Consider the following 88,926-nt stretch of genomic DNA (forward strand, 5'->3'; position numbering starts at 1 on the left):
GTGGCGCACGAGAAGGGCTTCGCGACGATGGCGATCTACTCCGGCACCAAGGGCGCGCTGCGCACGATGACGCGGGTGCTGGCGCGCGAGCTGGCGCCGCGGCGCATCCGCGTCAATGCGGTCAGCCCGGGGCCGATCGAAACGGCGTTCTTCGACCGCAGCGGCCTGCCGGCGCAGGCCGTGGCCGAGTTCGGCGCCGGCGTGCTTGCCGCGGTGCCGCTGGCGCGCTTCGGCCAGCCGTCCGAGGTGGCGGCGGTGGCGGCCTTCCTGCTGTCCGACGAGGCCTCGTTCGTCACCGGCGCGGAGTACGCGGTGGACGGCGGCATCGCGCAGGTCTAGCCCACCCCCGAGGCGCCTCCGGCGCCTCCCCCTCAAGGGGGCAGGCGGAGCCGGATCCGCGGTGTCTGCTGGGGTTGCGACCGCTGGACGCGGCGCAACGCGCACAGGTCAGCCGACAATGAATTGGTAGTCGACCGCAATCAGGCCGTCGGCATTGAGCCGCAGCACCTCGAGCCCGGTGGCCAGCACCTCGCTGCTGGCCGGCGCGAACATCTGCCAGTGGAAGGTGACGATGTCGCGCAGCGCCCGCGCGTCCTGCACGGCACGGAAGCGGTGGCCGGCATCGCGCACGTTCTTGTGGTGCGAGCCGGCAACGCGCTCCTCCAGCTGCGCATGGCCGCGTACTGCGCGTGCATTGACGTAGTGCTCGCCATCGAGGGCCCACAGTTCGGCGATCGCGCGGCGGCGCGCCGGGTCGTCGGTCTCGTTCCAGGCCGCGACATAGCGGTCGGCCAGGGCTTGTGCGTCGGTGAACATCGTGGAGTCCTGTTGGATGGGATGCGATAGATCCTAGGTCGCAGGATCTGGACGTTCAATGCCTGCCACGCTAGAGTTCTTGTCCTTTCGTCCAATGTTCAGAACGCTCGTGGACCCACTCGATGACGTGTTCCAGGCCATGCGCGTGGAAGATGCGCTCTATGCCCGGCTCGAGGCCACCGCCCCCTGGGGCCTGAAGACCCGGCGCGTCGACGGCACCGCCCGCTTCGGGCTGATGCTGCGCGGCGGTTGCTGGCTGACGCTGGACGACGAGCCCGATGCGCCGCCGCCGGTGGCCCTGGCGGCCGGCGATTGCTTCGTGATTCCGCATGGCCGGCCCTACACGCTGCGCGACGCGCCGCGCTCGCCCACCGTGAACTGCGTGGACGTGATCGCCGGCAACGTCGGCGGCGTGGTGCGCGTGGGGGCCGACGAAGGCGGCGCGCAGACCAGCATCGTCAGCGGCTGGTTCCACTTCGACCCCGAGGGCGCCGGCCCGCTGCTGGCGCTGCTGCCGCCGCTGATCCACATCCGCATGGACCATGAGCGCGCCCAGCTGCTGCAGTCCACGCTGCAGGTGCTGGCGATGGAGACCACGCAGCGCGGCCTGGGCTCGGGCCTGGTGGTGAGCCGGCTGGCCGACATCCTGTTCATGCAGGCGGTGCGGGCGCATGTCGAATCGGTCGATGCCGAGACCGGCACCGGCTGGTTCGCCGCGCTGGCCGATCGGCGCTTGGGCGCGGCGCTGCGTCGGCTGCACCAGGACCTGGCCGCGGGCTGGACCGTCGAATCGCTGGCCGTGGCGGCCGGCATGTCGCGCTCGGCCTTCGCGCTGCGCTTCAAGGACAAGATCGGCCAATCGCCGCTGGACTACCTGACGCGCTGGCGCATGTTCCGCGCCAGCCACCTGCTGCGCCGCACCGAGCAGCCGATGGCCACGGTGGCCGGCCAGGTCGGCTACGAATCGGAAGCGGCATTCAACAAGGCCTTCAAGCGCCTGACCGGCCTGGCGCCCGGGGCCTACCGCCGGCAGCACGGGGCGGCCAGGGACGCGCTCATGTCGCGTTAGCGGCGCGCCCTTGCCGACAGGCCCGGCGCTCACGTCCGATGGCGGCGCAAGGGAAAACACCCCCCGCAAGCACGGGGTGCCACAGCCCGGCGAGCCCTTGGCGCGCGCGCTGCCATGGTGATAGCTTGCGCACTCGCGATCGCCGGGCGCCAACCCGCCCGGTGACCGGACATCCCCGGGAGTGGACCATGCTGAAACTTCGTCTGGTCGCGGCTGCCGTGTGCGGCGCCCTCTTCAGCCTGCCGGCCGCCGCGGTGCCGGTGATCACGGTGACACCGTGGCTGGCCCCCAATGCCTTCGGGTCACCTTCCTTCGCCGGCGCGCAGACCCATGCGGTCAACGGCATGATCGCCGGCAACAACGGCGGTGGCGTGGCCACCGGCAGCGGGCCGCAGGCCTTCACGCCGCAGACCACCTCGGTCACTGCGTCGGAGGTCATCGTCACCGGCTTCAATTCCTGGCACGGCGTCACCAATCCCGGCGCGACCTTCGGCGCCGCGTATGCCGCGGAATTGGGCAACCGCATGACCTTCGCGCTGTTCATCGACGGCCAAGGCACGCAGTTCTCGATCAGCCAGCTGAGCTTCAATGCCGTGAGCTCCGACCCCGGCAACCTGCTGGGCTTCGGCTTCCCGAATGGCTACACCTACAGTGACGGCTACGTCGGCATCCTGTTCGGTGCCGATGGCAAGCTGGGCGGCGGCGACGACCAGTACGTCACCAGCGGCGCGGATACCCAGCTGGTCGACGCACTGGCCGGTCGCGGCAGCGGCAACAGCTTCGCGGCCTATTGCCCGCCGGCGCCGGCGGTGTGCGACGACGCGGCCCAGGCCGCCGCGATCGCCGATGCGGCCGCGGCCTTCGGCCCCGGCCACGTCAGCTTCACCGGCACCTACACGCTGAACAGCGTGACCGGCGGCCCGCTGGCCAGCGGCAGCGGCAGCTTCGACATCGTGACGCCCGCCAATGGCGTGCCCGAGCCCACGAGCGTCGGGCTGGCGTTGCTCGGCCTGGGGCTGCTGGCCGCATCGCGCGGGCGCAGGCCCACGCCGGACGACGCGTCGACGGCGCCCTGAGCGCCGCGCTCAGCTGCCGCTGCGGTTCGGGTCGCGCCACGCGCGCTCGAACGGCAGCCGCCAGGCGTGCGGCGCGATCAGCTGGTGGATGGACTTCGGCCCCCACGAGCCTTCGGGGTAGAGCCGCACCGGCGGCGGCGATTCGAGCAGCAACTGCGACACCTGCCACAGCCGCTCGATGCCTTCGGCGGTGGTGAACAGCGTGCGGTCGCCGCGCATCGCGTCGAGGATCAGCCGCTCGTAGGCTTCGAGCACCTCGCCGGCCAGGCCGGTGTCGCGCATCGCGAACTGCAGGCTCAGCTTGTCCAGCCGCATGCCGGGGCCGGGACGCTTGCCGTAGAAGCTGAGCGACATGCGCGAGGCATCGGCCAGGTCGAAGGTGAGGTGGTCCGGCCCCTGCGCGCCGACGCCCGAGCCGGGCGGGAACATGCTCTTGGGCGGCTCGCGGAAGGCGATCGAGATGATGCGCTGGCCCTCGGCCATCTTCTTGCCGGTGCGCAGGAAGAAGGGAACGCCGGCCCAGCGCCAGTTGTCGATGTAGCACTTCAGCGCGATGAAGGTCTCGGTCTCCGACGCGGGGTCGACGCCCTCCTCGCCGCGATAGCCGGCGTACTGGCCGCGCACCACGTCGGTGGGCTGGATCGGCAGCATGCTGCGGAAGACCTTGTTCTTCTCCTCGCTGATCGGCGCCGGCTCCAGCGAGGTGGGCGGCTCCATCGCCATGAAGCCGAGGATCTGGAACAGGTGCGTCACCACCATGTCGCGGTAGGCGCCGGTCTGCTCGTAGAAGGCCGAGCGCTTGCCCAGGCCCAGCGTCTCGGGCACGTCGATCTGCACATGGTCGATGAAGTTGCGGTTCCAGATCGGCTCGAACAGCCCGTTGGCAAAGCGGAAGGCCAGGATGTTCTGCGCCGGCTCCTTGCCGAGGAAATGGTCGATGCGGAAGATCTGCTCCTCGGCAAACACCTCGTGCAGCCGCGCGTTCAGGCTCACCGCGCTGGCCAGGTCGGTGCCGAAGGGCTTTTCCATCACGATGCGCGCGCGCTCCACCAGCTGCGCCTCGCCGAGCAGGCGGACCGCCGGCAGCGCCGCGCTGGGCGGCACGCTCAGGTAGTGCAGGCGCCGGCATTCGGTGCCGAAGCTGTGCTCGGCCGCGTCCACCGCCGCGCGCAAGGCCGCTGCGCCGGCCGACAGCGGCACGTAGTCCAGGCTCTGCGCGAAGGCATCCCACAGCGGCTCGGTGAGCTTGCGGCTGGAGAACTCGTCCAGCGCACTGCGGGCCGCGCGGCGGAAGCCCTCGGCATCGAATTCGTCGAGCGAGACGCCGATGATGCGGCAGCCGGGGATGAAGCCGGTGCTCGTCAGGTGGTAAAGCCCCGGCAGCAGCTTGCGCCGCGCCAGGTCGCCGGTGGCGCCGAACAGCACCACCACCTGCGGAAAACGCGGGCCGACGCCCGGGGGAATCTTGGCCACCTTGTTGCTCCTCGGCCACCACGGCCGCGCCGCCAGCACGCAGCAAGTATCGAACCAGCGCGGCTCCGGTAAGCTCGACCGCTTCGCACCACCACCTGCCCGACACCGATGACACGCTTCCACCTTCCCCGCCGCGCGCTGCTGGGCGCCGGCGCTGCCGCCGGCCTGCTGGCCGCCTTCGGTCCGGCCCGCGCGCAGGCCGACCGCACGATCCGCATCCTGGTCGGCTTCCCGCCCGGCGGCGGCACCGACGCCATCGCCCGCATCCTGGCCGACGCGCTGAAGGCCGAGCTCAACGGCGCCACCGTGCTCGTCGAGAACAAGCCCGGCGCCGGCGGACAGCTGGCGGCGCAGGCCTTGAAAGCCGCGGCGCCGGACGGCAACACGCTGTTCCTGAGCCACGACCACAGCATCTCGATCCTGCCGCAGGTGGTGAAGGCGCCGGGCTTCGACCCCGCGCACGACTTCGTGCCGGTGGTGGGCATCGCCACCTTCGTCAATGCCTTCGCGGTGTCCGGCGGCACGCCGGCCAAGAGCTTCACCGACTACGTGACCTGGGTGCGCAGCCAGGGCGGCAAGAGCGCCGTCGGCGTGCCGGCGCCGGCCTCGGTGCCCGAGTTCCTGGTCAAGCTGATCGGCGAGAAGTTCAAGCTCGACCTGGTGGCCGCGCCCTATCGCGGCAGCGCGCCGCTGATGGCCGACATGCTGGGCAACCAGATCCCGGCCGGCGTGGCCAGCATCCCCGACTTCATCGAGAACCACCGTGCCGGCAAGCTGCGCGTGGTGGGCGTGCTGGGCGGCGCGCGCCAGGCGGTGATGCCGGACGTGCCCACCTTCACCGAGCTCGGGCTGCCCGGCTTCGAGGACGTGCCCTACTACGGCCTGTTCGCCCCGGCCGGCACCCCGCGCGCCACCATTGACGCCTTCTCGGCCGCCACCGCCCGCGTGCTGGCCAAGCCGGCGGTGAGCGAGCGCCTCACCGCACTGGGCCTGGCCGTCGGCCACATGAGCCCGGACGTGCTGGGCCAGCGCGAGCGGGCCTACACCGCCACCTGGTCGCGCATCATCAAGGCCACCGGCTTCGTGCCGCAATAACACCGGATCGCAGCGGCCCTGTCGCCGGACCGTCCGGCCCGCTCAGCGCGGCAGCAGGCCCAGCGCCTGCTCCAGCGCCGCCGGGTCGTAGACCACGCCGCCCTTGACGGTGCGGTACACGCGCTTGATCGCGTCGATGTCGGCCAGCGGGTCGCCGTCGATCAGCACCATGTCGGCCAGACGGCCCGGGGCGATCACGCCACGCTCGTGGGCCACGCCCAGCACCTGCGCCGGCAGCAGCGTGGCCAGGCGCAGCACCTCGGCCGGGGCAATGCCGGCCTGCACGTACAGCGCCAGTTCGCGCTGCAGGCTGTAGCCGGCCAGTGCGTCGGTGCCGGGCATCAGCGGCACGCCGGCGTCGTGCAAGGCCTTCAGCAGGCGCTGCAGTGCCGGCAGGGCCTGGCGATAGCTGTCCTCCTGCCCGACCGGTGGCAGCACCGCGCTGCCGGCCAGCTGGCGCCGCGCGTTGGGCGGCAGGCGCGCCGCGATCTCGCGCAGGCCCGGCGCGGGCAGGCCAGGCTCGCCGGCGTACAGGCCCTCCAGCAGCGACAGGGTGGGATCCAGCACCGTGTGCCGCCGCCGCAGCAGCGCGACGAAGTCGGTGAACACCGGGTCATCGAGCCGCAGCGCCTGCAGCTTCTCGGCCACCCGGGTGTAGCGGTCGCGGCTGCGCGTGTCGGCGACCTCGGGCGCGAAATTCAGCACGATGAAGTTCAGGTGCTGGATCTCGTCGGCGCCATCCTCGATGAACTGCTGCGCCCGCATGAAGGCCGGCACGTGGCCGCTCACCCTGAGGCCCAGCGCGTGCGCGCGGTCGGCCACCACGCGCACCAGCGGCGGCGGCAGCGACGAATAGATCTTCACCTGCCGGTAGCCGTGCGCGGCATACCAGTCCACCGCCTTCAGCGCCGCGGCCGGCGTGGCCACCTTGACGTCGGTCGGCCCGGCCAGCGGCCCGGTGCCTTCGATGATGCCGGCCATCAGCACCCGCGGGCCGATCTCGGTGCCCGCGTCGAAACGCCGCACCCGCGCCATCAGCGCCTGGTTGTCGTTGGCCAGGTCGCGCGCGCTGGTGACGCCGGCAATCAGGTCCAGGATGCCGTCGACACCGGAGAAGTGCTGGTGCACGTCCCACAGGCCCGGCATCAGGAAGCGGTCGGCAGCGTCGATCACCTCGGCGCCGGGCGGCGCTTCGAGCCTGGCGTCGTCGTCGACGCGCACGATGCGCTCGCCCTGCACCAGCACGCTCTGGCCTTCGCGCACCCCCAGGTCGCGCGGGTCGAACAGCCGCGCATGGCGGATCAGCAGCGGCCCGCGCGGCCGGTGCGCCAGGCGCTGCGCCAGCGCGGCATGCCAGCGCTCGTCGGCGCGGCGCTGCGCGGCCTGCAGTCGCGCCAGCTGCGGGCGCAGCGCGGCAGGCAGGACCTCGAACCAGTCGTCCACCACCGCGGCGGTGCGGCCCTGCGCATCCAGCCACACCGGCACCGGCATGAACTCGATGCCGCCGATGCGGTGCAGCTGCAGGCGCGGCAGCCCGGCGGGCGCGCCGGCGCCCCCCGCCTGTTCGAGCCAGGCCTCGCCGGCGGGCAGCAGCCGCAGCCGCTGGCCCGGCGCCTTCAGCAGCGCGCGCACCAGCACCGCCTTGAACTCGGGCGGCGCATGAGCCGGCAGGTAGAAGGCGCCGGCCGCCGGCCATTCGGTCTCGCCGGCGGCGGCGCCGTCCTGCCAGCGGGCCTGGCCACCGCTGCGCTCGAAGCGCTCGGCCACCGGCGCCAACCAGTAGTCATGGCCGCTCACGTCATACGTCACTGGCAAGCCCCGCGCGTCAAGCCGCCAGCGCGCGCTGAGCTGTTCGCCACGGCCGCGGTCCTGGTAGCGGAACTCGGCCTGCTGCTCGCCATCGGGCCCTGCGCGCAGCTGCTGCTGGCCGGCCGGCTGGCCATGGATCTGCACGACGGCATCGGCCGGCGCCGCGGCCGCGGCGCTCATCGCCAGCAGACCGGCCAGCAGACCGGCCAGCAGCCAGCCCAGCATCACGAGGGCGAAGTGGCCGCTGCGCCGCATCACCCGCCCCACACGTCGCGCAACAGGCGCCTGAAGTTGCCGCCCAGGATCTTCTCGATGCGCTGTTCGCCATGGCCGCGCGCGGCCAGCCGCTCGGCCAGGCGCTGGAACTGCTGCGGCCCGCACAGGTCGGGCAGGAACAGGCTGACGTCGGCCGTCTCGCCCGGGGCGCCGATGCCCAGGCGGCGGCGCTGCGCGATCTCGTCAGCCAGCCGGGTGCGGTAGCCGGGCAGATCGTCGATCGTGCTGGCGCCGCCGTCGGTGCCCAGGCCCACATGGTCCTCGCCGCAGACCTGCAGCGCATGTTCGAGGTGGGCGATCAGGTCGGCCGCCATCGGCTGGCCCTGCAGGCGCAGGTAGGGCATCCAGTACAGGCCGACCACGCCGCCGCGTTCGGCCAGCAGGCGCAGCTCGTCGTCGCGCTTGTTGCGCGGATGATCGGCCAGCGCGCGGCAGCCGGTGTGGGTGATGGCCAGCGGGCGCCGCGCCAGGCGCAGCGCGTCAAGGCAGGTGCGCACGCTGCTGTGGCTCAGGTCGACCAGCAGGCGCTGCTGCTGCAGGCGTTCGAGCACCGCCGCGCCGAAGTCGGTGAGGCCGCGGTCGTCGGCCACCGTCGCGCCGTCGCCCACCGCATTGCGGCCGTTGTAGGTGAGCTGCACCACGCGCACGCCGCGCCGCGCGAAGTCGTCGATGCGCGCGAGCTCATCGCCCAGCATCTCGGTGTTCTGGAAGCCGTAGATCACGCCGACCTGGCCGGCGGCCTGCGCGGCGTCGATGTCGACCGCGCTGCGCACGCCGCGCAGCGCATCGGCGCGTCGGGCGATCAGCGCGTCCCAGTCGGCGATGCCGCGCACGGCCGCCTCGTACAGCGCCTGGCCGGGGGCCACTTCGCCCAGCGTGATGTTGATCGCGCAGAGGCCGGCGGCCTGCGCGTCGGCGATGGCGCGGTCATCGACCGCCGCGGTGGCCCTGTCCCCACGCGGCAGGTTGGGATTGTCCAGCACGCCCAGCGCGTTGAGGACCGGAAAGCTTCGCAAGGTCATGGCCGCTCACTTCATCTGCAAGGCAGCGCCGGGCAGGTCGATGCCCTGCAGCGCCGTGTGCCAGCGCTGCCCCGGTTGCACCGGGAAGGCCCGCGTCAGCGTGCCGGTGGTGAGGACCTCGCCGGCCGCCAGCGCCGGCTGCTGCGGATGCGCCGCCAGCCACTGCTGCAGGTGCTGCAGCGCCAGCAGCGGGCTGCCCAGCACGTTGCCGGCCAGGCCATGGTCCATCAGCCGGCCGTCGCAGAACATGTCGATCTCGAAGCCGGCCAGGCGCTCGCGCCAGCGGCCGCGCAGGTCCGCCGTCAGGGCCTGGCGCGGGCCGACCCACAGCCCGCCATGCAGGCCGAAGGCGGCCACCGTGTCGGCCGCGGCGAAGCGCCAGCCCGGGAACAGCGACTGCACGATCTCGAAGCCATGCGCCACCCAGCCGATGGCGCCCAGCAATGCCGCTTCGTCCATGCCCGGGCTGACCGGGGCGGCCAGGCCGAACACGATCTCGGGCTCGATGCGCGGCTCGGCCAGCGCGCCCAGGTCGACCGCCGCGCCTTCGGGCGGCAGCGCATGCAGCGTGCTGTCGTAGACATCGCCCCAGATCGGCGCCCACACGCCGTACTCGGCCCAGATGGTGCGGTTGGTGAAGCCGATCTTGCGGCCCACCGGCCGCTCGCCGCGCGCGATGCGCAGCGCGCGCACCTCGGCGGCAACAGCGTAGGCGACGTCCAGGTCGAAGCCCGCGTAGCGCTCGCTCAGCGGTGCGATCGCGCGGCGCTCGGCCGCGGCGGCCAGCAGCTCGGCAGCCAGCTCGGCCGGCGTGGGCATGGGTATCAGGTCAGGCATGGGCCGGATGATCGCTCAAGACCGCGACGCCGCCGGCGGCACGGCGCGCGGATCCGGCAGCAGGTCCGCATCGGTCAGCGTCTGCAGGAACGCGATCACGTCGTCGATCTCGTCGTCGCTGAGCGCGGGCGCGTCGCCGGGCCGGCGATCGAAGGGCGGCTCGGTGCTGACGTTGCCGTGCCAGCGCGGCGGCAGGTCGTCGAACTTGCGCACCCGGCCCTCGACGCCGCGCGGGTAGAACAGCGCCGGCTCGGTGTCGCGCCGGGCGTAGAAGCGCAGCACCTCCTTCAGGCTGCCGAAGACGCCGTTGTGGAAGAAGCGCTGCTTGACGGCGCTATTGCGCAAAGTGGGCGTCCGGAAGCGGCCGCAGAACGCGTCGCGCTCGCGCAGGTCCTGGCGCAGCGGGCCGCACAGGCCGAGGTCGAAAAAGCTCGGGTCGGCATTGGCCGGCAGCGTGCGCAGGCGTGGCACGCCCAGCGCGACATGGCCGAAATCGGTGAACACCGGCAGGCCGCCGTCGGCGCGCGGCGCGCTGGGGTGGCAGCTGGCGCAGTTGCCCTTGGCGGGGTCGTTGAACAGGGCCAGGCCGCGGGCTTCGCGCTCGGTCAGCGCGGCCTGGCCGCGCAGCACCGCGTCGTAGCGGCTGCTGAACGGGTGGAACTCGGCCGGCGATTGCTGGAAGACTTCCAGCGCCAGCGCCACGGCCTGCAGCACCGCTGCGGGATCATCGAACAGCCGCGGGCCGAAGCCGCGGCGCAAGGCCTCGGCCTGCGGGCTGCCGGCCAGCCGCTGGGCCAGCGCGGCCGGCGAGGAGTTGGCCATCTCCTGCGGCGACAGCAAGGGCAGGCGCGCCTGCTCGTGCGCCGAACTGGCGCGGCCGTCCCAGGCGTGGCCGCCGGTCGGGCCGGCATCCTGGCTGTCGTCGCCATCGTCGTCGAAGAAGTGCTCGCTGAACGGCGGCAGGGTCTGCAGGTAGCGCAGGGAAGGTGCAGCGCGCAGCCCCGGCGTACGGCCGTCCAGCCCGGCCAGTTGCACCGGCCGTGCATTCGGCGGGCCGAAGGCAAAGCGCGGGTCATGGCAGCTCGCGCAGGCCACCTGGCCCGAGGCCGAGAGCTGCGGGTCGAAGAACAGCGCGCGGCCCAGTGCGGCCAGCGTGGCGGCATCGGGCGTCGCGCCGCCGGCGCGCGGCGCGTAGGCCGCGCCCTGCCAGGCGGGCGGCGGATTCACGCAGGCGGCCAGCGCCAGTACCAGCACCAGCACGCCAGCCACCGACCATCGACATTGCCACGCCATCCGCACCTCGTCCGCTGACCCATCGGCCGGCGATGATGACAGCCAACGCGCGATGATCCGTCTTGCGCCCCAGGCACGGGACGGGTATGTTGGCCGGCTCACCCGTCCTCCCAGCCCGAACACCCATGACCCTGCCCCGCCCAACCCTGCGCCTGGCCACGCTGGCCACCGCTGCGACGCTGGCCCTGCTGTCCGCCTGCGCCACCCCCGGTGCCGCCGACGCCGACCAGGCAGCCGCCGACAAGGCCGTCAATGCCATCGACACCCTGGTCGTGATCTACGCCGAGAACCGCGCCTTCGACACGATGTACGGCCTGTTCCCCGGCGCCAACGGCATCCCCGGCGTGAACCCGAGCGCCACCGGCACGGTCGCGCCGCAGAAGGACTTCGACGGCGCGGTGCTGCCCACGCTGCCGCCGGCCTGGGGCGGGCTCACCGCGGCAGGCCAGCCGGTGGTGCTGACGCAGGCGCAGACCACCGGCATGCCCAACCGCATGTTCCGCATCGACGACCCGCAGGGCCTGAACGGCAGCGGCGTCGTGGTGGGCCAGCACATCACCACGCGCGACCTGGTGCACCGCTACTACAACAACATGATGCAGATCGGCGACGGCAGCAACGACCGCTTCGCCGCCTACTCCGACGCCGGCGCCCTGAGCATGGGCTACTACGACGGCAGCAGCATGAAGCTGTGGGCGCTGGCGAAGCAGTACACGCTGGCCGACAACTTCTTCATGGGCGCGTTCGGCGGCTCGTACCTGAACCACCAGTACCTGATCTGCGCCTGCGCCCCGGTGTACCCGCATGCCGACCAGTCGCCGGCCAAGGACCTGATCTCGGCCATCGACGTCGATGCGCAAGGCCACTTCCTGCGCCTGACGCCGGCGGCCAATGCGCCGGCTTCGGTGCTGGCCGGCCCGCCGCGCTACAAGCGCGATGGCGACCTGACCCCGAAGGATGCCGACGGCCAGTTCCACACGATCAACACGATGCAGCCCTTCGCGCAGCCCAGCGGCAACGTGCCGGCGGCCGGCGGCGACGGGCGCTACGGCGACCCTGCGCGACCCACCACCTTGCCGGCGCAGACGCTGGCCACCATCGGCGACCGGCTCGATGCCAAGGGCGTCAGCTGGGCCTGGTACAGCGGCGCCTGGCAGTCTGCACTCGACGAAGCGGCGCTGCCCGCCGACAAGCGCCAGCTGATCTACAAGGGCAAGGTGCGGTTCCAGCCGCACCACCAGCCCTTCAACTACTACCAGGCCTTCGACCCCGCCACGCATGCCGCCGCGCGGCAGGAGCACCTGCGCGATTTCGACAGCCGCTTCCTTGCCGACGCGGCCGCGGGCAAGCTGCCGCCGGTCACCTTCTACAAGCCGCAGGGCAACCTGAACCAGCATGCCGGCTATGCCAACCTGGCCGATGGCGACGCGCACATCGCCGAGGTCATCGCGCAGTTGCAGCGAAGCCCGCAGTGGCCGCACATGCTGATCGTCGTCACCTATGACGAGAACGGCGGCTTCTACGACCATGCGCGCGTGCCCAAGGGCGACCGCTGGGGCCCGGGCACGCGCATCCCGGCGCTGATCATCTCGCCGCTGGCGAAGAAGGGCTTCGTCGACAAGACGCAGTACGACACGGCCTCGATCCTGCGCTTCATCACCCGCCGCTGGGGCCTGGAGCCGCTGCCGGGCGTGGTGATGCGCGACACCGCGCTGCGCGCCAACGGCTTCCCGCCGATGGGCGACCTGAGCGCCGCGCTGCAGGCACCGGGCCGCTGAGGCCGCCCGGCGGCCGGCATGGCGGACCCGATGCACGGCGCTACGCGCTGCCGTGGCCTGTGCCGGTGACGGCGGCGATCTGCCGCACCATCCGCCACTGCGACAGCGCCAGCAGCGCATACAGCAGCACCAGCACGTCGAAGCCCGCGCCCATGCCGAAATGCTGGCTCAGCACGCCACCGACCACCGCGCCGGTCAGGCCGCCGGCCGGCCCCGCCATCGACGACAGGCCGCCGCCATGGCCGCGCCCGAGTTCCTTCATCAACTGCCCATAGCGGGTGACGCTGCTCAGCTGCTGCAGCCCGAGCCCCAGCCCCAGCAGCGCGGCGCCGGTCCACAGCCACAGCGGCGAGCGCGCCAGCGCCAGCACGATGGCATGGCCCAGCAGCAGCGCCACCGCCACGCCGTAGCGCCGCTCGGGATGCCAGTGCGCGGTGAGCGCCCCCCCGGCGAACAGCGTGGCGACGAACAGCGCGCCCTGCAGGGTGATCAGCCCGGCCGCCGGCTGCAGCCCCATGCCGAAGTGGCGCACCGCGTACAGCACGATGAACACCGAGAAGTAGGCCACCGCCATCTGGCCGACCATGTCGATCAGCATGGTCCGGCGCAGCATCGGCCGCTCGGCCACCGCGCGGATCTGCCGCTTCACGCGCTGGGCCAGCGGCGTGGCCTCCTGGCCGCGGCCCGGCGGCGCGTCAGCCAACGCGTGGCTGCCCACCAGGTACATGCCGAGGAAGGCCGCCGCCACCAGCGCGAACGCCGGCACGAAGCCGACGCCGGCGATCAGCAGCGCGCCGAGGCTCGGCCCGATGAAGTACATGCCCAGCGTGTTGGCCGCGCGGTTCCAGCCCGCCTTGGCCGGCGGCAGGTGCGGCAGCAGGTGCAGGAACTCGGTGTTGGTGGTGACCAGCCGCAGCGGGATCACCAGCCCCAGGCCGACCACGCACAGGATCAGCTGCCACGGCAGGTGCGCCTGTGTCAGGCCCAGGCCATAGATCGCCGCGGCCACCAGCACGCCGATGCGGAACAGCGGCAAGCTGCCGTAGCGGTCGATCAGCGCGCCGGTGGGCATCGACAGCAGCAGCAGGCCGCCGAACTGCAGGCCGCCCACCAGCCCGATCTGCCACGTCTGCGCATGCAGCTGCGCGCCGAACAGCGGCAGCAGCACGCGCGAGATGCCGTGCGAAGCACCGACCAGCACGTTCAGCGCCATGAAGCTGCCCAGCGGGATGCGGGGGGGTGCGTCGGCCGGCTCGGTCATCGATTCGATTTTCCATGGAGACACGCATGAACGTTCAGCACAAGGTGGTCATCGTCACCGGCGGGGCCTCGGGCATCGGGCTGGCGCTGTGCCGGCGCTTCGCGCAGGCCGGTGCGCGCGCGGTGGTGGTGGCCGACCTGGACCCGGCACGCTGCCAGGCCGTAGCCGACGAAGTGAGCGGCCTGGGCAGCCAGGGCCTGGCCGTGCCCACCGACGTCAGCCGCGAGCCGGCCATCCAGGCGCTGGTGCAGCAGGCCACGGAGCGCTTCGGCCAGGTCGACGTGTTCTGCTCGAACGCCGGCATCATCCAGCGCGGCGGCATGGAGGCCACGCTCGAGCAGTGGCAGCGCATCCACGACATCAACGTGATGGCGCATGTGTTCGCCGCCCGCGCGGTGCTGCCGCAGATGCTGGCGCGCGGCGAGGGCTACCTGGTCAACACCGCCTCGGCCGCCGGCCTGCTGGCGCAGGTGGATTCGGCGATGTACACGGTGACCAAGCATGCCGCGGTGGCGTTCGCCGAATGGCTGGCCATCAACTATGGCGACAAGAGCATCCGCGTCAGCTGCCTGTGCCCGCAGGGCGTGCGCACGCCGATGCTGCTGGGCGCCGACGGCCAGCGCAAGAGCTTCCTGTCCGACGGCTCGGTCTCGGCCGAGCAGGTGGCCGACGAGGTGCTGCGCTGCATGCAGGAGGAGCGCTTCCTGATCCTGCCGCACCCCGAGGTGCTGACCTACCTGCAGCGCAAGGCGGCCGATGTCGAGCGCTGGATCCGCGGCATGCGGCGCGTGCGCGACCAGGCCGAGAGCATCCGCGCGCAGCAGGCTCAGGGCGGCGCCGAGGCGGCCGGCGGCTGAGCCCGCGGCTTCAGCCCGTCGTCGCCGTAGTGGTTGGCGGCGTTCCACAGCATCCAGCCGGCGGTGCCCAGGCCTTCGGCCGCGTCGATCTGCGCGCGGATCTCGGCGGCGCCGAACACGCGGTGGTCGAAGGCATAGTCGCGGAAGGCCTGCAGCCAGGGCCGCAGCCGGCGCGGCGCGACGCCGGTGCGGTCCAGCGCACGCTGCAACGACAGTTGCACGATCTCGCGCGGCGCCGCCACCGGCTGGCGGTGGCCGGGAATGCCGAACGAGAAGCCCGAGGGGTAGAGCATCGGCGAGAGCACGTCCACGTGCGGCACCAGCGCCTCGAGCTGCTGGCCGATGCCGGTGTCGTCCTCGTTCCAGCAGATGTAGCCGAAGACGTCGGCCGCCAGCAGCACGTTGTAGCGCGCCAGCCGCTCGCGCGCCGCGTCCAGGTAGCCGGCGATCGCGGCAACGCGCGTGCCCGGCTCGTCGGCCTGCGAGAACTGCAGGCCCGCGGCGTCCGGGAAGCGCAGGTAGTCGAACTGGATCTCGTCGAAGCCCAGCGCAGCGGCCTCCTCGGCCAGCGCCAGGCTGTACTGCCAGGCCTGGACCTCGAAGGGATCGATCCACGACAGCCCCTCGCGGTCGCGCCAGCGCCGGCCCTGTGCGTCGCGCACCGCCCACTGCGGGTGGGCCGCGGCCAGGCCGTCGTCCTTGAACACCACGATGCGCGCGATCAGGTACAGCCCGCGGCCGCGCAGCTGCGCCATCAGCGCCGGCATGTCGGCCACGGTGATCGGCGCCTGCGGGCCGAGCCCGGCCTGCGCATGGGCGCTGCTGCGGAAGGGCACGACGCCGCTGTCGCCCTTGACGTCGATCACCAGCGCGTCGAGCTCGCTGCGCGCGATCAGCGCCAGGGCCTCGCCGCGCAACCGCACATCGCCGATGCCCCAGGCCGAGAGGTACAGCGCCTTGGGCGCGACCGGCTGCAGCGCGATGGGCAGCGGCCCATCGCCGGCCGGTGGCGCGAGCTGCTGGCGCCAGTAGCCCGGGGCCCGCACCGCGATGGCGGCGGGCGCCGGCGGCGCCGCATCGGGCGGCAGCGGCAGGTCGAAGCGGCCCTTCGCGTCGCTGCGCACGGTGTGGCCGGCTGACGAGAGCCAGGCCCCCGCGACCGGCGTGCCGCTGCGGGCATCGAGCACCTGGCCTTCCACCGCGCCGGCGCCGCCGGCGGCGAGCAGCCAGGCCAGCAGGCACAGCCGGCGCAGCGCCGGCTTCACCAGCCCGATTCGCGCAGGCGGCGCAGCAGTTCGTCGGTCATCGGCAGTTCGCCATCGTCGCTGAAGGCGCCGGGGGCGCCCGGTCGGCACGGGGAGCGCATGGGCGTTCTCCTGGTGGGTCGATGGTGGCAGCATGCGGGGCTTGTGCAAACGCAGCATCAAGCGAAGCGCGCAATGCGTAACGCCGCGTGAACGCTCGGTATCGGTATCGGTATCGGAGGCGGCATCGGCAGCGGCCAGGCTGCGCCAGTGGCCCTGGCCGCGGCTTGCGCCTGCGCAAGAACGCGCGCCCGGCGGCGGCTAGCCTGTCGCCAGGTGCCGGCCGGAAGCCAACATGGAGCCATTCGATCCCTGGCAGCGCAGCCTGATCGCCAGCCAGGTCTGGGGCCTGCCGCAGGCCGACCCCGCGCTGCTGCGTCGCCTGCAGGGCCAGCGGCTGGTGCGGCTGGTGGCCCATGCGCGCGCGCATTCGGCGCTGTACCGCCGGCGTTGGCAGGGGCTGGACCTCGGTGCCGATGCCGACGAGGGCCTCGCCTGCCTGGGCCGCCTGCCGATGCTGGGCAAGGCCGAGTTGATGGCGGCGTTCGACGACTGGGTCACCGACCCCGCGCTGCGCCTGGACGATCTGCGCCGCTTCACCGCCGACCCGGCACGCATCGGCGAGTCCTACCTGGGCCGCTACACGGTGTGGGAAAGCTCGGGCAGCAGCGGCGTGCCGGGGGTGTTCGTGCAGGATGCGTTCACGTTGGCGGTGTACGACGCGCTGGAGCTGCTGCGCCGGCCCTGGTCAATGCGCCGCCTGCTCGACCCGCTGTTCGCCGGCGAGCGCATCGCCTTCGTCGGCGCGACGGATGGCCACTTCGCCGCGGTGGTGGCCATGCGCCGGCTGCAGCGCCTGAACCCGTGGCTGGCCGGGCGCGTGCACCTGCTGTCCTTCCTGCAGCCGATGCCGGCGCTGGTGGCCCGGCTGCAGGCGCTGCAGCCCACGCTGATCGGCACCTACCCGAACACCGCGCTGCTGCTGGCCGAGGAACAGCGCGCCGGGCGCCTGGCGCTGCGACCGCAGGAACTGCGCACCGGCGGCGAGACGCTGACGCCGGCGATGCGGCGCTTCATCGAGCAGGCCTTCGGCTGCCCGGTGGTGGACAGCTACGGCGCCTCGGAGTTCTACGCGCTGGCCAGCGCCTGCCGCTGCGGCCGGCTGCACCTGAACAGCGACTGGGCGCTGCTGGAATCGGTGGACGACCGCGGCCAGCCCGTGCCGCCCGGCGAGATCGGCAGCACCGCGCTGCTGACCCACCTGGCCAACCTGACGCAGCCGCTGCTGCGCTACGACCTGGGCGACCGCATCCGGCTGCCGGCCGAGCGCTGCGACTGCGGCTCGCGCCTGCCGCTGGTGGAGGTGGAAGGCCGGCATGACGACCTGCTGCGCCTGCCCGGCCGGCACGGCGGCCCCGTCGGGCTCACGCCGCTGGCGCTGTGCACCGTGCTTGAGGAAGAGGCCGGGCTGTTCGACTTCCAGCTCGTGCAGCGCGGGCCGGCGGCACTGGCGCTGGCGGTGCCGCAGCGGGGCGAAGCCGCGCAGCAGCAGCTGGCCCGCGCCCGGCAGGCACTGGACGCTTACTTCGAGCGTCAGGCCGCCCGGCAACCGCGCTGGGAGCTGCTCGAGGGCCAGGCCCTGCAGCGCGGGCCCGGCGGCAAGCTGCAGCGCGTGGTGGCGCTCGGCGCGCAGGGCCCCCAGGGACGCGGGCGCCGCCTCAAGCCGACGACGGGGGCAGGTACACCGGCGGCGTCGCGCCCAGGCCGGCGCGCACCTGCCGCGTGATGTCGTCGGCCAGGATCTCCAGCTGCCCGGCGGCGAGCCCGTCGTAGGCCGCGCGCACGATGGCCTCGGGCGTGCTCTTGGGCGCGTCGAGCCCGCGCGTGAGGTCGGTGTCGATGAAGCCGGCATGCAGCGCGACGACCCGCGTGCGCTGCGCCGCCAGCGCGATGCGCAATCCGTTGGTCAGCGACCAGGCCGCGGACTTGCTGGCCGCGTACAGCGGCAGCAGCGGCCCACTGATCCAGCTGGCGACCGACAGCACGTTCAGGATCGCACCGCCGCCGTTGGCGGCCAGCACCGGCGCGAAGGCCTGGCTCACCTGCAGCGGGCCGAGGAAGTTGGTGTCCAGCATCGCGCGCGCCTCGGCCACGGCCTCGGCGCGCAGCAGGCTGCCGGGCATGGCGATGCCGGCGTTGTTCACCAGCAGCGTCACGTCGGGGGCCTCGCGGGCGGCGGCGGCGGCTTCGTCGGGTTGCGTCACGTCCAGGCGCAGCGGCACCACGCCGGGCAGCTTGACGCTGGCAGGGTCGCGCGCGGCGGCATAGACCCTGCGCGCGCCGCGGGCCAGCGCCTCGCGCGCGAAGGCCAGGCCCAGGCCGCGGTTGGCGCCGGTGATCAGGAGGGTCTGGTTGCGGATGTCCATCAATGGCTCCTGTCGAGAAAGTGAATCACGGCCGTTCGAGCACCGTGGCAATGCCCTGCCCGCCGCCGATGCATTGCGTGGCCAGTGCGTAGCGCCCGCCTTCGCGCGCCAGCAAGGCTGCCGCCTTGCCGGTGATCCGCGCGCCGGTGGCACCCAGCGGGTGGCCGATGGCCATGCCGCCGCCGTCGAGGTTGACCGTGGCGGGGTCGAGCGTCAGGTCGCGGATGCAGGCCAGCGCCTGCGACGCGAAGGCCTCGTTGATCTCGACCACATCGAGCGCGCCGACGTCGAGCCCGGCGCGGGCCAGCGCCTTGAACGTGGCCGGCACCGGGCCGATGCCCATCACCGCCGGGTCGACGCCCACCGTCGCGAAGCTGCGGATGCGCGCCAGCGGCTGCAGCCGGTGGCGTTGCACGAAGGCGTCGCTGGCCACCAGCACCGCGGCGGCGCCGTCGGTCAGCGGCGACGAGGTGCCGGCGGTCACCACACCGTCGGGCCGGAAGGCCGGCTTCAGCGCGGCCAGCGCCTCCAGCGTGGTGGCCGGGCGGATGCAGCCGTCCTCGGCCACCACCGTGCCGTCGCCGGCATCGATCGGCACGATCTCGTCCTGAAGCCGGCCGGCCGCGCGAGCCGCAGCGGCTTTGCGGTGCGAATCGAGCGCCAGCGCCTCCTGGTCGGCGCGGCTGACCTGCCAGCGCTGCGCCACGTTCTCGGCCGTCTCGCCCATCGAGAGGTAGGCGTCGGTCTCGGCCAGCAGGCGTGGGTTCGGCGAGAAGTTGAAGCCGCCCTGCGGCACCATCGTCATCGACTCGACGCCCACGCACAGGTAGGCCTCGCCGATGCCGGCCTCGATGTTCGCCGCCGCGATGTGCACCGCCTGCATCGACGAGCCGCAGAAGCGGTTCACCGTCATGCCGCCCACGGTGTGCGGCAGCCCGGCCAGCAGGCCGACGATGCGGGCCAGGTTGTTGCCCTGCGCCGCCTCAGGGTAGGCGCAGCCGAGGATCAGGTCCTCGATAGCCGCGGGGTCGACGTCGGTGCGGTGCAGCAGGCCTCGCACCACCTGCGCGGCCAGGTCGTCGGGCCGCACCGCGGCCAGCGCGCCCTTCTTCGCGAAATGGAACGGCGAGCGGGCATAGGCAGCGATCACGGCTTTCATGGGCACCTCGTTTAAATGACTATCATCATGATTGCGAGTATATGACGATCATCATTTATCATGTCAAGACCCTGCCGCAGATGCTGGAGATCGCCCGATGAAAGTCAGTCGTGAACAGGCCGCGCTGAACCGCGAGCGCGTGCTGGACACCGCCGCGCAGCTGTTCCGCGAGCGCGGCTTCCATGGCGTGGGCGTGGCCGACCTGATGAAGGCCGCGGGCCTGACGCACGGCGCGTTCTACGGCCAGTTCGGCTCGAAGGAAGACCTGATGGCGCAGGCCTGCGCGCGAGCCTACGAGGAGCTGGACGGGCACTGGCGCGCGGCGGCCGAGCGCTCGCCCGAGAAGCCGCTGGCGGCGATGGTGGCGAGCTACCTCTCGCCCGCGCACCGCGACGCGCCGGGCGAAGGCTGCGTCACCGCCGCGCTGGGCGCCGAGGCCGCGCGCGAAGGCCCGGGCGTGCGCCATGCCATCACCGAAGGCACGCGTGCGCAGCTCGAGGTGCTGGCCGCGCTGTCGCCCGGTGCCACCGCGGCCGACCGGCGCCAGCGCGCGGTGGTGACGCTGGCCGCAATGGTCGGCGCGATGGTGCTGGCGCGGGCCAGCGACGACGAAGCCTTGTCGCGCGAGATGCTGCGCGCGGTCAAGGCGGCGCTGACCACGGGCTGAGCCGTCGCCGCAGCCGCCCGATCCCGTTCAGGCCGAGCCGGCTGCCGTGTCGACGATCGGCGCGGCCAGCGCCTCGGCCATCCCGCCGGCGGCCATGCGTTCACAGTAGCGCTGCAGCTTCGCGGTGTCGCAATGCACCGCCAGCCGCGTGACCCGGCCCCAGCGCAGCTCGAATTCGTGCACGCCCTGGTTCGAGCCGGGCGTGCCGTCGGGCAGCGTGAAGTGGTCGGTCCAGCTGGCCAGCGCGCGGGTGCGCCACGGCCAGCCGGCCACCACGATGTCGCGCACCTCGAAGCGCAGGCCGGGCAGCAGGCGCTGCAGCCGCGCGTACCACGCGCCGGTGCTGTGCTGGCTGCGGCGCTCGCCGGCCAGCGCATGCTGGCCGTACATCACGTGGCAGTGCGCCGCGGCGAACTGCGGCACGATGCGCTCGTAGCGGCCGGCGTTGAGATCGCGGAAGGCCTGGGCCAGCTTGCGGCGCACGATCAGGTGGTACATCCGGCAGTCCAATCTTGACAGGGAAAAGATTGACGTCATTGTCGGCGGCCAATCCTTCTCGTGTCAAGATTGGACTCATGTCCCGCCATCCCGCCCCCCGCCCCTACCACCACGGCAACCTGCGCGAGGCGCTGATCGACGCCGCGACCGCGCTGCTGGCCAGCCACGGCGCCGAGGGCTTCGGCCTGCGCGACGTGGCGCGCGCGGCCGGGGTGTCGCATGCCGCGCCGTACCACCACTTCGCCAGCCACGAGGACCTGCTGGCCGCGGTGGCCGAGCGCGGCTTCGACGCACTGGCCGGTGCGATGACGGCGGCCGCGACGCAGCCGGCGGCCACGCCGCGCGAGGCCCTGCTGGCCATCAACGACGCCTATGTCGGCTTCGCCTGCCGCCAGCCCGCGCTGTTCCGCCTGATGTTCGGCCCGCTGCTGGCACGCGGCGAGCAGTTCCCGGCCTTGCGCCAGACCGCCGAGCGCAGCTTCACGGTGCTGATGCAGGCGGCGCAGGGCTTCGACGCCGAGCAGGGCGCGCTGCTGGGCCTGGCCGGCTGGAGCCTGGCGCACGGCCTGGCCAGCCTGGCGATCGATGGCGCGCTGGCCGCGCTGCCGATGGCCACCCCGCCAGCGGAACGCCTGGCACGGCTGCTGGCCGAGCGCCTGCTGCCGGCCACGCCACCCGCGCTCGCCGGGCCGGCCGGCACCCAGCGGTAACAGCCTTGCGGCACCGGGTAACAGGAGGAAATGCGGCGCGACGGCGAACGGCCCACCCCCCTAGCATCGCGCCCCATGCGTGCACACCTCTTGCGTCTCACGGCCCGCCTGCTGCTGGCGGCCAGCCTCGGCCTCGGGCTGAGCCCCACCCTCCATGCGGCCGATGCCGCGGCCGCCACCGATGCGGTGCCCCACCGCATCAAGGGCGCGTTCCCGCTGCTGCAACTGCCGGACCGGCAGGCCGGCGGCCAGCGGGCGATCGACCTGCTCGGCAACCGGCTCGACGAGGTCGCCGCCTGGTACGGCAAGTCAGCGGACGAGTTGCGTGCGCAGCTGCTGAACGACAAGCGCATGCGCATCGACCAGCGCGGCCGCGTGCACTTCGTCGATGACCTGGATGCGCCGCTGCCCGCCGGCGCCGCGCTCAGCAGCAGCAGCGGCCTGCTCGACGGCACGCTGGCCCCGCTGGACCAGACCTTTCTGCTGCACAGCCGGCCCGGCGCCAAGCGCACCATCTACCTCAACTTCAAGGGCGCCACGCTCACCAATACGGTGTGGAACAACGGCGGCGGCAGCATCATCGCCCCGCCCTTCGACACCGACGGCGTGCCCGGCACCTTCTCGCAGGCCGAGCTCGAGCGCATCCAGTACATCTGGCAGCGCGTGTCGGAGGACTACGCGCCCTTCGACGTCGACGTCACCACCGAAGCCGTGACGGCCGACCTCATCACCCGCAGCGGCAGCACCGACGACGTGTACGGCACCGTGGTGCTGATCACCACCCGCGCCGGCGTCTACAGCTGCAGCTGCGGCGGCGTGGCCTACCTGGGCATCTTCGACGACACCAGCGACTTCTACAAACCCGCGCTGGTGTTCTACGACGCGCTGGGCCCGGGCAACGAGAAGTACGTGGCCGAGGCCATCTCGCACGAGGCCGGCCACAACATGGGCCTGAACCACGACGGCACCTCCACCGCCGGCTACTACCAGGGCCAGGGCAGCGGTTCCACCGGCTGGGCGCCGATCATGGGCGTGGGCTACTACCAGCCACTGGTGCAGTGGAGCAAGGGCGAGTACACCGACGCCAACAACGTCGAGGACGACTACGCGGTGATGCAGAGCTACGGCCTGCCGCTGCGCACCGACGACCACGGCAACACCGCCGCCAGCGCCACCGCGATGACGGTGGGCAGCAGCAGCGGTGGCATCACCAGCGCCTCGGCCAGCGGCGTGGTCGAGCGGCCGACCGATGTCGACTTCTTCTCGTTCAGCGCCGGTGCCGGCAGCGCGACCATCACCCTGAGCCCGGCCGCACGCTCGGCCAACCTCGATGCCTTGATCAAGCTGGTGAACGCCAGCGGCACGGTGCTGGCCAGCGCGAACCCGACCGGTGCGCTGAACGCCAGCATCACCTTCACGCTGCCGAGCGCGGGCACCTACTACGTTTCGGTGCAGGGCACCGGCGAGGGCGATCCGAAGGTCACCGGCTACAGCAACTACGGCAGCCTGGGCCAGTACGCCCTGACCGCCAGCTACCCGAGCACGACAGGCGGCAACCTGCCGCCGGTGGCGCGCATCACGACCTCGACCCAGCGCGGCACCGCGCCGCTGGCGGTGAGCTTCTCGGGCAGCACGTCCAGCGATGCCGACGGCAGCATCGTGTCCTATGCCTGGACCTTCGGCGACGGCGCCACGGCCACCGGTGTCAGCGCCTCGCACACCTACAGCAATCCCGGCAGCTACAGCGCCCAGCTGCAGGTCACCGACAACGGTGGACTCACCGCGAGCAGCAGCGTGACCATCACCGTCGACCCGGTGGTGGTGGTGCCGACCATGCGCGTGGCCGACATCGCGATGGGCCTGACCGTCGGCAGCCGCAACGGTAACGGCCAGGCCAGCGCCGCGGTGAAGGTGGTGGACGCCAACGGTCTGGCCGTCTCGGGCGTCACGGTAACGGGCAATTGGAGCGGCATCGTCTCGCGCAGCGGCAACAGCGCGACCACCGACAGCAGCGGCGTCGCGCGCTTCAACTCGCCCGTCACCAAGCGCACCGGCACCTTCGTGTTCACCGTCACCGGCGCCAGCCGCAGCGGCTACACCTACGCGCCGCTGACCAACACCGAGACCAGCGACTCGATCACGCGCTCGCCCTGAGGCGCCCGCTCCGCGCCATCAGCGCAGCCAGGCCCCGACGATGCGGTCGTACTCGCCGGTGGCCTTGGCCAGGTGCAGCCACTGGTCCATCCAGGCCTTGAAGCTGGCATCGCCGCGCGGCAGCAGCCAGGCCATCTCGCCGTACTGCAGCGGCTTGTCGGGGTTCACCGCGCACAGGCCCGGGCGCAGCTTCTGCTGCACGAGGGTCTCCACCGATTCGGAGATCATCAGGTCGGCGTTGCCCTTCAGGATCTCGTCGAAGATCGTCGTGTTGTCGTTGTAGAGGACGATCCTGGCCTGCTTGAAGTTGGCGCGCGCAAAGCGCTCGTTGCTGCCGCCGGGGTTCTCGATCACGGTGACGCCAGGCTTGTCGATGTCGGCCACGGTCTGGTACTTCGAGACGTTCTCGCACTTGGTGATCGGCGCCTTGCCGTTGACCATGTACGGCGCGGTGAAGAAGGCGCTCTTCTGGCGCTCCAGCGTCACCGAGATACCGCCGACCGCGACGTCGCACTTCTCCTGGAAGTCCTTCATCAGCGTCGACCAGCTGGACTTCACCAGCTCGACCTGCACGCCCAGCGCCTTGGCGGCCGATTGCACCAGGTCGATGTCCAGGCCCTCGAAGCCGCCGTCGGGCTTGTGCAGGCTGAAGGGCCGGTAGTCGCCCGGCGTGCAGACGCGCAGCTTCGCCTGCTTCTGCACGACATCCAGCCGCGAGGACACGGCCTCCTGGGCCTGCGCGGCAGGCAGCGCGAACAGCGCGGCGGCGCTCAGCGCCATGGTGGTGAGGGCAACACGATGCAGCATGGGAGGTGCTCCGCTTCCGGCAACGAGGAAGCAGCCATGCTAGCAATGCCGGCGCTCAATCGATGGCCAGCCACAGCAGCCCGCCCAGGCCCAGGCCCAGCCCGGCCGGCAGGCCCCAGCGTTCGAAGCGGGAGACGGCGCGGCCGCTGATCACCTCGACCGGCACCGGCGTGGCTTCGAGCACCTGGTTGGTCACCGAGTCCTCGAGCATGCGGGTCAGCGAATTTTTGCGGGCGGTGCCGATGACGATGTGGTGAGCGCCTAACGCGCCGGCAGCGCGGCAGATCTCCTCGGCCCGGCGGCCGATGCGCCAGTGCGTGTCGTGCGGCACCTCGGCCTCGCGCAGCAGCGCGCGCGATGGCGCCATCGCGTTCTCCGCCTGCTGGCGGTGCCAGTGGTCGCGGTCCCGCGGACTCAGGAAACGCGCGGCATGGCGCGACAGCGGTGGCTGCACGTTCAGCAGGTGCAGCCGCAGCTGGTGGTTGTGGCGGTATTCGGCGATCGCGTGGCGCACGGCCAGCAGCGCGTTCGGCGAGGCATCCACCGGCACGAGCACGTTCAGCATGGTCTTCTCTCCTGGTAGCAGATCGGCAACGGGATCGGCACTGTCCACGCTGGCGCGGGGCCGGCGCGCGGCCATCTCGGCCAGCCGGTGGCGAATGCGCGAGTCGAGCACGCGGTGGTTGTGCACGAAGGCCGCCCACAGCACCGCCGGCAGCAGCAGCCACGCGGCCCAGCGCAACGCGGGCCACTGCGCGAGCCAGGGCGCGAGCAGCGGCTCGCTGGTCATCATCTTCAGGGCGGTCCACAGCAGCACGCCGGCGCCGAGGTAGACCACCACCGGATAGCGCTCCACCACCTTCAGCACCAGCGTGCTGCCCCACACCACCACCGGCACGCTGATCAGCAGGCCCAGCACCACCAGCAGGTAGCTGCCATGGGCGGCGCCGGCCACCGCCAGCACGTTGTCCAGGCCCATCACCGCGTCGGCCACGATCACGGTGCGCATCGCGCCCCAGAACGTGGTGGCCACCGGCCCCTGGTGCTGGCCCTCGTCGTCCTCGGGCTGCAGCAGCTTCCAGGCAATCCACACCAGCAGCGCGCCGCCGGCCAGGAGCAGCCCCGGAATCTTCAACAGCCACACCACCACCAGCGTCATCGCGCTGCGCACGACGATGGCGCCGACAGCGCCCCAGACGATCGCGCGCTTCTGCAGCTGCGGCGGCAGGCTGCGCGCGGCCAGCGCGATGACGATGGCGTTGTCGCCGGCCAGCACGATGTCGATGACGATGATGGCCAGCAGCGCCGAGATGAATTGCGAGGCGTCCATGCAAGTCCTGGCAGCAGGTAGCGGGGGCCATTCTGGGCGCCGGGCTCCGGGTAAACATCGAGATTCACGATGGAACTCCGGTGCGCCCGCCGCACTCGGACCTGGCGCTGAACCGCAAAGCGGGAGTAGCCCAGGCCCCGGCAAGGGGTTGGCCGCAGCGTCGTCAATACGGGCCGCCTTTCATGCACCGGCCCCGGCCTGCGGGGCCGCCCTTCCAGCGGGCGGCTGGCGAGACCTTTGCCCCTCGGGGTGGAGGTCCGACCTGGCTGACCCATCGGCCACCGCCCCGGCTGACACGCTGGAGACGATTGCGATGGACACGGCCCGACGTTGGCGGCGCTTCCTGCGCCACGGCATGCTGCCGCAGCTGGCGGCTTTTGAAACGGTGCTGCGCCTGGGCAGCGTGACGCGCGCGGCCGACGCGCTGTCGGTCGCGCAGCCCACGGTCTCGGGCCACCTGCGCAAGCTGGGCGAGACGATCGGCCTGCCGCTGTTCGAATCCCGCGGCCGGCAGCTCGTGCCCACCGAGGCCGGCCGGGCGCTGCATGCCGCGGCCTGCGAGGTCTTCGCCTCGCTCGAGCGGGTGGATGCGGTGCTCGGCGCGATGCGGGCCGAGGGTCGCCACGACCGGTCCGCCCCGATGGCGGGCCCGCCCGCTTGCGAGGCGCTGGCCGCCGGCGCACCATCGCAGCCGGCGGTCCTGCCGGGTGCGGGCCGCCGCCCCCGCGATGCAGCCACCTTCCGCTCAGAAGCCTGCACCACCGGCGCGCCGCTGGTGGCGGTGGCTGCTGCCGGCGGCGCTGCCGGCCACGCTGCTGCTGACCCTGGCGGGTCGACCCCCTGAGCCAGCGCTGCGCAGCGCCGGGCCGGCGACCGCGCCACCGGGCGCCAGCGCGGTCGGCGCCGAGGCTGCGGCGCCGCGCCCTGCGCTGCCGCACGAGCTGGCCAGGCCCGGCCGCGAAGTGCCGCCGCGCAGCATGGCCGACGCGTCGGCCGAAGCCGGCGGCGTGGAAGTGTGCGGCTACGGCGCGGTGCACCTGGCCGTCGACGACCCGAACCCGCTGCAGCGCGTTCCGCTGGCCCTGCGCCAGGCCGCGCTCGACCAGGTGGAAGCCCATCTCGCCGCGCAGGCCGATCCCGCCTGGCGCGCCGCGGGCCTGCTGATCGGCGCGCGCGGCCGCGTGGCCGGCAGCCGCGCGCGCATCGAGCAACTGGCGCGGCTGGCGGTGTCGACCTCCGATGCGACCGTCTACGCCCTGGCCCTGCGCGGCTGCCAGGCCTATGGCGAGCGCGAAGTGGGCGCCTGCAGCCTGCTCAGCCGCGCGCAGTGGGCCCGGCTGGAGCCTGACAACCTGCACCCCTGGCTGGCACTGGCCGCCGAAGCTGCCGCGCATGACGATGCGCAGGCCGAGGCCGACGCGATGCGCCAGGCTGCGCAGGCGCGCCACAGCGATGCACGGGCCGGCCTGCTGCCCGCCCTGGTGGCGCAGGCGCTGGGCCCGCAGGTGCCCGGCCTGCAGCGCGCGCTGGCGGCCAGCCTGGCGCGCAGCCTGGACGATGGCTGGACCTTTACCAGCAGCCTGCATGCCGAGCGCTACTGCAGCGCCGAGGCGCTGGCCGACGGCAGCCGCGCCGCGCTGTGCGACGCGGTGGCGCACACGCTGGCCGAGCACAGCCACAGCCTGGCCGACGTGGCCAGCGGCGCGGTCATCGGCCGCGAGCTCGGCTGGCCGGTCGAGCGCTGGCAAGGCTGGCTGCATGAGCAGCAGGCGCTGCTGCAGCTGGCCGAGGCCGGCGGCGCCGCGGCCGCGGCCGAGCTGGACTTCAGCTGCGGGCGGCTGGCGCAGCGCCAGGCCTGGTCACGCGCCGTGGGCGCGCAGGGCGAACTCGCGTCGCTGCGCCAGCGCGTCGCGCAGCGCTCGCCGGGCGGCGCGGCAACCGCTCCTCAGAACAACTGATCGAGCTGCGCCTGCCACAGCGCGGCCACCTTGCGGTAGCCCTGGCGCGTCGGGTGGATCTCGTTGATGAAGTCGCCCGATTCGCCCGCGGCCGTGGGGTCGCCCAGCACCAGGCCCGCCGCGCGGGTGTCCACCAGTTGCAGCGCGCAGCCGGGATCCTGCTGCCGGCGCTGGTCGATCAGCCGCTGCAGCAGCGCGGCCAGGCGGTCGATCAGCAGGCCGGCCAGCGCCGCACGGTCGGCCAGCGGCACCGCAAAGGCGTCGCAGGCCGGCTGCAGCCAGGGGCCGAAGCCCGCGCCGGCACCGGCCGGCCGTGGCATCAGCGGCGCGTAGGTGTGCAGCAGCAGCGGCACGTGGCGGTTCTGGCCGCTGTCGCGCTGGTCGACCAGGTGGCGGAAGACAGCGCCCAGGTGGTCTTCGAACACCGCCCAGCCCGGCTCGCTGATGTAGACCGCGGGCACTGCCACCGCCGAAGCCGCACGCTCGGCCGGCGTGGCCAGCAGGCGGCGCTGCGGGGGCTCCTGCGGGCCGGCGCCGACCGCGTCGATCAGGTCGTTGCCGCCGCCGGACAGCAGGATCGCGTCCCACTGCATCGACTGCGGGCCGGTCAGCAGGTTCAGGAAGCGGCGCTCGGTGGTGGTGTCGGTCATGTGGTGCAGCACGGCACCGGGCCGCGCGCAGTTGACGATCACCGTCGAGGTGTTCAGCCGCAGTTCGCGCAGCACGCTGGTGGTCAGGGTCGGCGGCAGCGCACCGAACGAGAACCACGAGTCGCCCTGCGCCAGGCAGCGTGCGCCGAACATGCCGAACGGGAACGGCCCGGCATCGCCCGGCGGGTTCACTTCGGACGGGGCGATCAGCGTGACGGGCTGGGCCATGGCAATCTCCTGGGTCATCAGTTGAACGGAGAGTAACGTCCATTTGGCGCGGCCGCGTCCGGCGCGAAGCTGATGCGCCGGCGCTCGGACAGGCGCTCGAAGCGGCGCAGCCCTTCGAGCCGGCCCTCGACCAGCTCGTAGCCCATCAGCGCGAACACCCGCTCGCCCAGGAAGAGGGGCCGCGCGTTGCCGTACCAGTCGACGCAGGAGGCCTTGCAGCGGTCGTCCGCCTGCCCGAGCCGGGCCTCCAGCGCGCCCAGCGGCCGGAAAGCCAGCGCGCTCTGGCGCAGGAACAGCACCGCCGCCGCGCCCTGCGCGCCGGACTTCACGCCATTGCTGCGGACGGCGCCGGGGCCCAGGATCGGCAGCCCGAGCAGGCCCTCCTCGGCGCCGGTGGGGCGGAAGAAGAAGCCGTGCGTCCGGGTCTCGCCCTGGCGCGCGTCGGGCTGCTCGTGTCGGCCGGCCAGCGTGGCCGTGCGACCCAGGCGCACGCTGGTGAAGGTCAGCACGCTGCCGGCGTTGCCGACCAGCAGCGCATGCGCGCCCATCGCCTCGATGCGTTCGACCGCATGGCCCGGGGCCAGCGCCTGGGCCTCGGTGCCGTCGGCAGGCCGCAGCGCCCAGGCTTCCTGGCCGCCGCCCCACAGCAGCCAGTCGCCGACATAACGGTTCTGCAGGGCGCCACCGGCGGGCGCCGGCAGCAGGCGGTAGTGCTCGCGTTGCGCGGCGCCGCGGCCGTCACCGAAGGCTGCCAGCGGCACCCGCAGCAGGGCCAGGTGCGCCGCCCGGCCCTGCTCGCTGCCCCACATGCCTTCGCCGTAGCCCGCATCGCGCAACAGCACGTTCAGGTGGCCGCGATCGTCCTCCAGGAACGAGAGCTGGTCGATCGGCACGCCCGCCGTCTTCAACCCGCCGGGCGCGCTGCCATCGAGCGGAATGCGGAACACCGCCGACAGCGACTGCTGCTCCGGCGCGCGCGCCACGGGCCCGCCGCCGATCGCCGGCTCCGAGCCAGCCTGCGGCGTCACCGGCGGGGCCACTGGCGGCACCGGCAGCGGCAAGCGCCGCCGCGGCCCGCTGCTGGTCCAGACGTACACCGCGTTCGCTGACACGTAAAAGACGCGGCCAGGCGGCCCCAGCACCGCGGTCGATTCGCAGCGCATCTCGCCCTGCCCCAGCTCGCAGCTGGTGATGGTGTGCAGCGCCAACGGCTGCTGCGGGTCGAACTCGTCGTCGCTGCGGTAGATGCGCGTGGCCGGCAGGATGCGCTGGAACTCCGCCGGCGTGGCCGGCCCCTGCCAGCGCCGCACGCCGGGCATCATCTGCTGCGGCGGCGGGCCCCAGGGCTGCAGCACGGTGGGGCTGTAGAACACCAGCCTGCGGCCGATCAGCCGGCTGGCGTAGTTGCGCGACGAGTAGTAGTCGAAGCTGCGCAGGTGGTAGGTGGCCTGGTAGCGCAGCGCGCCCTGCGCGCCGAGTTCGAACAGGCCGATTTCCGTGCCGCCGCGCGCATAGCTGTAGCCGACCACGACCACGGTGTTGCCGGCGATCAGCAGTTCGTCGTACCACGCGCCGGTGGGATCGGCGTTCGGTGCGAAGGCATCGAGCATCGCCACCGGTTGCAGTGCATCACCCCCCACCTGGACGGTGAACAGCCGGCCGCGACGCAGGATCACCAGATAGTCGCCGGCACGCTTGACGATGCCGCCTTCGTCGACCCCGACGGTCTGCACATTGGTGATCGCATCGGCCGCGGTGCCGGGCGCCGCTGCTCGGCTCTCGGCCTGGGCCGCCGCGGCCGGCGCCGGCGCCGCCTGCATCGCCATCGGCGGAGCCATCGCCATGCGCGGGCGCTGGCGCTGCTGTTTCTCGGCCTCGGTGCGCCAGCGGCCCAGGGCCGCCTGCAGTTCGGCCTCGTCGGCGTAGGGCTTGAGCGTGGCAGGCGCCGCCCCCGCGGCCGGGACATCGGCAGCGGCGCAGGCGGGCAGCGGGGCAGTGGTCAGGGCCGACAGCAGCAGCGTCAGCACCAGGCGGCGGGTGGGCATCGCGGGTCTCCGGCAGGGGGATACCGGCTTCTACGGCCGACGGCCCGAGGCGGGGTTGGCGCGGACGGCCGGCACGGACCGACGCCGGCCGCTGTTTCAGTTGCTCATCTCGCCGGTCGGCGCGCGCTTGGCGCCCGAAGCCGGGCCGGTGGGCAGGCCGATCTTCTTGGCGCCACGGCTGACCGCGCTGCCGGCCGCGTGGGCGCCGCGGGCTACCGCATCGGCCCCCTTCTTCACACCGCGCTTGACCGCCCCCTCGGTCTTGGTGGCCACCGCCGACGCGCCGCTGGCGGCCGAGTGCGCCACTTCGGCCGGGCCGGCGTGGGCCGTGCCCAGGCAGAGGGCGGTGAGCAGCGGGAGCAGGGTGGACCGGGTCTTCATGCAGCATCTCCAGAGTGGCCAGGTGAGGCAACAGGGCCCCATCTCGTGTAACGTGAGGCGACCGCTCGACGCGAAAGAACCCATTTTCATGCAGACCATTTCAGAAGTCAGGCTGGAACTGCCGCACGACGAGATGCAGATCAAGTTCCGGCCCGACGAGTCGATCGTCTTCGCCTCTTCATCGGGCCACTGCAACCTGGACTGCAGCTACTGCGTGGCCTCGCCCGTCGTCAAGCTGCAGCCTTCGCTGAGCTACGAAGACCTGATGTTCATGGCGCAGCGCATCGGCGGCAAGGTGTTCTTCATCTTCTCGGGCCGGGGCGACTTCTTCGCCGGGTACCGGAAGAGCGATCGGCTGTTGCAGCGCCTGCTCGAACACGAGCACATTGCCGTGGCACTGGACGTGAACGGCGTGGTCATCCACTGCTTCCCCGAGCTGTCGGACGAGCAGCTGAAGCGGGTGCGGCACGTCAACCTGACGTTTCACTACCAGCAGCTGAAGTCGCACAAGGCGCTCCAGGTGTGGCGGGACAACGCGCTGCGCATGCTGCACCGGCACGACAACCCCGACTTCTTCGTCAACTTCATCCTGTCGCCCGGCGAAGCGCCGATCTGGCGCGAGGCGCTGCAGTGGTACCAGACCGAAGTCCACGCCCACTACCCGAAGGCGCTGATCCTGATCAACGACGTGCTCGCGGGGTTTTCGGCCGAGCAGGAAGCCCTGCTGCAAGCGCTGACGCAGGACTTCGCGCCCATCCTGCACAGTGTGCGCCGGGGCAACTTCGAGTCGGTCCTGAAGTCCTTCGATCACGTCTCGTGCGCGGCAGGCCGAACCTATTTCCGGGTCTGGAACAACGGCGACATCGATGCCTGCCCGAACGTCAGCGAGCTGCGACTCATCGGCAATGCCAAGTCGCGGCAGTTCGCGTTGCGCGCCGATGACTTCGTCTGCGCGGACGTGCGCCACTGCGATTGCTATCACATCGCCTCGGCCGGCAGGATGACCTTCTACAAGCGCAGCGCGTCCGACGCCGGGCCACCCCACCCCAGCCGGACGATCGCGATTCACCCGGCCCGCTGATCAGCCGTTCCCTGCGGCCGCAGCCACCCCAGCACGATCTCGTTGAAGCGCCCGGGCTGGCGCACCATCATCCAGTGGCCGCTGTCCATCGCGGCGACGGCGCAGCCGGGCCGCGCGGCCAGCGCCTGCAGCCAGGCGGCGGACTGGAACTGCACCGGCTTGCGCAGGCCGTGGATGTAGAGCATGGGACAGGGCGGCTCGATGGCGCGCATGCCGCGGTACGAGCCGTGCGCGCCGGTCCAGGTGATGAAGTACGGGTAGTTCATGCCGGCGTGGATGGCCGCGGGCTCGGTGGGGCAGCGCAGCCAGCGCGCCATGCGCCGCGTCATGCCGTCGGCCAGGCGGCCGCCGAACCAGCCGCGCAGCGCCCAGGCCAGCGCCAGCCAGGCCTGGTAGCCGAAGACCATGCCCTTTTCCCGGGCGCTCAGCGCCCGCACGTAGCTAGGCGCCACCGCATCGCCGACGTCGACGCCGATCAGCCGGCTCACCAGCGCAGGGTGCCGCATCACCAGCGGGTAGCCGAACAGGCAGCCCCAGTCGTGCAGCAGCAGGATCACCGGCCGGCCGGGGCTGACATGCTCGATCACGCGGCGCAGCCGTTCGACCAGGTCGTCCAGCGGCACCGCGCGCCGCGGCTGGCCGGCGGCGAAGCCGGGCAGCGTGAGGCGCACGCAGCGGTAGTGCGGCGCCAGCGCCGGTATCTGGGCATCCCACAGGCGCCAGGTGTCGGGCCAGCCATGCAGCATCACGAGGGTCTCGGCCCCTTCGCCGCTGGCGCCTTCGATGTGGATCTCGATGTCGTCGAGGGTGTCGGCCTGGGGCATCGGCATGACGCGGGAAGTGAGGGGAGGCGCGGATCTTACGCATCGCCCGGCGCGCCGGACCAGACCTCGAACACCACCGAGCGCAGCGCCTCGCCGGCGGCCGAGGCGCGGTCGGCCGGCGCCACCCAGCACAGCCAGGTGTGTGAACGCCAGCCGGGCCACACCACCAGCTCGCCACGGCGCTGGGCCTGCTCGGCCTGGTCCAGCCGCAGCAGCGCGGCGCCCAGGCCACTGGCCACCATGCTGCGCAGCGCGCCTTCGCTGTCGGCGGTCTGCGCCATGCGCTGCTCGCGGCCGGCGGCGGCGAACAGGCGCTCGACATGGCTGCGCATCACGCAGCTGGCCGGCGTGCCGATCCAGGGCAGGCGCGTGAGCTGATCGAGGTCGAGCGCCGGATGGGCTTCGGCCAGCGCCGGCGGCAGCGCCACGGCCAGGTCGACCGCGGTCAGCCGGCGCAGGTCCAGGCCTTCGATGGCGGTCTGGTCGCTCAAGGCATAGGCGGCATCGAGCTCGCCGCGCTGCACCGCCGCGATGGTCTCGTGCGAGAGGCCCTGGCGCAGCTGCAGCGAGACCTGCGGATGACGCTCGGCCAGCCTGACCAGCACCTCGCCCAGGCGCAGCGAGACCGGGTCGACCACGGTGCCGAAGCGCACGACCCCCTGCGCCTGGCCACGCAGCGCCTCGGCCGCCGCACGCATGCGGCCGGCGGACAGCAGCGTGCGCTGCGCCTCGGCGAGCAGCCGCTCGCCGGCCTCGGTGAGCTGCATGCCGCGCGGGCTGCGCTCGAACAGCCGGACGCCGAGTTCATCCTCCAGCGCCTTCAGCTGCGCGCTGACCGCCGGCGCGCTGGTGAACACGCGCTCGGCGGCGCGCGTGAGGTTGCCTTCCTGCGCGATGGCGACGAAGGTCTTCAGCTGGTAGAGCTCCATGGGCCGCGATTCTGATCGGCACCGAGCCGGCCGGCATTCGCAAAACCGGATGCCCGCCTCCAAAGAAGCGAATGGCCAGCGCGCGCGGCGAGGCCGATGCTGACGGCCATCGACCCTTGCGGTTGCTTCGACCTGTGCTCCGGACTCATCATGACCCTCTCGCTTGCTTCATTCACCGCCCCGCGCCGCGCGCTGGGCAGCGGCGCGCTGCTGCTGGCCACCAGCGGCTGGGGCGCGATGTTCATCGTCAGCCCGCCGGTGCTGCGGCATGTGGACCCGCTGTGGTTCACGCTGATCCGCTACACGCTCTCGGCGCTGGTGTTCGCCGTGCTGCTGCTGCTGCGCGGCCGCAGCGCCTGGCAGCCGCTGCGCACGCACGCGCCAGCGCTGGCCCTGCGCGGGCTGGCCGGCTTCGGCGTGTTCAGCCTGTTCATGCTGCTGGGACTGGCGCATTCGGTGCCGGCGCACGGCGCGGTGATCATGGCCACGGTGCCGATGAACACGCAGCTGCTGCGCTGGCTGCTCGACGGCCAGCGGCCCTCGGCGCGCGCCTTCGGCACCGCGCTGCTGGCGCTGGCCGGCGTCGCGATGGTCTCGGGCCTGCTGCTGGCCCCGGCCGGCGGCGACCGTGCGGGCACGGTGCTGGGCGACGGGCTGACGCTGGTGGGCTCGCTGGGCTGGATCGTCTACACCCGCGGCGCGGCGCGGTTTGCGCAGCTCGACGTGCTGAGCTACACCGGGCTGACGGCCATCGCCTCCTGGCCGCTGCTGGTGCTGGCCACGCTGGGGGCCAGCGCGCTGGGCTGGTCGCATCGGCCCACGCCCGAGGGCCTGCTGCAGAGCGCGCCGGCGCTGGCGTATGTCGGGCTGGTGTCCTCGGCGCTGTGCGTGCTGGCCTTCAACCAGGGCGTGCGCCTGCTGGGCACGGTGTCGGCCACGGCGTTCATGAACATGGTGCCGGTCTCGGCGCTGCTGATGGGCATGGCCCTGGGCCACCGGCCCGCCACGCATGAATGGCTGGGGCTGGCGATGGTGGTCGGGGCATTGCTGGTGCACAGCGCACCGGCACGGACGGCGGGTTATCGTCGTTCCATCGCCACCACGCCCTGCCGGGTGCCTTCATGAGCCAGCTGTTCCAGCCCTTCACCATCGGCCCGCTGCGGTTGGACAACCGCATCCTGATCGCCCCGATGTGCCAGTACTCGGCCGTGGACGGCTCGGCGCAGGACTGGCACCTGATGCACCTGGGCACGCTGGCGCTGTCCGGTGCCGGCATGCTGATCGTCGAGGCCACCGCGGTGACGCCCGAGGGCCGCATCACCGCCGGCGACCTGGGCCTGTACAGCGACGACAACGAGGCCGCGCTGGGCCGCGTGTTGAATGCCTTGCGCCGCCATTCGCCGATCAAGCTGGGCCTGCAACTGGCGCATGCCGGCCGCAAGGCCTCGAGCCGCGCGCCCTGGGAAGGCGGTGCGCAGGTGCCGATCGGCGAACCCGGCGGCTGGCCGGCGCAGGCGCCTTCGGCACTGCCGCACCTGCCGGGTGAACAGCCGCCGCAGGCGCTGGACCTGGCCGGCCTGCGACGCCTGCGCCAGGCCTTTGCCGATGCCGCGCGGCGTGCGGCGCGGCTGGGCTTCGACGGGGTGGAGATCCATGCCGCGCACGGCTACCTGCTGCACCAGTTCCTCTCGCCGCTGGCCAACCAGCGCACCGATGCCTACGGCGGCAGCCTGCACAACCGCATGCGCTTCCCGCTCGAGGTGTACGACGCGGTGCGCGAGGCCTTCCCGGCCGACCGGCCCGTGTGGGCACGCGTCTCGGCCACCGACTGGGTCGAGGGCGGCTGGGACATCGAGGGCACGCTGGCCTTGTCGCAGGCCTTGAAGGCACGCGGCTGCGCGGCGATCCACGTCTCCAGCGGCGGCGTGTCGCCGAAGCAGGCCATCGCGCTGAAGCCGGGCTACCAGGTACCGTTCGCGCAGCGCGTGAAGGCCGAGGTCGGGCTGCCGACCATTGCGGTGGGCCTGATCACCGAGGCCGAGCAGGCGGAAGCCATCATTGCCAACGGCGAGGCCGATGCGATCGCGCTGGCGCGCGCGATGCTGTACGACCCGCGCTGGCCCTGGCATGCGGCGGCGAAGCTGGGCGCCCGCGTGCAGGCGCCGCCGCAGTACTGGCGCTCGCAGCCGCGCGAGCTGAAGGACCTGTTCGAGCACGCGCGCTTCGGCGCGCGCTGAGCGTCAGGCCTGCTGGCGCCAGGCCAGCACTTCCCCGCCCCGCAGGGGCTTCAGCGGCGCGTCGCCGAAGGGCACGCTCTCGGGCAGGGTCCAGGGCTGCCTGGCCAGGGTCACGGTACCGGTGTTGCGCGGCAGGCCATAGAAGTCCGGGCCATTGAAGCTGGCAAAGGCTTCGAGTTTGTCCAGCGCGCCGGCGGCCTCGAAGGCCTCGGCATACAGCTCCAGCGCGCTCAACGCGGTGAAGCAGCCGGCGCCGCAGACCGAGGCCTCCTTCAGCGCCGCGGCGTGCGGCGCGCTGTCGGTGCCCAGGAAGAACTTCGGGCCGCCCGAGGTGGCCGCGGCCACCAGCGCCTGGCGATGCACCTCGCGCTTGAGCACCGGCAGGCAGTAGTAGTGCGGGCGCAGCCCGCCGATGAACAGCGCATTGCGGTTGTAGAGCAGGTGGTGCGCGGTGAGGGTGGCCGCGGTGAGCGGGCCGGCCTCGGCCACGTACTGCGCGGCGTCCTTCGTCGTGATGTGCTCGAACACCACCTTCAGCGCCGGGAAGTCGCGCCGCAGCGGCTGCATCACCTGGTCGATGAACACCGCCTCGCGGTCGAACACATCCACCGCCGGGTCGGTGACCTCGCCATGCACCAGCAGCAGCAGGCCTTCGCGCTGCATCGCCTCCAGCACCGTGTAGATGCGCTTGATGTCGGTGACGCCGGCATCGCTGTTGGTCGTCGCGCCCGCGGGGTAGAGCTTGCAGGCGACGATGCCGGCCTCGCGCGCACGACGGACCTCGTCGGCGGCCATCAGGTCGGTGAGGTACAGCGTCATCAGCGGCTCGAAGGCCAGGCCGGGCGGCAGCGCCTCGACGATGCGCCGCTTGTACGCCAGTGCCGCGGCGGTGGTGGTGACCGGCGGCTTCAGGTTCGGCATCACGATCGCGCGGGCGAACTGCCGCGCGGTGTGCGGCAGCACCGCGGCCATCGCCGCGCCGTCGCGCAGGTGCAGGTGCCAGTCGTCGGGTCGGGTCAGGGTCAGGCGGTCGGTCATCCAGGGATTTTCGTGCATCCACGGCCCGCTGCCCGCCGTAGACGCTGGCATGTGCCCTTCCCTTTCCGGAGATCCCTCATGAGCCAGGCCCTGACCACTGTCCAGAACGCCTACGCCGCCTTCGGCCGCGGCGACGTGCCCGCGCTGCTGGCCCTGCTGTCGCCCGACGTGGTGTGGCAGTTCATCGGCGACCGCAAGGCCGCCTACAGCGGCACCGTGCGCGGGCACGGCCAGGTGGCCGAGTGGCTCGGGCAGGTGGCCGCGCAGGACGGCATCCAGGCCTTCGAGCCGCGCGAGTTCCTGGTCGGGCCCGACCACGTGACGGTGATCGGCTTCGAGCGCACCCAGGCCCTGCCCGGCGGCCGCCTGTTCGAAAGCGAATGGGTGCACGTGTGGCAGTTGCGCGAAGGCCGCATCAGCCGCTTCCTCGGCATCCTGGACACCGAGGCGGCGGGCCTGGCGCGGCCCTGAAGCGGCCGTTACGCGGCCGTGCAGCGGCGCGGGGCGTACGGCTCGGCCCCTAGGGGTTGCCGCGAGGTCGTGCACGGTTCTTGCGTTCCTATACTGCGGCGGCGCCGGGGGCCTTCTCCGGCGTTCGTTCAACAGTGGAGCTGCGACAAATGAACCGTGTGACCGCGAAATCGATGCTTTCCGCCGCCTTTGCCGCGGCCACGCTGGGGCTGATGGCCCTGCCCGCCCAGGCCGGCAAGACGGTGGACGCGATCAAGGCCCGCGGCCAGCTCGTGTGTGGCGTCAACACCGGCCTGGCCGGCTTCTCGGCCGCCGACAGCCAGGGCAACTGGACTGGCATCGATGTCGATGTCTGCAAGGCCATTGCCGCGGCGATGCTCGGCGACGCGAACAAGGTGAAGTACGTGCCGCTGAATGCGCAGCAGCGCTTCACCGCGCTGCAGTCGGGCGAGATCGATATCCTCTCGCGCAACACCACCTGGACGCTGACGCGCGATGCCTCGCTGGGCATGCAGTTCACCGGCGTCACCTACTACGACGGCCAGGGCTTCATGGTGCCGGCCAAGGGCAAGATCAAGAGCGCCAAGCAACTGAAGGGCGCCACCGTCTGCGTGCAGTCGGGCACCACCACCGAGAAGAACCTCACCGACTTCTCGCGCGCCCACAAGCTGGACATCAAGCCGGTGGTGTTCGAGAAGGTCGAGGCCGCCACCGGCGCGTATTTCGCCGGCCGCTGCCAGGCCTACACGACGGACGCCTCGGGCCTGGCCTCGCAGCGCAAGCAGGAGGCCAAGAACCCGGCCGACCACCTGATCCTGCCCGAGCTGATCTCGAAGGAGCCGCTGGGCCCCAGCGTGCGCCGCGGCGACGACGAGTTCTTCGCGATCGCCAAGTGGGTGGTGTTCGCGCTGATCGAGGGCGAGGAATACGGCCTGACGCAGGCCAATGTCGAGCAGCAGCAGAAGACCAGCACCGACCCGGTGGTGATGCGCATCCTCGGCACCTCGGAAGACATGGGCAAGCTGCTGGGCCTGGACAAGGACTGGGCCTTCCGCGCGATCAAGGCCGTCGGCAACTATGGCGAGATGTTCGAGCGCAACGTCGGCGAGAAATCCTCGCTGGGTCTGCCGCGGGGCATCAACAACCTCTGGAACAAGGGCGGCATCCTGTATGCACCTCCGGTTCGTTGAGCGCTGACCTCGCTTGATTCGGCGCATGACGGCGGCACGCACCCCACCGAAGAAGAAGCGTGACTGGAGCCTGCGCAGCCGCGCGCTGCGGGGGCTGCTGTACCAGCTGATCGCGATCGGCGTCATCGCGCTCGGCGTGTGGTTCCTCGCGCACAACACGCTCGAGAACATGCGGGTGCGCGGCATCCAGAGCGGCTTCGACTTCCTGACGGGCCCGGCCGGCTTCGACATCGGCGAGCTGCCGATTCCCTACGAGGCGCTGGACCCGTACTGGAAGGCCTTCCTGGTGGGCGTGCTGAACACGCTGCGGGTGGCGGTGGTGGGCATCCTGCTGACCACCGTGATCGGCACGCTGGTCGGCGTCGGCCGCTTCTCGCCAAACGCCATCGTGCGCGGGCTCAGCTACGGCTACGTCGAGCTGTTCCGCAACGTGCCGATCCTGCTGCAGCTGCTGACCTGGTACCTGCTGCTGACCGAATGGCTGCCGAACCCGGACGAGCCACTGTCGGCCTTCGGGCTGTTCTACCTCAGCAAGGGCGGCTTCAGCTTTCCGGTGCCGGTGTGGGGCCAGGGCCAGGCGCTGGCCGGCGGCGGCGCGCTGCTGGGGCTGGCGCTGGCCTGGGGCTGGGCCCGTTACGCGCGCCAGCGCTTCGAGCGCACGGGCCAGCCGCTGCCGACCTTCCTGCCTGGCGTGGCGCTGGTGATCGGCATCGCGCTGCTCGGATGGCTGGCCGGCGGCGCGCCCACCGCCTGGCAGGTGCCCAAGGTCGGCGACGTGTCGGTCGAAGGCGGCTCGGCGCTGACCCCCGAGTACCTGTCGGTGCTGATCGGCCTGACGCTCTACACCTCGTCCTTCGTCGCCGAGGTGGTGCGCGCTGGCATCCAGTCGGTGCCGCGCGGGCAGACCGAGGCCGCGGGTGCCCTGGGCCTGGCGCGCGGCCAGCAGATGCGGCTGGTGGTGCTGCCGCAGGCGCTGCGCGTGATCATCCCGCCGATCACCAACCAGTACCTGAACCTGACGAAGAACTCCTCGCTCGCGGTCGCGATCGGCTACCCCGACGTGGTGTCGATCTCGAACACCGCGATCAACCAGACTGGCCGTGCGGTGGAGTGCATCGCGCTGATCATGCTGGTGTACCTGACGACTTCCCTCACCACGTCCGGCGTCATGAACTGGTACAACCGGCGCGCCGCCATCAAGGAACGCTGACGATGGATGCGTTCCAGCCCATCGCGCCGCGGCCCTCGCCGGTGCGCACCCAGGGCCTGCTGCCGTGGATGCGGCGCAACCTGTTCGGCGACTGGCGCAACGGCGCCATCACTCTGCTGATGGGGGCCCTGGCACTGTGGGCGCTGCCCCACGTGGTCGACTGGGCGCTGCTGAAGGCGGTGTTCGCGGCCGACGCCGACCGCTGCCAGGCCGCGCGCGGCATCGGCGCCTGCTGGGGCGTGGTGACCGAGAAGCACCGGCTGATCATCTTCGGCCGCTACCCCTTCGGCGAGCAGTGGCGGCCCGAGATTGCCACGCTGGCGCTGGTGGCGCTGCTGGTGGCCAGCTGCGTGCGCGCGTTCTGGAAGCCCTGGCTGGCGCTGCTGTGGCCCGCCGTGCTGGGCCTGTTCTTCGCGCTGATGCTCGGCGGCTTCGGCGGCCTGACCCCCGTGCCCACCGACCGCTGGGGCGGCCTGCCACTCACCGTGCTGCTGGCGACGCTGTCGGTGGTGCTGGCATTCCCGCTGTCGGTGCTGGTGGCGCTGGGCCGGCGCTCGAAGATGCCGGCGATCCGCTCGCTGTGCGTGGTGTATGTCGAGCTGATCCGCGGCGTGCCCTTGATCAGCGTGCTGTTCATGGCCAGCTTCATGTTCCCGCTTTTCATGCCGCCGGGCACCAGCATCGACGTGCTGCTGCGCGTGCTGGTGGGCATCACGCTGTTCGCCGCGGCCTACATGGCCGAGATCGTGCGTGGCGGGCTGCAGGCCATTCCGAAGGGCCAGCAGGAAGCGGCCGATTCGCTGGGCCTGGGCTACTGGCAGACGCAGCGCAAGATCATCCTGCCGCAGGCGCTGGCGCTGGTGGTGCCGGGCATCATGAACAGCTTCATCGCGATCTTCAAGGACACCTCGCTGGTCACCATCGTCAGCCTCTACGAGCTGACCGGTGCGATGGGCCTGGCGCTGAATTCCGATGCGCAGTGGCGCCCGTTCAAGGTCGAGGCCTACCTGTTCATCGCCGCGATCTACTTCCTGTTCTGCTTCTCGATGTCCCGCTACAGCCTGTGGGTCGAGAAGCAGCTGTCCGCCTCGAAGAACCGCTGACCATGACCGAGCCCATCATCCAGTTCCAGAAGGTCAACAAGTGGTACGGCAACAGCTTCCATGTGTTGCGCGACATCGACCTGGACGTGGCGCGCGGCGAGCGCATCGTGATCTGCGGGCCGTCGGGCTCCGGCAAGTCGACGCTCATCCGCTGCATCAACCGGCTGGAGGAGCACCAGGAAGGCGTGCTGAAGGTCGACGGCATCGAGCTGGGCGATGACGTCAAGGCCATCGAGGCGATCCGCCGCCAGGTCGGCATGGTGTTCCAGCAGTTCAACCTGTTCCCGCACCTGACGGTGCTGGAGAACCTGACGCTGGCGCCGATGTGGGTGGGCAAGCTGCCACGCAAGGAGGCCGAAGAGCGCGCGATGCAGCAGCTGCAGCGCGTGCGCATCGCCGAACAGGCGCTGAAGTACCCGCTGCAGCTCTCGGGTGGTCAGCAGCAGCGGGTGGCGATCGCCCGCGCGCTGTGCCTCACGCCCAAGATCATGCTGTTCGACGAGCCGACGTCGGCGCTGGACCCCGAGATGATCAAGGAAGTGCTCGACGTGATGATCGAGCTGGCCGGCCAGGGCATCACGATGCTGTGCGTGACGCACGAGATGGGTTTCGCGAAAGCGGTGGCCGACCGGGTGATCTTCATGGACCAGGGCCAGATCGTCGAGCAGAACACGCCGCACGAGTTCTTCGACCACCCGAAGAGCGAGCGGACCCAGGACTTCCTGTCGAAGATCCTGGGTCACTGACCCTTCAGGAAGTCCCACAGCGCCTGCGCCGCCGACTTGGCATGGCGCGCCACCTCGGGCCGCTCGCGGTAGATGCGCACTTCCATCGTCAGCTCGCCAACGCCCGCGGGCGCCGCCGGCACCAGGCGCCGCGCCTTCAGCTCCTTGCGCACCGAACTCGCCGGCAGGAAAGCCAGGCCATGGCCTTCGAGCGCCATTGCCTTCAGGCCCTCGGCCATGTCGGTCTCGTAGATCGTCTCCAGCGCCGGCGGCATCGCCATCTGCCGGATGATCTGCTCGACCATGTGGCCCATGTAGGCGCCCGAGGCATAGGCCAGGAAGGGCACCGGGCCGCTGCCGCCCAGGCGGAACAAGGGCTGGCCCTCGCCATCGGCCTTGGCATAGGCGGCCAGCGTCTCCTGGCCCAACGACAGCATCTCGTAGCGGTCCGGACTCAGCTGCAGCGGCTGCGAGGCATGGTGGTAGGCGATCAGCAGGTCGCAGCCGCCTTCGGTCAGGCGCAGCACCGCGTCGTGCACGTTCAGCGCGATCAGCCGCGTCTTGACCGAGCCAAAGCGCCGGCGCAGCTCCATCAGCCAGTGCGGGAAGAAGGTGAACGCCAGCGTGTGCGGCACGGCGAACTCGATCACGTCCTGCCCGCTGGCGCGGTGCGAGCGCATCAGGTTGCGGGCGGACTGCAGCGCGGTCAGGATCTCCAGCGCCTGCGCATGCAGCGTCTCGCCGGCCGAGGTCAGGCGCGTCGGATAGGCCGAGCGGTCGACCAGGTCGACGCCGGCCCAGGCTTCGAGGGCCTGGATGCGACGCGAGAACGCCGGCTGTGTGACATGCCGTAACTGCGCCGAGCGCGAGAAGCTGCGCGTCTCCGCCAGGCTCACGAAGTCTTCGAGCCACTTGGTTTCCACGGCGGGCAGTGTAGCGGCGGCCCCGCGCTCCGCCGCCCGTCCGGCCAGCCCCACCGTTTGAGGGGCACGCCCGGCGAAACCCCCTCAAACGGAGGGTCCCGGGCCCGGGTGCTTTGGGGCGCCCTTCGCTACAGTCAAGTCCATGTCACCGAAAGGCCCGATCCCTGCGCCGCAGGGGCTGTGCCCAACCCGATCAGCCAGGAAGCAGAACATGTTGAAGACCTTGCGTACCCTGACCGCCGTGGCCGCGATCGCAGCCGCCGGGCTGCCGCAGATCGCGAATGCCGGGCTGGTTGCCACCACGATCGACTTCGAAGGCGTCAGCACGCTGGCCACGTTCTACAACGATGCAGCGCATGGTTTCACCACGGTCAACAGCCTGGGCGAATTGTCGACCGACCCCGGCACGCCGCCCACGCACAGCAATCTCAACAACCATTCGCTGATCAACGGCTGTGCGCTGCAGTCCTGCCTGAACGACTATGTCGTGCTGAGCATGGGCAGCGGGCTGCACAGTGACGGCACGGCCGGCACCGCCATCACCTTCGACATGGCCGTGCTGGGCATCACGCTGCAGATCGACCTGCAGCGCACCGATGGCACCTGGTTCAACATCGGCCAACTGCCCGACCCGCCGAACGTCAACGACTGGCTGGCCTCTCCGTTCACCTACGTGGCCGCGGCCGGCACCTACACCGGCCTGCGCTTCAAGGGTGACCCGGGCGCCTGGGCGATCGACAACCTGACCTTCACCACCACCGACACGCCGCCGACCAATGTGCCCGAGCCCTCCAGCGTCGCGCTGGTGGCACTGGCCCTGGCAGGCGCAGCCGGCGTCGCGCGCCGCCGCACGCAGCGCTGATCGCAGCCGCGCCGTTTCGGCCCGAAGCGCCCGCCCTGTGCGGGCGTTTTGCTTTTCAGGTCTGGCTCAGGCTTCGATCACGCGCTCGGCGCGCCCTTCGCCGGCCTGCTGCAGCCGCCACATCCGGGCATAACGCCCGTCGGCGGCCAGCAGCTGCGCATGGGTGCCGCGCTCGGCCACCCGGCCGGCTTCGAGCACGACGATCTCGTGCGCATCGGCCACCGTCGACAGCCGATGCGCGATCACCAGCGCGGTCTTGCCCTGGGCCGCGTTCTTCAGTTCGGCCTGGATCGCGCGCTCGTTGTGGGAATCGAGCGCCGAGGTGGCCTCGTCGAAGATCAGGATCGGCGGGTTCTTCAGCAGGGTGCGGGCGATCGCCACGCGCTGCTTCTCGCCACCCGAGAGCTTCAGCCCACGCTCGCCGACCATCGTCTCGTAGCCCTGCGGCGTCGAGACGATGAAGTCGTGGATGTGCGCGGCGCGCGCAGCCGCCTCCACCTCGGCCGGCGTGGCGCCGGCACGGCCGTACGCGATGTTGTAGCCCACCGTGTCGTTGAACAGCACCGTGTCCTGCGGCACGATTCCGATGGCCTGGCGCAGGCTGGCCTGCGTGACCGCGCGGATGTCCTGGCCGTCGATCGTGATGCGGCCGCCACTCACGTCGTAGAAGCGGTACAGCAGACGCGCCAGCGTGCTCTTGCCGGCACCCGAGGCGCCGACCACCGCCACCGTCCTGCCCGCCGGGATCTCGAAGCTGACGTCCTGCAGGATGGGCCGCGCCCGGTCGTAGGCGAAGCTCACCTGCTCGAAGCGCACGACGCCTTCGCTCACGCGCAGCGCTCGCGCATCGGGCGCGTCGGCCACCTCGCGTTCGCGCTCGAGCAGCTCGAACATGCGGTCCAGGTCGGTCAGGCTCTGCTTGATCTCGCGGTACAGCACGCCCAGGAAGTTCAGCGGCACATAGAGCTGGATCAGGAAGGCATTGACCATCACCAGGTCGCCGAGCGACAGCCGCCCCTCGACCACCCCTTGCGTCGCGCGCCACAGCATCGCCACCAGGCTGAGGGCGATGATCAGTTGCTGGCCGGTGTTGAGCATCGACAGCGTCGTCTGCGAGCGCACCTGCGCACGCCGGAACGCCTCCAGCCCCTGGTCGTAGCGCTGCGCTTCCAGGGCCTCGTTGTTGAAGTACTTGACGGTCTCGAAGTTCAGCAGCGCATCCACCGCGCGGGTGTGGGCCCGCGAATCGAGCTCGTTCATCTCGCGCCGGAAGCGGCTGCGCCATTCGGTCACCGTGACGGTGAAGGCGATGTACACCGTCAGCGCGCCCAGCGTGATCCACACATAGCCGACGTCGAAGCGCCAGCCCAGCACACCCAGCACCAGCAGCACCTCGACGAAGGTCGGCAGGATGCTGTAGAGCGAGTACGACACCAGCGACTGCAGCGCGCGCGTGCCGCGTTCGATGTCGCGCGACAGGCCGCCGGTCTGGCGCTCGAGGTGGAAGCGCAGGCTCAGCTCGTGCAGGTGGCGGAACACCTGCAGCGCGATCTGCCGCGAAGCGCCGAACGAGGCCTTGGCGAACACCAGCTCGCGCAGCTCGGTGAACAGCGAGGTCGACAGCCGCAGTCCGGCATAGGCCAGCAGCAGCCCGGCCGGCACCACCAGCACCGCGCGGGCGTCGCCCGGCTTCAGGTCCAGCGCGTCGACCAGATGCTTCAGCAGCACCGGCACGCCGACGTTGGCGGCCTTGGCGGCCAGCAGGAACATCAGCGCCAGGATCACGCGTCCCCGGTACTGCCACAGGTAGGGCAGCAGCCGGGCCAGCGTCTGGCGGTCCGAACGGCGGGCAGCCGCAACGGGGGCGGCGGGCAGGGGCAAGGGGGTGGCAGAGCGTCGCATCGGGGGAGTCGAAAGCGGGTGCCGGGCATGGACAATCGGGCGATGACCGACACCACCCGCCCCGCCCCGCCCAGCCTGACCGGACCCACCAGTTTGCCCGACGGCGGCGAACTGGTGCTGCGGGTGATGCCCTTGCCCGCGGATGTGAACGGCAATGGCGACATCTTCGGCGGCTGGCTGATGGCCCAGGTCGACCTGGCCGGCGCGGTGCTGCCCGCGCGCATCGCCAAGGGCCGCATCGCCACCGTGGCGGTGAACCAGTTCATCTTCAAGCAGCCGGTCTCGGTGGGCGACCTGGTGAGCTTCTACGCCCGCGTCGAGCGCATCGGCAACACCTCGATCACCGTGCACGTCACCGTCTACGCCGAGCGCGACCCGGCCAACCTGCAGGTGGTGAAGGTCACCGAGGCCAACCTCACCTACGTCGCGATCGACCACGAAGGCCGGCCGCGGCCGGTGCCCAGGGCCTGAGCGCCGATCAGCCCGGGCCGGGCAAAAGCCCCGCCAGCACCTGACGCGTGATGTGAGCGGCCAGCGCCTCGCCCCAGTGGCGGTAGGCGACAGGCCCGGGATGGAAGCCGTCGCGGGCCAGCAGCTGCGGCGCCAGCGGCAGGTCGAATGGCAGCCAGGAGGCGCCGGGCTGCTGCGCCACCCAGCGCTGCAGCGCGAGGTCATGTGCCCGCGCATCGCGGCCGGCCACCCAGCGCAGCGGCTGCGGCAGGCCGGCAAAGCGCTGCATCGGTGGCACGGGCGTCAGCACCGTGTGGCGCACGCCGAGTTCGGCGCGCAGCGCCTGCAGCAGCGCGGCGCGCGCGGCCAGCGCACGCGCCGGGCGCAGCTGGCCGACCACGTCGTTGACACCGGTGACCACCACCGCCACATCGGCCGGCTCGAGCGCCGCCTCGCGCAGCAGGCCCAGCGCCTGCTCGCTGGAAATGCCGGAACGGGCACGCAGCTGCCAGCGCACGCGCCGGCCGCTGTGGCGCGCCAGGGCCTGGCTCAGCTGGCCCGCCAGCGCCTCGTCCTGTGTCGCCGCGCCGACACCGGCGGCCGACGAGTCGCCCAGGATCAGCAGGCGCAGCGGCGCAGCGTGGCGCGCCTCACCCCCGGCGAGGCCCTCGCGGGCACCCTCGGCCTCGGGCAGCCGTGGCAGGCGCCAGCGCGTGTGCAGCGCCTGTGCCACGAGCACCGGCGCGAGCGCGAGCTTCAGCGCCGCCGACACCGCATCGCCCCCGGACGCGCCGGCCCGATCAGAACTTCGAGAAGTCCGGCTTGCGCTTCTGGAAGAAGGCCTGGAAGGCTTCCATCGCCTCGGGGCTGCGCAGGCGGCTGCCGAAGATCTCGCCTTCGGTCGCCATCGCCTGCAGCACGCGCTCGCGCGTGTCGGCGCGCATCAGCCGCTTGGTGTCGCGCACCGCGCCGGGCGGCAGGCCGTTGAAGCGCTCGGCCATGCGGCGTGCATGGTTCACCACTTCGCCGGCGGGCAGCACCGCATTGGCGATGCCGGCCTCCACCGCATCGCTGCCGCTGAAGGGCTCGCCCAGCATCAGCTTCTCGGCCGACTTCACATGGCCCATCAGGCGCGGCAGCAGCAGGCTGGAAGCGTACTCGGGCACCAGGCCAAGGCTGACGAAGGGCATCGCCAGGCGCGCCTCGTCGCTGACGTAGACGAGATCGCAGTGCAGCAGCATCGTCGTGCCAATGCCCACCGCGCCACCGGTCACCGCGGCAACCACCGGCTTCTCGCAATCGAGCAGCGCGCGCATGAAGCGGGCCACCGGCGAATCGCTGCCCTGCGGCGGGCGCTGCATGAAGTCCTCGAGGTCATTGCCCGAGGTGAAGATGCCGGGCTGGCCGGTGATCAGCACCGCGCGCACCGCCGGGTCCGCGCCAGCCGCGGCCAGGGCGTCGGCCATCGCCTGGTACATCGCCATCGTCAGCGCGTTCTTCTTCTCGGGGCGGGCGATCTCGATCGTGGCCACGCCGTTCAGCGTGGCGGTGCGGATGTGCTCCATGCAATGTCTCCGGTGCGGGTTCAGGCTGGCGCACCTGTCTGCACCAGCGACCAGTGGTTGGCCAGGTGCATCAGGTGCGCGCGGGTGTAGGCCGGCTTGTCCAGCGGCCCGTAGGCGAAATGCGGCTGCAATGCGCCCGTGTGGGCCTCGAAGCGCTGCATCGCGGACAGCAGCTTGGCGATGCCTTGTTCGAGCGTCAGCGCAGCATCGAGCGCGGGGGCCCCCGGGATGGGTTCGTCGAGCGAATGCCGCATCGCGCCGCGCGCATCGAACACGCCCCAGGCCGCGGCGCCGACGGTGCTGCGGAACAGGCCCGACTTCATCTGCGGATAGCCGTCCATCGAGTAGTCGATGCTCTGCGCCGCATGCTGCAGCACCTGCGGCAGACCCCAGCCACTGGCGGTCTTCGCATGCTGTGCCGGCAGCGCAGCCAGCGCGCGCCGCGCGTCGTCGAAGCTCGCAAAGCCCTGCAGCGCGCCGGCGCCGCAGCCGGCCAGCGGCGCGGCGGCCGCGGCCAGCAGCACGGTGCGGCGCTGCATCGTCACAATGCTTCGAAGATGCCGGCGGCGCCCTGACCGGTGCCCACGCACATCGTCACCATGCCGTACTTCAGCTTGTGGCGGCGCAGCGCGTGCACCACCGTGGCAGAGCGGATCGCGCCGGTGGCGCCCAGCGGGTGGCCCAGCGCGATGGCGCCGCCCATCGGGTTCACCACCGCCGGGTTCAGGCCGACCGTGTTGATCACCGCCAGCGACTGCGCGGCGAAGGCCTCGTTCAGCTCGATCCAGCCGAGGTCGTCGAGCTTCAGGCCGGCGTAGCGCAGCGCGACCGGAATCGCTTCGATCGGGCCGATGCCCATGATCTCGGGCGGCACGCCGCGCGAAGCGAAGCTGACGAAGCGCGCCAGCGGCTTCAGGTCGAACTGCTTGACCGCCTTCTCGCTGGCCAGGATCAGCGCGCCGGCGCCGTCGCTGGTCTGCGAACTGTTGCCCGCCGTCACCGAGCCCAGGCCGGTGGCCTGGCCGCCCGGCGTCTTCGGCACCGCGAACACGGTCTTCAGCTTCGCGAGCGCTTCCACCGTGGTGTCGCCGCGCGGGCCTTCGTCCAGGCTCACCGTGCGGCGCTTGACGCTCACTTCGCCCGTCAGCAGGTCCGGCAGGCGCTCGAGCACATCGACCGGCACGATCTCGTCGGTGAACTCACCGGCCTGCTGCGCGCGGATGGCCTTCAGGTGCGACTGCAGCGCGAACTCGTCCTGCGCTTCGCGGCTGACCTTCCACTGCTGCGCCACCTTCTCGGCGGTCAGGCCCATGCCGTAGGCGATGCCGACGTTCTCGTCCTTCTCGAACACCGCCGGATTGAACGAGGGCTTGTTGCCGGTCATCGGCACCAGGCTCATGCTCTCGGCACCGCCGGCGATCATCACGTCGGCCTCGCCGACGCGGATCCGGTCGGCCGCCATCTGCACCGCCGAGAGACCCGAGGCGCAGAAGCGGTTGACGGTGATGCCGCCCACCGAGTTCGGCAGCCCGGCCAGCAGCGCGGCCACGCGGGCCATGTTCAGGCCCTGCTCGCCTTCGGGCATCGCGCAGCCGACGATCGCGTCCTCGATGGCCTTGGGGTCCAGCGACGGCACCTGCTTCATCGCCGCCTGGATCGCGGCGACCAGCAGGTCGTCGGGCCGGGTGTTGCGGAAGAAGCCGCGGTGCGAGCGGCCGATCGGCGTGCGCGCGGCGGCGACGATGTAGGCTTCTTGAACTTGCTTGCTCATGTCGAATGCTCCAGATCAGTTGCGCACGGGCTTGCCGGTTTGCAGGAAGCCCATCACGCGCTCCTGGGTCTTGGGATGCTCGAGCAGCGAACAGAAGTGCTTGCGCTCCAAGGTCATCAGGTACTCCTCGGTGACCAGCGAGCCGGCATCGACCTCGCCGCCGCAGACAACGTCGGCGATCAGGCCGGCGATGTGGTAGTCGTGCGGGCCGATGAAGCCGCCATCGCGCATCGCGACCAGCTGGGCCTTGATCGTCGCGATGCCGTTGCGGCCGGCCACCGGCACCAGCGTCTTCAGCGGCGCGCGCCAGCCGGTGTCGGCCATGGCCTTGGCCTCGGCAATCGCCACGTACAGCAGCTCGTCCTTGTTCGGCACGATCACGTCGTCGTCGAGCAGGTAGCCCAGCTTGCGGCTTTCCAGCGCGCTGGTGCCCACGGTGGCCATTGCAGCGGCCTGGAAGCCGTCCTTCGCGAAGGCCAGGTAGTCGGTCGAGCCGGCCGCCTTGGCCTTCTCGGCCGCGCGGCGGGCGATGTAGGTCAGGCCACCACCGCCGGGCAGCAGGCCGACGCCCACCTCGACTAGGCCGACATAACTTTCCATGTGAGCGACACGGCGCGCGCAGGCCACCGCGATCTCGCAGCCGCCGCCCAGCGCCATGCCACGCACGGCCGCCACCGTCGGCACGCCGGCGTAGCGCACGCGCAGCAGCGCGTCCTGCAGCCTCTTGATCTCCGGCGCGATGCCCTTGGCGCCCATCTTCATGAAGGTGGGCAGCATGGCTTCCAGGTTGGCGCCGGCCGAGAAGGGCTCGTCGGGCGACCAGATCACCAGGCCCTGGTAGCGACTTTCAGCGATCTCCACGCCCTTGAGCAGGCCCTCGATCACGCCGGGGCCGATCAGGTGCATCTTGCTGGTGATGCTGGCGATCAGCACCTCGCCGTCCAGCGACCACAGGCGGATCTCGTCGTTCTTGAATTCCTCGGTGCCGGAGGCCAGCGGCGACACCGCGCCCTCGCCCAGCAGCTTCTCGGGGAAATGCTGGCGCTGGTACACCGGCAGCGTCGAGCGGGCGATGTACTTGCCTTGCGCGGCGCTCCACGAGCCTTCCGGCGTGTGCACGCCGGTGCGACCGTCGAAGACCCACGCGGGCAGCGGCGCGTTGCACAGCGCCTTGCCGGCCTCGATGTCGTCCTTCACCCACTGCGCCACCTGCTGCCAGCCGGCGTCCTGCCACAGCTCGAACGGGCCCTGCTTCATGCCGAAGCCCCAGCGCATGGCCAGGTCCACCTCGCGCGCCGAGTCGGCGATGTCGGCCAGGTGCACCGCCACGTAGTGGAAGCTGTTGCGCAGGATGGCCCACAGGAACTGCGCCTGCGGGTTGCTCGATTCGCGCAGGAGCTTCAGGCGCTCGGCCGCGGGCTTCTTCAGGATGCGGTCGACGATGGTCTCGGCCTTGCCGCCGGCGGGCACGTAGTCCTTCTTGGCCAGGTCGAAGCGCAGGATGTCCTTGCCGACCTTCTTGTAGAAGCCGGCACCGGCCTTCTGGCCCAGCGCCTTGGCCTCGATCAGCGCGGCCACCGCGGGCGGCGTGGCGTAGCTGGCGTAGAACGGGTCGCTGGCCTTGTCGGGTCCCAGGTTGTCCTGCAGCGTCTTGATCACGTGGGCCATCGTGTCCAGGCCCACCACGTCCGCCGTGCGGAAGGTGCCCGAGCTGGCGCGGCCCATCTTCTTGCCGGTCAGGTCGTCGACGATGTCGTAGCTCAGGCCGAAGTTCTCGGCCTCCTTGATGGTCGCCAGCATGCCGGCGATGCCGACGCGGTTGGCCACGAAGTTCGGCGTGTCCTTCGCGCGCACCACGCCCTTGCCGACCGAGCGGGTCACGAAGGTCTCGAGCTGGTCGAGGATCTCGGCGCGGGTGGTCGGCGTCGGGATCAGCTCGACCAGTTGCATGTAGCGCGGCGGGTTGAAGAAGTGGATGCCGCAGAAGCGCGGCTTGATGCTCTCGGGCAGCGCTTCGCTCAGCTTGGTGATCGACAGGCCCGAGGTGTTGGACGCGACGATGGCGCCCGGCGCGACGAAGGCCGCGATCTTCTGGTACAGGTCCAGCTTCCAGTCCATGCGCTCGGCGATCGCCTCGATCACCAGGTCGCAGTCCTTGAGCAGTTCGAGGTGCTCCTCGTAGTTGGCCGGCTGGATCAGGGCCAGGTCGTCGGCCACGCCGATCGGCGAGGGCTTGAGCTTCTTCAGCCCCTCCAGCGCCTTCGTCACGATGCCGTTCTTCAGCCCTTCCTTGGCCGGCAGGTCGAACAGCACGACCGGCACCTTGACGTTGACCAGGTGCGCCGCGATTTGCGCGCCCATCACGCCGGCGCCGAGCACGGCCACCTTGCGCACGTTGAACTTGCTCATTCTTGCTCCTGTAAATTCAAGGCCCGGTCACTCGACACGAACCCAGGTTTGCGTTCGCCCGAACAGCGGCGCGCCGATGTAGCCACGGACCTCGAGCTTCTTGCCGCCTTCGACGGGCTTGAGCCGCAGCTTGTAGACCTTGCCGTTGTTCGGGTCGAGGATGTCGCCGCCTTCCCAATGCTCCTTCTCACCATCGGGCTTGGCGTTGCGGATGATCGTTAGGCCGAGGACCGGCTTGTCCTTGCGCTCGTCGCTGCACTTGTCGCACACCGCGTCCTGCTTGGACTTCGGGTCGAGCAGTTTCTCGATCTTGCCGGTCAGGGCGCCGCCGTTCTCGGTGATGCGGACGTAGGACTTCTCGATCTTGGTCTCGTCGTCAATGGTCTTCCACAGGCCCACCGGCGTGGCCTGGGCCAGGGCAAGACCCGATGCAGTGGCGAGCATCATGCCGAGGAGAAACTTCTTCATGGCGCTTGTCTCCGTTCGTGTTGGGAGTCAGCAGCTTAGAACAAGGCTTCGTCCATGGCCATCAGCGGCGCCAGGCCGGCGCGGGCGGTGCGGATCAGCGTGGCGGTTTCGGGCAGCAGCTTGGCGAAGTAGAAGCGCGCGGTGTGCAGCTTGGCGGTGTAGAAGGCGTCGCCCGAGCCCTGCTTCTGCAGCGCCACCTTGGCCATGCGGGCCCAGAAGTACGCGAAGCACAGGTGGCCGACCACGCGCAGGTAGTCCACCGCCGCGGCGCCCACCTCGTCGGCATTGCCGAAGGCCTTCATGCCGAGTTCCTGCGTGAGCTTGGTGACCTTGTCGCCCAGGTCGGCCAGCGGGTTGATGAATTCCTGCATCGCTTCGTCGGTGCCCTCCTCTTCGACGAATTCGGCGATGCGCTTGCCGAACTTCTTCAGCTTGGCCCCGTTGTCGCCGAGCACCTTGCGGCCCAGCAGGTCCAGCGACTGCACGGTGTTCGTGCCTTCGTAGATCATGTTGATGCGGGCATCGCGCACGTACTGCTCCATGCCCGTCTCGTGGATGTAGCCATGGCCGCCGAACACCTGCATGCAGGCCGACGTGGCCGTCCAGCCGTTGTCGGTGAGGAAGGCCTTGATGATCGGCGTCAGCAGCGCGACCTCGCCTTCGCAGTCCTTGCGCTCGTCCTCGTCGTCGGTGGCCAGCATCTTGTCCAGCTGCAGCGCGGTGTACATCGACAGGGCGCGGCCGCCTTCGGCATAGGCGCGCGCGGTCAGCAGCATCTTGCGCACATCCGGGTGCACGATGATCGGGTCGGCCGGCTTGTCGGGCGCCTTCGGGCCTGAGAGCGCGCGCATCTGGATGCGGTCCTTCGCATAGGCCACCGCGTTCTGGTAGGCCACCTCGGTCAGGCCCAGCGACTGGTTGCCCACGCCCAGGCGGGCGGCGTTCATCATCACGAACATCGCCATCAGGCCCTTGTTCGGCTCGCCCACCAGCGTGCCCACCGCGTCTTCCAGCACCATCTGGCAGGTGGCGTTGCCGTGGATGCCCATCTTGTGCTCCAGGCCCGAGCAGAAGATGCCGTTGCGCTGTCCCAGCGAGCCATCGGCATTGACCAGGAACTTCGGCACCACGAACAGCGAGATGCCCTTGCTGCCCTGCGGCGCATCCGGCAGCCGGGCCAGCACCAGGTGGACGATGTTCTCGGCGAGGTCATGCTCGCCGGCCGAGATGAAGATCTTCTGGCCGTTGATCTTGTAGGTGCCATCGGCCTGCGGCTCGGCCTTGCTGCGCAGCAGGCCGAGGTCGGTGCCGCAGTGCGGCTCGGTCAGGCACATCGTGCCGGTCCACTGGCCGCTGGTCAGCTTGGGCAGGTAGGTCTTCTTCTGCTCGTCAGTGCCATGGGCATGCAGGGCCTCGTAGGCGCCGTGCGACAGGCCGGGATACATGGTCCAGGCCTGGTTCGCCGAGTTCAGCATCTCGTACATGCACTGGTTCAGCAGGATTGGCAGGCCCTGGCCACCGTACTCGGGATCGCAGCTCAGCGCCGGCCAGCCGCCTTCCACGTACTGGGCGTAGGCTTCCTTGAAGCCCTGGGGCGCCTTCACCTCGTGGGTGGCCTTGTCCAGCGTGCAGCCCTCGGCGTCGCCCGAGAGGTTCAGCGGCGCCGTGACTTCGGCGGCGAACTTGCCGGCTTCCTCGAGCACCGCGTTCATCGTGTCGGCGTCGATCTCGGCGTGCTTGGGCAGGAGCTTCAGCTCCTCGGTCGCGTTGAGCACCTCATGCAGCAGGAACTGCATGTCGCGAAGCGGCGGGGTGTACTGGGGCATGGGAGCTCCTGGAGGGAATGGACGGGGAAAACGGGGAACGGCAATCAGCGGGTCGCGCCGCGCGCCTTGGCGGCGGCCGGCTCGGCCAGGTAGTGCGAGACGATGCGCTCGAAGCCGCGGCGCGCGCGGTCCACCGCGCCGGGCAGGCGCAGGAAGCGGGCATCGTGGTGCAGCGCGAGGATCAGGCCGTGGATCTCGAACAGCATCTGCAGCGTGTCGGTGTCGGCGCGCAGGTGGCCTTCTTCGATCGAGATCGCGATCGCGCGTTCCAGCGCGTTCTGCCAGGCCTGCACCATCGAGGCCAGCGCGTCGCGCACCGGGCCCGGCCGGTCGTCGAACTCCACCGCGCCGGAGATGTAGATGCAGCCGGAGTCGAGCTCGACCGAGACGCGCTTGACCCAGCGCTCGAACAGCGCACGCAGCCGCGGCAGGCCGCGGTCCTCGCGCACCGCCGGGAAGAACACCTCTTCCTCGAAGCGGGCGTGGTACTCGCGGATCACCGCGATCTGCAGTTCCTCGCGCGAGCCGAAGTGGGCGAAGACGCCCGACTTGCTCATCTGCGTCACCTCGGCCAGGGCGCCGATCGACAGGCCCTCCAGCCCCATGTGCGAGGCCTGGCCCAGCGCCGCCTCGAGGATCACCGCACGGGTCTGCTGGCCCTTCTGCAACGAGCGGGCGGCGCCGGCGGCGCTGGTGCGTTTTCGGGGCGTGGGCAGGGGGGTGACGGTCACGGCGCGTCGGCAATTGAAACGAACGATCGTGCTATTTTGCAGAAAGCGGCCGCCCTGTGCCTTGCGTCGCCGCTCTTTTTTCTAGAGCCGCGTGACTAGGTGCTGCAGCAATTCGCCGCGGTCCGCGCGCCCGGGCACCGCCGGCCGGCCCGCGCCGGATGGTTTAAGCTCCGATTCCATCCGACAGCTCGGAGGTCGACGGTTCGTGGACGTGCTGCAGCTCGATGTGTCCGGACGCCCTCAGGCGTGGATCACGCCACGCGAGGCCGCCCTTCTCTACGCCAGCGACGGCGTGGCCTGGACCCTGGGCCGTGCCTGCCAGGTGCTGCGCGGCGGCATCCAGCGCACCACGGGGCTGCAGTCGCGCATCGAGGTGCACTCGATCATCGCGGTGCGCGGCGCGGTGCCCAGCCGCGCGTGGCGCCAGACCCCGGCCCTGACCAACCCCAAGCTCTTCGTGCGCGACCGGCACCTGTGCGCCTATTGCGGCGGCCGCTTCGGCTTCGACACGCTCACGCGCGAACACATCATCCCGGTCTCGCGCGGTGGCAGGGACACCTGGATGAACTGCATCACCGCCTGCCGCGCCTGCAATGGCCGCAAGGGCAACCGCATGCCCGAAGAGGCGCGCATGACCCTGCTGTACCTGCCCTACGTGCCCAGCCTGCACGAGGACATGATCCTGCGCGGCCGCCGCATCCTGTCCGACCAGATGGAGTTCCTGCTGGCGAGCGTGCCGCGCTCCAGCCGCCTCCACGCCTGATGCCGCCCTGATCAGCCTGTGACGCAGGCGCGACGGTCTGTACCGCTGCCTGCACTCTTCATCGCCGCGCGCTTGCCCGCCCGCCGGGCTTTGGCCACAGTGCGCAGCATCACCCGCCTCCCGAAGCACTCCGCATGTCGCCCTCTCCCACGCTGCAGATCCGGCAGCTCAGCCATGTCTACCCCAACGGCACGCGCGCGCTCGACCAGATCGACCTCGAAATCCCGCGCGGCATGTTCGGCCTGCTCGGCCCCAACGGCGCGGGCAAGTCCTCGCTGATGCGCTGCCTGGCCACGCTGCAGATCCCCAGCGCCGGCAGCATCCGCTTCGGCGACATCGACGTGCTGGCCGAGCCCGAACGCATCCGCGCGACGCTGGGCTACCTGCCGCAGGACTTCGGCGTGTACCCGCGCGTCTCGGCGATCGACATGCTCGACCACCTGGCCGTGCTCAAGGGCATCGCCGCGCGCGGCGAACGGCGCGAGACGGTGCAGGCCCTGCTGCAGCAGGTGAACCTGTGGGAAGTGCGCAAGCGCCCCATCGCCGGCTTCTCGGGCGGCATGCGCCAGCGCTTCGGCATTGCGCAGGCCTTGATCGGCAACCCGCGCCTCATCATCGTCGACGAGCCCACCGCCGGCCTCGACCCCGAGGAACGCAACCGCTTCAACAACCTGCTGGCCGAGATCGGCGAATCGGTGGTGGTGATCCTGTCGACCCACATCGTCGACGACGTCACCGACCTGTGCTCGCGGATGGCGATCCTGGTCAACGGCCGCATCGTCGCGCATGACACGCCCGGCGCGCTGATCCGCTCGCTCGAAGGCCGGGTCTGGACACGCAGCGTCGACAAACAGGAGTTGCCCGAGTACCGCAAGCAGTTCGAGGTGATCGCCACCCGGCTGCGCGGCGGGCAGACGCAGATCCACGTGCTGGCCGATGCCGCGCCCGACCCGCGCTTCGAGCCGGTGCCCGGTGGACTGGAGGACGTTTACTTTGCCACGCTGTACCGCGAGCGCCAGGCCGCCGGCAGCCCCACACAGGCGGCCTGACGCCATGCTGCGACACATCGCCGCCTTCGAATGGCGCTACCAGCTGAAAAGCCCGGTGTTCTGGGTCGGCTGCCTGCTCTTCTTCCTGCTGACCTTCGGCGCCACCACGGTCGAGCAGATCCAGATCGGCAGCCGCGGCAACGTCAACATCAACGCACCGTTCGCGATCGTGCAGACGCTTGCGATCATGAGCATCTTCTCGGTGTTCATCACCGTCGCGCTGGTGGCCAATGTCGTGATCCGCGACGACGAGACCGGCTTCGCGCCGATCCTGCGCACCACGGCCATCGGCAAGACGGGCTATCTGCTCGGCCGCTTCGCCGGGGCCACGGCCGCGGCCTTCGTGGTGCTGGCCTGCGTCCCGCTGGCCATCGGGCTCGGCGCGCTGATGCCGCACCAGGACCCCGAGAAGATCGGCGCCTTCCACCTGGCGCACTACCTGCTGCCGCTGTTCACGTTCGCGCTGCCCACGCTGCTGATCACCGCGGCCGGCTTCTTCGCACTGGCCACCGCCACGCGGTCGATGATGTGGACCTACGTCGGCGCGGTGGCCTTCCTGGTGCTGTACCTGGTGATGCGCGGGCTGCTGCGCGACCCGCGGCATGACCAGATCGCCGCGCTGCTCGACCCCTTCGGCATTTCCGCGCTGTCGATCGCCACACGCTACTGGACCGCGGCCGAACGCAACAGCCTGCTGCCGGCGCTGAGTGGTCCGCTGCTCTACAACCGCCTGCTGTGGACCGGTCTCGCGCTGGCCATGCTGGCGCTGGCCTGGAAGATCTTCCGCTTCGAAACCCGCGGCGCGGCGGCGGCCGCACCGGCCGCCAAGGCGGGCGATGAGGAACCCGCCACCGCCAGCACCGAAGCCGGTCGCCTGCCTGCACCGCGCAGCGATGCCGCGACCCGCCGCGCCCAGGCCTGGGCGCTGACGAAGTTCGACATGGCCTTCGTGTTCAAGAGCCCGGCCTTCTTCGTGCTGATGGGCATCGGCCTGCTCAATGCCGGCGGCACGTTGTGGTTCACCGGCGAGCTCTACGGCAGCCCTTCGTACCCGGTCACGCGGCTGATGGTCAACGGCCTGAACGACGCGTTCACGATCATGCCGATGATCATCGCCATCTTCTACGGCGGCGAACTGGTGTGGCGCGACCGCGAGCGCCGTGTGCACGAGATCGTCGATGCCACCGCGGCGCCGGACTGGGCGCACCTGCTGCCGAAGATCCTGGCCATTGCGCTGGTGCTGGCCAGCACCTCGGTGATCGCGATGCTCACCGGCATGCTGGTGCAGCTGCTCAAGGGCTACACGCTGTTCCAGCCCGACGCCTACCTGCTGTGGTTCGTGCTGCCGGCCACCATCAGCGCGGTGCTGCTGGCGGTGCTGTCGGTGTTCGTGCAGGTGCTGGTGCCGCAGAAGTTCGTCGGCTGGGGCGTGATGCTGCTGTTCCTGGTGGCCGCGGTGGCACTGGGCAGCGCCGGCTTCGAGCACAACCTGTACAACTACGCCGGCACCTCCCCGACGCCGCTGTCGGACATGAACGGCATCGGCCGCTTCTGGATCGGTGCAGCCTGGTTCCAGGCCTACTGGGCCGCCTGTGCGCTGGTGCTGTGCGTGCTGGCCTACGGGCTGTGGCGGCGCGGTGCCATCACCGCGCTGAGGCCGCGGCTGAAGCAGCTGCGCCAGCGCCTGCGTGGCCGCGCCCTTGGCCTGCTAGGTGGCGCGCTCGCGGCCTGGGCCGGCATCGGCGGCTGGATCTTCTACAACACCAACGTCCTCAACACCTACCGCACCGCGCCGGAGAACGAGGCGCTGCTGGCCGAGGCCGAGCGCACGCTGCTGCCGTTCGAGAACGTGCCGCAGCCGATGATCACCGACGTGGTGCTGGACGTGCAGCTGTACCCGCGCGAGACACGCGCGGTCACCACCGGCCGCTACACGCTGGAGAACCGCACGGCCCGGCCGATCGACCAGATCCACCTGAGCTGGGCGCCGCGGCTGAAGCTCGACCAGCTGCAGCTCGAAGGCGCCAGCGTGCAGCAGGACTGGCCGCGGCTGAACTACCGCATCTACCGCCTGGCGCAGCCGATGCAGCCGGGCGAGCAGCGCACGCTGGGTTTCCGCACCACGCTGCAGGAACAGGGCTTTCCGAACAGCGCGCCGCTCACGCGCATCGTCGCCAATGGCAGCTTCATCGACAACGGCGAGATCACGCCTTTTCTCGGCGTCTCGCGCGATGCGTTCCTGAAAGACCGCGCGAAGCGCCGCAAGCACGGCCTGCCGCCCGACCTGCGCCCGCCGACGCTGGAAGACGACAGCGGCCGCGCCCATGGCGACTTCCGCCGCGACAGCATCTGGGTGAAGGCCGACATCACCGTCGGCACCGACGCCGACCAGACGCCGATCGCCCCCGGCACCACGGTCAGCGACACCACGGCCAATGGCCGCCGCGTGGTGCGCTTCAAGACCGATGCGCCGATCAACCACTTCTTCTCGATCCAGTCGGCCCGCTACGCGGTGAAGCAGGACGTGTGGAAGCACGGTGGCGAAGAGGTGGCGCTGGCCGTGTACTACCACCCGGCGCACCCGTACAACGTCGACCGCATGCTGGCGGCGATGAAGCTCTCGCTGGCGCTGTTCAGCAGCAAGTTCAGCCCCTACCAGTTTCACCAGGCGCGCATCCTCGAATTCCCGGCGTATGCCAACTTCGCGCAGAGCTTCGCCAACACGATTCCGTATTCCGAGTCGATCGGCTTCATCCACCGCCAGACCGATCCCGAGAAGATCGACATGGTCAGCTACGTCACCGCGCACGAGATCGGCCACCAGTGGTGGGGCCACCAGCTCGTGCCCAGCGAACAGCAGGGCGGCACCATGCTGGTGGAGAGCTTCGCGCAGTACTCCGCGCTGCTGGTGATGGAGCAGCTCTACGGCCCCGAGCAGATGCGCCGCTTCCTGAAGTACGAGCTCGACCGCTACCTGCGCGCACGCGGCGGCGAAGTGGTGGAGGAGCTGCCGCTGGCGCGGGTGGAGAACCAGCCCTACATCCACTACCAGAAAGGCTCGCTGGCGATGTTCTGGCTGAAGGAAGTGGTGGGCGAGGCAGTGGTCAACCGCGCGATGGCGAAGTTCCTGCAGCAGCACGCGTTCAAGAACGCGCCCTACCCCAACACCCGCGACTTCCTCGCGCTGCTGCGCGCCGAGGCCGGGCCCGAGCATGACGCGCTGATCACCGACCTGTTCGAGAAGATCACCCTGCTCGACCTGAAGGCCGCCGACGCCACCGCCACCCGGCGCGCCGATGGCAAGTGGGCGCTGACGCTGGACATCAGCGCCCGCAAGCTCTACGCCGACGGCAAGGGCAAGGAGACTGAGGCGCCGATGGACGAGGTCGTCGAGGTCGGCGCGTTCACCGACGAGCCCGGCAAGCCCGGCTTCAAGCCGGCCTCGGTGCTGAGCCTGCAGAAGCAGCGCATCCACAGCGGCCAGCAGCGCCTGACGCTGGTGCTGGACCGCGAGCCGAAGTGGGCCGGCATCGACCCCTACAACAAGCGCATCGACCGCAACAGCGAGGACAACCTCAAGGCCGTCACGATCCGCTGAGGGCAGCGGCTACTCGCCGCGCCGTCCCAGCGCGGCCAGCCGCCGCAGCCAGCGCGCGCGGCCGGCCGCTTCGCCCTCGACCATGCCGATCAGCGTCTCGTGCACCGGTGCAATGCCGACGAAGCCGAGGATGTTGCGCTCCAGCGCCTTCAGGCTGTGGGCGCGGAAGATCCAGCGGTACACCAGCGCCGGCATGCCCATCGTCACGACCAGCCGCGCCGAGCGGCCCCGCAGCAGCTTCTCTGGCAGGGCCTTGCCCTCGGGCTTCGACAGCGCGAAGCCTGGCCGCGCCACCTGTTCGAGAAAGCCCTTCAGCAGCGCCGGCATGCCGCCCAGCCACAGCGGGAAGAAGAACACCAGGTGCTCGGCCCAGCGGATGTGATCCTGCGCCGGCCGCAGCGCCAGCGGCACCGCGCCCTGCTCCCAGTCCTGCTTGCTGCGCAGCAGCGGAAAGTCCAGCTCGGCGAGCTTCAGGCGCCGCAGTTCGTGGCCGGCCGCCAAGGCGGCCTCGGCATAGGCCTCGGCCAGCGCGTGATTGAAGCGGCCACCGTCCGGATCGGGGTGGCCTTCGATGACAAGAATGCGTTTGCCCATGCGGGCGATGTTGGGCCCGATGCCCTGGCCCGGGCTTGCGCAGGCTCAAGGCCGGCCGGCCCGGTGGCCTGCCGTGCTGTGGCCCGCCTCCTCGTACCAGCGCCCCTCGGCCAGCAGCATGCGATGGTGGCCCTCGCCGGCCGGGATCATCGGGAAGCAGTTGGCCAGCGGCGCGATGCCAACGTCCAAAAAGAACGGCCCCGGCCAGGCCAGGCACTCGGCCAGCGCCTCGGCCAGCTCGGCCGGCCGGTCCACCCGCCGCGCGCCCCAGCCGAAGGCCCGTGCCAGCGAGACGAAGTCGGGCAGGGCCTCGTTCCAGCTGTGGCTCAGGCGGTTGCCGTGGTTCAACTGCTGCCATTGCCGCACCATGCCCATGTAGCCGTTGTTCGCCAGCACCAGCTTGACCGGCGTGCGGTGCTGCGTGGCGGTGGCCAGCTCCTGGATGTTCATCAGCACCGAGGCGTCGCCGCTGATGCACAGCACCAGCCGGTCCGGGTGCGCGACCTGCGCGCCGATCGCCGCCGGCAAGCCGTAGCCCATGGTGCCGGCGCCGCCCGAGGTGAGCCAGCGGCGCGGCGCCTCGAAGCGCAGGTACTGCGCGGCCCACATCTGGTGCTGGCCAACATCGGTGCTGACGATCGCACCGCGACCGTCGATGGCCTGCCGGACCGAGCGCATCAGCTGCTGCGGCAGGATCACGTCCTCGCGCGGGGCGAAGTCCAGGCATCGCACCGCGCGCCAGCCCTCGATGCGTTGCCACCAGGGCGCGAGCCGTGAAGCGGCATCGGCCGCGCCTGGCCCCATCACCTCGGCCAACGCCCGCAGCACCGCGCCGCAGTCGCCCACCAGCGGCACGTCGACCTTCACCGTGCGGTTAATGCTGGCCGGATCGATGTCGACATGGATCTTGCGCGCGCCGGGGCTGAAGGCATCGAGCCGGCCGGTCACCCGGTCATCGAATCGCGCGCCGATGCAGACGATCAGGTCAGCATGGTGCATCGCGAGGTTGGCTTCCAGCGTGCCGTGCATGCCCGGCATGCCCAGGAAGTGCGGGCTGGACGCGGGCAGCGCGCCGAGCCCCATCAAGGTCAGCACGCAGGGTGCCCCGAGGCGGTCGACCAGTTGAGTGAAGGCCGCGCAGGCCGCGGGGCCGGCGTTCACCAGCCCGCCGCCGCCGTACAGCACCGGCCGCCGCGCGGTGGACAGCAGGTCGGCGGCCCGCTGCAGGCTGCCGCGCGGCGGCAGGCTGCGCGCCTGCTGGCGCAGCGGGCGCGCCGACACCGCGGCCCCGCCGCCCTTCACCGGAGCCAGCTGCACATCCTTCGGCACGTCCAGCAGCACCGGCCCGGGCCGCCCGCCCGCAGCGATCGCCAGCGCCCGCGCCACCAGGCCGGGAATCTGCCGCGCCTCGCGCGCCTGCGCATTCCACTTGGTCACCGGCCGGCTCATGCCCAGCGCATCGCTTTCCTGGAAGGCCTGCGTGCCGATCACCGTGGTGGCCACCTGGCCGCTGATGCACAGCAGCGGCACCGAATCGCTGATCGCGTCGAGCAGGCCGCTGATCGTGTTCGCGACGCCCGGCCCCGACGTCACCAGCACCACGCCGACGCGACCGGTGCTGCGGGCATACCCCTCGGCTGCATGCACGGCGGCCTGCTCGTGCCGCACCAGCACGTGGCGCAGACGCGGCTCGCCGTGCAGCGCGTCGTACAGCGGCAGCGCGGCGCCGCCGGGGTAGCCGAAGATCGTGTCGACGCCGGCCTCTACCAGCGCCTGCAGCAGCGCCTGGGCGCCGTTGCGAAGGCGGGCGGGGTGGTCGGCAGCAGGGAGGGCAAGCAGCGCGGCGACGGGGGAATCCATGCGGACATTCTTCCGGCGCCGCCACAGAATAGGCTTCGTTCCTTCACCCGCCTTTCCTGCCGACGATGAAAGCTATTCGCCCATCACCCCAAAACGCCGAAGGAAATTTCGACAAGTTCGATCTGCACATCCTGCGCCTGCTGCTGCAGGACAGCCGGCGCACGCTGAACGAGATCGGCGCGGAGGTCGGCCTGTCGCCCACCACCTGCTGGACGCGCATCAAGCGGCTCGAGGCCGAGGGCGTGATCCGCCGCTACACCATCGACCTGGACAAGACACGCCTGGGCTACCACGACTCGGTGATCGTGCAGGTCACGCTGACCAGCCATACCGACAAGACGCTGCAGGAATTCGGCCGCGTGCTGGCGACGATTCCCGAAGTGGTCGAGGCCTACCTGGTCTCCGGCGACTACGACTACTACATCCGCATCGCCGTGCGCGACACGCGCGACTACGAACGCCTGCTGCGCGAAAAGCTCTACAAGATTCCCGGCATCCGGCACAGCAAGTCGAGCTTCGTGCTGCGGGTGCTGAAGGAAGCGGGGGACGGGTTCGTGTGACCCGCGGGTCGCGCGCCGGGTGGAACACTCCCGTTTGAATGAAGACGGCCTCGCGCCTTTACGCAGCGGTCGCCACTTGTAGCTTGCCGACAGCAGCCTTGATGCCACCGATGATCGAGTCGGCCACGTGTGACGGGAAGCCGCTGGGCAGCTTGGCGACGACTGCGTCGAGTGCGGCCGGGGTCCTTTCGATCACGTCCTGGATCAACGCATCCACACCCTGCCCCGACGCGGTCACGATCCCGTTTCGTCGCCCGACCTCTTCCCAATGCCGGCGCAGGATGTCGCGCATGCGCCAGTGGGCATTCGTGCACCGCAGCGCCATCGCCAACTTCACCCGGTGAGGTGAGATCCGGTTCGGGCCATCTCCCAGCACGGGGTAGGCCGACACGACGTCGTACAGAGGCGTCATCGAGAAGGCCCCTCCGGCGTGCAGGGCAATGCTGAAGTTCTTCGCATGCCCGTCGGGTGCGCACATCAGCCAGAACAAGAGCTGGGCCCGGAAGAAGTTCTCTCTGTCCTGCACCCGCCTGATCGAACCGTTCAGGACCTCGAGAATGCGGTCGATACCAGGGCCGCCGTCTGCTTCGTACTTTCCGTGCGCGGGCGTAGCGGTGGCCTGGCACATGTCTTCCTGAGGCAGGCGAATCAGCCAGGAGCCATCGTCGGCCCAGCGGCGATCGAAGCGCTCGATGCCCAGGGCCCGCTGGCCTTCGAAGCTCAGCGGGTGGCAGCGGGCGACCGGTAAGCCGTAAGCCTCCAGGATCTGGGCGCACAGCCACTCGTTCTCGACCGAGTCGCGCAGGTCGAGCTTCATGTTGCCCACCAGCCCGAGCGGCAGCTTCAGGATGTGAGTGGTGGGGGTCGCTCCCGTGGGACGCCACCACCGGCCCTCGTGCCACAACAGCGCCGTCTTCTCCTGGGCACCGGCGATGGAGATGCGAAATTCGTCCGGGTACGAGGCTTGGTCATCGAAGCTGCCGGGCGTCAGCGCGGCATGCAGCACACGGGCGACGCCCGCTTCGTCCAGCGGCTGAGCCTGTACGCTTCTCACCTCGCCAGGGCCCTGCCCATCGGGCACGATTTGCAGTGCACCGACGCAGTCACGGCCGATCTGTGCCAGCAGATCGAAAGCATCGGTGGTCGTGGTCTTGAATCGACGCGCCAGCCGGTCCCGGATCGACTGGCTGTCCGGGAGCAGATTGTCGAAGTAGTCCCGAACGACCGGGCCTCGATGGGGCGGATTGCCTGGGCGGAAAGGTAAGGACAGCGAGAGGGGTCGCCTCTGGGCCGAGTTCAGCCAGGCAGAGTCGTACTGCAGTTCGTCCCGGGCTGCCGAAGCGGTCCAGATGCCGACCGGCTCGCCATTCATCCACAAGCCGAGTCGGCGGGTGTGCGAGCGACGCCCCATGCGTCACCACTGCGCCTTGCCGGCGTCGGTGACCGGCTGCTCGGGCTGCGACGACGTTCCCGAAGGCCTGCGCAGCACGAGTTCGACTCCGAGGATGCTGAGAAGCTTCATCAGGCGAGCGGCGCTGACGGCCGTCGCGTTGCGCTCCAGCGAGGACAGCGTCTGCTGCGTCACGCCCAGCCGCGAAGCAACGTCCGCCTGGGTGAACCCGGCCTGTTTGCGAAAGCCCTGAAGCAGCCCAGGCAGCTGCTCGGGGGTGCGCACGGGGAATTCGTCCATACAGCCTTCAGTATGTATCTTCATAAAACACACTTTAGGCTGTATATGCCGCTTACGCAACTGGAGCTGTGCCCGTTGCCAACCAGCGCCTTCCACACTTCACATCGACATGCCTGCGCGGCCGCAAGGGCGCCAAGGCAACAGCCAGCTGGTGCGCCAAACAGGGGCACGACCGCTCCCGCGGTCGTCGCCCTTGGACTGGTAGGCCGTGTTGGACTTGAACCAACGACCAAAGGATTATGAGTCCTTTATCGCAGTGTCCAGTGATGTTCGTCGGAGTCTTGAACATCAACCTAAGTTGTTGATTTCACAGGATATGATCACATTCATCAGTCCAAGTGAGTTCGATGAAATCCGCCCACAGCCAGGCTCCTATGGTGACCGCTATGGTGACCGAATCGCCGCGGGTCGCCGCCACCGGTCGCACCGCCGCAAAGCCCCTGACCGACGCGACTCTGCGCACCCTCAAGGCAGAACAGTCTCGCACCGACGGCGCCCTCCCAACAGGCAATGGCCGCCTGGTGATCACGTGCACCAAGGTTCGGGGCGCCTTGCGCAGGACCTGGACCTTCCGCTACCGGTCGAAGGAGCATCAAGGAGAGGTCCGCTTGGGAGACTGGCCCGCGCTGTCGCTAGAGGCTGCGCGCAAGCTCGCGAGGGACCAGATCGAGAACGTCCGGAATGGGATCGACCCGAAACTGGCGATGTTGGATGCGAGGCGGGAAGCCGCCGAGGCGCAAAGAGTAAAGGCAAGGCTAGGCACATTCGCGGGCCTGCTAGAGAGCTACGTCGCGTCGCTCCGCGCCAGGAACAGCGTGTCGGCCCGGGACGTGGAGATGATCTTCAAGCGCCACGTCACGGGGCCGTGGCCCGCGCTTGCTCGCTCTCCAGCGAATGCGATCAGCCCTGAAGATTGCCGGGACATTCTCGCGCGGATGGTAAACGCAGGCATCGGACGCCAGACAAACGCCACCCGGTCTTACCTACTCGCGGCATTCAGACACGGCGCCTCATCAGACCTCGATCCTCGCCGAGCAGCTGCTGACGGAGCGGTCTACAAGCTCAGCTCCAACCCTATGGCGCTGGTGCCGAGGCTGAGCGATGTCGAGCGCGCGAAGACTCGCGTCCTTACAGACGAGGAGCTTCGTGCTCTCTTGGTCGCGCTTGAGGCCGCCGACGGGCAGATCGCGATCACCGTCCGCGTGAACATTCTGCTGGGAGGACAGCGCATGCAGCAGCTGCTTCGCTCGACCTGGGACGACTACGATGCCTCGGAACGGGTGCTGCGGCTTCAAGATCCCAAGGGCCGCCGCACGGAAGCCCTCGATCACTTCATCCCCGTATCCGCCCAGGTAGCAACGCTGATCGAACAGCTGGCGACGGCCAACGGAGAAGGAGTGTTCATCTTTTCCACGACTGGCGGCAAGCGACCGATCAGCAACTCGTCACTCACCAACACGGTCTCCGCCATCGCAAAGGGCCTGCAGCCTGCGGAAGGAGGTCACTTCACGGCCTCAGACGTCCGTCGAACGACCGAGACAAAACTCCAGGAGTTCGGGTACAGCAGGGACGTGCGCGCCCAGCTCCTCTCGCACGGCAGAACGAGCGGCGTGCAGCAGAAGCACTACGAACAGTACGAGTACCTCAAGGAGAAGGCTGCCGCACTGTCGAAGTGGGAGGAGCACCTACGCGCCGTCCGAGACGACAGACTCAACACCGCACAGGCGAGCCGGCCCCACTTTGGCGGGCTGGCAAGACATCAGCCACCCCCTCGGTCAGGGGGTTGACCAGTGGGGTAAAAGTTGTCGATGACTATACTGGGTTTTGCAAACGACCCGGGTGCACAGCGTTGCACTCCCCTAAACAAACCCTCAATTGCGAAACACAGCCACAGAAATGGACGTCAACGAAAAGAAAACGGCCCAGGGCCTCATTCGATTGCCCAAGGTCCTAGAGTTATTTCCGGTCGGACGATCGACTTGGTACGCCGGAGTCAAGGCGGGCAAGTATCCCCCAAGCGTCAGGGTCTCCGAACGATGCGTCGCCTGGCGAACTCAAGACATCCTTGAGCTAGCCGCGACAGGAAACTGGCAGTTGCACTAGCATTGGTGTCGCCTTTTCGGAGGCGCATGCTCATTGTCGGGGCCTGCCCCGCTCGGGGCGACCTTGGGCTGGTGCCTCATATATTGAGGCTACACCCCCGAGCGCAATCTGGTGGGCGACCCCTCCTAGCCGGCCGCTTCTTGGTTCGCTAGTCGGCAAGTCAAGTGTCGAAGCCCGGTTCTGCCGAGGTTGTCGCAGTCGATTCGCTAGCAGCCAGCAGGTGTCGACACCGCTGGAGACGAGGAGGATCGAACGTCTCTAACCGACTGCCGTCCAATCGTTGAACGCATTGGCAATCGGCAGCCTAGGATTGAAGACTGGGGTCCTCTTCGACGGTGGACGTCACGACGCGCCAAGAACCAGCTCAGTGGTCGCGGGAGACAGGGCGTACAGCGCACACACGGCTCGATCCAGGGCCGCCTCGTCGCTGAGATCGGGACTTCTCCCGGTCGCAATTGCCTGTTGGATTCTGCGAGATAGCTTTTCGATCATGCGGACACAAGCAGCCTTTGGCACAGCAGGCAGAGGAAACTGATTGATGTCCGTCACTAGGATCTTGGGAAACGCCCCCTTTGTAGCCTTTGGCGAAGAATTGAAGTGGTAAAAGGTCCCAAGTTTTGAGTTCAGGATCGCAATCAATACTTCCAAACTGAGCGGCGTACTGCCTGAATCCTTCACCACAAGCACCGACGGATCGTTGTACAGCTCCTCCGTCGCTATGGCTGCGTAAATCGTCGGATTGGTGATCTCGCGGATCAAGGCCCTCCGGCCCACAAAGAACTTTGGATCGCGCGGGTTGGCTATTCCAATTCCATACTTTATGTACTCCTGCCCATTCCATGTCACAGCATACCGCTTGACGTCTTCCCCCCGCAGCCATGGCTTCCAGTCGGCACCATGCTTAATACGCGAGTGATACTTTCGGGATGTGATGGTTGCCTTATCCTGCCCTTGGTATTTGTCATACGCAATTAGCCCCTGACTTGTCTCAGGAAAGAATCTTGACAATGGCACGGCACCACTACGAATCTCCTCAATAGCGGAGAGAGTCTCAGGGGACAGTTTAAACAAGAGCGCCCAGTTTTGGATCTGGACCTCGAACTGCGTTCGCGGCAGACACGATCGGGGCCGTCCCACCAAGTCGTCAAACCCACTTACTTCCGAAGTCTGGCGGTAGCCAATCTGCTCCGACACTCCCCGCTTTCCAGTAATTATCACGTTGCGAACGGTCGCATCCGTAAAAATTGGTATGTCAGTGCAGTCCAATAGTTCATGTAAGCACCAATCATCCAACAGCTTAGATCGATAATTTCGCGCATTTACGTTGAATAGCACGGTGTTGGGAACGATGAACGAGAGAATTCCCCTCGGCTTGAGAAGTTGTTTGGCCCGATCGATAAACCAATAGTAGATTTCAAAATCGGGAACCTTTCCCAATGTCTCGAGGAGGTGGTTTCTAGCATCACCTTTGATCGATAAGCCATATGGCGGGTTGCCGATCATAAGGTCGAAGCCATGATACTCCCCCTTGTCATCAAGGACCTCGGGAAACTCAATCCTCCATTCAAACGCATTCACAAATATGCGAGCATCCTGAACGGACTCCATTACAGATCTAATGCGTTGTTGTTCGCGCGTAAGTCTTCTTTCTTCCGCTTCCCGAGCCAGTTGCGCTCCATCGTCTTCGCTGAAGAGATCCTGTTGGCGCTCCAAGGTCGCGAGGCGCCCGTCTATTTGTCTAAGCCGTATAATAAGAGGGTCGTTCGATGCAATCTCGTGCTTCAAGTCTGTCTTGATCGCATCGATGATCGCTTCCATTTCATGTTTCTGCGCTTTGCTCGTAGCGTTTCGATAGGTATCCACTGCAGATCGGTATTCCGCTATACCACGCCCCGCGCGCTTAAGCGGTCGCCGAAGGTCAGCATCCAAAGGAAAGCGCGCGACAAGGGAATCACCCACCTTGATATTGATGTCGATATTTGGGAGGGTTTCAAGCTCTTCACCCTGACGATAGTAGGCGGATTTCAGTAGCTCTATCCACAACCGCAGGCGGCAGATTTTTACTGAGTTCGGGTTTACGTCCACTCCGAAGAGGCAGCCTTCAATGAGTCTTTGCTTTTCATGGAAAAGGGCCTCCTGGACTCTTTGACTCTCTCGGCTTCCAGGTCTGTAGTCGAATAGCGCGCCTTCTTCGTCGAACACATGAAGTTCGTCATTGACCACCTGAACCCGATACTCCTTCAGCAGCCTGCCGTGCCGATCTCTAAGTATTCTCAGCTCGCTTTTCAACGCGATCAGCTCGTTCAGCGACGAAACTAAGAAGTGTCCAGAGCCCACGGCCGGATCGCAAATCCGAAGGCTATCGACGACTCGATTAGCTTCTTCTACATCATCAATCCGGTTATATAGCTCGTCGAGACTTTGACAATTCCATCCTTTCGCCTCAAGAAACTTCTGAAAGACCGCACCAACAATCGCGACTCTCGTCATGTACATGGTTACGAAGCCAGGCGTGAAGAACGAGCCATCCTTGTACCCATTGATCTTCTCGAAGATCAACCCAAGGACAGACGCACTGATCAGTGGCTTGTCATCATCCTTCACTTCATCGCTTCCCGAGCTGCCAAAATCATAGGAGGCGAGGAATCGAAGAAGGTATTCCAGTGAGCCCACCTGTCCGGCAAGTTTTCTGTCTCGCTCGTCACGCAGGATTGTCTTTGGATGACATTTGAGTGTCAGATCTCGATCTAGCGCACCGATGTTAAATACGTCATGCTCTAGTTCAGTAGGCTCAAACAGTGAACTATTTAGGTATGGAATTGGTCCGAACCGACTCTGATCGCTGCCTTTGCGCTCGTTGAATGGAACAGCAAGCACCCTAAAAAAGAGTGCGTTCAGTTCCCCGTAGGACGCAATCTTTGCACTATTCAGGAAAGCCCAGCCAGGGTCCCTTCGAAACGTGACGAGTTGCGCCTCCAGTAGCTTGAGGAAGAGTACCCTGTTAACCCAGGTTATTACCAGCTCCAAGGCGATATTAAAGAGCCTCTCTTCGCGAACCTGCCCAAATCGCTGAGGGTTCTTAACGCGGTTGATTTTATCGAGGGCACTGATTTCTGAAATGGTATTCTCAAGTAGCGATCCAGGATCGCGGCTCCCAGCATCCTTTCGAAGGATCAACTTCTTGGCTCCTTCTCGTCGCTCCTCGAGACCGATAATGTGAAGGAGTTCGGAGTAGAAAGCTGCATCCAATGAATTGCTGTCGTTCGCGAAAGGTAGCTTCAATAGGTGCGTTGGAGAAAGTATCTTATGAAGTTCAACGTACTTCCGGACGCCTCCATTTTTATATGATGTTAGATCAAAATGAGTTGCACAAATTTGGTCTTCGGCATTAGCGATGGCAGGGGAGGCAATCTCTCGGTAAAAGAAGTCAGTCGTCGTGCCAGATAGCCGACCAGCTCGAAAGTCTCGATGGGCACGAAGTAAAGACGTGTCTCTATAGAACAGGCGCTCAAACAGCTGCGCATCAAAGACATACCAATCGATGATATTTGTGACGACGAGATTGCGGAGTTCAAATCCATTGTTCTCAGTTCTCGCGTCCAAGAAGTAGAGCAGAAGTTCTTGGAAAGCCTTGCAATTCCATCCTTTTCTGCCGATCATCTCCACCCGATTGTTCGGGCGCTTGACTTCTATTAATACGGCGACATCAGCTTGCCGTGTAGGTCCGTGATGGATAACCAAGTCTGTATCGCCATGGGTGTTAATGAAGTGGCGCCCCTCGTATCCAATATTTCTAAGAAAGTGCGACAGCAGATTCTTGTAATATTCCTCGCTCTCCTCGGTCTTGATTTCACCCAAGAGTGGCGGCAGCGCACGGGCCAACACGTCAATATCTGCGCGGGCCGACTTCTGCTTCAGGAATGCTTTGTTCAGGGCCTTCAGCGGGGTGAGCAGTTGCATAACGTCTTAGTGTCGTTGTGGGACGAAGTTTGGCTGACACAGTTGCAACGTGCAATTGGAGCGGCGTAGAAAACTGACCGGTTTCCAACACCGACTGCGGGTCTGCGCCAAGACTGTCGGAAATATAGCCTTCCAGTTTTCCAACGCATCCGCTAGGCTGACACCCATTTCCAACAGGAGGGCGAAAGATGGCGACGTTCGGATACGGGAGGGTCAGTACCGATCAGCAGCACACCGAGAACCAGCGGCTGGAGATCGAGCGGAGCGGTCACCAGGTTGACTTTTGGTTTGAGGATCGCGGCGTGTCGGGCAAGGTGCCGGCCATGCAGCGACCGCAGTTCGCCGCGCTTCTGGACAAGATTCGGGATGGCGAGACGCTCATCGTCTCAAAACTGGACCGGCTCGGCAGAGACGCAATCGACGTTCAGCAGTGTGTGCGCCACCTGGCGGACCGCGACATCAGGGTCGTGGTGCTTGCCCTGGGTGGACAGGACCTGACCGCCCCGGCGGGCAAGCTCATGCTGGCGATGCTTTCAGCGGTCGCCGAGATGGAGCGCGACCTCCTGGTCGAGCGGACGCAGGCAGGGCTCGCTAGAGCCCGCCAGGAGGGCAAGAAGCTCGGTCGCCCGGCTAAGACCACCCCGACGCAGCAGCGCGAGATCTGTAGCGCGCTGGAGTCGGGCGTCTCGGTGTCAGAGGTCGCACGCCGGTTCGCGGTGTCTCGGGCGACGATCATCGCTGTGCGGACCATGGCGGCAAAGATGTTAAGTTATCAACATACATAGATGCATAAAGTGTCTTGAAAAACATTTGTTGTATGCTTATACTGGCGATGCCTCACGGGCTGAGGCAACGCCACGGGACGCATCCCGAAACGAAAACTAGAAAAATGGACAACAAGGAAGACAAGACCCCGGATCTCACGGCTGACGGCGCCCGGCGCGCGAAGAGGCGCCCCGGGCGGCCAGCAACAGGCAAGCGGCCCCGGCTGTTGCTGACGATCCCCCCTGAGCTCGATGAAGTGCTGACCGAACTGAGCGATCGGTTCGAGATCGGCAAGGCAACGCTTCTGGAGAAACAAGCAGTGCTCCGAGCCATCCCGCACCTGGTCGAGATCGCGGACTCGGCCAAGGCTGCCGCGCTGGAGCGTGACTCCAATCCCCACCAGTGGGCGACGGTTCGCTGGGAGTTGCTACAGCCGGGACCGGAATCGTTGGAGACAACGACGCGCAAGATCATCAGAGACATGACGGCCCCAGTCCCGACGACTGGGCAGATCACAGCGGCAGACCTCGATGCCGACGACCTGCGAGAGCTGAAGGACTGGTTGCAGGAACGCAGGCGCACCAAGGCGGCATAACACTCAACACCATCTGAATCCGGCGGGCACCATGCCCGCCGTTTTCGTTCATGCATCAAGACATCAACAACCTCGAACAAGACACCTGGTGGGACACAGACACGCTGCGTACTGTGATAGGTCTGCGTGCTGAGAAGGACGCGTCACTTGCGCGAGATCGTGCAGCATCGGAACGGTTCGTCGCCGCAGTCCAGTCCATCAGGCACCAACCGACCTCGACGCTGCTAGTACGCCTTGGGACAGTCGACGACCCTCTGCTCGCCTGGGAGCTTCATCTGGAACTCGCATGCCGAGGTGTGCCGCCCGTGCTCCGCCACGGTGGCATGCAGCAGCACTCGCGCCAGCACATGTTCTTGAACACTCTGGCGGATCTGCACTGGCTGGTTTTGCGGTATCCGACCCATCAGACCCTGAGCAACCGGGTTCGAGGAGTCTTCCGGCATCCGGTGCTGAGCGAGGCGTGGCATCGGACGTGTCTCTGGGTCTACCGACAGCACCGGGGCATACCCCACCGCATCTCTACCGCGCTGGGCTTGAATGATGCCCAGCGCCAGGAGATGCAGACTTTGCCGACCAAGGCGCAACTCGGAGATCGACGCAGACTGCGCCTTGCGATGCCTGCGATGCTTGACCGCTGGCGAGAGCATGCCCTGGAGAAGCCAGACAAGGCCGGGGTGCACACACCTGATGCGGTCGTGCAGCGGCGCAGGCTCATGATCGAGACGTTCGTCCTGCTCGGCCGCAACCACACGGAAACGACCCGGTATCTCAATGACATCTGTGGGCTGTCGTTGTCGCGTCAGGCGATGAAGCGACAGCTAGAGAAGGCCGCGACCGTCGCGGACGCGGAGAATCTGGTCTTCCCAGTCTTATGGCCCCGCTCCCACAGTGAAACTGTGGGGGGCAGCGGGCGGAGCAGCAAGCCACGCCAACACTTGCTCGAAGGGGGTGCATAGGTCCCCACTGGAAGGGGGTGCACAAGGTCAGATCGGTGCACCCCCTTGCGGGCCAGCACGAATGAGATCACCCGACTCAGCCAGGCTCAAGAATCCAGCCTGAAATCGTCAATCGGCATATGCTGATGTATGCCATGACCATACCCTTTCGGCAGGCGCTTGTGACCGAGACTCCTTGGCTTGCGCCACTCGGGTCACGGGGGCTTACAGGCTTCCGGATCACCCCCCACCCGAAGGAACGGCTCCAACCTGGGGCTTCCGTCCGGGTTGCGCTCCTCTCCACAGCTCTGGTACGAGACAGCGTCATCGTTCGACGCGTCGAGCAGCACCGCCGAGATCTCGGTTGAACCTGCACCCGGCGGAGACCAATACTGCATCATCAATCCGGCGCTCGGTGCGCGCCGCAGCTCTACACAGTTCACCAGGGTGATCTCGGTCGGCACCGAGAACATCCCCTGCTCTGCGTGCAGGCGCAGCAGATGCGACCGAAGCCCAGCGGTCGCGGACGAGATGTCGTCCGCCTCGATCACGGTCGTGAGGTACCCAAGGGATGGGGCCGGACCGAGAGTTTCGAAACTGAAGTGTGCGATGTAGATCATGTGCAGGTCTCAAGTGGTGTCGAGATCTGCATCGTGCGGATCGCTCTTCGGCGATGACCTTGGCGACTTAGGAGTCGCCCATGTAGAAGCTTTGACGATCACGACCGCGAGCGAGGCTGGCGACAACCCCCGGGGGTCCTAGAAGCGGATGGCCCGTCCGATGGGGGTCGTTGTGTCGTAGGCCGCTCCTCGAAGTCTTCTCTTATAGGGCGAAGGGTTGAGGCAGCAGGCAGTGTGCCCCATCGCTGTCCGCATGGATCACGCCCGAGACCTCAGGCGATAGTCCCCGTCGGGCAGGGCCTCGATGCTGAAACGGTCCATGCCGCCGACGGCCGAAGGGAGGTTGCCAAGCTTCATAGCGTCCAGCACCGCAATGGTGGGAGCGTCTCGAGGCGCAGGCACATACTGCGGCATGCGCAACGCTATCGCCGGCCAGGAGCAACCAACAAGTGAGGAGCCGGGCTGGCGCTGGTCAATTCCCGGGTGATACGGGTCGAGGTCCGCGCAGACGACACCGCACGCCGCAATCGGTTCACCGTCCCTCGGCACATAGACGTATCCACCGCTGGCTCCGCCAGGTGCCGGAATGGTTGTCATGAAGCACGGCCAGCGGTATTGGTTGTAGCCATCCGGATGTACGGAGGTCACAACGCCCCGCCTGATGCTGACTCGGCGATTGATCCGCATGACTTGCCCGGCCCCATCTCGCTTTTGAGGTGGGACCAACTCTTCTGCGCTCTGCTCGTCGATGGAGACCATGTGCACAACCTCTCCCACCGCTGGCACCGCCATGTCCAGCAAAACGCTTGATGGCTTGAAAGGTGGTGGGGCTACAGGCTGCGGCTCGACGACACAAAGGGCAAGATCGGATGATCGGTTGAAAGAGGCCCAGGCGACATTCAGCGGCCCAGCTGAATCGGTGCCCATCCAAATGACCTTCAAACGCGCCGGGTCGAGCGTTGGCAGGCTCTGGCTCTCGGGAACGAACAGGGCCGACAGTGCGTGACGCGCATGCGGAGTCTGGATCGTATGGACGCCATCGAGCACGTGCTTGGCAGTGATGACTACCGCAAGGTCATCTGCGGCGCCAATGACGAAGCCGGTGCCTACCGTTGTCTGCCCTGTGACCGACCTGTCCTTGTCGAACGCTAGGAACGTGACCAACGTAGGTCGATGCCTATCAACCTCACCCGGGTTGACACCCGCCAGCTCTATCCAGCTACGTCCTAGAGGGTCCCCTGGAAGCGCGAAAGACATCGAGTCGCCGGCCTGTATCGCAGAGGGCACCAGCTATCAGTGCCACTAGCCCTACCGACCAGCATATGGTGACCGGTATGGTGACTAGTTCGCCCGCCACGGAACCCTCATGAGTGGACTTACTGCACGCTTTCACTGGTAGGCCGTGTTGGACTTGAACCAACGACCAAAGGATTATGAGTCCTCTGCTCTGACCAACTGAGCTAACGGCCCGCAGCGTGCTGCGGCGCGGATTGTAGGTGGCGGGCCAGCGTGGCCAGCGTCTCGCCCAGGCTGGCCAGCAGCCGGCCCAGCCAGTTGCCGTTGACGGCGCCGACGCGGTGCCAGCGCAGCGGCTGGCGGCTCAGCACCACCAGGCAGCCATCGCGCAGCGCCGAGACGTTGACGATGCCGGCGCGCTCGGCGCGGTGCACCTGGCCCACGTCCACCAGCACGTCGCGCTGCTCGCCGTCGACCGTCAGCCACAGGGTGCCGCAATCGCTGCGCAGGCGATCACCGGGCTGCAGTTCCAGCGCGACCAGGTCGCCGCGGCCCAGTGTCATCGCGCTGTGCAGCGCCGGCGTCCGGGGGCGGACGGGCGGGACCACTGTCAGATGCCTTGCGTTCATGGTCGGACTCCAATGCGTGTTGACGATGAGGTGATTCCACAGGAGGACGAGCGCAAAATCCAACGACAAATTCGCCCTGTTGGCATGCGCCAGACTCATGGATAGCCCGCTCGCCCGCCTGCCGCCGCTGGACCTGCTGCGCGGTTTCGTCGCCGTGGCCCGGCGCGGCAGCGTGACGCTGGCGGCGGAGGACCTGTTCCTCACGCAGTCGGCCATCAGCCGGCAGATCCGCGGGCTGGAGGAGCACCTGGGGCGGCCGCTGTTCCACCGTCGCCACCGCGCGCTCGAGCTCACGCTCGACGGCGAACGCCTGTTCCGCATCGCCGATGCCTGGCTGACGCAACTGGGCGACCAGATCGAGGCACTGCGCCAGCGCAGCGGCGAGCAGCCGGTGACGCTGACCTCGACCATCGGCCTGGTCTCGCTGTGGCTGCTGCCACGATTGGGCGATTTCCAGGCCAGCCATCCGAAGGTGGACGTGCGGGTCGGTGCGCACAACCGCGTGGTCGACCTGGAGCGCGAATCCGTGGACCTGGCGCTGCGCTACGGCCCGGCCGACCAGGATCCGCAAGGCAGGCTCAGGCTGTTCGACGAGCACATCGTGCCAGTGGCCAGCCCGGCGCTGGGGCTGGCGCCGGTGTTCGAGGACAACGCGCTGGCCCGCGTCACCCTGCTGGAATACGACGAGCTCTCGCGCCCCTGGCTGCGCTGGCCCGAGTGGACGGCGCCGCTGGGCCTGCCGCCGCTGAAGCCGCGGGCACGGCTAGGCTTCAACCAGTACGACCAGGTGATCTTCGCCGCGCTGGCCGGCCACGGCCTGGCGCTGGGCCGCTGGCCGCTGGTGGCACAGCTGGTGGCCGATGGCCGGCTGGTGGCGCTGCGCACGCGCGGCCAACCGCTGGCCGCTGACTTTGCGTATTGGCTGGTCCAGCGCCGCGGCGGCGACTCGCCGGCGCGGCAGCAGCTCGTGCAGTGGTTGGTCGACGAGGCCGCACGCACCCGGGCGCTGGCGCCGCCGGGCCGATGACGCCGCGGATCAGCCCTTGGGCGTGGACAACGCGTTGCCCACCAGCCGCGAGGTGATGTCCACCAGCTGGATCATGCGGTCGTAGGCCATGCGGGTGGGCCCGATCACCCCCAGCGTGCCGACGATGCGGCCGTCCACTTCGTAGGGCGCCGAGACGACCGAGAGCTCCTCGTAGGGCACCACGCCCGATTCGCCGCCGATGTAGATGCGCACGCCTTCGGCGCGGCTGGAGTTCTCGAGCAGGCGCATCAGCTCGGTCTTCTGCTCGAACAGGTTGAACATCTTGCGCAGCGAGCCCAGGTCGTTGCCGAAGTCCTGCACGCCCAGCAGGTTGCGCTCGCCGGACACCACCACCTGGCCGGTGTCGTCGCCGAGCACGTCGTTGCCCGGCTGGACCGCCGCCTTCATCAGCAGCGCGATCTCGTCGCGCAGCGAATCGATCTCGGTGCGCAGGCGCTGCCGCACCTCATCGATTGCCAGCCCGGCGTAGTGGTTGTTGAGCAGCGCGGTGGCCTCCGCCAGCTCGGCCTGCGTGTAGTCGCGCTGCGTGAAGATCACGCGGTTCTGCACGTCGCCATCGGTCGACACCAGGATCACCAGCACCCGCTTCTCGCCCAGGCGCAGGAACTCGATGTGGTGGAACATGCTGGCCCGCTTCGGCGTGGTGACGACGCCAACGAACTGCGACAGGTTGGACAGCAGCTGGGCCGCCTGGGCGATGACCCGCTGCGGCTGGTCCGGGTGCAGCTGCTCGCGCACACCGGCGATGTCGGGCGGGGCATGCTGCAGGTCGATCGGCCGCGCGGTCAGCATCGTGTCGACGAACACGCGGTAGCCGCGCGGCGTGGGCACGCGGCCGGCCGAGGTATGGGGGCTGGCGATCAGGCCCATCTCTTCCAGGTCGGCCATCACGTTGCGAATGGTGGCCGCCGACAGTTCCAGCCCCGAGGCACGCGACAAGGTGCGCGAGCCCACCGGCTGGCCGTCGGCGATGTAGCGTTCGACCAGGGTCTTCAGCAGGCTGCGGGCGCGCTCGTCCATGGAGATTTTCATTGTACGGACGCCGCGCGTGCCGTCCCACGCCCTGGGGGCGCCATGCCACATCGCTGTGGTGTAATCCGCCGCATTCCCCCGCTTCCCGCTATGGCACGACGTTTCCACCACGCCGCGCTGGTCGGCAAATACCAGGCCGACGGTATCCGGCCGGTGCTCGAAGAGATTGCCGGCTTCCTGACGCGCGAGGGCCTGGAGGTCTCGTTCGAGCAGCAGACCGCGCAGAACACCGGCGTGGCCGAGTACGACGCACTCACGCCGGAGCAGATCGGTGCGCGCTGCGACCTGGCCGTGGTGGTCGGCGGCGACGGCACGATGCTGGGCTTTGCGCGCGAACTGGCGCGCTACGGCGTGCCGCTGGTGGGCATCAACCAGGGGCGGTTGGGCTTCATCACCGACGTGCCGATCGGCCAGTTCCGCGAAGCACTCGCGCCCATGCTGGCGGGCGACTTCGAGGAAGAGCATCGCAGCATGCTCGAAAGCGAAGTCTGGCGCGACGACCACCGCATCTTCGAAGGTCTGTCGATGAACGACGTGGTCGTCAGCCGCGGTGCCACGGCCGGCATGGTCGAGCTGCGGGTGGACATCGGCGAGGAGTTCGTCGCGAACATCCGGGCCGACGGCCTGATCGTCGCGTCGCCCACCGGCTCCACCGCCTATTCGCTGTCGGCCGGCGGCCCCATCCTGCACCCGGGCATTGCCGGCTGGGTGCTGGTGCCGATCGCCTCGCACACCATCTCGAACCGGCCGATCGTGCTGCCCGACAGCGGCGAGGTCCGCATCACCGTGGTGGCCGGGCGCGATGCGTCGGCCAATTTCGACATGCAGCGCCTGGCCAGCCTGCTGCACGGCGACCAGGTGCGCGTGCAGCGCTCGGCCCACAAGGTGCGCTTCCTGCACCCGCGCGGCTGGAGCTACTACGCCACGCTGCGGCGCAAGCTGCGCTGGTACGAGGGAGTGGTGTAGTGAACTGCCCGCAGGGGGAGCCCTGATGCTCCGGCGCCTGACGCTGCGCGATTTCGTGATCGTGCCGACGCTCGAACTCGACTTCCACGCCGGCTTCTCGGTGCTGACCGGCGAGACCGGCGCGGGCAAGTCGATCCTGATCGACGCCCTGCAGCTGGCACTGGGCAGCCGCGGCGATGCGGGTATGGTGCGCGAAGGCGCATCGCGCGCCGAGGTCAGCGCCGAGTTCGATGTGCCGGCCACGCTGGGCCACTGGCTCGAGGAGGCCGGCTTCGAGGCCGAGGACACGCTGCTGCTGCGCCGGACCATCGACGCGCAGGGCAAGAGCCGCGCCTGGATCAATGGCAGCGCGGCCACCGTGACGCAGCTGCGCGAGCTGGCCGACCAGCTGCTGGACATCCACGGCCAGCACGCCTGGCAGGGCCTGACGCGGCCGGCCGCCACGCGCGAACTGCTCGACGGCCAGGCCGGCATCGACACCCGCCCGCTGGCGGAGGCCTTTGCCGCACGCAAGGCCGCCGCCGAAGCCCTGGAGCGGGCCCGCGAGCGCAGCGACGAGATCCTGCGCGAACGCGAGCGCCTGGCCTGGCAGATCGGCGAACTCGACAAGCTGGCACCGGCCGAAGGCGAGTGGGCCGAGCTCAGTGCCGAGCACCAGCGCCTGGCCCATGCGCAATCGCTGATCGACGCGGCGCGGCTGGCGCTGGACGCCATCAGCGACGGCGAGACGCATGCCGAAGGCCTGGCCGCCCGCGCGCTCGACGCGCTGCAGGACGTGGCCGGGCACGATGCCGCGCGGCTGCAGCCGGTGATCGAGGTGCTGCAGGGCGCGCTGGTGCAGCTGCAGGACGCCGCGCACACGCTGAACAGCTACCTCGGCCATGCCGAGCTCGACCCCGACCGCCTGGCCGAGGTCGACGCGCGCCTGTCGGCCTGGATGAGCCTGGCGCGCCGCTACCGCCGCCCGCCCGAGGAGCTGCCCTCGCTGCTGGCGCAATGGCGCGCGGAACTGCAGGCCCTGGAACAGGCCACCGACCTGGCCGCGCTCGAGCAGGCCCTGGCCGCTGCAGACAAGGGTTATCACGCCGAGGCGAAACAGGTCACTGCCGCGCGGCAGCGGGCGGCCGCGTCGCTGTCCACCGCCGTGACCCAGGCCATGCAGACCCTGGGCATGGCCGGCGGCCGCTTCGAAGTGCAGCTGCCGGCCGTCGCCGCGCCGCAGAGCTTCGGCCTGGAGTCGGTGGAGTTCGCGGTGGCGGGCCACGCCGGCAGCACGCCGCGGCCGCTGGCCAAGGTGGCCTCGGGCGGCGAGCTCTCGCGGCTGGCCTTGGCGATCGCGGTCACCACGGTGCGTGCCGGCGGGGGCGCGGCGACGCTGATCTTCGACGAGATCGACGCCGGCATCGGCGGCGCCGTGGGCGACACCGTCGGCGCGCTGATGAAGCAGCTGGGCCGCGAACGCCAGGTGCTGGCCGTCACCCACCTGGCGCAGGTCGCCGCCTGCGCCGACCAGCACTACGTCGTGTCGAAGTCGCAGCGCGGCGGGCAGACCGCCAGCGCGGTGCAGCCGGTCGTCGGCGAGGCGCGCGTGGCCGAGGTGGCACGCATGCTCGGCGGCGAGCGCATGGCCGGCACCAGCCTGGCGCATGCGCAGGCCATGCTGCAGGCCGCGCCGCCCTTGCCGCCACCGCCCTCCGCTTCGCCGGCCCGGCGCCGCACGCAGGCATGAGCGAGACCACGCCAGGCCCCGCGGTCCGCCCGCGCGAGCTGGTGCTGATCACCGGCATCTCCGGCTCGGGCAAGTCGGTGGCGCTGCATGCGCTGGAGGACGCCGGCTACTTCTGCGTCGACAACCTGCCGCCCGAGCTGCTGCGCGACTACATGCGCCTGGAGCACGAGCGCTACACCGAGCGCGTGGCGATTGCGGTGGACGTGCGCGCGGCCAAGTCGCTGCCGGCGCTGGTGCCGCTGATCTTCGAGCTGCGCGGTGAAGGCGTGACGATACGGCCGCTCTTTTTGGATGCCAGCACCGACACGCTGCTGCGCCGCTTCTCGGAAACCCGGCGCCCGCACCCCTTGAGCCAGCCGGGCAGCATTGGCGAGCCGCAGCATGCGTTGGTCGAAGCCATCGAGCTCGAACGCCTGCTGCTGGCCGAGCTGCGCGAGGTCTCCACCGTCATCGACACCAGCACGCTGCGCCCGGCCGGCCTGCGCGCGCAGGTGCGCGACCTGGTGGCCGCGCCGCACGACCGGCTGACGCTGGTGTTCGAATCCTTCGCGTTCAAGTACGGCGTGCCGCTGGATGCCGACTACGTGTTCGACGTGCGCATGCTGCCGAACCCGTACTACGTGCGCGAGCTGCGCCCGCTGTCCGGACGCGATGCGCCGGTGGCCCAGTACCTGGGCGAACAGCCCGAGGCCGGCGAGATGCTGGCGCAGATCGAAGCCTTCCTGCGCCGCTGGCTGCCGGCGCTGGCCACCGACCAGCGCGCGTACGTCACCGTGGCCATTGGCTGCACCGGCGGCCAGCACCGTTCGGTCTACATCGTTGAACAACTGAGCCAGCGCTTTGCGGGCCACGGTGCTACGCTGGTGCGACACCGTGAACTGGATGCGATCGATTGACTGAGCTGCCGGCCCTGCCGCTGTTCCCGCTGCAAACCGTGCTGTTCCCGGGCGGGCTGCTGAGCCTGAAGGTGTTCGAGGCGCGGTATCTCGACCTGGTGAGTCGCTGCCTGCGCGAGAACACCGCCTTCGGCGTGGTCTGCCTCAACCAGGGCTCGGACCTGCGGCAAACCGGCAACGAGCGCGTGCGCTTCGAGCCGGTGGGCGTGCTGGCGACGCTGCAAAGCGTGGATGCCGAGCAGCCCGGCATCCTGCGCGTGCGCTGCCTGGGCGGCCAGCGCTTTCGGGCCGGCACGCCGCGCGAGCAGTCCGACGGCCTGTGGATGGCCGATGTCCGCGTGATCGATGCCGACGCACCGCTGGCACCGCCGCCGGAATTGTCTGCCACGGTCGTGGCGCTGTCGCATGCCATCGAATCGCTGCGCGCCCAGGGCCATGTGCCCTTCACCGAGCCGTTCCACATGGACGACGCCGGCTGGGTGGCCAACCGCTGGTGCGAGATCCTGCCGATCTCGCTGGCCGCCAAGCAGAAGCTGATGGAACTGCAGGAACCCGCGCTGCGGCTGAAGCTGGTCGACGAGTTCCTGCGCGGCAAGGGCGTGGTGCAGGACCGCTGAGCGCGGCCGCGCCGGGCGCTCAGGCGGGCAGTTGCTCGATCAGCCGCCGCACCGGCGCCGGCAGTCCGAGTGCCAGCACATCCGACCGCGCGTGCCAGCGCCCCGCCGGCAGGGCGGCTTCGATGCGCTGGCGGGCAGCTGCCGCGGTACGCGCCGGCAGGGCCCAGTGCCAGGGCTTGAGCCGCCAATCGAAGTGCGTCAGCACATGGGTCAGGGCGGGCCAGGGCTGCGCCTGGCCCGGGCCCTGGGACGTCAACGCCAGCAGCGCGTCGTCGTCCTCGAAGTCCGGCACGCTCCACAGGCCGGCCCAGACGCCCGTCTGCGGCCGCTGCACCAGCCACAGCTGATCGGCGCGCGTCAGCAGCAGCAGGCTGTTGCTGCGCTGGCCGCGCTTGAGCTTGCGGGTCTTCACCGGGTAGGCCTCGGGCTCGCCCGCGGCCCGCGCGACGCAGGGCTCGGCCCAGGGGCACAGCAGGCAGGCCGGTCGGCGCGCACTGCACAGCGTGGCACCCAGGTCCATCAGGCCCTGCGTGTAGGCCTCCACGTCCTGCGCAGGCACCAGCGCCTGGGCCTGCTGCCACAGCGCGCGCTCGTGGCGCGGCTCGGCCAGGTCGTCGCCGAAACCCAGCACCCGCGTCAGCACGCGCTTGACGTTGCCGTCGAGGATGGCCACCTGCTCGCCGAAGCAGAAGGCGGCAATGGCCGCCGCGGTCGAGCGCCCGATGCCGGGCAACTCGGCCAGCGCGCTGCTGCTGCGCGGAAACGCGCCCCCGTGCTCGGCCACCACCACCTGCGCACAACGGTGCAGATTGCGGGCCCGGCTGTAGTAGCCGAGGCCGCTCCACAGCGCCAGCACGTCATCCTGCGGCGCAGCGGCGAGGCTCGCGACATCGGGAAAGCGCTGCAGGAAGCGCGGGTAGTAGGCGAGCACGGTGCTGACCTGGGTCTGCTGCAGCATGATTTCCGACAGCCACACCCGGTAGGGATCACGCGTGTTCTGCCACGGCAGGTCGTGCCGGCCATGGCTGCGCTGCCAGGCCACCAGCCGGGCGGCCAGCGAAGCCGCCGTCATGCGGCGCCGCGCGATACCTGCCCGGCGGCCGAATGCACCAGCGACAAGCGCGGCCCGGTGCTTTCCGAGGCCGCCGCTTCGGCACGCGGCGGCGAGGCGGCCAGGATGCGCAGCGCATCGACTGCGGCATCGATGCGTTCGCCGGCCTGTTGCAGCCGCTGGTCCTGCGACTCGACTTCGGCGATGCGCTGCTCCAGCTCGCCCTCGGCCGCCTGGATGCGGTTGAAGGCCTCGCGCCGGTGCTGCAGGCTGCGGCGACGCTCACGCAGCTGCGATTCGAGCTGCGTGCCGGCCGTCTTGCTCCACAGCTCGATCTCGACCGCGGCGTTCTCGAACACCACGCGCAGGCGCGACAGCAGCACCTGCAGGAACTGCGACAGGAAGCCGGGCTCCGACAGGCGCCACAGCTTGGTGATGCCGAAGTAGCGGCTGTAGCTGGCCTCGATGCGTTGCAGCTCGCGGCGGTAGCCATCGAGCTGCGGCTTCGGCGACGCGGCCAGCGCGAAGCCGAAGTCGGCATTCAGCTGGCGGTGGCTGGCAGCCAGCATCTGGTCGAGTTCGTCGATGGCCTTGTCGACCTCGTCGAACACGCCGCGCAGCCGCTCGCCCAGACGGGCAAAGGCCTTGCCGGCACCAAGCTTGAAGAAGCTGGCCTCGCTGTCGCTCTGCATGCGGGCGATCTCGGCTCGCACGCGGTCGGCCGACAGCAGGCGCAGCAGCTCGCGCAGGTGGCGTGCCTGCACCGTGCGCAGCGCCGCCAGCCGCGGCATGCATTGCTCGAAGCTGGTGGCATCGGTTTCGAAGCGGCGGCTCATCAGCTGCAGCTTCGCGCTGCTCTTGCCGCGCAGGCCCCGCAGGTCCAGCAGTTGTTCGGTCACCTGGCGGCGGCGGTCGGCCACGCGGCGCAGCGCGCGCTGCTGCAGCACCAGCACGCCGTCTTCAACCATGCGGCCGATCACCGCGCTGCGTTGCGGCAGCAGTTCGCTGGCCAGCGCATGCTCGAGCGCCGGCAGACCGCCGTCGGCCTGCGTCTCGGCATTGCCGAGCCGGGCCATCAAGGCCTCGCGCGCGGACATCGGGAACACGCGCTGCAGCGGGATGCCCAGGGTCTCGGACACCGAGGCGCATTGCTGCCGCACCTGGGCCTGCACCTGCGCGGCATCCAGCAGCGGATCGTTCAGGATGTCGATCTTGTTCAGCACGACGAAGCGCTCGAGCGAGCGGTCGCCCAGGTGGTCGCGCCAGATCGACAGGTCGGAGCGCGTTACGCCGGTGTCGGCGGCAAGCAGGAACACGATGGCATGGGCCGACGGCAGCAGGCCCAGCGTGAGCTCGGGCTCGGCACCGATCGCATTCAGCCCCGGCGTGTCCACCACCACGAGGCCGCGCTTGAGCAGCGGATGCGGGTAGTTGATCAGCGCGTGGCGCCAGGCAGGAATCTCGACCTGGTCGTGCTCGTCACGCGGCGGGTTGTCTTCGGGATGCTCGTCGTCCCACAGCCCCAGTTCGCGCGCCTCGCCCATCGAGACGCGCTGGGTCCGCGTGACCTCCTCGAGCACCGCGGCCAGCGCGGCGGGATCGCTGACCGGCAGCACGTGGTGCTGCCACAGCTCGCTGCGCTGGCGCAACGCGGAGACGGGCTGCCCGCCGCGCCGCGTGCCGATCGGCAGCAGCGACAGCAGGGGCGACTCTTGCGGATCCCACGCCAGCTCGACCGGGCACATCGTCGTTCGCCCCGGCGTGGCCGGCAGCACGCGGCGGCCGTTGTCGGCGAAGAACAGCGCGTTGATCAGCTCCGACTTGCCACGCGAGAACTCGGCCACGAAGGCCAGCACCAGGCGATCGGAGGCCAGGCGCTGGCGCAGGCCGGCGGCCAGCGCGGCGCCATCGGCATCAAGCAGGTCCTGGTCGGTCAGCAGCGTGCCGAAGAGCTCGATGCGACGATCGAGGCTGCGCCGCCATTCGGCCAGCGAATCGAGATCACGCGACAGGGTCGTGGACATGGGGAGCGCACCGCCTAGGATGGAGTCCATCCTAGCGCACGCGCCGCGGCACTTTTTCTCGCTTTGTCGGCGCCCGTGCTCGCACGCCACGCATCAGCGGCGCTGGCAATGCGGGCAGAAGAACGTGGAGCGCTGGCCCTGCACGATGCGCCGGATCGGCCCGCCGCAATGGCCGCAGGGCTGGCCCTCGCGACCGTAGACCAGCGCCTGCTCCTGGAATGCGCCGCTCATGCCATGCGCGTCGCGGAAATCGCGCAGGGTCGAACCGCCCAGCGAGATGGCCTGCGCCAGGGTCTGCCGCAACGCGGCCAGCAGCTTCTCGCTGCGCGGGCGGCTGATCTTGTCGCAGCGCGCGCGCGGATCGATGCCCGCCCGGAACAGCGCTTCGCTGACGTAGATGTTGCCGGCCCCGACGATCAGTTCGCCCGACAGCAGGGCCGCCTTGATCGTCGTGCGCCGCGCGCGCAGCGAGCGGTGGAACGCCGCAGGCGTCAGGGCCGGATCGAAGGGCTCCGGCCCGAGCCGCGCCAGCAACTGGGCGGCCGGGGCCACGTCGATGGCGTCGGACCAGACGATGGCACCGAAGCGCCGCGGATCGGTCAGCCGCAGCGTGCCGCGGTCGGTGACGAGCTCGAAGTGGTCGTGCAGTCCAGCCGGCGGCGGAGCGTCCGCCAGGTTCAGCGAGCCGGACATGCCCAGGTGCATCAGCAGCCCGCCGGCATCGTCGGCGCCCTGCAGCGGCAGCCAGAGGTACTTGCCGCGCCGGCTCATCGCGCCGATGCGCAACCCGTGCAGCCGCTCGGGCGGACAGCCCAGCGGCCAGCGCAGTGGCTTGCCCAGGCGCGCCGCGGTGACGCGACCACCGTTCAGGCGGTCGGCCAGCGTGATGCGTGTCACTTCGACCTCAGGCAACTCGGGCATTCGGGAATTATGGGCCGCCAATAGAATCAGACCCTGTTTGTAGGAGCGACGATGGCCGACCGGAAAGCCCGCACCAGCGGCATGCGGCGATGGATCGCGGCGGCGGCTGCCGCTGCGTTGTGCACGCCGGGGGCGTGGGCGCAGGCGCCGAGCGAACCCAGCAATTCGGCGCTCGACGAAGCCCTGTTCTACCAGCTGCTGATCGGCGAGTTCGAGCTCTCGGCCGGCCTGGCCGGCACGGCATTCCAGGTGCTGCTGGACGCCGCCCGTCGCACCGGTGACGACGGGCTCTACCAACGCTGCGTCGACATCGCGCGGCAGGCCGGCGCCGGCGAACAGGCGCTGGTGGCCACGCGTGCCTGGCGCCAGGCCAAACCCAAGTCGGTCGAGGCGATGCGCTATGAAGCGCAGATCCTGCTGGGCCTGGGCCGGGTGCCGGACATGGCGGCGCCGCTGTCGAGCTGGCTGGCCGCCACGCCGGTGATCGAGCGGCCGGCCCTGATTGCCGCCCTGCCCCGGCTGCTGCAGCGCGTGTCTGACCGCCAGCAGGCGCTGGCGCTGGTCGAGCAGGTGCTGGAACCCTATCGCAACGACGCCAGCACCCGCGGCGCGGCGCTGGTGGCGCTGGGTCGCGCGAACTTCGCCGCGGGCCAGAGCGCGCCGGCGGCAGACCTGGCACGCCAGGCCCAGGCGCTCGAGCCCAAGGCGATCGGCCCCGCGCTGCTGGCGCTGGACATGCTGCCCGGACCCGCAGAGACCGAACGCATCCTCACCGACTACCTGGCACTGCCCGACAGCGAGCCCGCGGTGCGCCTGGCCTATGTGCGCATGCTGACGCAGTCGCAGCGCTATGCCGACGCCACGCAACAGCTCGAAGCGCTGACGCTGGCCCGACCGCAGGCGCCCGAGCCGTGGCTGTCGCTGGGGGCGTTGCGGCTGGAACTGAAGCGCCCACGCGAGGCCGAGACCGCCCTGCTGAAGTTCGTCGAGCTCGTCAACCAGTCCGCCGTGCCCGCGCCTGCGCCTGCGGCCAGCGCCGCTGAAGGCGACGATGACGATGCCACTGGCGGCGACCGCGGCCTGACGCAGGCCTGGCTGCTGCTGGCTCAGGCCGCCGAGCAACGGGGCGACCTGAAGGCCGCCGAAGCCTGGCTGGCGCGCATCGACAACCCCAAGCGTGCTCTGGAGGTGCAATCGCGCCGCGCCTCGCTGCTCCTGCGCCAGGGCAAGCTGAAGGAAGCGCGCGCGCTGATCCGCGCAGTGCCCGAGCGCCAGCCCGATGACGCGCGCGCCAAGCTCCTGGCCGAGGCCCAGTTGCTGCGCGACGCCAAGCGCTGGCGCGACGCGGCCGACCTGCTGGCCGACGCCAACAAGCGCTTCACCGACGACGTCGACCTGATCTACGAGCAGGCGATGGCCGAGGAGAAGATCGAACGCTTCCCCGAAATGGAGCGCCTGCTGCGCCGCGTGATCGCGCTGAAACCCGAGCATCCGCATGCGCACAATGCGCTGGGCTACTCGCTGGCCGACCGCAACCAGCGTCTGCCCGAGGCGCGCGAGCTGATCCGCAAGGCGCTCGATCTGTCGCCCGGGGATCCGTTCATCACCGACAGCCTCGGCTGGGTCGAATACCGCATGGGCAACCGCGACGAGGCCGCCCGCCTGCTGCGGCAGGCCTACCGCGCCAGGCCCGACACCGAGATCGCCGCCCACCTCGGCGAAGTGCTCTGGGCCATGGGCGAACGCGACGAAGCCCGCCGCATCTGGCAGGACGCCCGTGGCCGTGATGCCAACAACGAGGTGCTGCGCGAGACACTGGCGCGGCTCAAGGTCGGACTGTGACGTCCGCGCTGAGGCGCGGGCTGTGCGTCGCCGCGGCCAGCCTGCTGGCCGCCTGTGCGACGCCGCGCGCGACGGCGCCAGGTGAACTGCTCGCGGGCCGGCTTGCCGTGCGCATCGACAGCACGCCACCGCGCAGCGTGAGCGCCAGCTTCGAGCTCAGCGGCACTCCCCGCCAGGGCGAACTGGTGCTCAGCGGCCCGCTCGGCACCACCGCAGCCCAGGCGCGCTGGGCCCCCGGCGAGGCCAGCCTCGTCAGCGGCGGCCAGCGCAACGAATATCCCGACCTCGAGTCCTTGGCCGTCGACGCGCTGGGCGAGCGCATTCCGATCGCCGCATTGTTCGACTGGCTGCGCGGTCGCGCCTGGCCTGGCGCTGCGTCGCAGCCACGCAGCGATGGGGAAGCCGGCTTCGAGCAACTCGGCTGGCAGATCAGCCTGACCCGCTGGCAGGAAGGCTGGGTCGAGGCGCGGCGCCAGGCCGCACCGGTGGTCACGGTGCGCGCGAAGCTGGACAGCCCTTCGTGAGCCTGCGCGCGCTCTACGAGGTGCCGGCGCCGGCCAAGCTGAATCTCTTCCTGCACGTGATCGGCCGCCGTGCCGATGGCTATCACCTGCTGCAGTCGGTCTTCGTGCTGATCGACTGGTGCGACACGCTGCACTTCGAACGTCGCGACGACGGTCACCTGCAGCGTCACGACCTGGGGGCCGCCTTGCCGGAGGACGACCTGAGCCTGCGCGCCGCGCGCGCGCTGCAGGCGGCGAGTGGCTGCAGGTTCGGTGCCGACATTTCGCTGCTCAAGTCCGTGCCCTGGGGCGCCGGGCTGGGCGGCGGCAGCTCGGATGCGGCCAGCACCTTGCTTGCGCTGAACCGCCTGTGGGAGCTGCACTGGCCGCGCGAGCACCTGCTGCGCATCGCCCTGACGCTGGGCGCCGACGTGCCGTTCTTCATCGGCGGCCACAACGCATTCGTCGAAGGCATCGGCGAGCAGCTGCACCCGATGCCGTTGGCAGCGCAGCGCTTCGCCGTGGTCAAGCCGGCCGAATCGATTGCCACGCCTTCAATTTTTCGCAGCCCCTTGCTGCGACGCGATACGGAAGCTGCTATAGTCGCAGGCTTTCTCGCAGACACCCAGCTGCAGCAGAAGTTGAT

At 69.4% G+C, this 88,926-nt stretch carries 80 protein-coding genes, 1 tRNA gene and 1 pseudogene; 39 read left to right on the top strand and 43 right to left on the bottom strand.

The features are described 5' to 3' along the window. The coding region (locus ACILR4_RS11310; protein WP_395700954.1) for an SDR family NAD(P)-dependent oxidoreductase at positions 1-339 on the top strand (339 nt) is incomplete at its 5' end. A 108-nt stretch (positions 340-447) separates the two neighbouring features. On the opposite strand, the gene ACILR4_RS11315 is transcribed toward ACILR4_RS11310, so the two are convergent. Next, positions 448-816, bottom strand: coding sequence for a nuclear transport factor 2 family protein (locus ACILR4_RS11315; RefSeq protein WP_395700955.1), 369 nt, complete (start codon positions 814-816; stop codon positions 448-450). A 109-nt stretch (positions 817-925) separates the two neighbouring features. Between ACILR4_RS11315 and ACILR4_RS11320 the strand changes: the two genes are divergently transcribed. Then, positions 926-1,885, top strand: a complete 960-nt coding sequence (locus ACILR4_RS11320; RefSeq protein ID WP_395700956.1) for a cupin domain-containing protein — start codon at positions 926-928, stop codon at positions 1,883-1,885. A 188-nt stretch (positions 1,886-2,073) separates the two neighbouring features. Next, complete coding sequence (locus ACILR4_RS11325) at positions 2,074-2,961, top strand: PEP-CTERM sorting domain-containing protein (RefSeq protein ID WP_395700957.1); 888 nt, start codon at positions 2,074-2,076, stop codon at positions 2,959-2,961. A gap of 9 nt (positions 2,962-2,970) precedes the next feature. On the opposite strand, the gene zwf is transcribed toward ACILR4_RS11325, so the two are convergent. Further along, complete coding sequence (zwf, locus tag ACILR4_RS11330) at positions 2,971-4,434, bottom strand: glucose-6-phosphate dehydrogenase (protein ID WP_395700958.1); 1,464 nt, start codon at positions 4,432-4,434, stop codon at positions 2,971-2,973. A gap of 108 nt (positions 4,435-4,542) precedes the next feature. Between zwf and ACILR4_RS11335 the strand changes: the two genes are divergently transcribed. Further along, positions 4,543-5,529 carry a Bug family tripartite tricarboxylate transporter substrate binding protein gene (locus ACILR4_RS11335; protein WP_395700959.1) on the top strand — a complete coding sequence of 329 codons (987 nt, stop codon included), beginning with the start codon at positions 4,543-4,545 and terminating at the stop codon, positions 5,527-5,529. 42 nt (positions 5,530-5,571) lie between these two features. On the opposite strand, the gene ACILR4_RS11340 is transcribed toward ACILR4_RS11335, so the two are convergent. The 4 genes from ACILR4_RS11340 to ACILR4_RS11355 are packed head-to-tail and all read right to left on the bottom strand — an operon-like array spanning position 5,572 to position 10,766. Continuing rightward, positions 5,572-7,593: an amidohydrolase family protein gene (locus ACILR4_RS11340; RefSeq protein WP_395700960.1), complete on the bottom strand. Its 2,022-nt coding sequence runs from the start codon at positions 7,591-7,593 to the stop codon at positions 5,572-5,574. Then, positions 7,593-8,636, bottom strand: a complete 1,044-nt coding sequence (locus ACILR4_RS11345; RefSeq protein ID WP_395700961.1) for a dipeptidase — start codon at positions 8,634-8,636, stop codon at positions 7,593-7,595. The genes ACILR4_RS11340 and ACILR4_RS11345 overlap by 1 nt, the downstream gene beginning before the upstream one ends. A gap of 6 nt (positions 8,637-8,642) precedes the next feature. Then, the gene (locus tag ACILR4_RS11350) at positions 8,643-9,473 is read right to left on the bottom strand and encodes a 2-keto-4-pentenoate hydratase (protein WP_395700962.1); all 831 of its coding nucleotides are present in this window, start codon (positions 9,471-9,473) and stop codon (positions 8,643-8,645) included. 15 nt (positions 9,474-9,488) lie between these two features. Continuing rightward, complete coding sequence (locus tag ACILR4_RS11355) at positions 9,489-10,766, bottom strand: cytochrome-c peroxidase (RefSeq protein ID WP_395700963.1); 1,278 nt, start codon at positions 10,764-10,766, stop codon at positions 9,489-9,491. Between the two features lie 131 nt (positions 10,767-10,897). On the opposite strand from ACILR4_RS11355, the gene acpA reads away from it, so the two are divergent. Beyond that, the gene (gene acpA, locus ACILR4_RS11360) at positions 10,898-12,544 is read left to right on the top strand and encodes an acid phosphatase (RefSeq protein WP_395701032.1); all 1,647 of its coding nucleotides are present in this window, start codon (positions 10,898-10,900) and stop codon (positions 12,542-12,544) included. A 40-nt stretch (positions 12,545-12,584) separates the two neighbouring features. Here the strand turns inward: acpA and ACILR4_RS11365 are convergent, their stop codons facing one another. Next, entirely contained in the window at positions 12,585-13,805 is a 1,221-nt protein-coding gene (locus ACILR4_RS11365; RefSeq protein WP_395700964.1) for an MFS transporter, read from the bottom strand. 26 nt (positions 13,806-13,831) lie between these two features. Here ACILR4_RS11365 and ACILR4_RS11370 point away from each other — a divergent pair, with 26 nt between their 5' ends. After that, positions 13,832-14,662 carry an SDR family oxidoreductase gene (locus ACILR4_RS11370; RefSeq protein WP_395700965.1) on the top strand — a complete coding sequence of 277 codons (831 nt, stop codon included), beginning with the start codon at positions 13,832-13,834 and terminating at the stop codon, positions 14,660-14,662. Here the strand turns inward: ACILR4_RS11370 and ACILR4_RS11375 are convergent. Further along, on the bottom strand, positions 14,632-15,927 hold the full coding sequence (locus ACILR4_RS11375) for a putative glycoside hydrolase (RefSeq protein ID WP_395700966.1): 1,296 nt from the start codon (positions 15,925-15,927) through the stop codon (positions 14,632-14,634). The genes ACILR4_RS11370 and ACILR4_RS11375 overlap by 31 nt on opposite strands. A gap of 334 nt (positions 15,928-16,261) precedes the next feature. Between ACILR4_RS11375 and ACILR4_RS11380 the strand changes: the two genes are divergently transcribed. After that, positions 16,262-17,752 (top strand): phenylacetate--CoA ligase family protein, encoded by a 1,491-nt coding sequence (locus tag ACILR4_RS11380; RefSeq protein ID WP_395700967.1) that lies wholly within the window; start codon positions 16,262-16,264, stop codon positions 17,750-17,752. Here the strand turns inward: ACILR4_RS11380 and ACILR4_RS11385 are convergent. Both ACILR4_RS11385 and ACILR4_RS11390 read right to left on the bottom strand, forming a co-directional pair. Further along, positions 17,685-18,392 carry an SDR family oxidoreductase gene (locus tag ACILR4_RS11385; RefSeq protein ID WP_395700968.1) on the bottom strand — a complete coding sequence of 236 codons (708 nt, stop codon included), beginning with the start codon at positions 18,390-18,392 and terminating at the stop codon, positions 17,685-17,687. The two genes, ACILR4_RS11380 and ACILR4_RS11385, sit on opposite strands and share 68 nt — an antisense overlap. Before the next feature lie 25 nt (positions 18,393-18,417). Then, on the bottom strand, positions 18,418-19,551 hold the full coding sequence (locus ACILR4_RS11390) for a thiolase family protein (protein ID WP_395700969.1): 1,134 nt from the start codon (positions 19,549-19,551) through the stop codon (positions 18,418-18,420). Between the two features lie 97 nt (positions 19,552-19,648). Between ACILR4_RS11390 and ACILR4_RS11395 the strand changes: the two genes are divergently transcribed. Continuing rightward, positions 19,649-20,218 carry a TetR/AcrR family transcriptional regulator gene (locus ACILR4_RS11395; RefSeq protein ID WP_395700970.1) on the top strand — a complete coding sequence of 190 codons (570 nt, stop codon included), beginning with the start codon at positions 19,649-19,651 and terminating at the stop codon, positions 20,216-20,218. Positions 20,219-20,245: 27 nt separating this feature from the next. Here ACILR4_RS11395 and ACILR4_RS11400 read toward each other — a convergent pair whose 3' ends face one another. Then, complete coding sequence (locus ACILR4_RS11400; RefSeq protein WP_395700971.1) at positions 20,246-20,716, bottom strand: nuclear transport factor 2 family protein; 471 nt, start codon at positions 20,714-20,716, stop codon at positions 20,246-20,248. A gap of 77 nt (positions 20,717-20,793) precedes the next feature. On the opposite strand from ACILR4_RS11400, the gene ACILR4_RS11405 reads away from it, so the two are divergent. Further along, a complete protein-coding gene (locus tag ACILR4_RS11405) occupies positions 20,794-21,426 on the top strand; it encodes a TetR/AcrR family transcriptional regulator (protein ID WP_395700972.1) in 633 nt (210 codons plus the stop codon). Between the two features lie 75 nt (positions 21,427-21,501). Next, complete coding sequence (locus ACILR4_RS11410) at positions 21,502-23,580, top strand: PKD domain-containing protein (RefSeq protein WP_395700973.1); 2,079 nt, start codon at positions 21,502-21,504, stop codon at positions 23,578-23,580. An 18-nt stretch (positions 23,581-23,598) separates the two neighbouring features. Here the strand turns inward: ACILR4_RS11410 and ACILR4_RS11415 are convergent, their stop codons facing one another. From ACILR4_RS11415 to ACILR4_RS11425, 3 genes and pseudogenes are all read right to left on the bottom strand, one after another. Further along, positions 23,599-24,387 carry a transporter substrate-binding domain-containing protein gene (locus tag ACILR4_RS11415; protein WP_395700974.1) on the bottom strand — a complete coding sequence of 263 codons (789 nt, stop codon included), beginning with the start codon at positions 24,385-24,387 and terminating at the stop codon, positions 23,599-23,601. Between the two features lie 55 nt (positions 24,388-24,442). Continuing rightward, positions 24,443-25,027: a universal stress protein gene (locus ACILR4_RS11420; RefSeq protein ID WP_395701033.1), complete on the bottom strand. Its 585-nt coding sequence runs from the start codon at positions 25,025-25,027 to the stop codon at positions 24,443-24,445. Between the two features lie 63 nt (positions 25,028-25,090). Beyond that, positions 25,091-25,717, bottom strand: a pseudogene (locus ACILR4_RS11425) (TerC family protein); the annotation flags it as partial. Between the two features lie 313 nt (positions 25,718-26,030). Between ACILR4_RS11425 and ACILR4_RS11430 the strand changes: the two are divergent. Both ACILR4_RS11430 and ACILR4_RS11435 read left to right on the top strand, forming a co-directional pair. After that, positions 26,031-26,561 (top strand): LysR family transcriptional regulator, encoded by a 531-nt coding sequence (locus ACILR4_RS11430; protein ID WP_395700975.1) that lies wholly within the window; start codon positions 26,031-26,033, stop codon positions 26,559-26,561. Then, positions 26,446-27,675, top strand: a complete 1,230-nt coding sequence (locus ACILR4_RS11435) for a hypothetical protein (protein ID WP_395700976.1) — start codon at positions 26,446-26,448, stop codon at positions 27,673-27,675. The genes ACILR4_RS11430 and ACILR4_RS11435 overlap by 116 nt, the downstream gene beginning before the upstream one ends. On the opposite strand, the gene ACILR4_RS11440 is transcribed toward ACILR4_RS11435, so the two are convergent. The 3 genes from ACILR4_RS11440 to ACILR4_RS11450 all read right to left on the bottom strand — a co-directional run bounded on the left by ACILR4_RS11440 (position 27,663) and on the right by ACILR4_RS11450 (position 30,979). Then, the gene (locus ACILR4_RS11440; RefSeq protein ID WP_395700977.1) at positions 27,663-28,553 is read right to left on the bottom strand and encodes an SGNH/GDSL hydrolase family protein; all 891 of its coding nucleotides are present in this window, start codon (positions 28,551-28,553) and stop codon (positions 27,663-27,665) included. The genes ACILR4_RS11435 and ACILR4_RS11440 overlap by 13 nt on opposite strands. 17 nt (positions 28,554-28,570) lie before the next feature. Then, a complete protein-coding gene (locus ACILR4_RS11445) occupies positions 28,571-30,598 on the bottom strand; it encodes a beta-propeller domain-containing protein (RefSeq protein ID WP_395700978.1) in 2,028 nt (675 codons plus the stop codon). Between the two features lie 96 nt (positions 30,599-30,694). After that, complete coding sequence (locus tag ACILR4_RS11450; RefSeq protein ID WP_395700979.1) at positions 30,695-30,979, bottom strand: hypothetical protein; 285 nt, start codon at positions 30,977-30,979, stop codon at positions 30,695-30,697. Positions 30,980-31,067: 88 nt separating this feature from the next. On the opposite strand from ACILR4_RS11450, the gene ACILR4_RS11455 reads away from it, so the two are divergent. Continuing rightward, the gene (locus ACILR4_RS11455; protein WP_395700980.1) at positions 31,068-32,060 is read left to right on the top strand and encodes a radical SAM protein; all 993 of its coding nucleotides are present in this window, start codon (positions 31,068-31,070) and stop codon (positions 32,058-32,060) included. Here the strand turns inward: ACILR4_RS11455 and ACILR4_RS11460 are convergent. Together ACILR4_RS11460 and ACILR4_RS11465 are read right to left on the bottom strand one after the other, a co-directional pair. Then, positions 32,045-32,884 (bottom strand): alpha/beta fold hydrolase, encoded by an 840-nt coding sequence (locus tag ACILR4_RS11460; RefSeq protein WP_395700981.1) that lies wholly within the window; start codon positions 32,882-32,884, stop codon positions 32,045-32,047. The two genes, ACILR4_RS11455 and ACILR4_RS11460, sit on opposite strands and share 16 nt — an antisense overlap. A 35-nt stretch (positions 32,885-32,919) precedes the next feature. After that, positions 32,920-33,813 carry a LysR family transcriptional regulator gene (locus ACILR4_RS11465; RefSeq protein ID WP_395700982.1) on the bottom strand — a complete coding sequence of 298 codons (894 nt, stop codon included), beginning with the start codon at positions 33,811-33,813 and terminating at the stop codon, positions 32,920-32,922. A gap of 150 nt (positions 33,814-33,963) precedes the next feature. Between ACILR4_RS11465 and ACILR4_RS11470 the strand changes: the two genes are divergently transcribed. Both ACILR4_RS11470 and ACILR4_RS11475 read left to right on the top strand, forming a co-directional pair. Next, positions 33,964-34,938 (top strand): DMT family transporter, encoded by a 975-nt coding sequence (locus tag ACILR4_RS11470; protein WP_395700983.1) that lies wholly within the window; start codon positions 33,964-33,966, stop codon positions 34,936-34,938. Further along, the gene (locus ACILR4_RS11475) at positions 34,935-36,050 is read left to right on the top strand and encodes an NADH:flavin oxidoreductase/NADH oxidase (RefSeq protein ID WP_395700984.1); all 1,116 of its coding nucleotides are present in this window, start codon (positions 34,935-34,937) and stop codon (positions 36,048-36,050) included. The genes ACILR4_RS11470 and ACILR4_RS11475 overlap by 4 nt, the downstream gene beginning before the upstream one ends. 3 nt (positions 36,051-36,053) lie before the next feature. Here the strand turns inward: ACILR4_RS11475 and pyrC are convergent, their stop codons facing one another. After that, on the bottom strand, positions 36,054-37,088 hold the full coding sequence (gene pyrC, locus ACILR4_RS11480; RefSeq protein WP_395700985.1) for a dihydroorotase: 1,035 nt from the start codon (positions 37,086-37,088) through the stop codon (positions 36,054-36,056). 78 nt (positions 37,089-37,166) lie between these two features. On the opposite strand from pyrC, the gene ACILR4_RS11485 reads away from it, so the two are divergent. From ACILR4_RS11485 to ACILR4_RS11505, 5 genes are all read left to right on the top strand, one after another. Further along, positions 37,167-37,559 carry a nuclear transport factor 2 family protein gene (locus ACILR4_RS11485; RefSeq protein ID WP_395700986.1) on the top strand — a complete coding sequence of 131 codons (393 nt, stop codon included), beginning with the start codon at positions 37,167-37,169 and terminating at the stop codon, positions 37,557-37,559. A gap of 149 nt (positions 37,560-37,708) precedes the next feature. After that, the gene (locus ACILR4_RS11490) at positions 37,709-38,749 is read left to right on the top strand and encodes an amino acid ABC transporter substrate-binding protein (protein ID WP_395700987.1); all 1,041 of its coding nucleotides are present in this window, start codon (positions 37,709-37,711) and stop codon (positions 38,747-38,749) included. 25 nt (positions 38,750-38,774) lie between these two features. Continuing rightward, positions 38,775-39,959 carry an amino acid ABC transporter permease gene (locus tag ACILR4_RS11495; protein WP_395700988.1) on the top strand — a complete coding sequence of 395 codons (1,185 nt, stop codon included), beginning with the start codon at positions 38,775-38,777 and terminating at the stop codon, positions 39,957-39,959. A 2-nt stretch (positions 39,960-39,961) separates the two neighbouring features. Then, positions 39,962-41,062, top strand: a complete 1,101-nt coding sequence (locus ACILR4_RS11500; RefSeq protein ID WP_395700989.1) for an amino acid ABC transporter permease — start codon at positions 39,962-39,964, stop codon at positions 41,060-41,062. A 2-nt stretch (positions 41,063-41,064) separates the two neighbouring features. Further along, positions 41,065-41,808, top strand: a complete 744-nt coding sequence (locus ACILR4_RS11505; protein WP_395700990.1) for an amino acid ABC transporter ATP-binding protein — start codon at positions 41,065-41,067, stop codon at positions 41,806-41,808. Here the strand turns inward: ACILR4_RS11505 and ACILR4_RS11510 are convergent. Next, positions 41,802-42,710 (bottom strand): LysR substrate-binding domain-containing protein, encoded by a 909-nt coding sequence (locus ACILR4_RS11510; RefSeq protein ID WP_395700991.1) that lies wholly within the window; start codon positions 42,708-42,710, stop codon positions 41,802-41,804. The genes ACILR4_RS11505 and ACILR4_RS11510 overlap by 7 nt on opposite strands. 211 nt (positions 42,711-42,921) lie before the next feature. Between ACILR4_RS11510 and ACILR4_RS11515 the strand changes: the two genes are divergently transcribed. After that, positions 42,922-43,572, top strand: coding sequence for a PEP-CTERM sorting domain-containing protein (locus tag ACILR4_RS11515; protein ID WP_395700992.1), 651 nt, complete (start codon positions 42,922-42,924; stop codon positions 43,570-43,572). Between the two features lie 66 nt (positions 43,573-43,638). Here ACILR4_RS11515 and ACILR4_RS11520 read toward each other — a convergent pair whose 3' ends face one another. Next, the gene (locus tag ACILR4_RS11520; RefSeq protein WP_395700993.1) at positions 43,639-45,474 is read right to left on the bottom strand and encodes an ABCB family ABC transporter ATP-binding protein/permease; all 1,836 of its coding nucleotides are present in this window, start codon (positions 45,472-45,474) and stop codon (positions 43,639-43,641) included. Between the two features lie 42 nt (positions 45,475-45,516). Between ACILR4_RS11520 and ACILR4_RS11525 the strand changes: the two genes are divergently transcribed. Continuing rightward, on the top strand, positions 45,517-45,945 hold the full coding sequence (locus ACILR4_RS11525; RefSeq protein WP_395700994.1) for an acyl-CoA thioesterase: 429 nt from the start codon (positions 45,517-45,519) through the stop codon (positions 45,943-45,945). A gap of 7 nt (positions 45,946-45,952) precedes the next feature. Here the strand turns inward: ACILR4_RS11525 and ACILR4_RS11530 are convergent, their stop codons facing one another. The 8 genes from ACILR4_RS11530 to ACILR4_RS11565 are packed head-to-tail and all read right to left on the bottom strand — an operon-like array spanning position 45,953 to position 54,694. After that, positions 45,953-46,696, bottom strand: coding sequence for an SGNH/GDSL hydrolase family protein (locus tag ACILR4_RS11530; RefSeq protein ID WP_395700995.1), 744 nt, complete (start codon positions 46,694-46,696; stop codon positions 45,953-45,955). 28 nt (positions 46,697-46,724) lie between these two features. Beyond that, positions 46,725-47,489: an enoyl-CoA hydratase gene (locus tag ACILR4_RS11535; protein ID WP_395700996.1), complete on the bottom strand. Its 765-nt coding sequence runs from the start codon at positions 47,487-47,489 to the stop codon at positions 46,725-46,727. Between the two features lie 20 nt (positions 47,490-47,509). Next, entirely contained in the window at positions 47,510-48,028 is a 519-nt protein-coding gene (locus ACILR4_RS11540) for a DUF1569 domain-containing protein (protein WP_395700997.1), read from the bottom strand. A gap of 2 nt (positions 48,029-48,030) precedes the next feature. Further along, the gene (locus ACILR4_RS11545) at positions 48,031-49,260 is read right to left on the bottom strand and encodes an acetyl-CoA C-acyltransferase (protein WP_395700998.1); all 1,230 of its coding nucleotides are present in this window, start codon (positions 49,258-49,260) and stop codon (positions 48,031-48,033) included. Between the two features lie 15 nt (positions 49,261-49,275). Further along, positions 49,276-51,669: a 3-hydroxyacyl-CoA dehydrogenase/enoyl-CoA hydratase family protein gene (locus tag ACILR4_RS11550; protein WP_395700999.1), complete on the bottom strand. Its 2,394-nt coding sequence runs from the start codon at positions 51,667-51,669 to the stop codon at positions 49,276-49,278. 27 nt (positions 51,670-51,696) lie between these two features. Continuing rightward, a complete protein-coding gene (locus ACILR4_RS11555; RefSeq protein ID WP_395701000.1) occupies positions 51,697-52,137 on the bottom strand; it encodes a DUF2147 domain-containing protein in 441 nt (146 codons plus the stop codon). A gap of 35 nt (positions 52,138-52,172) precedes the next feature. Then, the gene (locus tag ACILR4_RS11560) at positions 52,173-53,963 is read right to left on the bottom strand and encodes an acyl-CoA dehydrogenase C-terminal domain-containing protein (RefSeq protein ID WP_395701001.1); all 1,791 of its coding nucleotides are present in this window, start codon (positions 53,961-53,963) and stop codon (positions 52,173-52,175) included. Positions 53,964-54,007: 44 nt separating this feature from the next. Continuing rightward, positions 54,008-54,694, bottom strand: a complete 687-nt coding sequence (locus ACILR4_RS11565) for a TetR/AcrR family transcriptional regulator (protein ID WP_395701002.1) — start codon at positions 54,692-54,694, stop codon at positions 54,008-54,010. Between the two features lie 205 nt (positions 54,695-54,899). Between ACILR4_RS11565 and ACILR4_RS11570 the strand changes: the two genes are divergently transcribed. The 3 genes from ACILR4_RS11570 (at position 54,900) to ACILR4_RS11580 (ending at position 60,104) form a co-directional block, all read left to right on the top strand. Continuing rightward, positions 54,900-55,457 carry an HNH endonuclease gene (locus tag ACILR4_RS11570; protein WP_395701003.1) on the top strand — a complete coding sequence of 186 codons (558 nt, stop codon included), beginning with the start codon at positions 54,900-54,902 and terminating at the stop codon, positions 55,455-55,457. Between the two features lie 134 nt (positions 55,458-55,591). Beyond that, positions 55,592-56,506 (top strand): ABC transporter ATP-binding protein, encoded by a 915-nt coding sequence (locus tag ACILR4_RS11575; RefSeq protein ID WP_395701004.1) that lies wholly within the window; start codon positions 55,592-55,594, stop codon positions 56,504-56,506. 4 nt (positions 56,507-56,510) lie between these two features. Next, entirely contained in the window at positions 56,511-60,104 is a 3,594-nt protein-coding gene (locus ACILR4_RS11580; RefSeq protein ID WP_395701005.1) for an ABC transporter permease/M1 family aminopeptidase, read from the top strand. Positions 60,105-60,113: 9 nt separating this feature from the next. On the opposite strand, the gene ACILR4_RS11585 is transcribed toward ACILR4_RS11580, so the two are convergent. Both ACILR4_RS11585 and ilvB read right to left on the bottom strand, forming a co-directional pair. Continuing rightward, positions 60,114-60,698, bottom strand: coding sequence for an NAD(P)H-dependent oxidoreductase (locus tag ACILR4_RS11585; protein ID WP_395701006.1), 585 nt, complete (start codon positions 60,696-60,698; stop codon positions 60,114-60,116). A gap of 45 nt (positions 60,699-60,743) precedes the next feature. Beyond that, positions 60,744-62,558 carry a biosynthetic-type acetolactate synthase large subunit gene (ilvB, locus tag ACILR4_RS11590; protein ID WP_395701007.1) on the bottom strand — a complete coding sequence of 605 codons (1,815 nt, stop codon included), beginning with the start codon at positions 62,556-62,558 and terminating at the stop codon, positions 60,744-60,746. A gap of 65 nt (positions 62,559-62,623) precedes the next feature. Between ilvB and ACILR4_RS11595 the strand changes: the two genes are divergently transcribed. Continuing rightward, on the top strand, positions 62,624-63,118 hold the full coding sequence (locus ACILR4_RS11595; protein ID WP_395701008.1) for an Lrp/AsnC family transcriptional regulator: 495 nt from the start codon (positions 62,624-62,626) through the stop codon (positions 63,116-63,118). A gap of 58 nt (positions 63,119-63,176) precedes the next feature. Here ACILR4_RS11595 and ACILR4_RS11600 read toward each other — a convergent pair whose 3' ends face one another. Beyond that, entirely contained in the window at positions 63,177-64,529 is a 1,353-nt protein-coding gene (locus tag ACILR4_RS11600; protein ID WP_395701009.1) for a type II toxin-antitoxin system HipA family toxin, read from the bottom strand. Between the two features lie 3 nt (positions 64,530-64,532). Beyond that, entirely contained in the window at positions 64,533-64,808 is a 276-nt protein-coding gene (locus tag ACILR4_RS11605) for a helix-turn-helix domain-containing protein (RefSeq protein WP_395701010.1), read from the bottom strand. Positions 64,809-65,194: 386 nt separating this feature from the next. On the opposite strand from ACILR4_RS11605, the gene ACILR4_RS11610 reads away from it, so the two are divergent. Continuing rightward, positions 65,195-66,595, top strand: a complete 1,401-nt coding sequence (locus ACILR4_RS11610; protein ID WP_395701011.1) for a tyrosine-type recombinase/integrase — start codon at positions 65,195-65,197, stop codon at positions 66,593-66,595. A gap of 109 nt (positions 66,596-66,704) precedes the next feature. Continuing rightward, on the top strand, positions 66,705-66,911 hold the full coding sequence (locus ACILR4_RS11615; RefSeq protein ID WP_395701012.1) for a helix-turn-helix transcriptional regulator: 207 nt from the start codon (positions 66,705-66,707) through the stop codon (positions 66,909-66,911). 342 nt (positions 66,912-67,253) lie between these two features. Here the strand turns inward: ACILR4_RS11615 and ACILR4_RS11620 are convergent, their stop codons facing one another. Next, positions 67,254-70,871: an Eco57I restriction-modification methylase domain-containing protein gene (locus ACILR4_RS11620; RefSeq protein WP_395701013.1), complete on the bottom strand. Its 3,618-nt coding sequence runs from the start codon at positions 70,869-70,871 to the stop codon at positions 67,254-67,256. A gap of 188 nt (positions 70,872-71,059) precedes the next feature. On the opposite strand from ACILR4_RS11620, the gene ACILR4_RS11625 reads away from it, so the two are divergent. The 3 genes from ACILR4_RS11625 to ACILR4_RS11635 all read left to right on the top strand — a co-directional run bounded on the left by ACILR4_RS11625 (position 71,060) and on the right by ACILR4_RS11635 (position 73,187). Then, positions 71,060-71,656 carry a recombinase family protein gene (locus ACILR4_RS11625; RefSeq protein ID WP_395701014.1) on the top strand — a complete coding sequence of 199 codons (597 nt, stop codon included), beginning with the start codon at positions 71,060-71,062 and terminating at the stop codon, positions 71,654-71,656. A gap of 104 nt (positions 71,657-71,760) precedes the next feature. After that, positions 71,761-72,231 carry a hypothetical protein gene (locus tag ACILR4_RS11630; RefSeq protein WP_395701015.1) on the top strand — a complete coding sequence of 157 codons (471 nt, stop codon included), beginning with the start codon at positions 71,761-71,763 and terminating at the stop codon, positions 72,229-72,231. A 50-nt stretch (positions 72,232-72,281) separates the two neighbouring features. Beyond that, entirely contained in the window at positions 72,282-73,187 is a 906-nt protein-coding gene (locus ACILR4_RS11635; protein WP_395701016.1) for a hypothetical protein, read from the top strand. 194 nt (positions 73,188-73,381) lie between these two features. Here ACILR4_RS11635 and ACILR4_RS11640 read toward each other — a convergent pair whose 3' ends face one another. The 4 genes from ACILR4_RS11640 to ACILR4_RS11655 all read right to left on the bottom strand — a co-directional run bounded on the left by ACILR4_RS11640 (position 73,382) and on the right by ACILR4_RS11655 (position 75,630). Then, on the bottom strand, positions 73,382-73,786 hold the full coding sequence (locus ACILR4_RS11640) for a hypothetical protein (RefSeq protein ID WP_395701017.1): 405 nt from the start codon (positions 73,784-73,786) through the stop codon (positions 73,382-73,384). A 258-nt stretch (positions 73,787-74,044) separates the two neighbouring features. Beyond that, positions 74,045-74,950, bottom strand: a complete 906-nt coding sequence (locus ACILR4_RS11645; RefSeq protein ID WP_395701018.1) for a trypsin-like peptidase domain-containing protein — start codon at positions 74,948-74,950, stop codon at positions 74,045-74,047. Positions 74,951-75,179: 229 nt separating this feature from the next. Further along, positions 75,180-75,256 (bottom strand) — tRNA-Ile (locus ACILR4_RS11650). Further along, on the bottom strand, positions 75,247-75,630 hold the full coding sequence (locus tag ACILR4_RS11655; protein WP_395701019.1) for a DUF2917 domain-containing protein: 384 nt from the start codon (positions 75,628-75,630) through the stop codon (positions 75,247-75,249). The genes ACILR4_RS11650 and ACILR4_RS11655 overlap by 10 nt, the downstream gene beginning before the upstream one ends. Before the next feature lie 118 nt (positions 75,631-75,748). On the opposite strand from ACILR4_RS11655, the gene ACILR4_RS11660 reads away from it, so the two are divergent. Next, on the top strand, positions 75,749-76,678 hold the full coding sequence (locus ACILR4_RS11660; protein WP_395701020.1) for a LysR substrate-binding domain-containing protein: 930 nt from the start codon (positions 75,749-75,751) through the stop codon (positions 76,676-76,678). 9 nt (positions 76,679-76,687) lie between these two features. Here ACILR4_RS11660 and hrcA read toward each other — a convergent pair whose 3' ends face one another. Then, on the bottom strand, positions 76,688-77,719 hold the full coding sequence (hrcA, locus tag ACILR4_RS11665; RefSeq protein WP_395701021.1) for a heat-inducible transcriptional repressor HrcA: 1,032 nt from the start codon (positions 77,717-77,719) through the stop codon (positions 76,688-76,690). 102 nt (positions 77,720-77,821) lie between these two features. Between hrcA and ACILR4_RS11670 the strand changes: the two genes are divergently transcribed. Genes ACILR4_RS11670 through ACILR4_RS11685 form a run of 4 tightly spaced genes read left to right on the top strand, consistent with a single transcriptional unit; the run spans position 77,822 to position 81,939 of the window. Further along, entirely contained in the window at positions 77,822-78,697 is an 876-nt protein-coding gene (locus tag ACILR4_RS11670; protein WP_395701022.1) for an NAD kinase, read from the top strand. Between the two features lie 25 nt (positions 78,698-78,722). Further along, the gene (recN, locus tag ACILR4_RS11675) at positions 78,723-80,426 is read left to right on the top strand and encodes a DNA repair protein RecN (protein WP_395701023.1); all 1,704 of its coding nucleotides are present in this window, start codon (positions 78,723-78,725) and stop codon (positions 80,424-80,426) included. Further along, complete coding sequence (rapZ, locus tag ACILR4_RS11680) at positions 80,423-81,322, top strand: RNase adapter RapZ (protein WP_395701024.1); 900 nt, start codon at positions 80,423-80,425, stop codon at positions 81,320-81,322. Before recN ends, rapZ begins: the two co-directional genes overlap by 4 nt. Continuing rightward, positions 81,319-81,939 carry an LON peptidase substrate-binding domain-containing protein gene (locus ACILR4_RS11685; protein ID WP_395701025.1) on the top strand — a complete coding sequence of 207 codons (621 nt, stop codon included), beginning with the start codon at positions 81,319-81,321 and terminating at the stop codon, positions 81,937-81,939. Before rapZ ends, ACILR4_RS11685 begins: the two co-directional genes overlap by 4 nt. A gap of 19 nt (positions 81,940-81,958) precedes the next feature. Here ACILR4_RS11685 and mutY read toward each other — a convergent pair whose 3' ends face one another. The 3 genes from mutY to mutM form a co-directional block, all read right to left on the bottom strand. Next, positions 81,959-83,011, bottom strand: coding sequence for an A/G-specific adenine glycosylase (mutY, locus tag ACILR4_RS11690; RefSeq protein WP_395701026.1), 1,053 nt, complete (start codon positions 83,009-83,011; stop codon positions 81,959-81,961). Continuing rightward, positions 83,008-85,014, bottom strand: coding sequence for a dynamin family protein (locus tag ACILR4_RS11695; protein WP_395701027.1), 2,007 nt, complete (start codon positions 85,012-85,014; stop codon positions 83,008-83,010). Before ACILR4_RS11695 ends, mutY begins: the two co-directional genes overlap by 4 nt. Positions 85,015-85,107: 93 nt before the next feature. Continuing rightward, positions 85,108-85,935, bottom strand: coding sequence for a bifunctional DNA-formamidopyrimidine glycosylase/DNA-(apurinic or apyrimidinic site) lyase (mutM, locus tag ACILR4_RS11700; protein WP_395701028.1), 828 nt, complete (start codon positions 85,933-85,935; stop codon positions 85,108-85,110). A 51-nt stretch (positions 85,936-85,986) separates the two neighbouring features. Between mutM and ACILR4_RS11705 the strand changes: the two genes are divergently transcribed. The 3 genes from ACILR4_RS11705 to ispE all read left to right on the top strand — a co-directional run. Next, positions 85,987-87,777: a tetratricopeptide repeat protein gene (locus ACILR4_RS11705; protein WP_395701029.1), complete on the top strand. Its 1,791-nt coding sequence runs from the start codon at positions 85,987-85,989 to the stop codon at positions 87,775-87,777. Further along, entirely contained in the window at positions 87,774-88,301 is a 528-nt protein-coding gene (locus ACILR4_RS11710) for an outer membrane lipoprotein LolB (protein WP_395701030.1), read from the top strand. The genes ACILR4_RS11705 and ACILR4_RS11710 overlap by 4 nt, the downstream gene beginning before the upstream one ends. Further along, on the top strand, positions 88,298-88,926 hold a 629-nt coding region (ispE, locus tag ACILR4_RS11715; protein ID WP_395701031.1), incomplete at its 3' end, for a 4-(cytidine 5'-diphospho)-2-C-methyl-D-erythritol kinase. The genes ACILR4_RS11710 and ispE, both read left to right, overlap by 4 nt.

Source organism: Aquabacterium sp., from assembly GCF_044226965.1.
Lineage (GTDB): Bacteria > Pseudomonadota > Gammaproteobacteria > Burkholderiales > Burkholderiaceae_C > Pseudaquabacterium.

Bases quoted from the DNA above. Each gene is read 5' to 3' on its own strand.
- ACILR4_RS11315 (WP_395700955.1), bottom strand. From the start codon at position 816: ATGTTCACCGACGCACAAGCCCTGGCCGACCGCTATGTCGCGGCCTGG.
- ACILR4_RS11325 (WP_395700957.1), top strand. From the start codon at position 2,074: ATGCTGAAACTTCGTCTGGTCGCGGCTGCCGTGTGCGGCGCCCTCTTC.
- ACILR4_RS11335 (WP_395700959.1), top strand. From the start codon at position 4,543: ATGACACGCTTCCACCTTCCCCGCCGCGCGCTGCTGGGCGCCGGCGCT.
- ACILR4_RS11340 (WP_395700960.1), bottom strand. From the start codon at position 7,593: ATGCGGCGCAGCGGCCACTTCGCCCTCGTGATGCTGGGCTGGCTGCTG.
- ACILR4_RS11345 (WP_395700961.1), bottom strand. From the start codon at position 8,636: ATGACCTTGCGAAGCTTTCCGGTCCTCAACGCGCTGGGCGTGCTGGAC.
- ACILR4_RS11350 (WP_395700962.1), bottom strand. From the start codon at position 9,473: ATGCCTGACCTGATACCCATGCCCACGCCGGCCGAGCTGGCTGCCGAG.
- ACILR4_RS11355 (WP_395700963.1), bottom strand. From the start codon at position 10,766: ATGGCGTGGCAATGTCGATGGTCGGTGGCTGGCGTGCTGGTGCTGGTA.
- ACILR4_RS11365 (WP_395700964.1), bottom strand. From the start codon at position 13,805: ATGACCGAGCCGGCCGACGCACCCCCCCGCATCCCGCTGGGCAGCTTC.
- ACILR4_RS11370 (WP_395700965.1), top strand. From the start codon at position 13,832: ATGAACGTTCAGCACAAGGTGGTCATCGTCACCGGCGGGGCCTCGGGC.
- ACILR4_RS11380 (WP_395700967.1), top strand. From the start codon at position 16,262: ATGGAGCCATTCGATCCCTGGCAGCGCAGCCTGATCGCCAGCCAGGTC.
- ACILR4_RS11385 (WP_395700968.1), bottom strand. From the start codon at position 18,392: ATGGACATCCGCAACCAGACCCTCCTGATCACCGGCGCCAACCGCGGC.
- ACILR4_RS11390 (WP_395700969.1), bottom strand. From the start codon at position 19,551: ATGAAAGCCGTGATCGCTGCCTATGCCCGCTCGCCGTTCCATTTCGCG.
- ACILR4_RS11395 (WP_395700970.1), top strand. From the start codon at position 19,649: ATGAAAGTCAGTCGTGAACAGGCCGCGCTGAACCGCGAGCGCGTGCTG.
- ACILR4_RS11400 (WP_395700971.1), bottom strand. From the start codon at position 20,716: ATGTACCACCTGATCGTGCGCCGCAAGCTGGCCCAGGCCTTCCGCGAT.
- ACILR4_RS11405 (WP_395700972.1), top strand. From the start codon at position 20,794: ATGTCCCGCCATCCCGCCCCCCGCCCCTACCACCACGGCAACCTGCGC.
- ACILR4_RS11410 (WP_395700973.1), top strand. From the start codon at position 21,502: ATGCGTGCACACCTCTTGCGTCTCACGGCCCGCCTGCTGCTGGCGGCC.
- ACILR4_RS11415 (WP_395700974.1), bottom strand. From the start codon at position 24,387: ATGCTGCATCGTGTTGCCCTCACCACCATGGCGCTGAGCGCCGCCGCG.
- ACILR4_RS11420 (WP_395701033.1), bottom strand. From the start codon at position 25,027: ATGGCCGCGCGCCGGCCCCGCGCCAGCGTGGACAGTGCCGATCCCGTT.
- ACILR4_RS11430 (WP_395700975.1), top strand. From the start codon at position 26,031: ATGGACACGGCCCGACGTTGGCGGCGCTTCCTGCGCCACGGCATGCTG.
- ACILR4_RS11435 (WP_395700976.1), top strand. From the start codon at position 26,446: ATGCAGCCACCTTCCGCTCAGAAGCCTGCACCACCGGCGCGCCGCTGG.
- ACILR4_RS11440 (WP_395700977.1), bottom strand. From the start codon at position 28,553: ATGGCCCAGCCCGTCACGCTGATCGCCCCGTCCGAAGTGAACCCGCCG.
- ACILR4_RS11445 (WP_395700978.1), bottom strand. From the start codon at position 30,598: ATGCCCACCCGCCGCCTGGTGCTGACGCTGCTGCTGTCGGCCCTGACC.
- ACILR4_RS11450 (WP_395700979.1), bottom strand. From the start codon at position 30,979: ATGAAGACCCGGTCCACCCTGCTCCCGCTGCTCACCGCCCTCTGCCTG.
- ACILR4_RS11455 (WP_395700980.1), top strand. From the start codon at position 31,068: ATGCAGACCATTTCAGAAGTCAGGCTGGAACTGCCGCACGACGAGATG.
- ACILR4_RS11460 (WP_395700981.1), bottom strand. From the start codon at position 32,884: ATGCCCCAGGCCGACACCCTCGACGACATCGAGATCCACATCGAAGGC.
- ACILR4_RS11465 (WP_395700982.1), bottom strand. From the start codon at position 33,813: ATGGAGCTCTACCAGCTGAAGACCTTCGTCGCCATCGCGCAGGAAGGC.
- ACILR4_RS11470 (WP_395700983.1), top strand. From the start codon at position 33,964: ATGACCCTCTCGCTTGCTTCATTCACCGCCCCGCGCCGCGCGCTGGGC.
- ACILR4_RS11475 (WP_395700984.1), top strand. From the start codon at position 34,935: ATGAGCCAGCTGTTCCAGCCCTTCACCATCGGCCCGCTGCGGTTGGAC.
- pyrC (WP_395700985.1), bottom strand. From the start codon at position 37,088: ATGACCGACCGCCTGACCCTGACCCGACCCGACGACTGGCACCTGCAC.
- ACILR4_RS11485 (WP_395700986.1), top strand. From the start codon at position 37,167: ATGAGCCAGGCCCTGACCACTGTCCAGAACGCCTACGCCGCCTTCGGC.
- ACILR4_RS11490 (WP_395700987.1), top strand. From the start codon at position 37,709: ATGAACCGTGTGACCGCGAAATCGATGCTTTCCGCCGCCTTTGCCGCG.
- ACILR4_RS11495 (WP_395700988.1), top strand. From the start codon at position 38,775: ATGACGGCGGCACGCACCCCACCGAAGAAGAAGCGTGACTGGAGCCTG.
- ACILR4_RS11500 (WP_395700989.1), top strand. From the start codon at position 39,962: ATGGATGCGTTCCAGCCCATCGCGCCGCGGCCCTCGCCGGTGCGCACC.
- ACILR4_RS11505 (WP_395700990.1), top strand. From the start codon at position 41,065: ATGACCGAGCCCATCATCCAGTTCCAGAAGGTCAACAAGTGGTACGGC.
- ACILR4_RS11515 (WP_395700992.1), top strand. From the start codon at position 42,922: ATGTTGAAGACCTTGCGTACCCTGACCGCCGTGGCCGCGATCGCAGCC.
- ACILR4_RS11520 (WP_395700993.1), bottom strand. From the start codon at position 45,474: ATGCGACGCTCTGCCACCCCCTTGCCCCTGCCCGCCGCCCCCGTTGCG.
- ACILR4_RS11525 (WP_395700994.1), top strand. From the start codon at position 45,517: ATGACCGACACCACCCGCCCCGCCCCGCCCAGCCTGACCGGACCCACC.
- ACILR4_RS11535 (WP_395700996.1), bottom strand. From the start codon at position 47,489: ATGGAGCACATCCGCACCGCCACGCTGAACGGCGTGGCCACGATCGAG.
- ACILR4_RS11540 (WP_395700997.1), bottom strand. From the start codon at position 48,028: ATGCAGCGCCGCACCGTGCTGCTGGCCGCGGCCGCCGCGCCGCTGGCC.
- ACILR4_RS11545 (WP_395700998.1), bottom strand. From the start codon at position 49,260: ATGAGCAAGCAAGTTCAAGAAGCCTACATCGTCGCCGCCGCGCGCACG.
- ACILR4_RS11550 (WP_395700999.1), bottom strand. From the start codon at position 51,669: ATGAGCAAGTTCAACGTGCGCAAGGTGGCCGTGCTCGGCGCCGGCGTG.
- ACILR4_RS11555 (WP_395701000.1), bottom strand. From the start codon at position 52,137: ATGAAGAAGTTTCTCCTCGGCATGATGCTCGCCACTGCATCGGGTCTT.
- ACILR4_RS11560 (WP_395701001.1), bottom strand. From the start codon at position 53,963: ATGCCCCAGTACACCCCGCCGCTTCGCGACATGCAGTTCCTGCTGCAT.
- ACILR4_RS11575 (WP_395701004.1), top strand. From the start codon at position 55,592: ATGTCGCCCTCTCCCACGCTGCAGATCCGGCAGCTCAGCCATGTCTAC.
- ACILR4_RS11580 (WP_395701005.1), top strand. From the start codon at position 56,511: ATGCTGCGACACATCGCCGCCTTCGAATGGCGCTACCAGCTGAAAAGC.
- ACILR4_RS11585 (WP_395701006.1), bottom strand. From the start codon at position 60,698: ATGGGCAAACGCATTCTTGTCATCGAAGGCCACCCCGATCCGGACGGT.
- ilvB (WP_395701007.1), bottom strand. From the start codon at position 62,558: ATGGATTCCCCCGTCGCCGCGCTGCTTGCCCTCCCTGCTGCCGACCAC.
- ACILR4_RS11595 (WP_395701008.1), top strand. From the start codon at position 62,624: ATGAAAGCTATTCGCCCATCACCCCAAAACGCCGAAGGAAATTTCGAC.
- ACILR4_RS11600 (WP_395701009.1), bottom strand. From the start codon at position 64,529: ATGGGGCGTCGCTCGCACACCCGCCGACTCGGCTTGTGGATGAATGGC.
- ACILR4_RS11605 (WP_395701010.1), bottom strand. From the start codon at position 64,808: ATGGACGAATTCCCCGTGCGCACCCCCGAGCAGCTGCCTGGGCTGCTT.
- ACILR4_RS11610 (WP_395701011.1), top strand. From the start codon at position 65,195: ATGGTGACCGAATCGCCGCGGGTCGCCGCCACCGGTCGCACCGCCGCA.
- ACILR4_RS11615 (WP_395701012.1), top strand. From the start codon at position 66,705: ATGGACGTCAACGAAAAGAAAACGGCCCAGGGCCTCATTCGATTGCCC.
- ACILR4_RS11620 (WP_395701013.1), bottom strand. From the start codon at position 70,871: ATGCAACTGCTCACCCCGCTGAAGGCCCTGAACAAAGCATTCCTGAAG.
- ACILR4_RS11625 (WP_395701014.1), top strand. From the start codon at position 71,060: ATGGCGACGTTCGGATACGGGAGGGTCAGTACCGATCAGCAGCACACC.
- ACILR4_RS11630 (WP_395701015.1), top strand. From the start codon at position 71,761: ATGGACAACAAGGAAGACAAGACCCCGGATCTCACGGCTGACGGCGCC.
- ACILR4_RS11635 (WP_395701016.1), top strand. From the start codon at position 72,282: ATGCATCAAGACATCAACAACCTCGAACAAGACACCTGGTGGGACACA.
- ACILR4_RS11640 (WP_395701017.1), bottom strand. From the start codon at position 73,786: ATGATCTACATCGCACACTTCAGTTTCGAAACTCTCGGTCCGGCCCCA.
- ACILR4_RS11660 (WP_395701020.1), top strand. From the start codon at position 75,749: ATGGATAGCCCGCTCGCCCGCCTGCCGCCGCTGGACCTGCTGCGCGGT.
- hrcA (WP_395701021.1), bottom strand. From the start codon at position 77,719: ATGGACGAGCGCGCCCGCAGCCTGCTGAAGACCCTGGTCGAACGCTAC.
- ACILR4_RS11670 (WP_395701022.1), top strand. From the start codon at position 77,822: ATGGCACGACGTTTCCACCACGCCGCGCTGGTCGGCAAATACCAGGCC.
- recN (WP_395701023.1), top strand. From the start codon at position 78,723: ATGCTCCGGCGCCTGACGCTGCGCGATTTCGTGATCGTGCCGACGCTC.
- rapZ (WP_395701024.1), top strand. From the start codon at position 80,423: ATGAGCGAGACCACGCCAGGCCCCGCGGTCCGCCCGCGCGAGCTGGTG.
- mutY (WP_395701026.1), bottom strand. From the start codon at position 83,011: ATGACGGCGGCTTCGCTGGCCGCCCGGCTGGTGGCCTGGCAGCGCAGC.
- ACILR4_RS11695 (WP_395701027.1), bottom strand. From the start codon at position 85,014: ATGTCCACGACCCTGTCGCGTGATCTCGATTCGCTGGCCGAATGGCGG.
- mutM (WP_395701028.1), bottom strand. From the start codon at position 85,935: ATGCCCGAGTTGCCTGAGGTCGAAGTGACACGCATCACGCTGGCCGAC.
- ACILR4_RS11705 (WP_395701029.1), top strand. From the start codon at position 85,987: ATGGCCGACCGGAAAGCCCGCACCAGCGGCATGCGGCGATGGATCGCG.